Raw genomic sequence first — 113,710 nt, forward strand, 5'->3', positions numbered from 1 at the left:
GCGGCGACAAGAAGGGCAAGGAAGTGCTGCCGATCCTGGTGCACGGCGACGCTGCGTTCGCCGGCCAGGGCGTGGTCATGGAAACCCTGAACCTGGCGCAGACCCGCGGCTACGGTACCGGCGGTACGGTCCACATCGTCATCAACAACCAGATCGGCTTCACCACGTCGGATCCGCGCGATGCGCGCTCGACCCTGTACTGCTCGGACGTCGTCAAGATGATCGAAGCGCCGGTGCTGCACGTGAACGCCGACGATCCTGAAGCCGTCGTGCTGGCCAGCCAGATCGCCCTCGACTACCGCGCCGAGTTCGGCAAGGACGTCGTGGTCGACATCATCTGCTACCGCAAATTGGGCCACAACGAGCAGGATACGCCAGCGCTGACCCAGCCGCTGATGTACAAGAAGATCGCCAAGCACCCGGGCACCCGCAAGCTGTACGCCGAGAAGCTGGCTGCGCAGGGCACCATCGAAGCCGACGGCGGCGACAAGCTGGTCGCCGCTTTCCGCGACGCCATGGACGCCGGCAAACACACGGTCGATCCGGTGCTGACCAACTTCAAGGGCAAGTACGCCGTCGACTGGGCGCCGTTCCTGAACAAGAAGTGGACCGACGCCGCCGACACCGCCGTGCCGGTCACCGAACTGAAGCGCCTGGCCGAACGCATCACCAAGGTCCCAGAGGGTTTCAAACCGCACTCGCTGGTTGAAAAAGTGCTGGCCGACCGCGCCGCCATGGGCCGTGGCGAAGTCAACCTCGACTGGGGCATGGGCGAGCACCTGGCCTTCGCCTCGCTGCTGGCCTCGGGCTACGCGATCCGCCTGTCGGGCCAGGACGCCGGCCGCGGCACCTTCGTGCACCGCCACGCCGTGCTGCACGACCAGAACCGCGAACGCTGGGACCAGGGCATCTACCTGCCGCTGGCCAATGTCTCCGACAACCAGGCCGACTTCACCGTGATCGACTCGGTGCTGTCCGAAGAAGCGGTGCTGGGCTTCGAATACGGCTTCTCGACCGCCGAACCGAACACCCTGACCATCTGGGAAGCCCAGTTCGGCGACTTCGTCAACGGCGCGCAAGTCGTCATCGACCAGTTCATCGCCTCGGGCGAAGTGAAATGGGGCCGCGCCTCGGGCCTGGTCATGATGCTGCCGCACGGCTACGAAGGCCAGGGTCCGGAGCACTCGTCGGCCCGTATCGAACGCTTCCTGCAACTGTGCGCCGACAACAATATGCAAGTGGTCCAGCCGACCACGGCTGCCCAGATCTTCCACCTGCTGCGCCGCCAGATGGTGCGCCAGTTCAGGAAGCCATTGGTGATCTTCACGCCGAAGTCGCTGCTGCGTAACAAGGACGCCGGTTCGTCGCTGACCGACCTGACCAAGGGCGGTTTCCAGACCGTCATCGGCGAATGCGACGACAAGATCGACGCAGGCAAGGTCAAGCGCGTGATCGCCTGCTCGGGCAAGGTCTACTTCGACCTGGTCAACGCGCGCAAGGCACGCAACAGCGCCGACACCGCGATCATCCGTATCGAGCAGATGTACCCGTTCCCGCACAAGTCGTTCGCTGCGGAACTGAAAAAGTTCCCGAACGCGACCGAAGTGGTGTGGGCGCAGGACGAGCCGCAGAACCAGGGTCCGTGGTTCCAGATCCAGCACAACATCTTCGAAGGCATGGAAGATGGCCAGCGCCTGGCCTACGCCGGTCGCGCCGCGTCGGCATCGCCGGCGGTGGGTTATGCGGACAAGCACATCGCTCAGCAGAAAGAACTGCTGGAGACCGCGTTCTCGAAGCTCAAGGGTTTCATCCTTACGAAGTAAGTCGCAAGGGCGCGCCGCACGTTATACGTGCGGCTCCTGACCAAGTAATTGGTCAGTAAGGTAAAACCACGGCCCCCGCGACCCGTGCGCGGGGGTACTTGCAAAGAATAATTACTGGAGTTTTAAAAAATGGCACAAATCGAAGTCAAGGTCCCTGTTCTGTCGGAATCCGTTGCTGAAGCAACCCTGCTGTCGTGGCACAAGAAAGTCGGCGAATCCGTGTCGCGCGACGAAAACATGATCGACATCGAAACCGACAAGGTGGTCCTGGAACTGCCAGCGCCAAGCGCCGGCGTGATCGTGCAACTGCTCAAAGCCGACGGCGCGACCGTCGTCGCCGGCGAAGTCATCGCCATCATCGATACCGAAGCATCGGCGCAGACCAGCCCGATCGCCGTCAAGGCCATCCCATCGGCAGCGCCAAACGCGCCGATCGACGCCGCACCAGCCGCTGCGCCGGCTGCTGATCAATCGAAAGCAGGCGTTGCCATGCCGGCCGCTGCCAAGATCCTGGCTGAGAACAATATCTCGGCGTCGAGCGTCGAAGGCTCGGGCCGCGACGGCCGCGTGACCAAGGGCGACGCCCTGGCCGCCGCAGCCGGCAAGCCGGCCGCAGCGCCTGCCGCCGCACCGAAGGCAGCCCTGCAGCAAGTCTCCGCACCGGCGCCAGCCAACCTGGGCGACCGTCCGGAAGAGCGCGTGCCGATGAGCCGCCTGCGCGCCCGTATTGCCGAGCGCCTGCTGCAATCGCAATCGACCAACGCCATCCTGACCACCTTCAACGAAGTGAACATGGCTCCGGTCATGGAACTGCGTAACAAGTACAAGGACAAGTTCGAGAAAGAGCACGGCGTCAAGCTGGGCTTCATGTCCTTCTTCGTCAAGGCTGCCGTTGCCGCGCTGAAGAAATACCCGATCCTGAACGCCTCGGTCGACGGCAATGACATCGTCTACCACGGCTACTTCGACATCGGCATCGCCGTCGGTTCGCCACGTGGCCTGGTGGTGCCGATCCTGCGCAACGCCGACCAGATGACGATCGCCGAAATCGAGAAGAAGATCGGTGAGTTCGGCCAGAAAGCCAAGGACGGCAAGCTGACCCTGGACGACCTGTCGGGCGGTACCTTCTCGATCTCGAACGGCGGCGTGTTCGGCTCGATGCTGTCGACCCCGATCATCAACCCACCGCAGTCGGCGATCCTGGGCGTGCACGCGACCAAGGACCGCGCCGTCGTCGAGAACGGCCAGATCGTCATCCGTCCGATGAACTACCTGGCAATGTCGTACGACCACCGCATCATCGACGGCCGCGAAGCCGTGCTGGGCCTGGTGGCGATGAAGGACGCGCTGGAAGATCCGGCCCGCCTGCTGCTGGACCTGTAATTCTCGTCAAGTGCCGGCGCCGCCATGGTGGCGCCGGCTTGCTGTTTGCCGGAGAACGCCATGTTGTCAGACGAAATCAAGCGGCTGCACGAGCTGCACCAGGCCGGCGCGCTGTCGGATGCCGAATTCGAGCAGGCCAAGGCGCGCATCCTGTCGGGTGCCTCGACCGTGAGTCTCAGCAAGGAACCGCCCACTACGGAGCGGATTTCCTTCGACCAGCACCGCGACGACCTGCTGAGCGGCCTGCGCCGTTCGCGGATCGACCGCTGGCTGGGCGGCGTGTGCGGCGGCCTGGCGCGCACCTACGGTCTCGAATCGTGGGTCTGGCGCCTGATCTTCGTGCTGTTCGTCCTGACGTTCGGCTTCGGCATCCTGATATACCTGCTGCTGTGGGTATTCATTCCGGAAGAATAAAAAGGAATCAAAGTAATGAGCGATAAACAATTTGACGTCGTCGTGATCGGCGGCGGTCCTGGCGGCTACATCGCCGCTATCCGCGCTGCCCAGCTGGGCTTCAAGACCGCCTGCATCGACGAGTGGAGCAACGCCGCCGGCAAGCCTGCCCCAGGCGGCACCTGCACCAACGTCGGCTGCATCCCGTCGAAAGCGCTGCTGCAATCGTCGGAACACTTCGAGCACGCCGGCCACGCCTTCGCCGACCACGGCATCAAGGTCTCGGGCCTCGAACTCGACCTGCCGACCATGCTCAAGCGCAAGGACACCATCGTCAAGCAGAACAACGACGGCATCCTGTTCCTGTTCAAGAAGAACAAGGTCACCTTCTTCCACGGCCGCGGCGCCTTCGCCGGCAAGGCGGAAGGCGACGCGGGCTACACCATCAACGTCAGCGGCCCGACCACCGACACCATCACCGCCAAGAACGTGGTCGTCGCGACCGGTTCGAACGCACGCCAGCTGCCGGGCGCTGAATTCGACGAGAAACTGATCCTGTCGAACACCGGCGCACTGGCGATCGACGCCGTGCCGGGTAAACTCGGCGTGATCGGCGCCGGCGTCATCGGCCTGGAAATGGGCAGCGTGTGGCGCCGTGTCGGCGCCGACGTCACGGTGCTGGAAGGCCTGCCGACCTTCCTGGGCGCGGTCGACGAGCAGATCGCCAAGGAAGCGCACAAGCTGTTCACCAAGCAGGGCCTGAAGATCAACCTGGGTTGCAAGATCGGCGCGATCACCAAGGGCGCCAACGACGTCACCGTGGAATACGCGGACTCGACCGGCGCCGCCTCGACGGCTGTCTTCGACCGCCTGATCATCTCGATCGGCCGCGTGCCGAACACCAACGGTCTCGGCATCGAGACCGTGGGCCTGCAGCTCGACGAGCGCGGCTTCGTGGTGGTCGACGACGAATGCCGCACCAGCCTGCCGGGCGTGTGGGCGGTGGGCGACGTCGTGCGCGGCCCGATGCTGGCGCACAAGGCCGAAGAAGAAGGCGTGGCGGTTGCCGAGCGCATCGTCGGCCAGCACGGCCACGTGAACTTCAACACCATCCCTTGGGTCATCTATACCTCGCCGGAAATCGCGTGGGTCGGCAAGACCGAGCAGCAACTGAAGGCCGAAGGCGTGCAGTACAAGGCCGGCACCTTCCCGTTCATGGCCAACGGCCGTGCGCGCGCGCTGGGCGACACCTCGGGCATGGTCAAGTTCCTGGCCGATGCCACGACCGATGAAATCCTGGGCGTGCACATCGTCGGCCCGATGGCCTCCGAGCTGATCTCGGAAGCCGTGGTCGCGATGGAGTTCAAGGCCTCGTCGGAAGACATCGCCCGCATCTGCCACGCGCACCCGTCGCTGTCGGAGGCGACCAAGGAAGCTGCGCTGGCAGTCGACAAGCGTTCGCTGAACTTCTGAGGCTGGACGGCTCTGCCGTCCGGTGTTCAACCGGCTCGAGAAAATAGCAATATGTAGGGTGGACGGCTCCGCCGTCCACGCGTTCAACCCGCGCGGGCATGGTCACCACCGTGGCGCCACGCCGTTCGTTGAACGCGTGGACGGGGGACCCGTCCACCCTACTTTTTTGGCAACTCCAATATGAACGTTCAAGAGTATTACCAGCACGCGCTGAACGAGCGCGGCTTCAAGTCCGACCCGGCGCAGCAAATGGCGGTCGACCGCCTGCAACAGGCGTACGACGACTGGGTCCACTACAAGGCCCAGCGGTCGTCCGCTTTCAAGCGCCTGATCAACCGGCCCGACGTGCCCAAGGGCATCTACATGTGGGGCGGGGTGGGGCGCGGCAAATCCTTCCTGATGGATTCGTTCTACCTGGTAGTGCCGGTGGTGCGCAAGACGCGCCTGCACTTCCACGAGTTCATGCGCGCCGTGCACGGGCAACTGGATGAACTGAAGGGCGTGGCCGATCCGCTCGACGAAGTGGCCAAGCGCATCGCCAAGAAGTATCGCCTGATCTGCTTCGACGAATTCCACGTCTCGGACATCGCCGACGCGATGATCCTGTACAACCTGCTCAAGGCCCTGTTCGACAACGGCGTGAGCTTCGTGATGACCTCCAATTACGAGCCGTCGACCCTGTATCCGGACGGCCTGCACCGCGACCGCATGCTGCCCACCATCGCACTGCTGCAGCAGAAGCTCGATGTGCTGAACGTCGACGCAGGCAACGACTACCGCAAGCGCGCGCTGGAGCAGGTCGAGGCCTATTACACGCCGCTCGACGCGGCGTCCGACAAGGCGCTGCGCGACGCCTATGCCAAGGTGGCCGATACCGCCGACGAAACGCCGGTGGTGACCATCGAAAAGCGCGAGATCCGCGCGCTGCGCCGCGCCGGCGGCGTGATCTGGTTCGACTTCGCCACCCTGTGCGGCGGTCCGCGCTCACAGAACGACTACCTGGAACTGGCCAGCCAGTTCCACACCGTGGTCCTGTCCGGCATCCCGGCGATGTCGGCGTCCCAGTCGTCCGAGGCGCGCCGCTTCACCTGGCTGATCGACGTGTTCTACGACCACAAGGTCAAGCTGATCATGTCGGCCGCGGTCGAGCCGGAAGAGCTGTACACCGCGGGCCAGCTGGCGAATGAATTCCACCGGACCGTATCGCGTATCATCGAGATGCAGTCGCGCGAGTACCTGCTCGCCGAAAGGCGCGGCGCGGCCGACGCCATTGCATGATCGAAAGGAACACCATGACAAGACAACCGATGCTGCGCCTTACCGCCATCGCCGCCTCCATCTCCCTGACGCTGCTGCTGGGGGCGTGCTCGAACACCGAGCTGGTGCAAGAGGAAACGCCGCCGGCGCCGACTACGTCGGCCGAGCAGGCAGAACAGCGCCTGGCCGCGGTCGCCGCGGAACGCGCCGCGATCGAGGCGCGCTATGCCGATCGCGAAGTGGTCTGCTACGATAAATTCTTCGTCAACCGCTGCCTGGACGAAGCCCGCGAAGTGCGGCGCGCGGCCCTGGTGACGCAGCGCGCGATCGAGATCGAGGCCTCGCTTTATCTGCGCCGCCTCAAGGTCGACGAGCGCGACAAGGCGATCGCCGAGGCCGACGCCGCCTATGCGCAAGAAGAAGCCAAGCTGGCGGCCGAGCCGCCGCCGGTGAAGGATCCGGCCGCCGCCGCGCTGCCGCCGCCGCGCACCAAGTCGGGCGAATCGCGCGTGCGCAGCCAGCAGCGCGCCCAGGAAAGCGCGGCGAACGCCGAGAAGGAAGCCGCCGAACGCGCGGCAAATGTCGCGGCCTATGAAGAGCGCCGCCGCAAGTCGGAAGAGCGCCAGAAGGAAGTGGCGCGCCGCGTGGCCGAACGCGAAGCCAAGGCCGCCCAGCGCGCGGCCGACGAGGCCAAGCGCGCCAACGGCAACGGACCGGCGCCGACCAACTAAGGCTCGATCACCTCGGGCCGGTGAAGGACCCATCCTGGGCCGGCTTGACCAGCTTCACGATGGCCATGGTGCAGTTGCCGCCTTTGCCTTGCGAGCGTTCGGTGGCCTTGTTGATGAGCATCTCGGACGCCTGGCGCGGCGTGGTCTTGGCGGTCACGGCCGCCAGCTCGGCGTCGGTGAAGAAATGCCACAGGCCGTCCGAGCACAGCAAGAAGCTGTCGCCCGCCGCCAGGCCGGTGTGGCTGCCGGTCGTGACGAAGGGTTCCTTGCGGCTGTTTCCCAATACATTGAGCAAGAGCTTGGAGCGGCGGTGGTTGCGCGCCGCGTCCGGCGGCAGGCGGTCGCTGCCCACCAGGTGCTCGACGTAGGCCGTGTCGCTGGTGCGCACCGCGCACTTGCCGTGCTCGAAGCGGTACAGGCGCGAATCGCCCACGTGGGCCCAGACCGCCTCGCCGTGCGGGCTGATCACCAGGCCGACGAAGCTGGCGTGGCCCTCCGCCTGCGTAGCCACGGCGTTCATCTTGATCACCGTGTGGGTCTCGCTGATCATCTCGTGCAGCAACTGGGCCAGGCGCTCGATGCCGGGGTGGTCGCCGGGCTTGAAGGCGTCGAAGACCTGGCGCGCCGTGTGCAAGACCTGGTCGGCCCCGGCCGGGCTGGCGACCCCGTCCGACAGCACCGCCAGCACGTAGCCGGGCGCGCGGGCGCCGGTGAACAGGGCGGCGCGGTCGTTCTGCTGGGGGCGGTTTCCGATATGTTGCGCGGTGCCCGCTTCGATCTTGTAAGAAGTCATAAATCCGTGTTTTCCGGGACGCTAACGCCATTCTTTGTTGGCGGCAACCTCCGCCTCGATTAAACTATGCACTGAGAAGCCACCAGCTTGCAAGTTAATCTTGTAGCAACAATGCAGCAACATCCGGAGCGCCCGCCCTGGCCGGCGCTTTTCGCCATTCTTTCCCGTAATTGCATCCACTATGACCGACGTCCAGGACATCCAGCGCCGTATTATCGAACTCGATGTGGAACACCGCGACCTCGACGCGGTGATCTCCCTGTTGACGGCGGACGGTCATGCCGACCAGTTACAACTGCGCCGCCTCAAGAAGCGTAAACTGCAGCTCAAAGATCATATTACGCTGCTGAAGATGCAGCTGGTACCCGATATCCCCGCCTGATTCATTCCCAGGCTCAACGAAACCACGTATTTTGACCGACCAACTTTCTGCTTCTCCGGATGCGGTGGAGACTATTGCTCCCGCAGCCCCGGAAACCCAGGCTCCCGCCGGCAAGTACGACGCCGACGTCGACCGCCTGTTCGGCGCCGGCGGCCCGCTCGCCCCGGCCGTCGGCACCTTCAAGCCGCGCCAGTCGCAGACCGAGATGGCCAAGGCCGTGGCCCAGGCCATCGCCGACCAGCAGGTGCTCATGGCCGAGGCCGGAACGGGCACGGGCAAGACCTTTGCCTACCTGGTGCCGGCACTGCTGTGGGGCGGCAAGACTATCGTCTCGACCGGCACCAAGAACTTGCAAGACCAATTGTTCCTGCGCGATATCCCGACCGTGCGCGCCGCCTTGCGCGCGCCGGTCTCGGTCGCCCTGCTCAAGGGCCGCTCGAACTATGTCTGCCACTTCCATCTCGAACGTACCTTGCAGAACGGACGCCTGACCTCGCGCGACGACGTCGGCCACCTGCGCGAGATTTCGCGCTTCATCAAGATGACGAGCTCGGGCGACAAGGCCGAGCTGGCCAAGGTGCCCGAGACCGCCACCGTGTGGAACCTGGTCACCTCGACCCGCGACACCTGCATGGGCGCCGAGTGCCAGTACTACCAGGATTGCTTCGTGATGAAGGCGCGCAGGGAAGCGCAGCAGGCGGACGTGGTGGTGGTCAACCACCACCTGTTCTTCGCCGACGTGGCGCTGAAGGATACCGGCGTGGCCGAGCTGCTGCCCTCGGCCAATACCATCATCTTCGACGAGGCGCACCAGCTGCCCGACGTCGCGACCCTGTTCTTCGGCCAGTCGGTGTCGACCTCGCAAGTGCTGGAACTGTGCCGCGACGTGCTGGCCGAGGGCCTGGCCCATGCGCGCGGCGGTCCGGACTGGGCCAAGGTGGTGACCGTGGTCGAAAAGGCCGCGCGCGACCTGCGCCTGTCCTTCGGCGACGGCAACCTGCGCCTGTCGCTGCCGCAGATCATGCCGACGTCGCAGTTCTTCCCGGCCCTGGACAAGCTGAAAGAGGAAATCGCCGGCATGATCACGGTGCTGGAAGAAAACGCCGCGCGCGCTGAAACCATCGAGGCCTGCCGCCTGCGTGCGCACGAGCTGGCTGCCTCGTTCGACGGCTGGAAGCCCGACCACAAGGCGCCGGCCAACGAGCAGGCCGTGCTGTGGGCCGAGGCCTTCTCGTCCTCGCTGCAATTGCACAAGACGCCGCTGTCGATCGCGCCGATCTTCACCAACCAGCGCGAAGGCACGCCGCGCAGCTGGATCTTCACCTCGGCCACGCTGGCGGTGAAAAACGACTTCAAGCATTTCTCCGATCAGCTCGGATTGACCGGCGAGCCGGCCAAGACCTGGCCCAGCCCCTTCGACTACGAGAACCAGGGCATCCTGTACGTGCCGACCGGCTTGCCCGAGCCGCAGGCGGCTGTGTACACCGACGCCGTGGTCGATGCCGCCTTGCCGGTGATCGAGGCGGCCGGTGGCCGCACCTTCTTCCTGTGCACGACGATTCGCGCGGTCAATAAAGTGGCCGAGCGCCTGCGCACCGAGTTCGCCGAACGTGGCTGGGATTTCCCGCTATTCGTGCAAGGCGAGCGCGGGCGCACCGAACTGCTCGATTCCTTCCGCAATGCCGGCAATGCGGTGCTGGTCGGCAGCCAGAGCTTCTGGGAAGGCGTCGACGTGCGCGGCGAGGCGCTGTCGCTGGTGATCATCGACAAGCTGCCGTTCGCGCCGCCCGACGATCCGGTGCTGGCCGCGCGCATCGAGGTGATGGAAAAGCAGGGCATGAACGGCTTCATGCACCACCAGCTGCCCGAGGCGATCATCACCCTCAAGCAGGGCGCCGGACGCCTGATCCGCGACGTCGACGACCGCGGCGTGCTGATGATCTGCGATCCGCGCATCATCACCAAGCCCTATGGCCGCCGCATCTGGCAGAGTTTGCCGTCGTTCAAGCGCACCCGGGTGCAGGAAGAAGTGATCCAGTTCTTCCGGCCGGTCGAAGAGGCGGACGAGAGCGCCGCCTGATCAGGGCACGATCACGACCTTGCCGATGACCTTGCGCGCCGCCATGTCCTGCAGCGCCTGCGCGGTGTCGGCAAGGCGGTAGCGTGCCGACACCAGCGGCTTCAGTTTTCCTTCCGATATCCAGCCGGTGATGCGCGCCATCGCCGCCAGGTGCGCCTCCTGCTCCTTGCGGGTAAAGTCGCCCCAGAACACGCCCACCACCGACGCCCCTTTCAGCAGCATCAGGTTCCATGGCAGGCGCGGGATCTCGCCGGCAGCGAACCCCACCACCAGATGCCGCCCGCGCCAGGCGATCGAGCGCAGCGCCGGCTCGCTGTACTTGCCGCCGACCGGGTCGTAGATGACGTCCGGACCATTGCCGTCGGTGGCGGCGCGGATCGCTTCGCGCAAGTCCTCGGTTTCATAATTGATCAGCACGTCGGCGCCGTGCGCCTTGCACGCCGCCAGTTTCTCGTCGCTTGACGCGGCCGCGATCACGCGCGCGCCGAGGGCCTTGCCGATCTCGATCGCCGCCAGTCCCACGCCGCCGGCCGCGCCCAGCACCAGCATCGTTTCGCCCGCCTGCAAGGCGCCGCGGTCGGCGACCGCGTGGTACGAGGTGCCGTAGGTGAGCGTGATGGCGGCGGCGACGTCGAAGTCCATATCGTCCGGCATGGGAAGGAAGGCGCTGCTTGGTGCGACGGCCTGCTCGGCGAAGGCGCCGGTGCGGGTGAAACCGATCACGCGCTGGCCGGGAACGAAGCCGTCCACGCCGGCGCCGACCGCGCGCACCACGCCCGCGAACTCATTGCCCGGCGTGAAGGGGAGGGGAGGACGCACCTGGTACTTGCCCTGGACCGTCAGCACGTCGGGGAAGTTGACGCCGGCCGCCTTCACGTCCACCACGACGTCGCCAGGGCCGGCGACCGGCTCCGGCAAGTTGTCGAGCACCAGGCTGTCTGGCGGTCCCCAAGCGGTGCAGCGTACGGCTTTCATTGCTTCCTCACAGTTTATTGGCGCAGTTATTGGCGGGGCGAATTATGCCTTAAGAAAGAGAGCGAATCTTCGTCGGCAAGGCCCGTGTCCGCTTGTCCGTCCGCAAAGCCGGCGGGGGGCTGCGCGCTAGAGTCTTGGGATGTGGACGCCGCGCGCGCCCAGCACAAGAGGACAAGCATGGCAATCCGTTACGGTTGTTTCTTCAGTTATGCCCACGGCCGGCACGCGCTGATGCAGCGCTTCAAGTCGGCCCTGGCCGACGCCCTGCGCTGCTATCTCGAACCCTACTTCGACAACGAAGACGAACTGTTTATCGATACCGAGCAGCTGGGCGGCGGCGACGATCTGGACAGCAAGATCGCACGCGCCATGTGCGAGAGTGTCTGCATGATCCTCATCTACACGCCCAAGTACGAGGCCCACGCTTACACGCGGCGCGAGTACGAGGCCATGCGCCTGATCGAAGCCGAGCGCGGCAAGTGGTACACGCTGCCGAGCCGCCTGATCATCCCGGTGGTCATGACGCGCCACCCCGAATCGCTGCCGCCCCAGATCAGCGATGCGCGCTTCTACGTCGACTTCTCGCACTACACGATGGCCACGCCCGATCTCATGTCGAATCCAGACTTCTTGCCGGACATTGACAAGATGGTCAAGCGGATCGCAGCCCATTATGCATGTCAAAAAAAGCATACCCCACTCGACCACGACTGCAACCAATTCGTGCTTCCCGCTGTCCCACCAGAATGGCGCGATGTTCCAGAACTGACGTTTCCAAAAGAATGAGGAGCCATATGGACCAACAAGGTATCTCGCTCCCGCCGCTGGCCATGCCCGGCGCGGTGACGAGCTTCTATGCCTACGAGGGCGGCGCGGCGCGCAATGCCGTGCTGGCGGCGCTGGCGCTGCAGCTGGCGGGTGGGGACGCCGAGGCGCCGGTGCTGGTGATCGACTGGGATCTCGAGGCGCCGGCGCTGCACTGCCATTTCGCGGTGCCGGCCGATGAACCGTTTGCCGTCATGCCTGTCTCCGTGCATGCTGCCGACAACGACGCGGGCGACGCGGCCCGGCCCGGCCTGCTCGAATTCTTCGAGGCCTGCCGCGCCCGGCTGCGCAACACCGCCGGCCGCGGCGAGGAACTGGCCGACCGCGTGATCGACGGCGTCGGCTGGCAGGCCTATCTCGAACGCGCCGACGGCCGCCGTCCGCTCTACCTGCTGCGCGCCGGGCGCTTCGACGACAGCTATGCCGAACGCGCCGGCCGGCTCGACTACCCAGCCCTGTTCGACGCCTGCCCGGCGCTGTTCCGCCGCTTCGCGGCGCGCCTGGCGCAGCATTTCGGCCACGTGCTGGTCGCCACCGCCGCCGGGCGCTCGGCCGCCGTCAGCGTGTGCACAACCCTCGTACCCGACCGCCTGGTGGGCCTGTTCACGCCGGCGCCGGGCAGCATCGAAGGCATCGAAGGCGTGCTGCGGCGTGCCATCGATTACCGCTGCACCCATGAAGACGAACAGCGCCCGCTCCTGCTCTATCCGCTGGCCTGCAGCGCCGACGGCGCGCGCAGCGATCCGCATGCGCGCTGGCGGCGCGGCGACGTGCGCCATGGCCTGCCTGGCTACCAGCCGCGCTTCGAGGCGCTGCTGCGCGCCAGCTACGGCTGGTCGCGCGTCAACCTCGACAGCTGGTTCGACGAGACCCAGCTGGCGCTGGCCGACGCCCTGTCCACCGCCGGCCCGGCCGGCGACCGCCGTGCGCTGGCGCGCCATGCGGCGCTGCTGGCCGAATGGCTGGCGCCAGGGAGCTTCCCCTGGCAGTCGCTGGCCGAAGTGCGCCTGCGCGCCGCGGTAGTGCAGGCGCGCCGGCTGGGCGGCGGCGACGAGATCGGTTCGCCGCAGCTGGCCGACCACCTCGTCCGGTTGGGCGAACTGTGCCGCCGCGAGCGGCGCCGCGACGAGGCCCGCGCCTGTTTCGAAGAAAGCCTGGTGCTGCGCGAGCGCCTGCTCGGCGACGACCATGCGGCCACGCGACTGGGCCGCGCCGTGCTCGCCGCGCTCCTGCTCGACAGCGGCGCTGTGCAAGAGGCGCGCCGCCACTACGACCTGCTGGTCCAGGCCTGCGCGCGCAAGGCCGGCGCCGAAGCCGCCGAGACGCTGGCGGCGCGCTCGCAGCTGGCGCGGGTGCTGGCCGCGCTGGGCGAGGGCGAACGGGCGCTGGCGCTGCACGAACAGGTGGTGTCTACCTGCGAACGCGCACTTGGCGCCGAACACCTGGTCACGCTCGACTGCCTCGAAGACCTTGCCCACAGCCTGGTGCAGCAACGCGAACTCGAACGCGCCCGCATCGTGCTCGAACGGGTGCTCGACGCCCGTCGCCAGCGCCAGGGCGGCGAGCATGCCGACACCCTGCGCTGCGGCCAGCGGCTGGCGCTGCTGCTGGGCGAGACGGGCGAACTGGGCAACGCGCGGCGCATGCTCGAATCGGTATTGCGGGCCCGCGAACGGCACGACGGCCTGGACGCCGCAGGCACGCTGTCGGCGCGCGAGGCGCTGGCCGAGATCCTGGCCGCCCAGGGCGACCTGGCGGCGGTGCGCAGCATCCAGGAATCGCTGGCGCGTACGCGCGAGCGGCACCTCGGGGCCGGCCATCCCGAAACGCTCAATATGCAGCTGCGGCTGGCCTCGACCCTGGGCCAGCAGGGCGAGGCCGAAGCCGCGCGCCGCCTGCGCGAACAGGTGGCCGAGTTGCGCCAGCACTTGCGCGAAGTCGAAGGCGCGCCGGCGACCGGTGGCGCGCCGGACGATGCCGTGCAGGCGCAGATGCTGGAGCGGATGCGGGCCCAGACCAGGGCGTCAGCCGCCGGAATGCTCCCGGACGACGTGGGGACTACCCCGCCGTCCCAGCCTGCGGCGGACGGCGTTGCAGCGCGCGGCCAGCACGCGCATGCGGCCTCGCGCGAGCATGCCGAGACCGGCCACGCGGCCGACAACCTGGGGCACAAGCTGACCCAGTTGCAGAGCCTGATCGACAGCAGCAGTCCGGGCGAGGCCAGGGCGCTGGCCGACAGCCTGCGCACCTCGGTGCTGAGGCCCAGCGCCGCCCATCCGCTGCGCCGGCGCGGCGCTGCGATGATCAAGCAGGTCTATCTACAAGAGGGCGACAAGGATGCGCTGCTGTCCTTCACCCAGGACGAAGTGTCGCTGCTCGAAGGAGCCTTGATCGAGGCGGCGCGCGACAATCCGATGGCAATGCGCTGACGGCGCTGCGCCGGCCTTGACGCCCGGCGCCGCTCCGGGCAAGTGCTTACGCTAGCGTTCGTATGCCAGCTCTCTTATGCCGGCGCCCGTATGCCGGCGCCCGTATGCGGCGCCCGTATGCCAGCGCTCGCCGGCCTCGCATCTGCCTGCGCTGACTGGCCATCACTTTCCCACGCCACGCCAGACTTACCCTGCTGACAAACAACTTGTAAAGACGGCATTGCCCGATTCCAGTCGAGCTTGTCAGCCTGTCCAGTAAACTGTCGCATGACCGCTTCACTGTTATCAGGCGGTCCATCGATCGTCCCGGATTATGAAATCCGGGCGTGAATTTCTGCTGCCGGGCGTCGATACGGGCGTTGCTTCAGGTAAAATCTCCGCCATGCGAATCTTGATCAGTAACGATGATGGTTATCTGGCGCCTGGGCTGCAGGCGTTGGCGGACGCGCTCGCGCCGATCGCCGACATCGTCGTCGTCGCACCTGACAGCAATCGCTCGGGCGCCTCGAATTCGCTGACCCTGGACCGGCCGCTGTCGGTCTACAAATCGGCCAACGGCTTCTATTTCACCAATGGCACGCCGACCGACTGCGTGCACATCGCCCTGACCGGCATGTCCGATGCGCCGCCCGACCTGGTGGTTTCCGGCATCAATAATGGCCAGAATATGGGCGACGACACCCTGTATTCCGGCACCGTCGCCGCCGCCACCGAAGCCTTCCTGTTCGGTCTGCCGGCGATCGCCTTCTCGCAGGTGCACGGCGGCTGGGCCCACGTCGATTCCGCCGCCCGGGTGGCGCGCGACATCGTCGAGCGTTTCGCCGCCGGCGGTTTCGACATGCTGCCCAAGCCTTTCCTGCTGAACGTGAACATCCCGAACCTGCCGTATGAGGAGATCGGCCCGCTGACGCCGACCCGCCTCGGACGCCGGCACCAGGCCGAGCCCGTGATCCGCGCAGAGGATCCGCGCGGCCGCGAGATCTTCTGGATCGGCGCCCCCGGCGCCTGCCGCGATGCGGGCGAGGGCACCGACTTCCACGCGACCGCGCAGGGCCGCGTGTCGATCACGCCGCTGCAGATCGACCTGACCCACAAGACCCAGCTGGCGCTGCTCGCGGGAGGCCTGGCATGAAGGATGCGCGACCGAATTTCCCGCTGCCGCTGTCGTCGGTGACGAGCGGCGTGCGCAAGCCCGGCACGCCGGCGCCGGTGCAGACGCCGCAGACCGCCACCCGCAACGCCACTACCTATATCGGCGCCAGGACGCCGCCGTCCCCAGGCCCGGCGCCACGCGCGCCCAGCTATGTGCAGGTGACGAGCAGCGCGCCGCCCGCCCAGCGTTCCGACCTGGCGGCCAGCGAGGCGGTGCGCCGCGCGATGGTGGGCCGCATCGCGCGCCAGGGCGTGAGCGACCCGAAGGTGCTGATGGCGATGGAGACCGTGCCGCGCCACCTGTTCATCGAACCGGCCATGTCGGGCCAGGCGTATGTCGACGCCTCGCTGCCGATCGGCCATAACCAGACGATTTCCCAGCCGTATATCGTCGCCCGCATGATCGAAGCCATGCGTGCTGGCGGCGAGCTGGGCAAAGTGCTCGAAATCGGCACCGGCTGCGGCTACCAGGCCGCGGTCCTGTCCTTCGTCGCCAAGGACGTGTATTCGATCGAGCGCATCAAGCCCTTGCACGAGCTGGCGAAGACCAATCTGCGGCCGCTGCGGATATCGAACCTGCGTTTGCAGTATGGGGATGGTATGCTAGGCTTGCCGCAGGTCGCGCCTTTCGATGGCATCATCCTCGCCGCCGCCGGGCTCGAGGTGCCGCGGGCCTTGCTCGAGCAGCTGGCCATCGGCGCGCATCTCGTGGCGCCGGTCGGCGCCCAGGTGCAGCATCTGCACCGTATTACCCGCACCGGCAAATCCGAGTGGACCAGCGAAACGCTGGAAGCGTGCCACTTCGTGCCGCTGCGCCCAGGCACCATCTAAAACCCAAGAAGGGCCGCCAGGCCCGCCGTACGCCGATAAGACAATAGAATGCCAATGACACAAGCACCGCGTTTAGCCCTCCTGACGATCCTCATCGGCCTCGTGGCCGGTTGTTCCACCACTACCCGCCAGGCGCCGGTCGTCGAGCGCCCCGTTACCGCCGCCCCAAGCCGGCCAGCGCCCGCGCGCGTGGAAGAAGCGCCGAAACAGGACGAGCGCGGCATGTACACCGTGCGCAAGGGCGACACCCTGCTGCGCATCGCGCTCGACTTCGGCCAGAACTACCGCGACCTGGTTGCCTGGAACAACCTGAATAACCCGGACGACATCAAGGTCGGCCAGGTATTGCGCGTAAACCAGCCGGATGGCGAGCGCACCGCCAATGTACAGACCCAGCCGGTGCCGATGCCGCCGTCGGCCAGCGTGCCGCGCAAGACCGAGCCGCGCGCCGACAAGACGCCTTACAGCGACGGCAAGGTGGCCACCACCACGCCGCCGGCCACCACCGCACCGGCCACGCCGGCGGCACCGGCCGCCCCGGCTACTGCTGCCGACGAAGCGCGCCTGAGCTGGATGTGGCCGTCGGAAGGCCGCGTCGTCGCCACCTTCGACGATGGCCGCAACAAGGGGCTGGACATCGCCGGCAAGCTGGGCCAGCCAGTGGTTGCCGCCAGTTCGGGCAAGGTAATGTATGCTGGCAGCGGCATCCGCGGTTATGGTAATCTCGTCATCGTCAAGCACAGCAACAGCCTGTTGTCCGCCTATGCCCACAACCGCAAGATCGTGGTCAAGGAGGGCGACAACGTCAGCCGTGGCCAAGTGATCGCCGAGATGGGCGACTCCGACGCCGATGCCGTCAAGTTGCACTTCGAGATTCGTCAGCAGGGCAAGCCGGTCGACCCGACGAGGTTCTTGCCCGTTCGTTAGGAACGGTATGACGCAGCCGCCGCACTCGCTGGACCAGGACGATACGGATGAGTTTCCGGATGAGCCGGAAAGCGAGCGCGTGCATGCTGATGACGATACCGACCGGGCCGACGGCGCGGCCGACCAGGAGCCGCTCGCGCGCCATGCCAGCGTCGAGACAGTCGACGAGCTGCGCAAGGTCTTGCAGGCCGAGCTCGCGACCGACACCACCCAGCACTACCTGAACCAGATCGGCGCCAGGCCGCTTCTCACAGCCGTCGAGGAAGTCCACTTCGCCACGCTGGCCAAGGCCGGCGACTTCGGCGCGCGCCAGAAGATGATCGAGCATAACCTGCGCCTGGTCGTCTCGATCGCCAAGCACTACATCAACCGCGGCGTGGTCCTGCTTGACCTGATCGAAGAGGGCAATATCGGCCTGATGCGCGCCATCGACAAGTTCGAGCCCGAACGCGGCTTTCGTTTCTCGACCTACGCCACCTGGTGGATCCGCCAGAGCATCGAGCGCGCCATCATGAACCAGGCCCGCACCGTGCGCCTGCCGGTGCACATGGTGCGCGAACTCAACGGCGTGCTGCGCGCCAAATACCACCTCGAAGCGCAAAAGCACGACGGCAAGGAAGCCTCGAGCGACGACATCGCCAGCCTGGTCGGCCGTCCGGTCGAGGAAGTGCAAGACATACTGACCCTGTCCGAGCACGCGACTTCGCTCGATGCGCCGCTCGACAACGATCCGCAGTCGAGCCTGATGGACATGCTGCCCGACGACGGCGAAGGCAGCCCCGACGCCCACGCCGAGCAGCAAGAGGTGGCGCTGCTGGTGCGCGACTGGCTGACCCGGCTGCCCGACAAGCAGCGCCTGGTCGTCACTCGCCGTTTCGGCCTCGATAACGACGATCCGGCCACCCTGGAAACCCTGGCCGAGGAGATGGGCGTGACGCGCGAGCGGGTGCGCCAGATCCAGCAGGAGGCGCTGGTCAAACTCAAGCGCGCGATGGCGGCGCGCGGCGTGGTGCGCGATTCATTGCTGTAACGACAAGGCCTCCGGTAGCGTCCACTTCGATTCCTTGCTATCATCCGCCGTTCTTTTTTGCGCGGCCTTTGAAGCATGCGCCGCCGGCCAGGGCCAGCTCCCTGCCTTCACTCCACTTTCTCATCACCATGCAAGAAATCTTCATCGACATCAAATCCCTCGACATGGACGGGCGCGGCGTGGGCCACCTCGAGAACGAGGACGGCTCGCCAGGCAAGGTGATCTTCGTCGAAGGCGCGCTCCCGGGCGAGCGCGTCAGCTTTGAGACGACGCGCAAGAAAAAGAATTGGGAGGCGGGCCGCATGGTCACCCTGCAGCGCGCCTCGTCGATGCGGGTCGAGCCGAAATGCCAGCATTTCGGTGTCTGCGGCGGCTGCTCGATGCAGCACCTGGAGCCGGGCGCCCAGGTGGCGATGAAGGGCCGCGTGCTGGAAGACAATCTGTGGCATATCGGCAAAGTGAAGGCCGAGATGATCATGCGCCCGATGTACGGCCCGACCTGGGACTACCGCTACCGCGCGCGCCTGTCGGTGCGCCACGTGGCGAAGAAGGGCGGCATCCTGGTCGGCTTCCACGAGCGCGGCTCGTCCTTCGTGGCCGACATCACCACCTGCGAGATCCTGCCGGACCACGTCGCGCGCCTGCTGGTGCCGCTGCGCGAACTGATCGCGAGCCTGTCGATCTACGACAACCTGCCGCAGATCGAAGTGGCGATCGGCGAGGAAAGCACGGTGATGGTGCTGCGCATCATGGAATCGCTGACGGGCGCCGATGAAACCCTGTTGAAAGCCTTCGCCGACCAGTGGGGCATCCAATGGTGGCTGCAGACGAAAGGCCCTGACACTGCCCATCCGTTCTACCCGCTGGGCAAGGAGCTGTATTACACGCTGCCGGAATTCGGCATCCGCATGCCGTTCAAGCCGACCGACTTCACGCAAGTCAACCACCAGATCAACCGGGTGCTGGTGGCGAAGGCGCTGCGCCTGCTCGACGTACAGCCGCAAGACCGCGTGGCCGACCTGTTCTGCGGCCTGGGTAACTTCACCCTGCCGCTGGCGACCCAGGCGCGTGAAGTCGTGGGCATCGAGGGCAGCACCGCGCTGACCACGCGCGCGCTGGACAATGCCAGGGCCAACGGCCTGGCCGCAAAAACCTCGTTCTCGACCCGCAACCTGTTCGAAGTCACCAAGGACGACCTGGTGGCGCTCGGCCGGTTCGACCGCATGCTGGTCGATCCGCCGCGCGACGGCGCCATGGCGCTGGCGACGGCGCTGGCCGAACTGCGCGAGACCCACGAAGCCCTGATGCCGCAGCGCATCGTCTACGTGTCGTGCAGCCCGTCGACCCTGGCGCGCGACGCCGGCATCCTGGTGCACAAGGCGGGCTATGTGATGAAGAAGGCGGGCGTGGTGAATATGTTCCCGCACACCTCGCACGTCGAGTCGATCGGCGTGTTCGAGCTGGGCGCCAAGCCGGTGCCGGCAGCTGATGCGGTGGCCTGAGTGAGGCAGCTCGGTCGCCACGCGGCAGCCTTGCTGGCCGCCGCCGTCGCGACTGGGATGGTCGCCAGCCTGGTCCAGACCCAGGTCAATCTCGCTGAACTCACCGCGCTCGGCGCGACGATTCCGCTGTCGCTGCGGGCCTGGACCACGCTGCAAGACCTGGCGGGCTTCGGCCCGGTCATGATCGGGATCTCGTTCGCGGCGCTGCTGCCGGCCATGCTGGTCGCACACGCGATCGGGCGCGCGGCCGGGCCGGCGCGCCGTGCGCCTCTATTCGCTGCGGCCGCCGTCGCCGGCTTGTGGGCGGCATTCTGGCTGATGCTCAACGTGATTCCCATGCCGGCGATCGCCGCGACCCGCGGTGGGCTCGAGCACGCGCTGATGGCCATGAGCGGCATTGCCGGCGGCCTGGTCTATGCCCACATGACGTCGCCGGCGCAGCGAGCCGCACAGCCGCGGCGCCAGATGCTGGTGGCGGCGCTGATGGCCCTGGTTCCCGCGGCGCTCTTCCTTATTACCTCGCCGGGCGCGGCCGACAAGCTCGAGGCGGTCGATCCTGCCACTTACCGGGTTGAAACTGTGGCGAAGGGACTCGATCGGCCGTGGTCGCTGGTTTTCCTGCCGGACGGCCGCCTGCTCGTCACCGAGATGGCCGGGCGCCTGCTGGTCATCGGCAGGGATGGCGCGAAGACGCCGATCGGCACCGGCGGCCTGCCGCCTGTGTTCCAGCGCGGCGGCACGATCGGCCTGATGGACGTCGCCCTCGATCCCGCTTTCACGCGCAATGGCTTGATCTACCTGACGATGGGCCATGGCGAGGAGGGCGCCAATGGCACGCGCCTGGCGCGGGCCAGGCTGGAGAATGACCAGTTGGAAGACGTCCGTATCCTGTTCAGTTCCACGCCGAAGCCGCGCGCCGGCAATAACGGCGGTCGCATCGCCTTCCTGCCCGATCAGACTCTGGTGCTGACGGTCGGCGACGGCAACTGGCGCCGAGAAGAAGCGCAGAACGTCGCCAATCACCTGGGCACGGTCGTCCGGCTCGACCGCGACGGCCAGGCGCCGCCCGACAATCCTTATATCGGCCGTCCCGGCGCCGCGCCCGAGGTCTACAGCCTCGGCCACCGCAACCCGCAGGGCATCGCCGTCGATCCGGCCAGCGGTGAGCTCTTGCTGACGGAACACGGCGCGCGCGGCGGCGACGAGATCAATCAGATCGTGGCGGGCAAGAATTACGGCTGGCCGCTCGTCACGGCCGGCATCGATTATCCGTTCGGCCGCGTGACGCCGTTCAGCCGCCTGGCCGGCTTCGAGGCGCCGCTGCTGGAATGGACGCCGTCGATCGCGCCTAGCGGCCTGGCGGTCTATCGCGGCGACCAGTTCCCCGACTGGCGCGGCGACCTGCTGGTGCCGGCACTGCGCGGCCGCGCCCTGCACCGCGTCGTGCGCGATGGCGACAGGATCGTCGGCCAGCAGACGCTGTTGGCAGAACTGAATCAGCGCCTGCGCGACGTCAAGGTCGGCCCGGACGGCGCAATCTACGTCCTGACCGATGGCGTCGATGCCAGCCTGCTGCGTTTGACGCGCCCATGAAAAAACCGGCCCGCAGGCCGGTTTCTTATCGAGAAACAGCGATCGATCAGTCGTCGCCGCCCACAGCTGGGGTCAGGTCTGACATTCATTGTTCCGTGTTCAGACACGGCCTCGACAGCAAACGCCCACAGCTGGGGTCAGGTCTGACATTCAGACACGGCCTCGACAGCAAACGTCCTTGAAGGCTGAGCTCGTGTCCAAATGTCAGACCTGACCCCGTTGTTCCGTGACCCCGTTGTTCCGTTGTTCCGGGACGGCGCGATCTACGTCCTGACCGATGGCGTCGACGCCAGCCTGCTGCGTTTGACGCGCCCATAAAAAAACCGGCCCGCAGGCCGGTTTCTTATCGAGAAACAGCGATCGATCAGTCGTCGCCGCCCACGATGCCCAGCAGGCGCAGCAGGCTGGTGAAGATGTTGAACACGTTCAGGTAGATCGACAGGGTGGCGGTGACGTAGTTGGTCTCGCCGCCGTTGACGATGCGCTGCACGTCATACAGGATGAAGGCCGAGAAGATACCGATCGCCAGGACCGAGATCACGATCGACAGCACCGACATCTGCAGGAAGATGTTGGCGACGACCGCCAGCAGCAGGACCACGACGCCGGCCATCAGCCAGCTGCCCATGCCCGAGAAGTCGCGCTTGGTGGTGGTGGCGATGCTGGCCATCACGGCGAACACGGCGGCGGTACCGCCGAAGGCGGTCATGATCAGGCTGCCGCCGTTCGAGTAATTGAGCGTGTGGGTCAGCAGCGGCGCCAGCATCAGGCCCATGAAGAAGGTGAAGCCGAGCAGCAGGGCGACGCCCAGGCCGGAATCCTTGTTCTTCTGGATCGCCCACATGAAGCCGAAGGCAACCGCGAGGAAGATGACGAAGCCCATGATGCCGGTGAATGCGATGCCCAGGGAGATGCCGGTGAAGGCGCCCAGGACGGTAGGAATCATCGACAGCGCCAGCAGCCAATACGTGTTGCGTAACACTTTGTTACGCGTGGCCTGACCACCTTTGCTCAGGTCGATGGTACTTTGCTGTTGGGTACTAGGGTACATATAGTGCCTCCGGTTAAATAAATGGTACTTGCGAGTGCTACGCGAGGTACGTCAGCTTGATCCTATCGCATCTTTCTTAACTGAAGATGAAGAAACGATCACATTGGACGGACTTTTGCCGCCACTGTAACCCATGCTTGCCGCTACCGCAATATCGGATATCTGGGGCAGGTATGGTAAAATTAAAGGTTGATTGAGTCCCAAAGTTCAAACGAATTTCTCAGTTCAAAACCTTTCTTTTATTGGAGTTTTCTCATGGCAATCGAACGCACCCTGTCCATCATCAAGCCGGACGCAGTTGCAAAAAACGTGATCGGCAAAATCTATAGCCGTTTCGAAGAAGCCGGCCTGAAGGTCGTGGCTGCACGCATGGTGCAACTGTCGCGCGCTGAAGCCGAAGGCTTCTACGCAGTGCACGCTGCACGTCCGTTCTTCAAGGACCTGGTCGACTTCATGATCTCGGGTCCAGTGATGATCCAGGTGCTCGAAGGCGAAGGCGCGATCCTGAAAAACCGCGACCTGATGGGCGCTACCGATCCGAAGAAAGCCGACGCCGGCACCATCCGCGCCGACTTCGCTGACTCGATCGACGCCAACGCCGTTCACGGTTCGGACGCTGCCGAAACCGCCGCTGTGGAAATCGCTTACTACTTCCCAGCACTGAACGTCTACTCGCGTTAATTAGTAAGGGGGAACGCAGTCCGGGCGTTCCCCGGATTGATTCCCCCGGACTAATTTAAATGAGTAACCCGCTTGCCCGCAGCCAAGGGCTGGCGCAAGCGGGTTCAGAAATATAGGAATTTAGCCATGACAACTCTCACCAACCTGCTGGACTTTGATCCCGCGCAACTCGTCGCCTATTGCGCCGACTTGGGTGAGAAACCGTTCCGCGCCAAGCAATTGCAACGCTGGATACACCAGTTCGGCGCGGCGGACTTCGATAGCATGACCGACCTGGCCAAGTCGCTGCGCGAAAAGCTCAAGACGCGCGCCGAAGTGCGCGCGCCGGCCATCGTCAGCGACCAGACCGCCACCGACGGCACCCGCAAATGGCTGGTCGACGTCGGCAACGGCAACGCGGTCGAAACCGTGTTCATCCCGGAAGAAAACCGCGGCACGCTGTGCATCTCCACGCAAGCGGGCTGCGCCGTCAACTGCCGTTTCTGCTCGACCGGCAAGCAGGGCTTCAACCGCAACCTGACGGTGGCCGAGATCATCGGCCAGCTGTGGATGGCCGAGTTCGAGCTGCGCCGTACCAAGGGCATCGAGCCCGGCCCGAAAGGCGAGCGCCAGATCACCAATGTGGTGATGATGGGCATGGGCGAGCCGCTGCTGAACTACGAGCCGACCGTCACCGCGCTCAAGCTGATGCTCGACGATAACGCCTACGGCCTGTCGCGCCGCCGCGTGACCCTGTCGACCTCGGGCGTGGTGCCGAATATCGACAAACTGTCGCAAGACGTGCCGGTGGCCATGGCCGTGTCGCTGCACGCCTCGAACGATGCGCTGCGCGACATCCTGGTGCCGCTGAATAAAAAGTATCCGCTGCGCGAGCTGATGGCCGCCTGCAAGCGCTATCTGGAATTCGCGCCACGCGACTTCATCACCTTCGAGTACTGCATGCTCGACGGCTTCAACGACAGCGACGAGCACGCGCGCGAACTGATCGCGCTGGTAAACGATCCGGTGGTGGGCGTGAACTGCAAGTTCAACCTGATCCCGTTCAACCCATTCCCCGAGTCCGGCCTGTTCCGCTCCAAGAATCCGCGCATCAAGGCCTTCGCCGAAGTGCTGATGAACGCCGGCATCGTGACCACCGTGCGCAAGACGCGCGGGGACGACATCGACGCCGCCTGCGGCCAGCTTGCGGGCGAGGTCAAGGACCGCACCCGGGTGGCCGAGCGCATGGAAAAGATGGCCGAATACCAGAAGAAGTTCGGCGCCGATTTCGGCCGCATCGTGGAGATCCCGACCTGATGAAATTCGCCGCCGCCTGGCTCGCATTCGCATCGACCCTGTCCCTCGCTGTGCTGGCCGGTTGCGCCAGCACGGGGGCGGGCGGCGCGGCGACCGCGCGCGACGGCGAACTCAGGACCGCCTCGGACCAGACCGCGCTGGAAAAGCGCGCCTCGATCCGGGTGCAGCTGGCGGTCGGCTACTACCAGGAGGGCAAGCACGAGATCGCCCTCGACGAAGTCAAGCAGGCGCTGGCGGCCGATCCCAACTACGCCGACGCCTACGGCCTGCGGGCCCTGATCTATACCTCGATGGGGCAGTTCCCGCTGGCCGACGAGAACCATCGCCACGCGTTGCGACTCGAACCGGGCAATCCCGAGTTCGCGAACAACTACGGCACCTTCCTGTGCCAGTCGGTGAACAAGCCGGCCGAAGCACTGCGTTATTTCGATGCCGCGCTCAAGAGTCCCACTTACCAGACGCCGCTGTCCGCGCTGATCAATGCGGGTGGGTGCAGCATCAAGAACCGGAATGTCGACGCGGCCGAGCGCTACCTGCTCGAGGCCCTGCGTCTGAACCCGACGTTGCCGGCGGTGAATGCCGGCCTGGCGCGGGTGTACTACGAGCGGCGCGACATGCAGCGCGCCGGTTTTTTCGTGAATCGCCTGATCGAGTCGGCAAGCATCGAGACACTGCCGGCCGACGCGCTCTGGCTCGCGCTGCGCGTACAGCGCAAGCTGGGCGACCGGACCCATGAAGCGACGCTGGCGGCCCAGCTGCGGCGGCGCTTCCCCGGTTCGCCCGAGTACGCGGCGTTCGAGCGCGGCGCTTTCGACGAGTAAGCAAAAAAACAAGCTCAACTAGAAGCTCACACGGACAAGGACGAGGACAATGAACGAGCAAGCAGATCAGCCGGCTACGCCAGGCAACCAGCCCGGCATCCCTGGCAAGACCCTGCAATCCCAGCGCGAGGCGATGGGCTGGAGTGTGGAACAGGTGGCGGACCAGCTGAAGCTGGCCCCGCGCCAGGTGGTGGCGCTGGAAGCGGGCGATTACGCTGCGCTACCGAGCCCGGCAGTGACACGCGGCTTCGTGCGCGCCTATGCCAAGCTGCTCAAGATCGACGCTGCGCCGCTGGTGTCGATGATCGAACTGAATATGCCGCCGGAAGCCCAGGCCGGTGCTCCCATCAATACCGGCGCCGTGCGCCGCGAACAGCGTCCGGCCACGTTCTCCGAGAACCGTTTCCCGATGGGCGGAAAACGCAACCGCCTGCCGCTGGGCTGGATCGCCGCCGCCGTGGTGGTGGCCGGCGCCGCCGTCGCGGCCTGGCAGTTCGACCTGATTCCAAACCTGCAGCGCGATGGCGAGCCGGGCGACGCCACGGTGCTCGAGAATCCTGCCGCCGGCGTCGTTGCGCCGGGTTCGGCGCCCGCGAGTGGCGCCCACCCAGGCCTGATCAATCCGTCGGTACCGCTGATCTCGGTGCCGGCGCCGGCCGGAGAAAGCACGCCGCCAGCGGCAGCTCCCGGCTCGGCACCGGATGCCGCGCCGGCCACCCCGACCGCACCGATGCCAGCCGTGCCGCCGCCGGCCGCCGGCACGCCGAGCGCCGCCTCACCTGGTGCGACGCCGGCCCCTGGCGTCTCGACCGCCGCAGCGCCGGTCATCGCCGTTGCGCCCACCGCCGGCGCCAACACCCTGGTGCTGAACGTGCGCGAGGATTCGTGGGTCGAAGTGCGCCCGAGCGCCGGCGGCCGTCCGCTGATCTCGCGCCTGGTCAAGGGCGGCAGTACCGAATCGATCGAGCTGACCGGCCCCGCGACCCTGGTCGTCGGCGCGCCTGGCGGCGTGAGCGCAACCCTGCGCGGCGCCGATATCGCGCTGCCGCCGCAGCCGGGCCGCACCATCGCGCGCGTGGCGCTGAAATAATTAGCTGGAACAAGCTGGAACAAAACCGATGAACTCGTTGAATCAAGGCTGCATCTCCGAAGCAATTCCCTCCGGCCCGCTGGCGCGTCGCGCCAGCCGCAAGGTGGCCGTCTCGCACGGCGCCCGTACGGTGTGGGTGGGCGGCGACGCGCCGGTGGTGGTGCAGTCGATGACCAATACCGACACCGCCGACGCGATCGGCACCGCGATCCAGATCAAGGACCTGGCGCGCGCCGGTTCCGAGATCGTGCGCATCACGGTCGACACGCCGGCGGCGGCTGCCGCCGTGCCGGCGATCCGCGAACAGCTCGACCGCATGGAAGTCGACGTGCCGCTGGTGGGCGACTTCCACTACAACGGCCACCTGCTGCTGCGCGACTATCCGGAATGCGCGCAGGCGCTGTCGAAATACCGCATCAATCCGGGTAATGTGGGGCAGGGCGCCAAGCGCGACACCCAGTTCGCCCAGATGATCGAGATCGCCGCCAAATACGACAAGCCGGTCCGCATCGGCGTCAACTGGGGCAGTCTGGACCAGTCGCTGCTGGCCCGCATCATGGACGAGAACGCCGCGCGCGCCAATCCGTGGAGCGCCCAGGCGGTGATGTACGAAGCCCTGATCACGTCGGCGATCGAGAACGCCGTGCGCGCCGAAGAAGTCGGCCTGGCGCGCGACAAGATCATCCTGTCGTGCAAGGTCTCGGGCGTGCAGGACCTGATCGCGGTCTACCGCGAACTGGCGCGCCGCTGCGACTACCCGCTGCACCTGGGCCTGACCGAGGCCGGCATGGGCAGCAAGGGCATCGTCGCCTCGACCGCGGCATTGTCCGTGCTGCTGCAAGAGGGCATCGGCGACACCATCCGCATCTCGCTCACGCCTGAGCCGGGCGGCGACCGTACCCGCGAGGTGGTGGTGGGCCAGGAAATCCTGCAAACCATGGGCCTGCGCAAGTTCACCCCGATGGTGATCGCCTGCCCGGGTTGCGGCCGTACGACCTCGACCGTGTTCCAGGAGCTGGCGGACAATATCCAGACTTTCCTGCGCGAGCAGATGCCGGAATGGAAGAAAACCTATCCAGGCGTGGAAGCGATGAACGTGGCCGTGATGGGCTGCATCGTCAACGGCCCGGGCGAATCGAAGCATGCGAACATCGGCATCAGCCTGCCGGGCACCGGCGAATCGCCGGCCGCGCCGGTGTTCGTCGATGGCCAGAAATTCGCGACCCTGCGCGGTGAGCGCATCGTCGACGAGTTCCAGGCCATCGTGCTCGATTATGTGAAGAAGAATTACGGCCGAGAATCGGTAACGCAATAGAATACGGCCACCGGCCACAACACGTCGTTCCCGCGAAGGCGGGAACCCAAGTTTTCCAGCGCTGCCGTAACGCATGCAAACTTGGGTTCCCGCCTCCGCAGGAACGACGGTGATTTGAGAGCTAACACTTATGTCCAAACCAGAAAAAATCGTCGCCATCAAAGGCATGAACGACATCCTGCCGCAAGATGCGCCGCTGTGGGAGCTGTTCGAGAACACCACCGAAACGATCCTCAAGAGCTACGGCTACCAGAAGATCGTGACCCCGATCGTCGAGCAGACGGGCCTGTTCGCGCGCGCCATCGGCGCCGTCACCGACATCGTCGAGAAGGAGATGTATTCCTTCGAAGACTCGATGAACGGCGACCAGTTGACCCTGCGTCCGGAAGGCACGGCCAGCGTCGTGCGCGCCGTGCTCGAGCACAACCTGGTCTACGACGGCCCGCGCCGCCTGTGGTACAAGGGCCCGATGTTCCGCCACGAGCGTCCGCAGCGCGGCCGCTACCGCCAGTTCTTCCAGTTCGGCGCCGAAGCGATCGGCTTCTCGGGCCCGGACATCGACGCCGAGATGATCATGATGTCGCGCCGCCTGTGGGATGACCTGGGCCTGCAGAACGTGCGTCTCGAACTGAACTCGATCGGCAATGCCGAAGAGCGCAACCGCCACCGCGCCGACCTGATCGTGTATCTGGAAAAGCACGAAGACATCCTCGACGCCGAAGCCAAGCGCCGCCTGCACAGCAATCCGCTGCGCATCCTGGACACCAAGAATCCGGCGATGCAAGAGATGGTCAATGCCGCGCCGCGCCTGCTGGATTACCTGGGCGAAGAGTCGCTGGCCCACTTCAACGGCGTCAAGGCGCTGCTGGACAAGAACGCGGTGCAGTACACCGTCAACCCGCGCCTGGTGCGCGGCCTGGATTACTACAACCGCACCGTGTTCGAGTGGGTCACCGACGAGCTGGGCGCCCAGGGCACCATCTGCGCCGGCGGACGCTACGATCCGCTGATCGAGACCTTCGGCGGCAAGCCGACCCCGGCGGTCGGTTTCGCGATGGGCATGGAACGCATCATCGAGCTCATGAAAGGCCTGGGCGAACCGGCCGAGCCAAACGTGTGCGACGTCTACATGGTCCACCAGGGTGAAGAAGCGCAACTGCAGTCCTTCATCCTGGCCGAGAGGATTCGGGATGCCGGCCTGGATGTTGTGTTACATTGCGCAACTCCAACGGGTGCGGGCAGCTTCAAGAGCCAGATGAAGAAGGCCGATGGCAGCGGCGCGGCCTTTGCCGTCATCATCGGCCAGGACGAGATCGCGAACAATGCCGCGCAAGTGAAGACCATGCGCGGCGAGATTGGCGAACAGCAGCAGGCCAGCGTGCCGTTCGAGGAAGTGGTCGACTACCTGGTCGACCAGATCGTCGGTGGACATGTTCACGGCCCCGACTGCGACCACGACCACGACCACGTGCACCGGCATTAATCCCGGCACGGGCCACATTTTCGAACCACTCACTACAAGAATACGCACATGGCATACGATCACCAGGAACAGGAACAGCTTGATTCCTTCAAGGCGTTCTGGTCGCAGTACGGCAATATCATCATCTGGGTCCTGATTCTCGCGCTCGGCTCCTACGCCGGCTGGAACTACTGGAAAACCCACCAGCGCAACAAGTCGGTCGAGGCGTCGGCGCTCTATGACGAGCTGCAGACCTCGCTGCTGGCGAACGATAATGCCAAGGTGCAGCGCGTCGCGGGCGACATCCGCGCCAAGTACGAATCGTCGGCCTACGCCACGATGGCGGCCCTGGCCGCGGCCAAGACCGCCTTCGAAGCCAACGACCTGAAAACTGCCAAGACGCACCTGCAGTGGGCGGCCGAGCACGGCAACGACGAATACAAGTCGATCGCCAACCTGCGCCTGGCCGGCGTGCTGCTGGACGAGAAGGCATTCGACGAAGCGCTGAAGGTCTTGAACGGCAAGTTCCTGCCGCAGTTCACGTCGGAAGTGAACGACCGCAAGGGTGACGTGCTGGTCGCGCAGAACAAGTTGAACGAAGCGCGCGCGGCCTATGTCGCGGCGATCGCCGCCATGGATCCGAATGCGCCGGGCCGCCAGCTGGTGCAGATCAAGCTGGAAGCGATCGGCGGCACCGTGCCGGCAGATAAGAAATCGGAAGCAGCTGCCGAGCAAAAGGCAGCCGCGTAATCCTCCCCCATGAGAGGGCCCGCGCACGCCTGACGGCGGCGCGGGCCTTGCGTCCTCTATAGTCCAGGAACAAGGTAGAACAAAATGCGTATTTGCAGCAAGCTTGTTGGTGTCGGCGTACTGGCCCTGATGACGGGTTGCTCGACCCTCAATTCGCTCAATCCATTCGCGTCTGAAAAGAAGGGCGACCAGCCGGCCAAGCTGGTCGAGCTGAAAGGCAGCATGGCCGTGCGTACCGCATGGAAACTTGATATCGGCAAGGCGCACGGCTACACCTTCTCGCCCGCGCTGACCGGCAACACGGTGGTCGTGGCCGGCGCCGACGGCGCCATCGCGCGCGTCGAAGCCGCGAGCGGCAAGCAGCTGTGGCGCATCAAGGCCGATACCGAACTGTCGGCTGGCGTCGGCACCGACGGCAACCTGATCGTGGTTGGCGCCGACAAGGGCCAGCTGCTGGCCTTCGACATGGACGGCAAGAAATTGTGGACGAGCCAGCTGTCGAGCGAAATCCTGTCGGCGCCGGTGGTGTCGCAAGGCATCGTCGTGGCGCGCTCGATCGACAACCGCATCGTCGGCATCGATGCCGCCAATGGCAAGACCAAGTGGACCGTGCAAAAGGTCGCGCCGCCGCTCACCCTGCGCAATGCGCCGGGCATGATCGTGGCCGGCGGCGACGTCATCGTCGCCCAGCCGGGCGGCAAGCTGTCGTCGATGATCCTGGCCACCGGCGCGCCGCGCTGGGACGTCGAGGTGGGCGTCTCGCGCGGCGCTACCGAACTGGAGCGCGTGACCGATATCGGTGGCGCCCCGGTGCTGTTCGAGAACGAGGTGTGCGCCGCGTCCTATCAAGGCCGCGTAGGCTGCTTCGACCTGGTCACCGGTTCGGCCAAGTGGACGCGCGACCTGTCGTCCGACGCCGGCGTCGCCGTCGACCAGTTGTATGTGTTCGCACCCGACGACAAGGGCGCCCTGCATGCCTTCACCCGCGACACGGGTTCTTCCAGCTGGAAGAACGACAAGCTGGCCTTCCGCCGCCTGTCGACCCCGCTGTCGTATGGCCGCGCCGTCGCGGTCGGCGACTTCGAGGGCTTCGTGCACTTCCTGTCGCGCGAGGACGGATCTTTCCTGGCGCGCGCAGCGACCGATGGCAGCCCGATCATGGGCACGCCGCTGGTGGCCGGCACAAACCTGATTTTTCAAACACAAAATGGAACTGTGACCGCCATCGCGGTCGAATAGAATAAAACATGAAGCCGGTAATCGCACTCGTAGGTCGTCCCAACGTCGGGAAATCGACCTTATTTAACCGCCTGACCCGTTCGCGTGACGCGCTGGTGGCCGACCTCCCTGGCCTGACACGCGACCGCCACTATGGCGAAGGCCGGATTGGCGAACGGCCATTCCTGGTCATCGACACGGGCGGTTTCGAGCCGGTCGCCAAAGAAGGCATCATGCACGAAATGGCGCTGCAGACGCGCCAGGCCGTGGCCGAGGCCGACGTGGTCGTGTTCATCGTGGACGGCCGCCAGGGCCTGACCCCGCACGACAAGACCATCACCGACTTCCTGCGCAAGAGCGGCCGCAAGGTCATGCTGGTGGTGAACAAGTCGGAAGGCATGAAGTACACCTCGGTCACCGCCGATTTCTATGAACTCGGCATGGGCGACCCTTACGTCATCTCCGCCGCCCATGGCGACGGCGTCACCGACCTGGTCAACGAGGCGCTCGACATGGCTTTCGAAGGCCGTCCGGAAGAGCCCGAAGAGCTCGAGCCGGCCGACCACGGCTTCAAGATCGCCATCGTCGGCCGTCCCAACGTCGGCAAGTCGACCCTGATCAACACCCTGGTCGGCGAGCAGCGCGTGATCGCCTTCGACATGCCGGGCACCACCCGCGATTCGATCGAAGTGCCGTTCGAACGCGACGGCAAGCGCTTCACGCTGATCGACACCGCCGGTATCCGCCGCCGCGGCAAGGTGTTCGAGGCGATCGAGAAATTCTCGGTGGTCAAGACCATGCAGTCGATCTCGGACGCCAACGTCGTGATCCTGCTGCTCGACGCCCAGCAGGATATCTCGGAGCAGGATGCGCACATCGCCGGCTTCATCCTTGAGTCGGGCAGGGCGCTGGTCGTGGCCGTGAATAAATGGGATGGCCTGCAGACGCAGGACCGCGACGAGGTCAAGATCGACCTCGACCGCAAGCTGGACTTCCTCAGTTTCGCCAAGACCCACTTCGTGTCGGCGCTGCGCGGCACCGGCGTGTCGCAGCTGATGAAATCGGTCGAAGCGGCCTATGCCGCCGCCACCGCCAACCTGTCGACGCCGCGCCTGACGCGCGCGCTGCAAGAAGCGGTCGAGAAGCAGGAGCCGAAGCGCAAGGGTACCTCGCGTCCGAAGATGCGCTACGCCCACCAGGGTGGCCAGAACCCGCCGATCATCGTCATCCACGGTAATGCCCTCGAAGGCATTACCGAGCCGTACAAGCGTTATCTGGAAAAGCATTTCCGCGAGACGTTCAGCCTCGTCGGCACGCCGCTGCGGATCGAGCTGCGTAGCGGTAAAAACCCGTTTGCCAAGGATTGATTTGCCGAGGCGATTAAGTCGTTCTTAAACTTAGCAGTACGACAAAAACCGGCAAAACAGGTTACAGTAGGCTTAGGGCTGCATTCGCTCACGCAGAATATGGCCCTAGCTACTTGAAAACCGGCAAATCGCCTCAAACTTTTAACTACAACAACATTACGGAGCTGTTATGAGCAACAAAGGGCAACTGTTACAAGACCCATTCCTCAACGCCTTGCGCAAGGAACACGTCCCTGTCTCCATCTACCTCGTCAACGGTATCAAACTCCAGGGCCATATCGAATCCTTCGACCAATACGTCGTTCTGCTTCGTAATACCGTGACCCAGATGGTCTACAAGCATGCCATTTCCACCGTCGTGCCGGCACGTGCCGTCAACCTCAACCTTGACTCCAACGAAGCCGAGTAAGGCCGATGGCTGACGCCCCCGGCACTCCCACCTTGCGCGCAGCGCTGGTCGGCATCGACTTTGGGACTGGCGACTTTGCCGCCAGTCTCGAAGAGCTGTCGCTGCTTGCGCGCTCCGCCGGCGCCGATCCGATCACCACGATCACGGCGAAGCGCAGCAGCCCGGACCCCGCGCATTTCGTCGGCAGCGGCAAGGCCGACGAAATCGCCCTCGACGCCAAGGCCCTTGGCGCCGAGATCGTCATCTTCAATCACGCTCTCTCTCCCGCCCAGCAGCGCAACCTGGAACGCCGTCTCCAGCTGCGCGTGATCGACCGTACCAGCCTGATCCTCGATATCTTCGCGCAGCGCGCCAAGAGCCACGAGGGTAAACTCCAGGTCGAGCTGGCGCAACTGCAGCACCTGGCCACGCGCCTGATCCGCGGCTGGACCCACCTTGAACGTCAAAAGGGCGGTATCGGCCTGCGCGGTCCGGGTGAAACCCAGCTCGAGACCGACCGCCGGCTGATCGGCGAGCGGGTCAAGATGCTGCGCGCGCGCCTGGCCAAGCTGCGCAAGCAGCACGAAACCCAGCGCCGCCAGCGCGGCCGCAACAAGACTTTTTCGGTGTCGCTCGTCGGTTATACCAATGCCGGCAAGTCGACCCTGTTCAACACGCTGACGAAAGCCGGCGTGTACGTGGCGAACCAGCTGTTCGCGACCCTCGACACCACCAGCCGCCGCATGTACCTGAACGACGAGGTGGGCAGCGTCGTGATCTCGGACACCGTCGGTTTCGTGCGCGAACTGCCCCACCAGCTGGTGGCGGCTTTCCGCGCCACGCTGGAAGAAACCATCCATGCCGACCTCTTGCTGCACGTGGTCGACAGCGCCTCCCCGACGCGCATGGAACAGGTCGAACAGGTCAATGAAGTCTTGCGCGAGATTGGCGCAGATCATGTTCCGCAAATTTTGGTATGGAACAAGATCGATGCCGCCGGCCTGGAACCTGGGATCGAGCGTGATGAGTATGATAAGATCAACCGGGTTTTCATCAGCGCCCACAGTGGCGCCGGCCTGGATCTGCTGCGTTCGGCAATCGCCGAGGCAGCCGCGTCCGCGCCGGGGTCAGGCGGGTACAGCAACCCAGAAAACGAAGAGCAGGACGAAGCCTTCGGGCTCGCCGAGGACGACGCGTCGGTGGACGCGCACCCCGGCGGTCTTGCCGACAATATGCCAACTTCCACCCATGTCAGGCCCAACTAGCCTATGCTTGTTTCTCTACTAAAAAGATTCGGCGTCAAACTGTCGCTGAACGACCCACGCTGGGGACGCAACCCCGAAGACGACCGCAAGGCCCAGGATGGTCGCCGCCCCGGTGACGGTCCTCCCGACCTCGACCAGATGTGGCGCGATTTCAATGCGCGCCTGAACCGCATGTTCGGCGGCCGCGGCAACAATAACGGCGGCGGCGACAATGGCAGCCCGCGCGGCGAGATGCGCGGCGCCGGCATCGGCGCCGGCGTGATCGCCATCATCGTCGGCTTCATCTGGCTCGCCAGCGGCGCCTTCATCGTGCAAGAGGGCCAGGTCGGCGTCGTGACCACCTTCGGCAAGTACAGCCACTCGACCACGCCGGGTTTCAACTGGCGCTGGCCGTATCCGTTCCAGGCCCACGAGACCGTCAACACCTCGCAGATCCGTACTGCCGAGATCGGCTACCGTGCGAACGTGCGCAACAAGCAGCCGCAAGAAGCGCTGATGCTGACCGATGACGAAAACATCATCGACATCCAGTTCGCGGTGCAGTACACGCTCAAGGACCCGGTCGCCTGGTTGTTCAACAACCGCGACCAGGACGACAGCGTGCGCCAGATCGCCGAGACCGCGATCCGCGAAGTGGTCGGCCGCAACAAGATGGACTTCGTCCTGTACGAAGGCCGCGAGAAAGTCGCCGCCGACGTGCATTCGATGATGCAGGCGATCGGCGACCGCTACGCGCTGGGCGCCCTGATCACCAACGTGACGATGCAGGGCGTGCAGCCGCCGGAGCAGGTGCAGAGCGCCTTCGACGACGCCGTGCGCGCAGGACAAGACCGTGCCCGTGCCCGTAATGAAGGTGAAGCGTATGCCAACCAGATCATCCCGGCTGCGCGCGGCCAGGCCTTCCGCCTGCAGCAGGACGCCGAAGCGTACCGCTCGATGGTGGTCGAGAACGCGACCGGTAACGCCTCGCGCTTCGACCAGGTGGTGGCAGCTTACTCGCGTGCCCCGGCCGTGACCCGCGACCGCATGTACATCGACACCATGCAGCAGATCTTCACCAGCACCACCAAGGTGATGATCGACTCGCGCGCCAACAACAATATGCTGTACCTGCCGCTCGACAAGCTGATGCAGCAGCAGGCAGCTAACGACGCCCAGGTCGGCAGCAAATCCGGTCCGGTGCAGTTGCAGCAGAACGGCCAGCCGGCCGAAGTGACCCAGGCCTTGGAAGCGGTGCGCCAGCGAGACGAGCGTAGCCGCGATACCTCACGCGACAGGGAGACCCGCTGATGAACCGCCTCGTAACTATTTTCGTCGCGGGCTTCATCGCACTGATGCTGCTGTCGTCCACGATCTTCGTCGTCGACCAGCGCCGCTTCGCGATCGTGTTCGCGCTCGGCCAGGTGAAGGAAGTGATCGCCCAGCCGGGCCTGCACTTCAAGCTGCCGCCGCCGTTCCAGAACGTGATCTACCTGGACAAGCGCATCCTCACGCTGGACACGCCTGACGCCGACCGCTTCATCACGGCCGAGAAGAAGAACATCCTGGTGGATGCCTTCATGAAATGGCGTATCGAAGATCCGCGCCTGTACTACGTCAGCTTCGGCGGCGACGAAAGCCGTGCCCGCGACCGCATGTCGCAGATCATCAAGGCGGCGCTGAACGACGAGATCACCAAGCGCACCGTGCGCGAAGTGATTTCCGGCGAGCGCGCCGCGGTGATGGCGGCGGTGCAGGCCAAGGTCGTGGCCGAAGCCAAGGAGATCGGTGTCGGCATCGTCGACGTGCGCCTCAAGCGCGTCGATTACATCGAGCAGATCAACAACTCGGTGTACGAACGCATGCGCGCCGAGCGCGTCCGCGTCGCCAACGAGCTGCGTTCGACCGGCGCCGCCGAGTCGGAACAGATCCGCGCCGATGCCGACCGCCAGCGCACCGTGATCATCGCCGAAGCCTTCCGCGACGCAGAGAAGGTCAAGGGTGACGGCGACGCGAAAGCCTCGGCCATCTACGCCGACGCCTTCGGCAAGAACCCGGAATTCGCCCGCTACTACCGTTCGCTCGAAGCCTACCGCGCCAGCTTCAAGGACCGCAGCGACGTGCTGGTGGTGGATCCGAGCTCGGAGTTCTTCAAGTACATGAAGCAGCCGGGGGCATCGGGCCGCTGATGTGTGGCTCCGCTTGAGTGCGGGGCTGTTCATGCATTACTTGGGTTCCCGCCTTCGCGGGAACGACGGTTTTGAAGCTAGGTGAGAAACGTATAGCGCCTCTGTTCACCTCCTGCCAAAGCACGTCGTTCCCGCGAAGGCGGGAACCCAAGTCATTTGCAAGCCACCACCCCGATCAGCACCTCAAACCGTGGCAGATTATCAACCTGCCACCATGTCTAGACAGCATTCCATTCCTTGATCTGCCCGTTTTCGGGTAAAATCACCGATTCGGCGTTCGCGCCATGCGCTGGCACGCCCATCGCAAATACAATCCCAACTCCCATCTGTTGCCCATGCCGAACTGGCTATTGCCTGAGAATATTGCCGATGTCTTGCCGTCCGAAGCGCGCAAGATCGAAGAGCTGCGCCGCCTGATGCTCGATAACTTCCGGCTCTACGGCTACGAGCTGGTCATGCCGCCGCTGCTCGAGTACACCGAGTCGCTGCTGGCAGGCGCCGGCGAAGATACCGATTCGAAGACCTTCAAGGTCATCGACCCGCTGTCGGGCCGCCTGCTCGGCCTGCGCGCCGACATGACCACGCAGGTGGCGCGCATCGACGCCCACCTGCTGAACCGCGAATCGATCACCCGCCTGTGCTATGCCGGCAGCGTGCTGCATACCCGTCCGTCGGGCCTGCACGCCACCCGCGAGCCGGTGCAGATCGGCGCCGAGATCTACGGCCATGCCGGCCTGGAAGCCGACGCCGAGATCCAGGAACTGGCCCTCGGCTCGCTGGCCCTGGCCGGCTTCACCAATGTGCGCCTGGACCTGGCCCACGTCGGCGTGCTGCGCGCACTGCTGAACGAAGACCCGGCCGCCAAGCGCGACGAGACCCAGATATATTGCCTGCTGCGCGCCAAGGATGCGCCGGGCCTGGACGAGATCTCGACCAATTACTACCCGCAGACCCGCCAGGCGCTGCTGGCGCTGCCGCACCTGTACGGCGACGTCGAGGTGCTGGCCAAGGCGCGCGAACAGCTGCCGGCGCTGCCGGGGATCGGGCGCGCGCTGGCCGAACTGGCGGCGCTGGCGGCTGGCGCCATCGGCCGCGCCGACGTGGCGATCGACCTTGCCGACCTGCGCGGCTACCAGTACGAAAGCGGCGCCATGTTCGCGCTGTACGTGCCGGGCCTGCCGAACGCCGTCGCCCGTGGCGGGCGCTATGATCATGTGGGCGAAGCCTTCGGACGCGCGCGTCCGGCGACCGGCTTCTCGCTCGACCTGCGCGAACTGGCCCGGCTGCTGCCGACGGCCGAGCGCAAGCATTCCATCCGCGCGCCGTGGGGCAACGCCCCCGAGCTGAAGGAAAAAATCGCTGACCTGCGCAAGGCAGGCGAAGTCGTGATCCAGAGCATGCCTGGTCACGACAATGTTCAGGACGAGTTCGAGTGCGACCGCGTGCTCGTCCTCGAAAACGGAAATTGGATTCTCAAAAACTTAGGTTAAGTGATGTCAAATACTAACGTGGCAAAGAACGTCGTTGTCATCGGCACCCAGTGGGGCGATGAAGGCAAAGGTAAGATCGTCGACTGGCTCACCGACCACGCCGCCGGCGTGGTGCGTTTCCAGGGCGGCCATAACGCTGGTCACACCCTGGTGATCAAGGGCCAGAAGACCGCGCTGCAGCTGATCCCGTCGGGCATCATGCGCGAAGGCGTGGCCTGCTACATCGGCAACGGCGTCGTGGTCTCGGTGCCGGACGTGATGCGCGAGATCGACAAGCTGCAGGCTGCCGGCATCGAAGTCGTGTCGCGCCTGAAGATCTCCGAGGCGTGCCCGATCATCCTGCCGTACCACGTCGCCATCGACAAGGCGCGCGAAGCCAAGCGCGGCGAGAACAAGATCGGCACCACCTGCAAGGGCATCGGCCCGGCGTATGAAGATAAAGTCGCGCGCCGCGCGATCCGTATCGCCGACCTGCTCAACGCGGAACGCTTCGCCGAGAAGCTCAAGGAAAACCTGGACTACCACAACCACGTGCTGGTCAACTACCTGGGCGGCGAAGCAATCGACTTCCAGACCACCTACGACGATGCGATGGCCCTGGTGCCGCGCCTGCGTCCGATGGTCGCCGACGTGTCGTCGCTGCTGTACGCAGCCCACAAGGCCGGCGGCAAGCTGCTGTTCGAAGGCGCGCAGGGTTCGCTGCTCGACGTCGACCACGGCACCTATCCGTTCGTCACTTCGTCGAACTGCGTGGCCGGCAATGCCGCCGCCGGCGCCGGCGTCGGCCCGAACATGCTGCACTACATCCTGGGCATCACCAAGGCCTACACCACCCGCGTCGGTTCGGGCCCGTTCCCGGCCGAACTGCCGACCGAAGAAGGCGTGGGCGAGCACCTGTCGCGCATCGGCCATGAATTCGGCACCGTGACCGGCCGCGCCCGTCGTTGCGGCTGGTTCGACGCCGCGCTGCTGCGCCGCTCGGTCCAGATCAACGGCGTGTCGGGCATGTGCCTGACCAAGCTGGACGTGCTGGACGGCATCGAATCGCTGAAGCTCTGCACCGGTTACAAGATCGACGGCCGCGAGGTCGACATCTTCCCGGTCGGCGCCGAAGAAGCCGCCCTGTGCGAGCCGGTGTACGAAGAAATGCCGGGCTGGACCGAGACCACCGTCGGCGCCAAGTCGATGGAAGAGCTGCCGGCCAATGCCCGCGCCTACATCAAGCGCATCGAAGAACTGGTTGGCGTGCCGATCGACATGGTGTCGACTGGTCCGGACCGTGAAGAAACCATCGTCCTGCGTCATCCGTTCGCAGCATAAATCAAGAAGAATCTGGAGTAGAAGATGAATACCCCCGTATCGACGGACAAGGACCTGTGGGTCTCCTGGGATGAATACCACCGCCTGATCGAGCGCCTGGCGCTGCAGGTTTATGAATCGGGCTGGAAGTTCGATCAGGTGCTGTGCCTGGCGCGCGGCGGCGTGCGTCCTGGCGACGTGTTCTCGCGCATCTTCGACGTGCCGCTGGCGATCCTGTCGACCAGCTCGTACCGCGAAGAAGCCGGCACCAAGCAAGGCGACCTGGACATCTCGAAGTACATGACCATGACCAAGGGTCCGCTGGCCGGCCGCGTGCTGCTGGTCGACGACCTGGCCGATTCGGGCGTGACGCTGCGTAAAGTCAGCCAGCACCTGACCGAGAACTACCCGCAAGTGACCGAAGTGAAATCGGCGGTCATCTGGGTCAAGGGCACGTCGTCGATCCGTCCGGATTACTTCCTGGACGATCTGCCGCACAATCCGTGGATCCATCAACCGTTCGAAGAGTATGACGGCCTGCGCCCGCACCAGCTGGCGGCGTGGTTGAAGAAATTCGAGAAGTAAGCAGACCGCTGCAGCTACCCAGTTAGCCGCCGCCCGCCCGTCGTCCCCGCGCAGGCGGGGACCCAAGTTTTTCAGCGCACCACTTGCTTCAAGCGAAGTGGCTGCGCAAGCGAGCTTGGGTCCCCGCCTTCGCGGGGACGACGTCGTTTCGGGCCTCTGGTAGTATTGCGTCACCAAAACTTTTGGCATCCCAACAATAACAAGCCATGACCCAAAGCTTCTTCCAGACCTTTATCCTGCTCATCCTCGTCACCGACCCGTTCGGTAACGTTCCCCTGTTTGCCGCCGCCCTGAAAGACACGCCGATCGAGCGCCGCAACAAGATCGTGATCCGTGAGTGCGGCATCGCCTTCCTGCTGCTGTTGACGTTCATGTTCTTCGGCAAGCACTTCCTCGAAGCGCTGCACCTCTCTCCCGTCGCACTGCGCATCGGCGGCGCCGTCATCCTGCTGATGATCGCGATCCGCATGATCTTCCCGCACCCGGACGGCGTGCTGGGCAAGAGCGAAGGCGGCGAGCCCTTCATCGTGCCGCTGGCGATTCCCGCGCTGGCCGGTCCGTCGGCGCTGGCGACGGTGCTGCTGTTTTCTTCCACGAGCTTCACCGACACGATGGTGCACGTCGCCGCGCTGGCTGCCGTGGGCATCGTGTGGCTGATGGTGTTCCTGAGCGCCGAGAAGCTGCAGCAAAAACTCGGCCCGCAAGTCATGACCGCCTTCGAGCGCCTGATGGGCCTGATCCTGACGGCGATGTCGATCGAGATGCTGCTGGGTGGCATTCGCGAATTCGTTCAGTCGCTGTAACTGTCGGGTTTCTTTACAGTGATCGTGGTGTAGGGTGTGATGCAACTTTAGTTGCTTGATTCCTAAGGAAATTGTTGGTGTGGTGTGCTTTTTGCTTAGGCAGAAGCACCTTCCTTTCGATGGGAGGACACAAGACCAACTATTTCTGAAGGGATGTCAGATGAAATTCGCAAAACAACTTGCCGCCACGTTCGTCCTGGCGGCCGCGGTCATCGCACCGGCCAGCGCCAATATCGTCGTCGACGGCAGTTTCGAGGCATTCGGCGACGAAGGCGCATGGCAAACCGAGAGCTGGAGCCAGTACCAGCGCGGCACGCAGGACGGCGGCTTCTCGGCGGGTACCGGTTGCACCATCGGCACCAATTTCGGCTGCACGCTCAGCCAGACCCTGACCACTGTCGCCGGTCAGCGCTACGACCTGAGCTTCTGGCTGTACGCCGACGGCGTTGTCGACAGCAATGGCAACATTGTGTCGAATTTCGATAACGGCTTGCGGGTCTGGTTCGGCGACGAGATCGTCCAGACCATCATCAATTTCCCGACGACGAATACGAGCGGGAGCTTCAACCCCGGTGGACCTTCGACGCTGATCACCATCAGCAATATCCTGGCGACTTCCGCATCGACCGTCCTGCAGTTCGCCGGCTACCACAATCCGGCCGGCATCTATCTCGACAACGTCGTGGTCGAGGCAGTGCCTGGCGAAGAGCCGGGCGAGGTGCCGGAGCCGGGCACGCTGTCCCTGCTCGGCCTGGCAATGGGCGGACTGGCGCTGGCGCGCAGGCGCCGCGTGCGTGCCGGCTGAGGAGCAGGTCCTGCCGTCCTGAAGCCATCTGTGCAGGACTCGCCACCGCATTGACTCCCGTCAGATGGCGTTCCTTGACTTCGTCCTCGTGAAAATCAATCATCGTTTACTCCCGGATGTGTTCAGAGGAGGTCTCGATGAAATCCGTAATGCGTGTTGCCGCGGCAATCCTGCTTGCGGTGGCGGTCGCCGTGCCGGCAAGTGCCAATATTGTCCGCGACGGCAGTTTCGAATTGAACGATGGCACGTGGGAACTCACCGAAGGCTGGTTTCTGGGCGACGCCGGCCGCGGCGCGCAAAGCGGGGTCAACTCGCTCAGTACCGGCTGCTTCGGGCCCGAGTTCTCCTGCTTCGCCACCCAGGTCCTGCCGACGACGATCGGCCAGCGCTACGACCTGAGCTTCTGGCTGTACGCCGACGGCGTGATCGGCCCGGGAGGCTTCCCGATATTTCAGTTTGATAATGGAATACAGGTGATGTTCGGCGACGCGCTGGCCACGGCCATCTACAACTTCCCGACCACGAACACGTCCACCGATATCACGACGGGCGGCCCGTCCACGCAGATCGTCATCCGCAACCTGCTGGCGACATCGGCGTCGACCATCCTGCAGTTATCCGGCTACCACGACCCTTCGGGCATCTTCTTCGACGACGTCTCGGTCGAGCTGGCGATCAGCCAGATCCCGGAGCCAGGAACCTTGTCGCTGATCGGCATGGCGCTCGGCTGTCTCGGTCTGTGCAGGCGGCGGCGCGCGCGGGGAGACTGAGCGGCAAGCAGCCCTGTTCCGGTCATCCGTGCGGGAGTCGCCGGACAAATCTGTCACACTGCAATTGCGTAGACTGTACGCGACTCCCGGCACAAGAATGAATCAGGAATCCGCGTTACCGACCGAATGGCTGCCCTTTCTCAGCGGGGGAGGGGTGATGGGCGCGATGATGCGCGCCCACGACTGGTCGGCCTCGCCCCTGGGGCATCCGCGCACCTGGCCGCAGGCGCTACGTACGACGGTCGGCCTCATGCTCAACTCGAAGTTCCCGATGTTCGTCGCCTGGGGCGGCGAGCTCGGCTTCCTGTACAACGACTCCTACATCGCGATCCTGGGCGACAAGCATCCGGCCGCGCTCGGCAGGCGATTCCACGACGTCTGGGCCGAGATCTGGCTCGACATCCATCCGCTGGTCGTGCGCGCGCTCAAGGGCGAGGCGAGCTATATGGACCGCCTGCCGCTGCGCATGCGCCGTCACGGCTACGACGAGGATACCTGGTTCCGCTTTTCCTACTCTCCGGTGCGCGACGAGGACGGCACCGTGGCCGGCATGTTCTGCGCCTGCGTCGAGATGACGGGCGAGGTGCTGGCCCAGCGCTACCGCGAGGAAGAGAATGAGCGCCTGGTGACCTTGTTCGAGCAGGCGCCCGGCATCATCGCCGTGCTGCGCGGCCCGGACCATGTGTTCGAACTGACCAACCGCTCCTACCTGCAGCTGGTGGGCCACCGCGCGCTGGTGGGCAAGGCCGTGCGCGACGCGCTGCCCGAGGTGAAGGGACAGGGCTTCTTCGAGCTGCTTGACCACGTGTACCAGACCGGCCAGCCGTTCGTCGGCCATGCGGTGCCGCTGCGCGTGCAGCGCGACCGCGATGCGCCGCTGGAAGAGCGCTTCATCGACTTCGTCTACCAGCCGATCCACGACCAGCACGGCAAGGTCTCCGGCATCTTCGTCGAAGGCAGCGACGTCACGGCGCGCAAGCACATCGAGGACGAGCTGCGCGCCGCCAACCGCCAGAAGGACCAGTTCCTGGCGATGCTGGCGCACGAGCTGCGCAACCCGCTGGCGCCGATCACGACGGCGGCTCAGCTGCTGCAGCGCGGCCAGATGGACGCGCCAGGCATCCAGCGCGCCAGCGACATCATCGCGCGCCAGGCCCAGCACATGACGTCCCTGGTCAATGACCTGCTCGACGTCTCGCGTGTGACACGCGGCCAGGTGACCATCACCAGGGAGGCGCTGGAAGTACGCGAGATCGTGGGCGCCGCGGTGGAGCAGGTGCGCCCGCTGATGGATGCGCGCGGCCACGAACTGCACTGCGAGATCGCCTCCGGCGCGCTGCGCGTGGAGGGCGACCGCACGCGCCTGGTCCAGGTGGTCTCGAACATCCTCAACAACGCCGCCAAGTACACGACGCCGGGCGGATGCATCGTGCTCAGCGCGCGCATCGAGGCGGGCGACGTGCGGGTGGCGGTGCGCGACAACGGGCAGGGCATCGATCCGCCGATCCTGCCCTACATTTTTGACCTGTTCATCCAGGCCGAGCGCACGCCCGACCGCTCGCAGGGCGGCCTGGGGCTCGGCCTGGCGCTGGTCAAGAGCCTGGCCGTGCTGCATGGCGGACGGGTGGAGGCGCATAGCGAAGGCCTGGGCAAGGGCAGCGAGTTCGTGGTGTATCTGCCGTGCCTGGCCGCGGCGCCGGAAGCGGGCCCGCCGCGGCTCGACGTGCAGTCGCGTGGGGCGCGCGGACTGAAGGTGCTGGTGGTCGACGATAACGTCGATGCGGCCCAGATGCTGGGGACGCTGCTGGAGATGAGCGGCTACGAGGTCAAGGTCGAATACGACGGCAAGGGAGCATTGGCGAGCGCGCTGCAGGCGCCTCCGGACGTTGCCCTGCTCGATATCGGCCTGCCCGACATCGACGGCCACGAACTGGCGCGCCGGCTGCGGGCGATGCCCGAAACCACGCAGGCGATGCTGGTGGCGCTGACGGGGTATGGGCAGGAGGAAGACCGGCAGCGTGCGCACCATGCCGGATTCGATCATCACATGGCCAAGCCGGCGGATCTGGCGAAGCTGCTGGAGTTGCTGGCGGCGGTGGCGGTGTAGGGCGTCAGCACCGTACGAAGGTAATCCTGTCCGCTGCCAAAAAACGTCGTTCCCGCGCAGGCGGGAACCTAAGTCGCCTGCTGAGAGACTACGTTTGAGGCAGTCGACATAGCGTCAGCGTTAGGTTCCCGCCAAGGCGCCCGGCGAGGGCGGGAACGACGGGCGAGCGTTGCGAACTGGCGGGTGCGTTACTTGCCCAACATCGACACCACATTATCCGCCCCCGGCGCCCCGAACGCCTGCTGCTTGAGCACATGCAGCTGATCGCGCACCTGCGCCGCCTTCTCGAACTCGAGGTTCTTGGCATGGTCGACCATGAGCTTCTCGAGGCGCTTGATCTCCTTGCTGATCTGCTTCTCGCTCATCGACTCGACCTTGGCCGTCGCCGCATCCTCGTGCACGCCCTCGACCATGGCCTTCTGCGCGGCGCTGCTGTACACGCCGTCGATCATTTCCTTGATCTTCTTGTGCACACCCTTCGGCGTGATGCCATTGGCCTCGTTGAAGGCGATCTGCTTGGCGCGGCGACGCTCGGTCTCGTCGATCGCGCGCCGCATCGAATCGGTGATCTGGTCGCCGTACAGGATCGCCACGCCGTTGAGGTTACGCGCCGCGCGGCCGATGGTCTGGATCAGCGAACGTTCGGAGCGCAGGAAGCCCTCTTTATCTGCATCGAGCACCGCCACCAGCGACACCTCGGGCAAGTCCAGGCCCTCGCGCAGCAGGTTGATCCCGACCAGCACGTCGAAGGTGCCCAGACGCAGGTCGCGCAGGATCTCCACGCGCTCGACCGTATCGATATCGCTGTGCAGGTAGCGCACCTTGATGCCGTGGTCGCCCAGGTATTCGGTGAGCTGCTCGGCCATGCGCTTGGTCAGCGTGGTGACCAGCACGCGCTCGTCCTTGGCGACCCGGTCGTTGATCTCGCTCATCAGGTCGTCGACCTGCGACAGGGCGGGGCGCACGATGATCTGCGGGTCGACCAGGCCGGTGGGACGCACCACCTGCTCGACCACATTATCGGCCTTGCCCTGCTCGTAATCGGCCGGCGTGGCCGAGACAAAGATCGTCTGGCGCGCCTTGCTCTCGAATTCCTGGAATTTGAGCGGGCGGTTGTCCAATGCCGACGGCAGGCGGAAGCCATAGTCGACCAGGTTGGTCTTGCGCGAGCGGTCGCCGCTGTACATGGCGTTGAGCTGGCCGATCATCACGTGCGACTCGTCCATGAACATCAGGGCGTCTTTCGGCAGGTAGTCGATCAGCGTCGGAGGCGGTTCGCCCGGCATCGCGCCGGACAGGTGGCGCGAGTAGTTCTCGATGCCCTTGGTAAAGCCGATCTCGGCCATCATCTCGAGGTCGAAGCGGGTGCGCTGTTCGAGGCGCTGCTCTTCGATCAGCTTGTTCTGCTGGCGGAATTCCTCGAGGCGATCGCGCAACTCGGCCTTGATCGACTCGACCGCGCGCAGGACCGTCGAGCGCGGGGTCACGTAGTGCGAGCCCGGATATACGGTAAAGCGCGGGATCTTCTGGCGTACGCGGCCCGTCAGCGGGTCGAACAGCTGCAGCGATTCGATCTCATCGTCGAACATCTCGACGCGGATCGCCAGCTCGGCGTGCTCGGCCGGGAAGATGTCGATGGTGTCGCCGCGCACACGGAAACTGCCGCGCGAGAAATCCATCTCGTTGCGGGTGTACTGCATCTGGATCAGGCGCGCGATGATGTCGCGCTGCGCCACTTTATCCTTGTGGCGCAGGGTGAGGATCATCTTGTGGTATTCGTTCGGATTACCGATACCGTAGATCGCCGACACGGTGGCCACGATGACCACGTCGCGCCGTTCCATGAGCGACTTGGTGCACGACAGGCGCATCTGCTCGATGTGCTCGTTGATCGACGAGTCCTTTTCGATGAACAGGTCGCGCTGCGGCACATAGGCTTCGGGCTGGTAGTAATCGTAGTAGGAGACGAAATACTCGACCGCGTTCTGCGGGAAGAATTCGCGGAACTCCGAATACAGCTGGGCCGCCAACGTTTTGTTGGGTGCGAACACGATCGCCGGACGCCCGGCGCGCGCGATCACATTGGCCATCGTGTACGTCTTGCCCGAGCCCGTCACGCCAAGCAGCGTCTGGTACGACAGGCCATCGTTGATGCCGTCGATCAGGCCCTCGATCGCGGTCGGCTGGTCGCCGGCCGGCGGGAAGGGCTGGTGCAGCTTGAAGGGCGAATCCGGGAAGGTGATGACCGTCGGTTCCGGGGAAGTTGCGATGGATAAATCAGCCATACTTACAGACCTTTGTTAGAATGAGAATCCGCTCGCGGCCCTGCAACACAAGGGCCGCTGTCTATACAACCGCTGTCAACCCAGCCGAAACAACTGAGTTTATCACGATGACTTCCACTGCCTCTGCCAGCCTTTTTGGCGCCATTGAGATGGCCCCGCGCGACCCGATCCTGGGTATCACCGAAGCCTTCAATGCCGATACCAACCCTGCCAAGATCAACCTCGGCGTGGGCGTCTATTATGACAATAACGGCAAGGTGCCACTGTTGGAGTGCGTACAGAAAGCGGAAGCGAAACTGATGGAGCAGCCTGCGCCGCGCACCTACCTGCCGATCGACGGCCTGGCGGCGTACGACAAGGCCGTACAAGAACTGGTATTTGGTGCCGACAGCGCCGTAATTCAAGAGAAGCGTGCGATCACCGTGCAAGCCCTGGGCGGCACCGGCGCGCTCAAGATCGGCGCCGATTTCCTCAAGCGTTTCCTGCCGAATTCGGACGTGTACATCAGCGACCCGAGCTGGGAAAACCACCGCGCGCTGTTCGAAAGCGCCGGCTTCACCGTCCACAACTACGCCTACTACGATCCAAGCACCCGCGGCGTGAACTTCGACGGCATGCTGGCCGCGCTCAAGGCCATGCCGGCCGGCGCGATCGTCGTGCTGCATGCCTGCTGCCACAACCCGACCGGCGCCGACCTGTCGCAAGAGCAGTGGGATCAGGTTATCGCCGCCGTGCAGGCTGGCGGCCTGGTACCGTTCCTGGACATGGCCTACCAGGGCTTCGCCAACGGTATCGATGAAGACGGCGCCGTCGTGCGCCGCTTCGCCGCGACCGGCATGCCGCTCCTGGTGTCGAACTCGTTCTCGAAGTCGTTCTCGCTGTACGGCGAGCGCGTCGGCGCGCTGTCGATCGTCGCCACCAGTGGCGAAGAGGCGGCCCGCGTGCTGTCGCAACTCAAGCGCGTGGTGCGTACCAACTACTCGAACCCGCCGACCCATGGCGGCAAGGTCGTCGCGACCGTGCTGTCGACCCCTGAGCTGCGCAAGCTGTGGGAAGAAGAGCTGGCCGGCATGCGCGTGCGCATCCGCGAAATGCGCGGCGCGATGGTCGAGAAGCTGAAGGCCAAGGCCCCGGGGCACGACTTCGAATTCGTGCGCGAACAGGTCGGCATGTTCTCGTATTCGGGCCTGACCAAGGAACAAGTGGGCAAGCTGCGCGACGAATCGATCTACGCCGTGGACACCGGCCGCATCTGCGTCGCCGCGCTGAACTCGACCAATATCGATCGCGTCGTTGACGCGGTTGCCAAAGTTCTCTAAAATCCCGGCTCTCCGCAAGCGTTACGGCGTGTGCGGAGAGCAGCAGGAGTGGCGGTTGCGATCTGGGCAAATTTGACAGAAACGTTTCAGCAGCCATATAATGCAAGCATCAATTCCCTGATAGCTCAGTTGGTAGAGCGACGGACTGTTAATCCGCAGGTCCCTGGTTCGAGTCCAGGTCGGGGAGCCAGAATTAGAAGAGGCCGCATCTGAGGATGCGGCCTTTTTCGTTTTGCGGCGTGCCTGATTGGCGCTGTCGGGCACCATAGGAGATACCCGCGTGAAGCAACTTCCGAAAAGCCATGCCACCCTGATCGAAGGGCAGATGTTCCGCTTGATGAAGTCGGGGCAGGGCAAGCCGTCGATCGTGCTGATCAATGGCGCGGGCGGCCCGCTCGATGGCTGGTACAAGCTGTATCCCGAGATCGAACAGCTGGGCACCGTGTTCGCCTATGACCGGCCCGGTGTCGGCGGCAGCCCCAAGCCGCGCGAGGCGCAGTATGGCGAGACGGTGGTGGCGCAGCTGCGCCTGCTGCTGCAGACGGCCGGCGTCGAGCCGCCGTTCGTGCTGGTCGGCCATTCCTTCGGCGGCCTGCACGCCAACCTGTTCGCACGCGCTTTCGCGGACGAAGTGGCCGGCGTGCTGTTCCTGGAGGCGACCGCGCCGGACGACGTCACCACGCTCAAGCAATTCCAGTCGCCGCTGCAGCGCGGCTTCATCAATCTGCTCGACCGCATATCGCCGCGCGATCAATTTGACGAGATCCGGCACGAAGCCGAGACCGTGAAGGATATCCAGGAGGCGCCCGCGTTCCCGCCGGTGCCGGTCACGGTGCTGTCCGGCACGAAGCGCCTGCCGCGCTGGATGGTGCCTGCGGCGCTCGTGCGCGAACGTGAGCGCACGCAGCTGGGGCTGGCCGCCTTGTCGCCGCTGGGCGAGCGAATCGAGGCGCGGCGCAGCGCCCATTTCCCACAGCTTACCGAGCCGGAGCTGGTGCTGGGCGCCCTGAAGCGCCTGGTCGCGCGGACGAAAACCTAGTTTCACGTTTTTTCGTCGTGTGAATGCTTGCGAAATCGAAATCAGCAGGTATAATGCGGCCTCCTTTCCCTGATAGCTCAGTTGGTAGAGCGACGGACTGTTAATCCGCAGGTCCCTGGTTCGAGTCCAGGTCGGGGAGCCAGAATTGAGAAGGGCCGCATGCGAATGCGGCCCTTTTTGCTTTGGTGGCCCGGATCAGCCGCGCGTCAGCGTGGCCAGTACCTCATCCGTGCTGCGCACCTGCGCATACTCATCATGAAGGTTGGCCAGCGCCATCAGATGCACCTCTTCTGCGCTGCGCCACGTGCCGCCGAAATCCTGCTTGTCGAAGGTGAAGCAGGCATCGGACACGACCACGACGTCGAAGCCCAGGTTGCCGGCCGTGCGCGCCGTCGCCTCCACCGAATTGTTGGTGCTCACACCAGCGATCACCAGCCGGCGCACTGCCCGCGCATGCAGCCATCGCTCCAGGCCCGTATTGATGAAGGCATCGGGCACGTTCTTTTCGACGACGTGCTCCTGTGGCCGTGGCAGGAAGCGCTCCTGGAACGCGGCGCCGGGCTGGCCAGGCGCGAACAGGGAGGTCGGCGAACGGCTGATGTGCCGCACCGAGACCAGCGGATGCGGCGTGTCGCGCCAGGCGCGCTGCAGGCGGGCGATATTGTCTTCAGCCGCGGGATTATTGCGGGGCGCAAGCGACTCACTGCGCATCGCGTTCTGCATGTCGATGACGATCAATGCAATCGGGACGTGCATGGTGATTGTCCTTATTCGATGATCTAGGCGCCAAGATGTTGCGCATAAAACCGCGTCATGCGCTCGATCGCCAGATCCACATATTCCGGCTTGTAATACATATCATAATGGCCGGCGCCATCGATGACCAGCAGGTCTTTGTCACCCGTCGGGGCCATGCCGAACAGCGCCTTTCCCGCTTCATGCTGGCCGGTGCTGCCGCGCTTGCCGCCGACGATGACCAGTAGCGGCTTGGTGAGCAGCTTGGGTACGAGGTGGAAGGCATCGAATGCCAGCAGCGGGCCGTAGCTCGCAAACAGCAGGCGGTTGGTCGAACGCGGGTGGCGGTAGGGCGACTCGCGATAGAAGGCGACGGCTTCCAGCACCTCGGGGTCGCGCACGCCCGCTTCACGCGCCTGGGCCAGGCTGTCGGGAATCCACGGATCCCTGCGCGGCGCTGCGCCGCGCGCCTGGGCGCTTCGCTCCTTGCCGACTTCTTCCAGCGTCGCGCGCACGTCGGGCAGCATCCGGCGAAATGCCGCGCCGATGTCGGTGGCGACGACCGTCGCGAGCGCCCTGAAGCGGTGTTCGGTTTGCGCGGCGCTCACCGCATAGCCGCCACCGGCGCAGATACCCAGCATGCCGATGCGCGCTTCGTCGACGAAGGGCTGCGTCACCAGGAAATCGACGGCGCAGCGCAGATCCTCGACGCGCACCGACGGGTCCTCCAGATCGCGCGGCTCGCCGCCGCTCTCGCCCTGGTAAGAGGGATCGAATGTCAGCGCCACGAAGCCGCGCGCGGCGAGCCGCTCGGCATAGACGGCGCCGATCTGTTCTTTCACGCTGCTGCCGGGCGTGGCCAGCACGATTGCGGGGTAGGTCCTGGATTCATCGAATCCGTCGGGGACGTGCATATTACCTACGACGTCGACGCGCCGGTTCCTGAACGATATGCGCTTCCACATGCTGTTCCTCCACGTTCGTTTCTAGCATCTATTGGATCAGTTGCGCAGGCAAACCGCCATGCCTGCATGCCCGAAAAACTTGCCTGATCCTGCAGGCGGCGTCGGGGGCAGCGTTCAGAACGTCGCGTGCAGGCTCAGTTCGACGCTGCGCTCGGCGCCCATCCAGCAGTTGTCGGTGTCGAAGCAGGCGCCAACATAACGCTTGTCGCCCAGGTTGCTGGCGGTGAGGCCGATGCGCCAGGTTTTATCCAGCCTGAACATGGCGGCAGCGTCGAACACGGTGTACGACGGCACGATGCCGGTGTTGAGCGCGTCCATCTGGCTTTCGCCCACGTAGCGCGCGCCGGCGCTCAAGTCCAGCCGGTCGAGCGGCTTGTAGTTCACCCACAGCGACGCTTGCTTCTCGGCGACCCAGACCGGCGTCTTGCCGACCAGGGCGGTGTTTTGCTCGTTCTCCGTCACCTGCATGTCCAGATGGGTCAGGCCCAGCGTCAAGTCGAGGCGGTCGGTGATGGCCTGGTTCCATGAGACCTCCATACCTTTGGAGCGCACTTCGCCGTTCTGCGTGTACTTGCCGAAGTCCGGCGTGTTGACCACCACATTGCGCTTCTTGATGTCGAAGTACGCCGCGGTGAGCTGGGTGGCGCCGTCCTGCGAGCGGTATTTCAGGCCGCCCTCGAACTGCTTGGCGGTGGTGGGCTTGAAGGCCTCGCCGGTTTCGGTGTCGACACCCGAGGTCGGCTCGAACGAGGTCGAGTAGTTCAGGTAGGGCGCCAGGCCGTTGCCGAGCTGGTAGATCGCGGCCACGCGGCCGCTGGTGCGGTACTGGCGGATCTCTGTGATGCCGGCCGACGGGAATCCGTCGTAGCTGGTGCGCGCGTCGTCCTCGCTGCGGTAGCGGTCGCGCCGCACGCCGGCCAGCAGGGTCAGGGCGCCGACCCTGGCTTCGTCCTGCAGGTACAGACCCAGCTGCGATTGGCGGATTGCGTGATTCTCGGTATAGAAGCCGAACGGCAGCGCCGCGGTATCGAACAGGTGGTGGTTCGGCGCGCCGAGGTCGATCGATGGCGTCGCCGTGCCGAGGGTGTCGCCATAGCCGACGCCGGTACGCAGGCGCTGGTAGTCGAGGCCCGCCAGCACGCGGTGCCTGAGCGGACCGGTGTCGAAGCGTAGCGCGAACTGGTTGTCGATCACCCAGCCATGCATCTCTTCGTCGGTGAAATAGGCGGAGCGTCTCAGCGTGCGGTCATCCGGCGCCAGGCCGTTGTTGTAGGTATTGCGCTGGAAGCCGTTGGCCTTGGTATAGCGGAAGTTCTGCAGGAAGCTCGCCTTGTCGTTGAAGGCGTGTTCGAACTTCCAGCCCGCAAGCGTCGTTTCGCGCTGCATGCCGGACCAGCCGGCGTCGCCGGCAAAAGCGTCGGCGTCCAGGCGGCCGTAAGGCGCATCGTGCAGGGTGCCGACGGCGGGCAGGGGCGTCGACGGGATCAGGGCCGGATCGTCCTGGTAGTACAGATTGACGTTCAGGCGCGTCGATGCGCCGATGCGCCAGGTGACGGATGGCGCCACCAGGCGGCGTTCTTCCTCGGTGGTCGCCTGCTGGCCGTCGCGCTCGCGCGCCAGGGCCACCAGGCGATAGTCGACGTCCTTCGACAGCGGGCCGGTCGCGTCCAGCGCCAGCTCGCGCAGCGCATTGGTGCCGACACGGGCGCGCACGGTGGTCTCCTGCTTCGAATGCGGTTGCTTGGCGGTCTGGTTGACCATGCCGCCCGGCGGCGCCGAGCCGTACAGCACCGACACCGGGCCCTTGAGCACTTCGACGCTGCCGGTGGCGAAGGCGTCGACCTGCGGCACCAGGTTCCACAGGCCGTCATACTGCAGCGGCAGGCCGTCATAATAGTTGCGGTAGCTCTCGAAGCCGCGGATCGTGTACTGGTCGAAGATGGTCACCGTCGCGCGGCTTTCCGGCGTCACGCCCGGCACGTAGCGCAATGCCTCGTTGACGCTGTCGGCCTGGCGCGCGCTGAGCAGTTCGGTGTCGTAGACCTCGTAGCTCATCGGCGCCTCCAGCGGCTTGAGGTCGGACTTGGTGCCGGTGGTGCGGTAGCCGGTGGCGGTGACGACTACCTGGGCGGTGTCGCCGCCGGTCGGAATCGCGGCGTCCTGCGCGCAAACGGGCGATGCAGCGAGTGTTGACAGGACGAGCAGGCGGGGCAGGCCGCGGCGGGGAAGAACGGTGACGGGCATGGTCTTCTTGCTTGTGCCAAAATGATAATGAGAATCATTATCATTTCGTATCCCGTGCCTGTCAATCGGGTGTTGCAGGCGCTTAGCGCTTGCCGGACACCGGCCTGACCTTCGACGCCGCCTCGAGCGCACGCTGGCGCGCGGTCTCGACATCGTCGGCGCTCGCCAGCGCCACGCCCATGCGGCGGCGCGCGAACGATTCCGGCTTGCCGAACAGGCGTAGGTCGGCGCCCGGCACGCGCAGCGCCTCGGCCACTCCCTCGAAGGCGATGCCGGCTTCGTCCAGCTGGCCATAGATCACGGCGGAGGCGCCGGGCGCGCGCAATGCCGGGTTCACCGGCAGGCCGAGGATGGCTTTCGCGTGCAGTTCGAATTCGCTCTGCAACTGGCTCGCCATCGTCACCATGCCGGTGTCGTGCGGGCGCGGGCTCACTTCCGAGAACCACACCATATCGCCCTTGACGAACAGCTCGACGCCGAACACGCCCAGCCCGCCCAGGTTGGCGGTGACCTTGCTCGCGATGTCGCGCGCCCGCTCGAGCGCCAGCGGCTGCATCGGGTGCGGCTGCCACGATTCGACGTAGTCTCCCTGCACCTGCTTGTGGCCGATCGGTTCGCAGAAGCTCGTTTCGATCTTGCCGTCGGCGCCCAGCGAGCGCACCGTCAGCAGGGTGATTTCGTAATCGAAATCGATGAAGCCTTCGGCGATCACGCGGCCGGCGTCGACCCGGCCGCCCGCGGCGGCGTAGGCCCAGGCATCGGCCACGTCGGCGGCGGAATCGAGTTTCGACTGGCCCTTGCCGGACGACGACATCACGGGTTTGACCACGCAGGGGAAGCCGACCGCTTCGCAGGCTTCCTGCAACTCGGCCAGGCTGCTGGCGAAGCGGTAGGGCGAGGTCGCCAGGCCCAGTTCCTCGGCCGCCAGGCGGCGGATGCCTTCGCGGTTCATGGTCAGCTGGGCCGCGCGCGCGGTGGGGATGCAGGTGATGCGACCCGCGGCTTCGAGTTCGGCCAGCTTGTCGGTGGCGATGGCTTCGATTTCGGGCACCACCAGGTCGGGGCGTTCGCGGTCGATCAGCGCCTCCAGTGCGGCGCCGTCGGTCATGTCGATCACGTGGGCGCGGTGCGCCACTTGATGGCCGGGCGCGTTCGGGTAGCGGTCGACGGCGATCACTTCGACGCCTAGGCGCTGCAGGGCGATGATCACTTCCTTGCCCAGCTCGCCGGAGCCGAGCAGCATGACTTTGGTTGCGGAAGGGGCGAGCGGGGTGCCGAGGGTGCGGGAAGTGGTCATGGTTTGTCTGTGAGGTCGGACTGTGATGAGATTGCAGGCCGCAGGTGGCGGCGAAGCCGAAACTATAGCAAAGCGGGAGGCGCTGGATCGGGTCGTGGCATCGATTCACAAGAGGCACTGGTCAAACTGCAATCGCCCGGCTATAATATTGCCTCAATTCCCTGATAGCTCAGTTGGTAGAGCGACGGACTGTTAATCCGCAGGTCCCTGGTTCGAGTCCAGGTCGGGGAGCCAGAATATGAAAAGCCTTGTGGGGAACCACAAGGCTTTTTTCGTATTGCTCCACCGGGTTGCTTGGTCGGGACAGTTTCCCGAACCCGAATTTGTCAGGGCGGACGTGATGGAGGGTTGATTGATAGAGCGATTTGGTGCTGATGGCCAGTTCAGGTTCCATGTGAATGCAAGTATTCCCGTGGTGCTGAAGGCCAGCGATGAGGCAAGCGCGCTCGACTTCTGGCAGCTCATGGAAGATTCCGTGTTGCGCGAACCCGGAGGCGTATGGCGGCTGATCCAGGGAGCGATTTGCAATGGCATCGAGTGGCCGATATGGTGGGCGCAGCACATCATCGATCGAGATCGCTACTTCGAACAGACCGCCGGCTTAGCCTTCCTGTGCGATACAAAGTTCGCCAATGATGCCGCGGCGCGCGCCGAGAAATGGCGAAGGGTCGACATCTGCGTCGCGCTCCAGGGGCTTGTCTCGGAAGATGTCCATTTCCCTGACTTCTACGAGACCATATCGCTAGTGTCGTCCGAAGACGTCATACCGCAGATTCGTTGGATGAGCGACTACCAGTTACAAAATTACGTCATCCAGTGCTATGAGAAACATCGTTTGTTCAGCATGAGTGATGTCCCGCTCGCCGACGATAATTTCTGGCCGGAGGAGGCGGATGAGCTCGAAGCAAGAGGCCTTGTTACATCGGGGATAAGTATTCCGCTTCGTGTGCTCCTCAGCGGTATGCGAAACGCTGACTTGCGCACGCTCTTGCTGAAGTTCGGCAAAAAGCCATACGCTCGTCGCTTGGATAACGAAGCGGCGCTGTATGCACTGAGCAGCCTGTCGCCCGACGTGGTTGAGGCAATTCGCTTAGCCGGTACGACACCTGAATTGCGCTGCAAGATGCCTCCTCAAGGCGTGACATGGGAGCAGCTCCAGGCTTATCGATGGCAGATACGGGGAATGATTGGAACGTTGTACGATTTTCTGCAGAATCCACAGACACTACGCCATCGGTTTCCAGCGGTATTCGCGGAAATTTTCAAAGATAGCGGCCTCGACGTAAAGAACTGCGGATTCATTTTTTAGCGCTATACGCGGTTTCCTGCGCATGCCCGTTCCCGGCCGGATCGCCAGGGCTGGCTCGATGTTGTTGGCGCCACTCCAGTAGTTCGTACACCGCCATCCCCGCCACCATCGCCAGAAAGAACAGCAACGGCTTGACACCGCCAACCAGGATCGACGCCACCGCCGGCCCGGGACAATACCCGGCCAGCCCCCAGCCACCGCCGAATACCAGGCTGCCCACCAGCAGCCTGCGGTCGATCCGGGTCGCGGTGGGCAGTTGCAGCGGCTCTCCCAGCAGGGAAAGCCGTCGGCGCCGCGCGAGCGCATACGCCGGCGTGGCCGCCAGCAGCGCACCGAGCATCAAGATCCCCAACGACGGATCCCAGGCCCCAGCCAGGTCGAGAAATGCCAGTACTTTGGCCGGATTGGTCACCCCGGAGAGAATCAGCCCGGTCCCGAACAGCAGGCCGGCCCCCAGGGCGAACAGGATGTTCATGTGGAGCTCCCGAGCACATGGCGCAGCAGGTAGACGACCGCGAAGCCGGCGCCCATGAAGGCGGCGGTCGCCGCCAGCGAGCGTGGCGAGCCGCGCGCCATGCCGCACACGCCGTGGCCGCTGGTGCAGCCGCCGGCGTAGCGGGTGCCGATGCCGACCAGCAGGCCGGATGCGATCAGCGCCAGCCAGCCCGCATCGACCTCGACGTGGGGCGGAGAGGCAAGCAGGCTATAGAGCAGGGGAGCGCAGGCCAGGCCCGCGAGGAATGCCAGGCGCCAGCCGGTCTCGCCATGCGCCGGATGCAGCAGCCCGCCGAGAATCCCGCTGACGCCGGCGATGCGGCCATTGAACAGCAGCAGCCCGCCGGCCGCCAGGCCGATCAGCAGTCCGCCAGCCAGCGCCGACCACGGCGTGAAATTGACCCAGTCGATGTCCATCGTGCGCCCCCAATCCGCCTTGGACCGCGGATGCGCGGAAAAGTTATTGCAAGCATATCGCTCAGCGGCTCTTCTTCTTGTTGGATGTGTAAGTACGGGTATAGAACTCGGGCGGCTTGTTGGCCACCCAGTCGATGAAGGCGGCGATGTCCTCGTGGCCGCGCAGCGCGTCCCAGGTGTGATACTGCCGCAGCAGTTCACGCTCGGTCAGCGCAGAGTGAATCTTGCGGTGGCAGATCTTGTGGATCGGGAACTGCTCCTTACCCTTGAAGGTCCTCGGGACCAGGTGGTGGCGGTCGATATTGACAGTCCCGAGAGGCCGTCCGCACAGGGGACAACAGTTGTCGATCACATCCTGCTCCGGGTTGTGTTTGCTTATCGATTGCGATATGGTGGGCTAGAACGCGTTGCACAAGTCTTGACCCGATAATTTCAATGGAGAAATGCGTGTGCGCATTGTGTAAAATAGGAAACGTGTAAAATTCACCCTTGGTCTTTGTGCAAGACATTCACCTCTCTAGCCTGAAAGCGACGCAGTTGCATGATTGAAGCCGACTCGACCCGCTGCTCCGTGTTGTTGATTGACGATGAATCCTTTGCCCAGGACATCATCGCGCACGGTCTGAAAGGTTGTGTCGGCCATCAACTCATGTACGAATCGGACTCGTCGCGCGCCGTCGACATGGCGCGCGAGGTCGATGCAACCGTGGTCATCGTCGACCTGCGCATGCCGGGTGGAGTCGATGGCTTCGATGTCATCGCCAGCTTGCGTGCGCATCCGGATACCCACGACATTCCCGTCATCCTGCTCTCGTCCGAGGACGATCCCGACATCAAGGCCAAGGCCTTCGCCATCGGCGCCAGCGACTATATGGTCAAGTGGCCCGATCCGCGCGAACTGGTGGCGCGGGTGCGCCACCACAGCGGCGCCTGCATCGCCCGGCGCGAGCGCGACCAGGCCTTCGCCTCGCTGCGCCGCAGCCAGGAAGAGCTGGCCGCCAGCCAGTCGGCGCTGCAGCAGGCGCAGAAGATGGAGGCGATCGGCCAGCTCACCGGCGGCGTCGCCCACGACTTCAACAATGTGCTGCAGATCATCGGCGGCAACCTGCAACTGCTCAGGATGGTTGGCGGCCTGAGCGATGCGGGGCGCTCGCGGGTCGAGATGGCGCTGGCCGGCGTCGAGCGCGGCGCCAAGCTGGCGTCGCACTTGCTCGCTTTTGCGCGTCGGCAGCCATTGCAGTCGATCGTGATCGATCCGGGCGGTCTGCTGCGCGAGCTGGACGATATGGCGCGCCGCCTGCTGGACGCCAATACCTTTGTCCGCAGCGAGATCGCTGCCGACCTCGGCAGCACGGTGATCGATCCGAACCAGCTCAATAATGTGCTGCTCAATCTGGTCATCAATGCGCGCGACGCGATGCCTGGCGGCGGTACCCTGACCATTCGCGCCACCAACGTCGGCCCCGGCGACGAACGGCCGGCGGAAGTGGCATCCGACGACTTCGTGATGATCGAGATCGCCGACACCGGCAAGGGCATGCCGCCCGACGTGATGGCGCGCGCATTCGAGCCATTTTTCACCACCAAGCCGACCGGGCAGGGCACTGGCCTGGGCCTGTCGATGGCCTACGGTTTCGTCAAGCAGTCAGGCGGCGAGATCGTGCTGCGCAGCGAAGCCGGCAAGGGCACCAGTGTGTGCATCTATCTGCCGCGCAGCAGTGCGGCGCCACAGGTCGCCAGCGAGCATCCTTACCACCTGCCGCTGGCCGGCGGCCTGGAGACCATCCTGGTGGTCGAGGACGAAGAAGACGTGCGCTCGTCGACCTGCGGCATCCTGTCCGCGCTCGGCTACGACGTGCTGGAGGCGGGGGACGCCGCGCAGGCAGCGGCGATCATCGAGCAGGGGCGTCACATCGATCTGGTGTTCACCGACGTGGTGATGCCGGGGCCGCTCACCAGCCTGCAACTGGGCGAGATTGTGCGCAGCAAGCTGCCGGAATGCGAGGTGCTGTACACCTCGGGCTATGCCGAGGGTGTGCTGACCCATGAAGGAAAATTGGACGCATCGGTCCATTTGCTGCAGAAGCCCTACCATCCGGAAGCGCTGAGCGCGCGCATCCGTCACCTGCTGCGGCGCGCCAGGCGCGCCGCCGGCAAACCGTCAAGCGCAACTCATTTCGGCTTGATGTAGCGGTGCGAGCCTGGCGGCGGCTCGTTCAGCACCGCCCAGAAGATGCCAAGATCGGCGATCGCGCGCACGAATTCATTGAAGTCCACCGGCTTGACCACATAGGCGTTCACGCCCAGCGCATAGCTGCGCACCACGTCCTGCTCTTCCTTGGACGAGGTCAGCATCACTACCGGCACCGGCTTGAGCGCCTCGGTGTTGCGGATTTCCTTGAGCACTTCGAGGCCGTCGACCTTGGGCAGCTTGAGGTCGAGCAGGATCACGGCCGGGCTGCCCAGCTGGCGGTCGGCGAACTCGCCGCGCCGGTGCAGATAGTCGAGCGCTTCGGCGCCGTCGCGCACCACCACGACTTCGTTGGCCAGCTGGCTCTTCGACAACGCGATCAGCGTCAGTTCGAGGTCGTGCGGATTGTCTTCTACCAGAAGAATGGGTTTGAGCATGGTACGGTCTACGGATTGATGGGTTGTTTTGGAAGGCTGAAGGAGAACGTCGCCCCTTCGCCCAGTATCGAGTCGGCCCATACGCGGCCGTTATGGCGCTCGATGATGCGGCGTACGTTGGCCAGGCCAATGCCGGTGCCCTGGAAGTCTTCCATCCGGTGCAGGCGCTGGAATACGCCGAACAGCTTGTGCACGTAGTTGGGGTTGAAGCCGGCGCCATTGTCGGCCACGTGGAATACGAAATCGTCGGCGGTCTCGTCGCAGGTGATCCGGATCACGGCCTGTTCGCGTTCGCGTGTGAACTTGACCGCGTTCGACAGCAGGTTGTACATCGCCAGGTGCAGGAAGGCCGGGTCGGCGCAGACGACCGGCATGCCTTCGATATGCCAGTCGACCTTGCGCTGGCCGATGTCCAGGGCCAGTTTGTCGATGCAGCCCGACACCAGGTCTGTCATGTCGATATTGGTCGGACGCAGGGCGGCGCGGCCCATCTGCGAGAACGACAGCAGGTCGTCGACCAGCTTGCCGGCCAGGCGCGCCGATTCCTTGATGTTCTTTAAAAAGCGCTGGCGCATGGCCACGTCTTCGCTGCCGGCCGATTCGATCAAGAGGTCCGAGAAGCCCGCGATGTGGCGCAGCGGTGCGCGCAGGTCGTGCGACACCGAATACGAGAACGCTTCGAGCTCCTTGTTGGCGCGGCCCAGTTCTTCGGCCAGTTCGGCCATCTGTTCCGCGCGCTCGAGCGCGATGCCCAGTAGCGCACTGCGAAACTCGGTGGTCAGCTCGATCTCGGCGGCATGCCAGGGCAGGCTGTGGCCGTGGATGGTCTCGCGCCAGGCGGCGAAACTCTGGCGCGGCGACAGGCTGGTCGGCGCATTGGCGGCGGCCTGTTTTTCATACGGATTGCCGGCCCATTCCACGGTCTGCACCAGCTCGGGACGGAACCACAGCAGGTAGTGTTGGTGGATGCGCGAGATCGGCAGCGCCAGCAGGCCGCTGGCGTTGCGCGTCAGTTCCTGCGCCGGCGGGTAGGCGTCGGCCAGGTGATTGGTATGGAACACCTCGTGACCGTGCACCGCGAGCCAGGTGGCCAGCGACCGGATCGACGCGTCGTTCGGCGTGTCGCCATAGGTCAGGATGCGGTCGTCCACCACGATCGCCACGCCGCCGGCGCGCGCAAAGCGCAGCAGTTCGGGGAACACGCCGGACAGGTTGTCGATGAAGTCGGAACCATTGGTCAGGCGGCCCAGCATCTCGACCATGATGCGGCGCACGTCGAGGCGGAACTGCAGTTCGCGCGCATCCTCGCGCGACTCGACGCACAGCGCCAGGATCTGACCCAGTTGCTCGCAGGCGGTGCGCTTTTCGACCGACACCTGGCAGGGCGTCGCGTTGTGGCACGAGATCAGGCCCCATAACTGGCCCTTGACGATCAGCGACACCGACATCGAGGCCAGTGTGCCCATATTGCGCATGTACTGCAGGTGCACCGGCGAGACGCTGCGCAGGGCGGCGAAGGACAGGTCGTTGCGCGCGCCGGTGGCCGGATTGACGTCCGGGACCAGTGGGGCGGCCTCGTAATTGGCGTCTTGGATCACACGGATCGGCGACAGCGTATACAGTGCGCGCGCCTGGACCGGGATATCGCTGGCCGGGAACGATTGATCGAAATACGAGTCGTAATCGTCCGCCTTCGACTCGGCCACCACCCGGCCATGGCCGGTGGGGTCGAACTGGTAGACCATCACGCGGCCGTAGCCGGTCACCGAACGCACGTGGCGCGCGGCCAGGTCGGTCAGGGCCGGAATGGATGCATGGTCGCCCACGCGCGCCAGGAAGTCGGTGATGAGCGGGTACAGGTGGCGAAAATCGGCCGGCTGCGCGCGCATGACCGATTCGAATTCGGCGATCACCAGGCCATCCCAGGCGTGCGCCAGCACGTCGAAGTGCTGGCCGTTGCCGGTCGTGACGGTGCCGAGGTAGGCCGGACGCTGGCCCAGCGTGCCGCTGCCCAGTTCCAGGGCCAGGTGGGCAACGGCCGCTTCGCCGATCGCGGCGGCCAGCGGCCGGCCGATCGCGGCGCCGGCTTCGACGCCGGTCCACCCGGCGAGATTGGCGCTCGCCTGCAGCACGTCGAGTGCAGGCGACAGCGTCAGCATGAAGCCATGCGGCTGGATGCTGCCCGGCGTGCGGATCGGTTCGCGGTCGCAGCCGGTGATGTCGAGGTGGTCGGGAGAGGCCTGGGTCATGGAGCCGCTTTGTAACGAGCAGGGAACAAGGCGCATTGTAACGTGAAAAGCTGGTATCTCATTCTATATAGAATGTTTTTCAACACCCGATGCCCAGACGTATTGCCATCGTGGCTATCCGTCTTGACAACTGGTTACCCCCGCGCACGTACATATTTTCGCATGGCGTGTTCGGCGAAAGCAGATGTATGATGGGCTACTTTTTTGACCCCGTAGACAAGGACGCGGTATCGCCCCATGGACACTTCTCTACCCGTCAAGCAGACGCTGACCGACGAACAACGCTTCCAGTACCTGATCGCCGGCATCAGCGATTACGCGATTTACATGCTCGATCCGCAGGGATACGTCAGCAGCTGGAATGCCGGCGCCCAGCGTTTCAAGGGCTACGTCGAGCACGAGATCCTGCAGCAGCATTTTTCCCGTTTCTATACGCCGGAAGACCGCGCCACCGGCCTGCCGGCGCAGGCGCTGGCCGAAGCGCTCGCGCACGGCCGTTACGAATCCGAAGGCTGGCGCGTGCGCAAGGACGGCGGCCGCTTCTGGGCCCACGTGGTGATCGATCCGATCCGCGACAGCGGCGGCGTCCTGATCGGCTACGCCAAGATCACGCGCGACGTCACCGAGAAGAAGCGCGCCGAAGATGCGCTGCGCGACAGCGAGCGGCGCTTCCGGCTGCTGGTGCAGGGCGTGACCGACTACGCGCTGTACATGCTGACACCCGAGGGGATGGTGTCGAACTGGAACGTCGGCGCCGAGCGCATCAAGGGCTACAGCTACGACGACATCGTCGGCCACCATTTCTCGCGCTTCTATACCGACGAGGACCGCCTGCGCGGCCTGCCGGTGCGCGCGCTCATGACGGCCGGCGAGGTCGGCCGCTACGAGGCCGAAGGCTGGCGCATGCGCAAGGACGGCACCCGGTTCTGGGCCAATGTGGTCATCGACGCCATCCGCGACGAGGACGGGCGCCTGGTCGGCTTTGCCAAGATCACGCGCGACCTGACCGAGAAGAAGGCGGCCGCCGAGGCGCTCGACAAGGCGCAGGCTGCCCTGTTCCAGGCCCAGAAGATGGAATCGATCGGCCAGCTCACCGGCGGCATCGCGCACGACTTCAACAACCTGCTGTCGGTGATCTCGAGCGGCGTCGAGGTGCTGAGCATGCAGCGTAATCCCGGCGGCGACGCCAAGACGCTCGACAGCATGCGGCGCGCGATCGACCGCGGCGCCACGCTCACCCAGCAACTGCTGGCCTTTGCGCGACAGCAGCCGCTGGAACCCGAGACGCGCAACGTCAACCGCATCATCAGCGGCTTCGAATCGGTGTTGCGGCGCGCCGCCAATTCGTCGATCGACTTCGTGCTCAAGCTCGACCCCAAGGCGCCGAACGCCGTGATCGACGCCGCACGGCTGGAGTCGGCGGTGCTGAATCTTGTCGTCAACGCGCGCGACGCCATGCCGGGCGGCGGACGCATCGTGGTCGAGACGGCGGGCGTGGCGCTGGTGCAGGGCGAACAGGCGGGGCTGGCGGCCGGCTCCTATGTGCGCCTGAGCGTGAGCGACACCGGCACCGGCATGACGCCCGACACCATCGCGCGCGCCTTCGAACCCTTCTTCACCACCAAGGAAGTCGGCAAGGGCACGGGCCTGGGGCTGTCGCAGGTGTACGGCTTCATCAAGCAGTCTGGCGGCGAAGTGACCATCGAGAGCACCGTGGGCGAGGGCACCAGCATCGTCATCTGGCTGCCGGCCGTGACCTCGCACGCGCACGACCTGGCCGAGATCGAGACCGAGACGGTGCTGATCGTGGAGGACGAGTCCGACCTGCTGGACGTCGCATCCTCGCTGTTCCTGAGCATGGGCTACGACGTGATGACCGCCGCCAGCGGTAACGATGCCCTGAACCTGCTGGCCAGCCGCGACGTCGATATCCTGTTTACCGACGTGGTGATGCCGAACGGGATGAACGGCATCGAGCTGGCGGCCTACACGCGCAACAACTATCCGAACGTGAAGGTGATGCTGGCCTCGGGCTACCCGCAGCCGGCATTGAAGCTCGACCGCTCGCGGCTGGGGGAGTTTGCCTTCGTCAGCAAGCCGTACCGCTTGTCGGATTTGGCGCGGAGCCTGCGCAGCGCGCATTGATGCCTGCTGCATGCCCGCGCGTCGACACTGCTGTATGCGTTTGCGTCGGCACGCGCGACAATCTGCCGGGTCCCGAGGCGTCGCTGGATGACCGCGCCACCAGTTGACGCGCCTCGCTCGGCTACCTGTTCCGTTCTTTCAAACTTACGCAAAGCTAACCGTAGTTAACTTTCCTGTTGAATTCCTGCTTCACCGGAAATGGTTTCACCTGACAACGTACGTGCCAGGCCAGCGCCTTCTCCTCCACAGGCAGGGGCGATGGAACTCACCGCCAGCAGCTTCACCAGCAACCAGATGCAGCCGTCGATAGTTGTAAGAGTGCCGAGAAAAGAGATAGTTCCCGAAATTGTCTCATCAAACGTGCGCAATCTGGCCGACAAGCATTACGTCTGCTATCAAAGCAGTGAGCAAATTTGCTCAGCGTCCTCTTCCTGTCCCGAACCGTTTTACTGACAGTATTCGTACCTGACAGGCGTAACTTTCCAGCCTCCCGCCAGCAACACACTAGCGACAGTGCCGGGCGCGGCCGCCGATCGCGCCGCGAAGGCGCCGGTGGCGAGCCGTATCTCCATGCCATCGTGCAGTAAATAAGTATCCCGACCACGTTCAGGTCCTCATCTGCTGTGCTTGATTTTCGCAACATCGATGAATACTTCGATCACGCTCCGCTTTACCCGCTTACGTACTATCAGACACTAAACCCGCAACTAGAGTTCCGCTCCAACTGCAGCTACGCCCACGGCTGCGTATTCGGCGAACGGCGCACGGCGTTCCTGAGCCTGAACCATGGCTGGTGAACCATGGCCCAAGAAGGGTCTTTATTGAAATGAGAATTATTCTCATTTAGAATGGTGGTCGTGGCGCGCGGTGCGCCGCGCTTCTTGGGAGGGGATGCAGATGCTGGCGGAACGGGACGTCGATCGACTGCTATGCGAGCATGGGGCGCTGTTGCGGGCCCACGCCCAACTCCAGGCGCGCTGCACGGTCTTGTTGCGCGAACAGACTGAGCGCATCCGCCAGCTCGACGTCGAGCTGATGCGCACGCGCGCGGCGGCGATCCGCAGCCTCACCGCACTGGCCTGGGAACGCGAAGACCGCGCCGCGCTCGAACAAGCGGCGCCGGGCCTGCAGCGACGGGCCGCCATGGGCCGCCAGGTCGAGGCCTTGCAGGCGCGCGTGCATGAGCTGACGCGCAGGCTGCATGCGCGCGAACTGGCCGACCATGCCGCGCGTGCCGACGATGCCTTGCCGCGCGCGCTCGAAGCCAGCCTCGAAGCCAGCCTGGAAGCGGCAGACCTGGTGATCTGCCAGACTGGTTGCCTGAGCCATGGCGACTACTGGCGCGTGCAGGACCACTGCAAGCGCAGCGGCAAGGTATGCATGCTGGTCGACCGGCCCGACCGCATGCACATCGTGCGCATCGAGAGCCTCGCGTAAATCCTACAGCGCAAAAATGATGTCGCTGACCTGCTCATAGAGCTTGTCGGCCGATGGCCCCTGGTTGGGCCAGTTCAGGATGTCGAAGTGGTCGTAGCCCTTGTAGTTGCCGAGGAAATTCCAGGCGCCGCGCACGGCCGTGCCGTCGTAGTCGCGCGCCGGGTGGCCATTGGGCGAGCGCATGCTGATCGTGTTGACCACGCCGTCGTTCGAGAACCAGTCGCTGTCGATGCGCACCCGGTTGGGCAGGTCGAGGGTATAGCTGCCCATGCCGCGCTGCGCCACCGAGGGCACGATCCACTCGCCGGCGAAGGATTTGAAATAGGGGATCATGTCGGCGCGCGCATACTGGAACAGCGTGGTCTGGACCGGGGCGACGATGCGGTCGGTGCCGTTGCAGCACCAGGCGCCGCCTTCGGTGGCCACCGTGCCGACTGAAAAATAATAGATGTGCGGCGAGGTGCGCGCCCACAGATTGAATTCGCGCGCCCCGTCCGGCGCCAGTTCCCAGCCCGCCACCCGGTGCCCGAGCACGTCGCGCAGCGGCAGGCGGATGCCCGGCAGGATGTTGAACACGGCATCTGTGAGGGTGGTGCCATTGTGCGGCGCCGAGATCGTGGTCACGCTGCGGATCCAGCCCACCTTGCCGCCCTTGAACAGCTCGCCGTCGCCTTCGTCTTGCGGAGAGCCATGTTCCAGCAGTTCGATCAGCGCCCGGATCGTGGTGCCGCCCTGGCTGTGCCCGATCATGTGGATCGGGTGGTCCTGATCCCAGGCCGGATACAGGGCCAGCGGATAGTCTTGCGGGTTGTTGCGCGGATCGGCGGCCCAGCATTTGCCGGGCGGCTTTTGCACCTGGCCGGGCAAGCCGTGATCGCGCACATGGGCCTTGCCATAGTCGACACAGCCGCCCTTGATCTGGGCATAGAGGTCGGCCGCGCGGTCCCAGTTGGACGAGATCGGCCCGACCGCTGCGGCGAACACGGCGCGCGGACCGCGGTAGATCTGCATCTGCGAGGCGATGTCGCCGTAGCCGCCCCAGTAATTGAAACCGCTGTGCTGGAATTCCTCGGGCCCGAAGCCGAGGAAGCCGTGGACGAGGATGACGGGATAGTTATTCGCCGCGCTGCAGGCGGGGGCGGCAAGAATGCCCAGCGCCGTCAACAGGGCGGCGCAGGCGCGATAGAACCGAACCATCTGGCTTCTCCGATAAATGCGTCAAGCACATTGTCGGAGGTAGGACGACGGTCGGGTTTGCGCTGCATCGACCCGCGGCGAAGGAATTAAACTTCACGCAAGGAAACATGCGCATGCGGCTTGACAACGCGGTGTCACATTCGCTGCGTTTATTACTTTCGCGATCAACGCACCGTGGTGCTGCCGACCGAGGTGGTCGGCTCCGAGACCGCCGTCGCCGGCGTCGCGCCCGGCACCGGCGCGGTCGACGCGGTGGCGGCCGCCTTCTCGGCCTGCTCCAGGCGGCCGTCGGTCCACACCACGTAGTCGTCGACCGAGTACAGGCGGCACGGGTCCTTGCTCTTGGCCGAGCAGGTGGCCAGCGCGCGGCCTTCCGGGTCTTCGCCTTCCTCGGCCCAGGTCCAGCCGCCGCTCGGCGACACGGCAAAGGCGCGCGGCGTCATCTTGGTCAGGTATTCGCGGTAGGCACGGCGGCCGTGCTCGGACAGGAAGGGCACGGCGTCGACGGCATCGACACTGGCGAAATCGGTGCGCGGCTGGCTCGGCGGGGCCGCCACGTCGACCACGACTGCGGTCGGCATGCCGATCTCTTTCAAAAAGCGTTCCGTATCTTCCAACCACACCTTCTCGCCGTCGCGGCTGGCCAGCATGCCGTGGGCATCGCGCTTGAACGAGGGGAACTCGACCAGGCGGCCACGGCCGCCGGCCTGGAGGTAGGACGCGTGCATGCGGCCGGCCAGTTCGGGGCCGAACAGCGAGTCGTTCTGGCCATACATCCACAGGCTCGGCAGCTTGGCCTTGGCGCCGTACTCGCCGAAGGCCGCCACCAGTTGCGAGCGCCAGGCGCAGCGGTCGCTGTCGTCGCGCAGGCCGCCGGCGAAATTGATCAGGCCGCGCACGCCGGGCAGGTTTTCGGTGCCGAGGGCGATCGTGGCCAGGCCGCCATACGACTGGCCGGCCACCACCATGCGCTCGGCATCGACCCAGGGCTGGCTGCGCGCATAGTCGAGGGTCGAGCGGATGTCTTTGGCCTGCGTATAGCCGTTGGCCGTCATGTCGCAGCCATGGTCGCGGTAGCGGCCGCCCGACTTCGAGAAGCCCTGGCGCATCGGCACCATCACCGCATAGCCGCGCTTCACGAAGGCGCTGGCCATGTGATAGAAGCGATCACGCGGCTGCAGGGCGGGGCGACCGGAATCCTTGCCGTGGTTGATGACGATCAGTGGAAACGGACCGGCGCCGTTCGGCTGGAACACGGTGGTCTCGAGCGTGACGCCGCCGTCGCCGGCCGGCACCTGGACGATGCGCTCGTTCATGCGGTAATCGAGGGAGGCGGCCGACGAGGCGGCAGTGGCAGGCAGTTCCTGTAGGTGCGCCACGGCGGGCAGCATGGCCAGCACGGCAATCGAAGCGGAGATCAGGGTGGACAGTGTTCTCGACATGGATGACTCTGGAAATGCGCGGTGCGTGTTTACTGCCATACGGAACAATTTCCGCAGGGAATAAACCGAGTCTAGGACGAGTAAATCTTTAGAGCAATATCCGGTTGACCAGATCGGGAGGAATATTTTTGTGTGTGGCGAAAGTGTCATCCGACGCGTTTTTCCTCGAAGGAGTATCATCGCGCCCTGTGAGTAGCAAGGGAAATTACGCATGAGCAAGTATGCGCCGCGCGAGTGGGCACCCGATGAGCGGCCGATGATGCCCGGCTCGCCGTCGACGCCGGCCCACCCGACTCCGCTGCGCTTTGCCTACCTGTTCGTCGGCGTCCTGATCACCATTACCGGCGGTCTCGGCAATGCACTGGTCACCGTCAACCTGGTCCACCTGCAGGGTGTGCTGGGCGCCTACTCCACCGAAACCACCTGGCTGCCGGCCGCCTATGTGATGGCCAATGCCTCGATGAACCTGCTGCTGGTGAAATTCCGGCAACAGTTCGGCCTGCGCCTGTTCACCGAGATCTTCCTGGTGCTGTATGCGCTGGTGACCTTCGCCCACCTGTTCGTCAACGACCTGGCCTCGGCGATCGCGGTGCGCGCCGCCCACGGCATGCTGGCGGCGGCGGTGTCGCCGCTGGGTCTGTATTACATCCTGCAAGGCTTCAAGAAGGAATGGCGGCTGCGTGGCGTGGCGCTGGCGATGGGCGCGGCCCAACTGGCGCTGCCGCTCGCCTACATCTTTTCCAACGACCTGCTGCAGATCGCCGAATGGCGCGGGCTGTACCTGTTCGAGCTGGGCCTAGCGCTGGTGTCGCTGGGCGCCGTGCTGCTGCTCAAGCTGCCGTCGGGCGACTACATCAAGGCTTTCCGGCCCACCGACTTCGTCACCTTCGCCCTGTTCGCGCCGGGCATGGCGCTGCTGTGCGCGGCGATCAGCTTCGGCCGGGTGGAGTGGTGGTTCGAGCGCGCCTGGATCGGGATGGCGCTGGCGGGCGCGATCGTGCTGCTGGCGGCCGCGCTATGCGTCGAGCATAACCGCGCCAATCCGCTATTGAACCTGCGCTGGCTGGCCAGCGGCAATATCGCGCGCCTGGCATTGTCGATGCTGCTGGTGCGCATCGTGCTGTCGGAGCAGAGCGTGGGCGCGGTGGGCTTCCTGCGCGCCGTGGGCCTGGACAACGACCAGTTGCAGACCCTGTATGCGATCGTGCTGGCCGCCACGGTGGCCGGGATCGTGGTGTCGGCGCTGACCATCAACGTCAACCACCTGGTGTCGCCGCAGGTGATCGCGCTCTTGTGCATGGCGCTGGGCGCCTGGATCGATGCCCATGCCAGCAACCAGACCCGGCCCGAACAAATGTACCTGAGCCAAAGCCTGCTCGCCTTCGGCGGCACGCTATTCCTCGGCCCCCTGGTGGTGTCGCTGCTCGGGGCCGTGATCCCCAATCCGCAAAACCTGATCAGTTTTTCGGTGCTGTTCGGCCTGACGCAGAACCTGGGCAGCCTGCTGGGTTCGAGCCTGGTGGGCACCTTCCAGGTAATCCGCGAAAAATACCATTCCTCGCTGATCGTCGAGGGCCTCTCTAGCCTGGATCCGCTGGTGGCCAGCCGTATCCAGTCCGGCGCCGCCGCGGCCGGGCGCCTGCTGGCCGACCCCGCGGCCGCGACGCGCCAGAGCCTGCAATCGTTGTCGGCGACCGCGACGCGCGAAGCCAATATCCTCGCCTACAACGACGTGTTCCTGGTGCTGGCCATGCTGGCCGCCGGGAGCGCGGCCTGGATCTTCCTGCATGCCGTGTGGCTGCATTACTTCCCGGCGGTGAAAGCCGTGCCGACCCCCGCGCCCAAGCCGGGAACCCCACCACCACCCGACCCTGTGACCGACTGATATGCCAGAACCATCGACCGTGCCAACCCGTTCCCGCCGCCGCATCCTGCTGAGCGCACTCGCGTTCGGCGCCATCGCCCTCGCCGGCGTGTTGATCGTGCTGTATGCCTGGAACCTGCCGCCGTTTCGCAGCACCCTGCAGAGCACCGAGAATGCGCTGGTGCGCGGCCAGGTGACGATCATCAGCCCGCAACTGAGCGGCTACGTGGTCGAGGTGCGGGTGCAGGATTTCCAGATGGTCAAGAAGGGCGAGCTGTTGATGCGCATCGACGAGCGCATTCCCACCCAGCGCCTGGCGCAGGCGCGCGCGGAACTGGCGAACCGCCAGGCGGCCCTTGCGAATTTTGCCCAGAGCCAGTCGAGCGCGCGCGCCACCATTGCCCAGAACCAGGCGCTGCTGGCGTCGAACGAGGCGCAGTCACGACGCGCCCAGGCCGACCTGCGCCGTGTGGAAGAGCTGGCGGCCGACGGCTCGCTGTCGGCGCGCGAACTCGATGCCGCGCGTGCAACGCAGGCGCAGGCGAGCGCTTCGCGCGACCAGTCGCGCGCCGCGATCGAGATCGCACGCCAGAACCTGCGCTCGGTCGACGTCAACCGCGCCGCGCTCGAGGCGGCGGTGGCCAATGCCGAAGCGACCGTCAAGTTGGCCGAGATCGACATGGCCAACACCCACATCACCGCGCCGCGCGACGGCCAGCTGGGGCAGGTGACGGTGCGCCAGGGCGCCTATGTGAACGCGGGCGCGCAGCTGACGGCGCTGGTGCCAAGCACGATGTGGGTCATCGCCAATATGAAGGAAACGCAGATGGCCAACGTGGCCGTCGGCCAGCCGGTGACGTTCAGCGTCGACGCACTCGGTAATGCGCGGCTGCGGGGCCAGGTCGAACGCATCTCGCCGGCGACCGGCTCGGAGTTCTCGGTGATCGCGCCCGATAACGCCACCGGCAACTTCGTCAAGATCGCCCAGCGGATTCCGGTGCGGATCAGCATCGATCCGAACCAGCCGCTGGCCGCGCGCCTGCGGCCGGGCATGTCGGTGGTGACCACGATCGATACGGCGCAAGTCGGAGCCGCGCGGTGAGCCGGCGTGTGCTCGTCCTGGCGGCGCTGCCGCTGCTGCTGTCGGCCTGCGCGATGGCGCCGCAGCCGGCGCCGGAGCCTTCCCTGACCGTTCCTCCGGCCTGGCGCACGGCCAGCGCTGGAGTCAGCGCTGCCATCGACCGTGACTGGTGGCGCGCCTTCGGCGATCCGGCGCTCGACTCGCTGGTGCGGCGTGCGCTCGACAATAACGGCGACCTCAAGATCGCGCGCTCGCGCTTGCAGGAATACCAGGCCCGCATCCGCGTGGCCGACAGCGCGCGCCTGCCGGCATTGAACCTGTCGCTGGGACCGACGCGCTCGCGCACCATCGGCGCGCTCGGCGAGCCGGTCGAGACCACGTCGGTGGTCGGCGCGGTGCAGGCCAGTTATGAACTCGACCTGTTTGGTCGCATTGCCGGCAGCATGGAGGCCGCGCGCTTCGAGTCGCTGTCGCAGGAGGCGGCGCTGGAAGCCGCTGCGCTGGCGATAGCGGCGAATACGGCGTCCGGCTACCTGAACCTGCTCGGTCTGGACGCCCAGCTGGCGCTGGCGCGCGCGACCCTCGAATCGCGCGAGCGCTCGTTTGAACTCGCGCGCCACCAGTTCGAGGTCGGCTATAGCTCGCGCCTGGAGATGTCGCAGGCCGAGGCCGAGCTGCACTCGACCGCCGCCACCGTGCCGCAGCTGGAGCGCCAGATCGCGCTGCAGGAGCAGGCGCTGAACCTGCTGCTCGGCGCCAGCCCCGGCCCTGTGGCGCGCGGGGCCGAACTCAAGGCATTGCATGAACCGCGGCCGGCGCCGGGACTGCCGTCCGAACTGCTGCGCCGACGTCCCGACATCGCGCAGGCCGAGCGCCTGGTGGCCGCCAGCGACGCCAGCCTGGCGGTGGCGCGCGACGCACTGCTGCCGTCGATCCGCCTGACGGCCTCGCTGGGCGCGCAGGGGCACAGCCTGTCGCAGCTGCTGCGCGATCCGACCGAGTTGTGGAGCATCGGCGGCAGCGTGCTGGCGCCGCTGTTCGACGCCGGCCGGCTGCGCGCCCAAGCCGAGATCGCGGGTACGGTGCGCGACCGCGCGGTTTATACCTATGAATCGGTGGTGCGCACGGCGTTTGCCGAGACCGATAACGCGCTGGCCTCGATCGACGGCTTGCAACGGCAACTGGTCGAGGCCGAGGCGCGGCGCCGGGCGGCGGGCGAGGTATTGCGGGTGGCGGCCAACCGCTATCGCAATGGCTACGCTTCCTATCTGGAGGAACTCGACGCCCAGCGCACGGCCTTCAATGCCGACCTGAATGCGCTGCAGTTGCGCGCCAGCCTGCTGGCGGCGCACGTCGACCTGTACCGCGCGCTGGGTGGCGGATGGAGGCCGGCGCCGTGAACACCAATCCCGTCGTTCCCGCGAAGGCGGGAACCCAAGTCCCTCGATACGCCGATAGCGCCGACTTATCATGAAACGCCCGACATGCCCCACCTGCCTGCGCGCGCAATCCACTTGCATCTGCCACTGGATCGCCCACGTGGAACCGGAGGCCCGCTTGCTGGTCCTGCTGCATCCGCTCGAAACCGGCAATGCCAAGAACAGCGGGCGGCTGCTGCACCTGAGCGTCGCCGGTAGTGAGCTGATAGTCGGTGAAACGTTCGATGCGGATGTGCTGGACAACCTGCTGCATGCCGATGGACGCACGCCGGTGCTGCTGTATCCGCAGACGCCGGATGACCGGAGTGTGCCGCCCCCGCCGGCGCTTCCTTCGCTGCCGGCATCAATGCTGCGCCTGGTCGTGCTCGACGCCACCTGGCGCAAGAGCCGCAAGATGCTGTACCTGAATCCGGGGCTGCAGAAATTGCCGCGGCTGGCGCTGAGCGACGTGGCGCCGTCCAACTACCGTATCCGCAAGGCGCATGCCCCGCATCAGCTGTCGAGCCTGGAAGCGGCGGCGCAGGCGCTGGGCCAGCTGGAATGCGATGGCGGGCGGTACGGGGCGCTGCTGGAAGCCTTCGACGGGTTCGTTTCGCAACAGGCATCGTACGTGCGCGCTTGAATTCGGCACGGGGTCGTCGTAATATACTGTACAAATATACAGTATCGGAGCGCCGACCATGGGCACCATCGATTTTCCACTCCAGCGCGAACCTTTCGACGACGGGCATGTCGCCCTTGCGCCGTCACCGCCGCCGCTCGCGCGCAAGGGGCGTGGCGCAGTGTCGAACCTGCAAGGCCGCTACGAGGTCAACGGCCGCGAGCGCTTCGACGACGGGTGGGCGGTCGACGACGATGAAGCGCCAGCCTTCAAGACCGTGGTCACCGACGAGATCGCCAAGAGCATCCTGTCGCGCAATACCTCGCCAGACATCCCATTCAGCGTCTCCCTCAATCCGTATCGTGGTTGCGAGCACGGCTGCATCTATTGCTTCGCGCGGCCGACGCACAGCTATCTCGGCCTGTCGCCGGGGCTTGATTTCGAGAGCCGCCTGTTCGCCAAGATCAACGCGCCCGAGCTGCTGCAGCGCGAGCTGGCAAAACCCGGCTACGTGCTCGAGCACATCGCCATCGGCGTCAACACCGATGCCTATCAGCCGTGCGAGCGCGAGCGCAAGCTGACGCGTTCGGTGCTCGAAGTGCTGGCCGAATGCCGCCATCCGGCTGGGCTGATCACCAAGTCATCGCTGATCGAGCGCGACATCGACATCCTGGCGCCGATGGCCGCGAAAGGCCTGGCGTGCGCGGCCATCACGCTCACCACGCTGGACGCGGAGATTTCGCGCACGCTGGAACCGCGCGCGGCGGCGCCGATGCGGCGGCTGCGCACCATCCGCACGCTCACAGATGCTGGCATCCCGGTAAGCGTCAGCGTGGCGCCGATCATTCCTTTCGTAACGGAACCCGAGATCGAACGCATCCTGGAAGCGGCGCGCGATGCCGGCGCGGTGGGCGCGCACTACACGGTGCTGCGCCTGCCGCACGAGGTCAATCCCTTGTTTCAAGAATGGTTGCAGGCGCACTTCCCGGATCGCGCGCAACGGGTGATGAACCGCATCCGCGAGATGCGGGGCGGCAAGGACTACGACAGCGATTTCGCCACCCGCATGAAGGGCGAGGGCGTGTGGGCCGACCTGATTCGGCAGCGTTTCGAGAAGGCGTCCGAGCGGCTTGGTTTCTCGGATTTGCGCGGGCGCTTTGGACGGCTCGACAGGTCGCAGTTCAGGCGGCCGCTGGTGGTGCCGCTGACGCAGAAGCGGGATACGAAAGGGGCGGGGCAGCTGGATTTGTTCTAGGTTGCGAGTCGGGCAGTATGCTGGGGAGTGCGTTGGCGTTCTCCGGCGTACAATGCCGTCTGTTGCTCCTTTCTACATCCTATGGCCACCTCAGTTCCCGCAACGCAGAGCGGACATCCTGCGAGTCCCACCGGGCAGGGCGCCGCCGCAGTGTCGGTGGAGCAGGGCCTGCAGGCCGCCGGCGTCGGCCGCTTCCAGTACCGCATCTTCACGATCTTCGGCCTGGTCTGGCTGGCCGACGCCATGCAGGTGCTGTCGATCGGCTTCAGTGCACCGTCGATCGCCAGGAGCTTCGGCTTGAGCATGCCGCAAGCCCTGCAGACGGGGACGCTGTTCTTCGTCGGCATGCTGATCGGCGCTTTCGTGTTCGGCCGGCTGGCGGACCGGATCGGCCGCCGCCCCGTGCTCCTGATCGCGGTGCTGATCGACGCCTGCTTCGGCGTGGCGTCCGCCTTCGCCCCCGACTTCACCTGGCTGCTGGTGCTGCGCTTCCTGACCGGCGTCGGCGTCGGCGCGACCCTGCCGGTCGACTACACGATGATGGCCGAATTCCTGCCCAGCGACCGGCGCGGCCGCTGGCTGGTGCTGCTGGAATCGTTCTGGGCGCTGGGGACGATCTGCCTGGCGGTGCTGGCGCTATGGGCGGTGCAGTGGGGCGACGACGCCTGGCGTGTGATCTTCTTCGTCACCGGCCTGCCGGCCCTGGTCGGCGTGGTCCTGCGTTTTTATATTCCCGAGTCGCCGATGTACCTGCACCGCAGCGGCAAGATCGAGGAGGCGCGCGCGGTGCTGGCGCGGGTGGCCAGGACCAATGGCCGCGCGGTCCACATCCCGGCGCTGCAGCCCGAGCGCAGGCAGGCCACGTCGCTGCTCTCGCTGTTCAGGGGCGGCCTGCGCCGCCGCAGCATCTCGCTATTTCTCGCATGGGCGCTGATCTCGATCGCCTATTACGGCGTGTTCGTCTACCTGCCGATCAAGCTCGGCGCCGAAGGTTTCGGCTTCATGCGCGGCCAGGAATTCCTGATCGTGCTGGCGCTGGTCCAGTTGCCAGGTTTCGCGCTGGCGGCCTATGGCGTCGAGCGCTGGGGGCGCAAGCCGACCCTGGTCGGCTTCCTGTTGCTGAGCGCCGTCGGCTGCCTTGGCTATAGCCTCGGCAGTGCCACCGCGCTGGTGGTAGGATCGACGCTCTTGATGAGTTTCGCCCTGCTCGGCACCTGGGGCGCCCTGTATGCGTTCACGCCCGAGGTCTATCCGACCCGCTTGCGCGCAACCGGCATGGGCATGGCGGGCGCGGTTGCGCGCTTTGGCGGCCTGTTCGCGCCCGCGATCGTGGCGCCGGTGATGGCGACGCATTTCACGCTGGCGCTGGTGATGCTCTCCAGCTTGTTGCTGGTCGGGGCTGTCGCTATCCTGTGCGTCGATACCGAGTCGCGCCAGCGGGCGCTGGAGTGAGGATATAGAGGTGAAACGAGTGGGTGCACAACAGCAGCAGGCCGACATGATCGTGTTCGTCGGCGCGGAGTCGACCGGCAAATCAACCCTGGCGCAACACCTGGCGCAGCGGCTCGACGCCGGCTTCGTGCCCGAAATCGGCCGCTTCATCTGGGAAGAAAAGCAGGGCCGGCTCACGGCCGACGATTACGTCGAGATCTCGGAACGCCACCGCGCTGCCGAAGACGCCGCGGTGAGGCAGGCATCGGGACCCTGGGTCTTCGTCGACACCAATGCGCTCACCACGCTCCTGCTCGGCCTGTGCTTCGGCCAGGTCACCGAACCGGTTCCGCCCGTGCTGCTGCGCCATGCCGACGAGTGCCGCAGTCGCTACCTGCACCATTTCGTCTGCGCCGACGACATCCCGTACGAAGAAGAACCCGGCGTGCGCGAGAACGCCGACTGGAGAACGCACATCCAGCGCCTGGTGCTGAAAGACCTCGACCGGCGCGGCATCGACTACACGGTGTTGACGGGCACGCTGGAACAGCGCGCAGCGAAGGTGATGGAGGTCCTGTCCACGATCGGCCAGGACCGCGAGGCTACGCGCGCAGCTGCGTAACGCCGAAATCGGCCAGGTGCCGCTCGAGCGCGAACACGTGCGGATCGGGCTTGCCGAGTTCGCGCAAGGCTTGCGCCAGGCCCAGCAGGTATTCGCTGTTCGGCCCACTCGGTCCACGGGCCGTGGCGATCTGGCGCGCGATGTCGACTTCGTCGGCCGGGCCGAGATAAGCCTCGTTCTCGTGCGTCGCGATGTAGACGATCCCTTCGTCGCTGCTGCCGTCGTCGAAATGCATCTCGGTTGCCAGGCGCAGGTAGCCGTTCTTTTCGCGGTGATCCAGATGCGCGAATTCCTCTGGCGTCACCAGGTAGGCCATGCCATGGCACAGCGCGCCGGAGTCGGGCACCAGGGTCACCACGCGCCCCGGCGCCGTCTCGGTGCCGCGGTGGTCGTGCGAACCTTGCCAAAAGCGCCGCGACCAGCCGCCGATATAGGCGGGGCGCCGGTCGATGAAGGGGAAATCGGCCTTGAAGATCAGTGAACCGTAGCCGAACAGCCAGACACGCTTGTGGCTGTTGAACTTGTTCATCCGCTGGTTGATCGCGATCGTATTGTGTGACATCGTGAGGTCAGGGCTAAGACAGATGCTGTTCATTGTAGCGCGCCAGGCTCCATCAGCGTTGCGACCGTTTTACATATCCAAACAGGAAATTAATATAACTCTCGGCCGCCGGCGACAGGGAGCGGCCGGGGCGGGTGTAGACGAAGAAACGCCGGGTCAGCACCGGCTCATCCAGCGGCCGCAAGAGCAGGCCGTGCAGCTTCACCAGCGGCTCGGCATACGGCAGGCAGACCGTCACCCCGAGCCCGGCACTCACCATCGCCAGTGCCGTGGTCATGAAGGTCACCTCATGCGCCGGCTTGATGGGCGTCTCGCGCAGCGACGCGTGCATATCGTCCAATAGCCGCTCCGTGAACTGGCCCTGCAGCGAAATGAAGGGGAAATTCGCCACGTCGCGCCAGGTCAGGCGCGGCAGCGAAGCCAGCGGATGATTTTCTGGAAACACCAGCGCGAACGGCATCTCGAACAGCTCGCGCGCCTCCAGCGGCGGCGCCGGCACCCGCTCGGGGCCGATGCCCACATCCGCCTCGCCCGACAAGACGCGCGCGATCACGCCTTCGACCTCGGTATCGCTCAGGCGCACCTCGATCGCCGGGTGCTCGGCCCGGTAGGCCGCGATCGCCTGCGGCAGCAGGGTGCACGACATCAGCTGCGGCGCCGCGATCCGCACCAGCCCCTTCTTGAGGCGCGTGTGATCGGCGACGTTAGCCAGCGCACCGTCCAGGTCATCGATCATCTGGCTAAATAAGGGAAACAATTCGCGGCCGATGTCGGTCAATACGATGCGGCGCGTGCTGCGGTCGACCACCCGCGCGCCAAGGGTCTGTTCGAGCTCCTTGATCAGCCCGGACAGTGCCGACTGCGTCACGTGGATCGCCTGCGCGGCGAGCGTGAAATTGCCGGTCTTGGCCAGGGCGACGAAGGCGCGCATCTGGCGCAAGGTTGGATTCATAAGAAAACCTGATAAATCGGGTTGAAAATACTGTTTGTATGATAGTGGCTTTTGATTTGTAATGGTGGCTACTCAGCAATAAGGAAACGCCCATGAAACTCGCCACCCTCAAATCCGGCGGCCGCGACGGCTCCCTGATCGTCGTCAGCCGCGACCTGGTCACCTATCAGGCCGTGCCCGAGATCGCGCGCACCATGCAAGCCGCGCTGGACGACTGGGATGCGGTCGCGCCGCGCCTGCAGCAGGTCTACGACCAGCTCAACGACGGCAACGCCGACGGCGCCGAATCCTTCATCGAGCAGGAATGCCACTCGCCGCTGCCGCGCGCCTACCAGTGGGCCGACGGCTCGGCCTACATCAACCACGTCGAGCTGGTGCGCAAGGCGCGCAATGCCGAAGTGCCGGCTTCGTTCTATACCGATCCGCTGATGTACCAGGGCGGCGGCGATTCCTTCGTCGGGCCCTGCGACCCGATCGCGGCACTGTCCGAGGACTGGGGCATCGACCTCGAGGCCGAGGTGGCGGTGGTCACGGGCGACGTGCGGATGGGCGCAAGCGTCGAGCGCGCCGCGAGCGCGATCCGCCTGGTCATGCTGGTCAACGACGTCTCGCTGCGCAACCTGATCCCGAACGAGCTGGCCAAGGGCTTTGGGTTCTACCAGTCCAAGCCGGCCAGCGCCTTCTCGCCGGTCGCCGTCACGCCGGACGAGCTGGGCGACGCCTGGCAAGGCAGCAAGCTGCGCCTGCCGCTGCTGGTAACGCTCAATGGCGCCGCCTTCGGCCGTCCGAATGCCGGCGAAGACATGACGTTCAGCTTCGCCCAACTGGTCGCGCACGCGGCCGCTACCCGTGAGCTGTGCGCGGGCAGCATCATCGGTTCGGGCACGGTGTCGAACAAGCAGGGCAGCCTGCACGGTTCGAGCGTCGAAAACGGCGGCGTCGGCTACTGCTGCCTGGCCGAGGTGCGCATGTACGAGACCATCGAAGAGGGCAAGCCGAAGACGCCATTCCTGCGCTTCGGCGACACGGTGCGCATCGAGATGCTGGATGCCGAGGGCGCCAGCATCTTCGGCGCGATCGACCAGGAAGTGATGCGTTATCCAGAGAAGTAAGAGAGGCAGCGATGAAGCTCTACACCTATTTTCGCAGCTCGGCCGCGTACCGGGTGCGCATTGCGCTCAACCTGAAGGGCATGGCCTACGATGCGGTGCCGGTGCACCTGCTCAAGGACGGTGGACAGCACCTGCAGGATGAGTACCGCAAGATCAATCCGAGCGGCCTGGTGCCGTCGTTCCAGGACGACCGTATCACGCTGACCCAGTCGATGGCCATCATCGAATACCTCGAAGAGATCCATCCCGAGCCGCCGCTGCTACCGAAGGATGCGCCGGGCCGGGGCCGGGTGCGCGAGCTGGCCCAGATCATCGGCTGCGACATTCATCCCATTAACAACCTGCGCGTGCTGAATTACCTGGTCAAGCACATGGGCCTGTCGGACCAGGCCAAGACCGAGTGGTATCGCCACTGGATCATCGAGGGCTTCCAGTCGCTCGAGGCGCATCTGGCGCGCGATCCGGGCGCCGGACCGTTCTGCCATGGCGACCATCCGACCATCGCCGAATGCTATCTGGTGCCGCAGGTCTTCAATGCCCAGCGTTTCAATATCGATGTCTCGGCCTATCCGAATATCGACCGTATCAACTCGCTGTGCGTCGAGCTCCCGGCGTTCAAGGCGGCGCATCCGTCGCATCAGCCGGATACGGAATAAACGCTGCAGGCGAAGCGGTTGACGCATTGTTGCGTGCTAGCATGATGATTTTATTGAAGAAGTCACATGCCGATTCAGCAGACGAAAGGTGCAATCCTGGTCCTCGAAAGTCCGTGGGGACTCGACGAGCGCGATGCGAACCGCAGTAGCGTGAAACCATTCATCGAGGGCATGGCGAAGTATGCCGGCGACATCGAGGTATGCCACACCGTTTTCTATGACGAGGATAGTTTTGAAGACGGCCTGGAAAAGCTATGCAAGACGCCATTCAGAAATACGCTGGTGTATGTGGCGGCCCATGGCAGCCAGACGCACGCCGGCGCTCATCTCACCGACATCAGCTCGGCAGTCCGCAAACGCTCTAAGGATTTCAATATCACGGGAATGCTGCTTGGGAGCTGTTATGCCGGCAGTATCACCGACGCGCACAAGTTGACCTTGCAGGGCAGCAATCTACGTTGGATCATCGGTTATGCATCCGCGTGTGAATGGCTCACCGGCACCATGATCGATTGTGCGCTCTTGAACGAAGCGGTGAGATTTCATCAGAACAGCTACGGGCAAGACAATCTCGTCAGGCGATTCAGCCAGGCCCTCGCGCCTTTTTCCGCCGGTGCCGCAATTGGCGGCAATGTGGAAGGTCACCCAACGGCTTTGCGCGACTCCCTGCAATTTGTCGTCCAGTCCCCAGGAAACGGAAATCGGCCTGCCGTTATCAGCGAGGAAGTGTTTGCCGCACATGCGAAGCTGCGGATCTGACTGATATGCCAGCTGCTGGACGCAATCCGAGCGTGCGCGAGCTGGCCCAGATCATCGGCTGGGACATCGGGCTTCCAGTCGCTCGATACGCACCTGGCGCGCGCGATCGTATCAACTCGCTGTGCATTGAGCTGCCGGCATCGGCGCCGCGCATCATATCCTCGCATTCCTCCTCCTAGACACTTATGACATTCCGGATTGTCTATATCCGGGACCGCCGATTGGTTTAATAAAATCGCTAAACATCAGAATAATTTTACTAAACTGGTGTGATTATTTTGACCGAACTTTATTAATCGGTTCTCGGCTACAGCAATGATTTCTATGGGGAATATTTAAATTTCCGATAGTAAATTTGCTACACAATTATGACAATTTAGTGTCGAGCTGCCATAGACCGACAAATACGGCAGCCCTAGAATCACTTATCCATTTCCCCTGTATGTATCCAGTCATTTTTAAATCAATTCCGGTTATTTGCTGGAAGGGGTGGATATTGTCTTTTTTTTAAATACTCATAAGGGAAGATCATGACCTTGCATAAATTAATGTTTGTGTTGGCGCTTTCTCTGGCTGCTACCGTCGTCAAGGCCGCACCGGCCTCGTCATTCGTCGACTTTTCCAACGGCGCCCAGGGATGGGAAGGCTCGCAGCCTGCCAATGGCGTGGGCGGGTCATGGATCGATACCAGCCTGGGCAATGGCGCTCCTGCGCTGCATACCGTGATGGAAAACTTCGGCATCGGTTTCAGCAACAGCAGCCAGAATTACGTGGGCGATTACTCGAAGCTCGGCAGCGTGACCATCGGCCTGGACATCATCGCCAATTCGATCAACTATTTCGGCCAGCAGGTGTCGCGCAACCTGATCGTCGAATTGCGCGACTACGACAATACGCCGGAAGGCATGCCTTATTCCAGCGTTTGGTTCGACCTGGGCGTCATCGACGCCACGCTCGGCTGGCAGCACCTGTCGGTGACGATCGCCGATACCACCATGGCGGCCCTGCCGGCCGGCTGGGGCGGCTACGGTACGACGGATGACGCCCAGGGCCCGGGTCTCCCGCCCGGCCGCACCTTTGCCGATGTGCTGTCGAGCGTGGATGAACTGGTATTCTCGACCCTCGTTCCCGGCTGGTTCTACGGCTTCACCGACTTCGACGTCGCGATCGACAATATTTCGGTCAGCGCCGGCGTGGCCGAGGTGCCGGAGCCGTCGAGCGTCGCGCTGATGTTCGGCGGTCTCGGCATGCTGGGCTGGATAGCGCGCCGCCGTTCGCGCCCCATGCCGAGGGCCTGACCGACAGCTGGCCGAAGGCTGGCGAACCGGATCGACGGGGCGGGATACAATCCGGCCTCGTCTTTTTTACCGGTACGCCATGACTTCCGTCGACGCCTCCAAGCCTTCTTCCCCGATTCCCGCCCCGATCCTGCAAGCCCTCGACCTGGCCGACGCCTCCTGGCGTCCCGTCCTCGCAGCCGGCCTCGAGGCCGTGGCGACGGCCAATCCCGGCTACCTGCCGGCGCTGGCCGTCGACGACTACCTGCCCACCGAAAACCGCCTGTTCGCCGCCTTCGCCCAGCCACTCGACAAGGTTCGCTACGTCCTGGTGGGCGAGGGCCCATACCCGCGCGCCGAAAGCGCGACCGGCGTCTGCTTCATGGATGGGGCAGTAGGAGAGTTATGGTCCAAGAGCGGTCTGTCGAAGCCGGTCAACCGCGCCACGTCGCTGCGTAACTTCATGAAGATGCTGCTGGTGGCGAGCGGCCAGTTGCAGCCTGACGCGACCGGCGGCGCGGCGCTGGCGCCGATCGCCCAGGCGGCCAGGGACGATGGCTCGATCCAGACCCTGGCCGAGCTGCAGGACAATCTGCACGGCCACGGCTTCCTGCTGCTGAACGCAGCGCTGGTGTTCCGTAAACACGTCGCGCCGGCGATCGACGCGCGCGCCTGGCTGCCGTTCCTGCAAACGGTGCTGGCGGCGCTGGCCGAGCGGCCACAACCGCCGACCTTGGTCTTGTGGGGCAAGATCGCTGAACAACTGAAAAAGCTGCCCGCGACGGCCGCTTTCCCGCAGGCGCTGGCCGAGCATCCCTACAACCTGAGCTTCATCGGGCATGCGGGAATGCAACAGCTGTTTGGACCGATGGAGCTGTTGCGCAAGCGATAACGGCCGGCGTCGTGGCGTTCAAACAAAAGGGAGAGGAAGCGGGAGGCCCATTTTTGGGGCCTTCAAGACAAGATGTCCGCGATTTGCTATACTTGACTAAATCGTTCAACTAATCGGGTTTTTAGCCTGGTCCCGCAAGAGAAGTCGGCGGCAGGACGGGATAGTTGGACAAGAGGAATATTTTAACATTAACCGGGGTTGTAATGCGTCTGACCACCAAAGGCCGTTTTGCTGTTACCGCGATGATCGATCTTGCCATGCGTCAAGGCAACGGTCCGGTCACGCTGTCGGGCATCAGCCAGCGCCAGGCCATTTCGCTGTCCTATCTGGAGCAGCTGTTCGGCAAGCTGCGCCGCCACGAGATCGTCGAATCGATCCGCGGCCCGGGTGGCGGCTACAGCCTGGCCCGTCCGGCGGGTAAGGTGACGGTGGCCGACATCATCATCGCCGTCGACGAGCCGCTGGATGCGACCCAGTGCGGTGGCAAAGAGAATTGCCATGGCGCCCATACCGATGGCGCCCGCTGCATGACCCACGAATTGTGGACCACGCTGAACGAAAAAATGGTCGACTACCTCGATTCGGTATCGCTGCAAGACCTGGTCGACCAGCAGCGGCAAAAAGAACAGAACGTCGTGCACGTGCACCGTGGCGCCCCCGCCGCCGTCGGAACAAACTGAAGCTTACTGGAGTGAATTGATGAACGCGCCTTTGGACAAGAAAACCGAGCAGAGCTTCGCGACTGCGCCCCATTTCCCGATCTACCTGGACTACTCGGCCACCACGCCGGTCGATCCACGCGTCGCGGACGCCATGATCCCGTTCCTGCGCGAGCAGTTCGGTAACCCGGCCTCGCGCAGCCACGCCTACGGCTGGAGCGCTGAAGCGGCGGTCGAAGAGGCGCGCCAGAACGTCGCGAACATGGTCGGCGCTGATCCGCGCGAGATCATCTGGACCTCGGGCGCGACCGAGAGCAACAACCTGGCGCTCAAGGGCGCGGCCCAGTTCTACAAGACCAAGGGCAAGCACATCATCACGGTCAAGACCGAGCACAAGTCGGTGCTCGACACCGTGCGCGAACTCGAGCGCGTCGGCTTCGACGCCACCTACCTCGAGCCGCAAGACAACGGCCTGATCACCGTCGCGCAGCTGGAAGCCGCGCTGCGTCCGGACACCATCCTGGTCTCGGTCATGCTGGTCAATAACGAGATCGGCGTGGTCCAGCCGATCGAAGAGCTGGCCGCACTGTGCCGCTCGAAAGGCATCATCTTCCACTGCGACGCCGCGCAAGCCGTCGGCAAGGTGGTCATCGACCTCGAAAAATCGAAGGTCGACCTGATGACCTTCACCGCGCACAAGGTCTACGGCCCGAAAGGCGTCGGCGCCCTGTACGTGCGCCGCAAGCCGCGCGTGCGCCTTGAAGCGCAGATGCACGGCGGCGGCCACGAGCGCGGCCTGCGTTCGGGCACCCTGCCGACCCACCAGCTGGTGGGCATGGGCGAGGCGTTCCGCCTGGCGAAGGAAGAGATGGAAGGTGAGCTGGTGCGTATCCGCGCGCTGCGCGACCGCCTGGCCAAGGGCCTGCTCGAGATCGAAGAAGTCTATATCAACGGCGACATGGACCACCGCGTGCCGCACAACCTGAACGTCTCGTTCAACTATGTCGAAGGCGAGTCGCTGATCATGGCGGTCAAGGACATCGCCGTGTCGTCCGGTTCGGCCTGCACCTCGGCCAGCCTGGAACCATCGTATGTGCTGCGCGCCCTGGGCCGCAGCGACGAACTGGCGCACAGCTCGATCCGCTTCACCATCGGCCGCTTCACGACCGAAGAAGAGATCGACTTCGCCGTCAACCTGCTGAAATCGAAGGTTGGCAAATTGCGCGAACTGTCGCCGCTGTGGGACATGTTCAAAGAGGGGATCGATCTCAATTCGATCCAATGGGCAGCCCACTAAATCAAGATTAAGGAGCATCACCATGGCATATTCGGACAAAGTACTGGATCACTACGAAAACCCGCGCAACGTCGGCGCCTTCGACAAGGGCGACGATGCAGTCGGCACCGGCATGGTCGGCGCGCCGGCCTGCGGCGACGTCATGAAACTGCAGATCAAGGTCAACGACCAGGGCCTGATCGAAGACGCGAAGTTCAAGACCTATGGCTGCGGTTCGGCCATCGCATCGAGCTCGCTCATCACCGAATGGGTGAAGGGCAAGAGCCTGGACGAGGCGCTGGCGATCAAGAACACCCAGATCGCCGAAGAACTGGCCCTGCCGCCAGTCAAGATTCACTGCTCGATCCTGGCCGAAGACGCGATCAAGGCCGCCGTCGCCGACTACAAGGCGAAGCACGAAAAGGCAGCAGCGTAATTTTTTAGTAGAACAGAGCTGGAGAAGCACATGGCAATCACCCTGACCGAAAAAGCCGCGAAGCACGTCAACCGTTACCTCGAACGCCGGGGCAAGGGCATCGGCTTGCGCTTCGGTGTGCGCACCACCGGCTGCTCCGGCCTGGCCTACAAGCTCGAGTACGTCGACGAGAGCGCCGCCGAAGACGCGGTGTTCGAGTCGCACGGCGTCAAGGTCTTCGTCGACCCGAAAAGCCTGGCCTACATCGACGGCACCGAGCTCGATTTCGCCCGCGAAGGGCTCAACGAAGGCTTCCGCTTCAACAACCCGAACGTCAAGGACAACTGCGGCTGCGGCGAGAGCTTCCGTATTTAAGCCGATGCAGAATCACTTCGACCTGTTCCAGCTGCCGGCCCAATTCGAGGTCGACCAGGATGCCCTCGATTCCGCCTACCGCGAAGTCCAGGGCCGCGTCCACCCGGACCGCTTTGTCAACGCCACCGACGCCGAAAAACGCGTCGCGATGCAGTGGGCGACCCGCGCCAACGAGGCCTATCAAACGCTGCGCAACCCGCAGAAGCGCGCGCAGTACCTGTGCGAGCTGAACGGCGTCGACCTGCAGACCGAGTCGAATACGGCCATGCCGCCGGCCTTCCTGATGCAGCAGATGGAATGGCGCGAAGAGCTCGAGGACGCACGCGCGGCCAAGGACGCCATCGCGCTCGACCGCCTGGAAGCGCAGCTGCGCGCCGAGCGCAAGAATATGCTGGCCGCCGTTGCGCGCCAGCTCGACGCGGGCGACTTCAGCGGCGCCGCGCAAGGCGTGCGCGGCCTGATGTTCCTCGATAAATTCGGCGACGAAGTGCAGTACGCCTTCGAGGCGATCGACGCCTGATCCGCTGCGGATCGCTTGTCGAACGGTCCATCGTTTGACTCCCGGCGCAGAAAAACAATATTGGTATCACGACTATGGCACTCCTCCAAATCGCCGAACCCGGCATGTCCACCGCCCCGCACCAGCACCGCCTGGCCGTGGGCATCGACCTGGGCACCACCAACTCGCTCGTCGCCACCGTCCGTAGCGGCAGCCCCGAAGTGCTGAGCGACGAGGAGGGCCGTTCGCTGCTGCCGTCGATCGTGCGCTACCTGCCGAACGGCCACGCCAATATCGGCCACAAGGCGCGCGTGCACCAGACCACCGACCCGAAGAACACGATCGTCTCGGTCAAGCGCTTCATGGGCCGCGGCCTGAAGGACATCGCTCACGCCGAGAACCTGCCGTACGACTTCGTCGAAGGCGCGGGCATGGTCCAGCTGAACACCGTCGCCGGCGTGAAAAGCCCGGTCGAGGTCTCGGCCCAGATCCTGGCCACGCTGCGCCAGCGCGCCGAGGACTCGCTGGGCGACGACCTGGTCGGCGCCGTGATCACCGTGCCGGCGTATTTCGACGACGCCCAGCGCCAGGCCACCAAGGACGCGGCCCAGCTGGCCGGCCTGAACGTGCTGCGCCTGCTGTCCGAGCCGACCGCCGCCGCCATCGCCTATGGCCTCGACCATGGCAAAGAGGGCGTCTACGCCGTCTATGACCTGGGCGGCGGCACCTTCGACATCTCGATCCTCAAGCTGTCGAAGGGCGTGTTCGAGGTGTTGTCGACCGGCGGCGATTCGGCCCTGGGCGGCGACGATTTCGATCACCGCCTGTTCTGCTGGATTACCGAGCAGGCCAAGCTGGCGCCGCTGTCGGAGCACGACACCGCGACCCTGATGGTCAAGGCACGCCAGGCCAAGGAACTGCTGTCGACCAATGAAGAAACGACGGTCGAGGCGATCCTGAAGTCGGGCGAACTGGTGCAGGTGACGGTCACCGCCGAAGTGTTCTCCGAGATTACCAAGCACCTGGTCGGCAAGACCATGAATGCGATCCGCAAGGCGATGCGCGACGCGAGCGTCAGTGTCGACGACGTCGACGGCGTCGTGATGGTGGGCGGCGCGACCCGCATGCCGCACGTGCGCCGCGCCGTCTCGGAATTCTTCCAGACCATCCCGCACGCCAATATCGATCCGGACCGCGTGGTGGCGCTGGGCGCCGCGATCCAGGCCGACCAACTGGCCGGCAACCGCGCCGAGGGCGACGACTGGCTGCTGCTGGACGTGACCCCGCTGTCGCTGGGCATCGAGACGATGGGCGGCCTGGTCGAGAAGATCATCCCGCGCAACTCGACGATCCCTGTCGCACGCGCCCAGGAATTCACGACCTTCAAGGATGGCCAGACCGCGCTGGCAGTGCACGTGGTGCAGGGCGAGCGCGAGCTGGTGTCGGATTGCCGGTCGCTGGCGCGCTTCGAGCTGCGCGGCATTCCGCCGATGGCGGCCGGCGCGGCGCGCATCCGCGTCACGTATCAAGTCGACGCCGACGGCCTGCTGTCGGTGGCAGCGCGCGAAATGCGTTCGGGCGTGGAAGCGTCGATCACGGTCAAGCCATCCTATGGCCTGGCCGACGACGACGTGGCGCGCATGCTGCAGGAATCGTATAGCTCGGCCTCGGAAGACATGCAGATGCGCGCGCTGCGCGAAGAGCAGGTCGAGGCTGAGCGCATCCTGCTGGCGACCCAGTCGGCGCTGGATGCCGACGTCGATCTGCTGGCGCCGGAAGAGCAGGCCGCGATTGGCCAGCAACTGCAGGCGGTGCGCGATGCCGTGACGGCGTCGAACGACGCGTCGACCGCAGCGGGCCAGCGCCAGGACGCCTTGCACAATGCAGTGCAGGCACTAGCCAGGGGCACCGAGGAATTCGCCGCCCGCCGCATGGACAAGAGCGTGCGCAAGGCGCTGGCGGGCAAGTCGCTGGACGAGATCTAAGCGATTACACGCACCGCCCGCACGTCGTTCCCGCGCAGGCGGGAACCCAAGTTTCATGCGCAGCCACTCATATTGATCGAAGTGGCAGCGGAAATGACTTGGGTTCCCGCCTTCGCGGGAACGACGGATCAAAGGCAGCGGCATAGAATAAGCAGTAGCGCACCACACACAACATACCAACCGAGGTAACCCAAGTGCCACAAATCGTCATCCTCCCCCACCCGGTGTTCTGCCCAGACGGCGCCGTGCTTGAAGCTCCGGCCGGCAAGTCGGTCTGCGACGTCCTGCTCGACAACGACATCGACATCGAGCACGCCTGCGACCGCGTCTGCGCCTGCACCACCTGCCACGTGATCGTGCGCGAAGGCTTTGAATCGCTGAACGAGCAGGAAGAGAAGGAAGAAGACATGCTCGACAAGGCCTGGGGCCTGGAGCCGAATTCGCGCCTGTCATGCCAGGCCATCGTCGCGGAAGAAGACCTGGTGGTCGAGATCCCGAAATACACGATCAACCACGCCGCCGAAAAGAACCACTGAGCCGTCCATGAAGCGTCTTGAGCAAGCCCGGAAAGTCCCGGCACCACAGGAACTGCCGCCGGAGGTCCGTCCCGGCCAGTCGATCGAGCTGCTCAAGGAGCTGCACATCCTGACCCGCGACGGCAAGTTGAACCAGGACAGCCGCCGCAAGCTCAAGCAGGTCTACCACCTGTACAACTTCATCGAGCCGCTGCTTCGCGACGTGAAGAACGAGAAGGGCAGCGTCTCGCTGGTCGACCACGGCGCCGGCAAGTCCTACCTCGGCTTCATCCTGTACGACCTGTTCGTCAAGGCCGAGGGCGAAGGCTCCCACATCTACGGCATCGAGACCCGCGAAGAGCTGGTCAGCAAATCGACCGAGCTGGCCGCGCGCCTGGGTTTCAATGGGATGTCGTTCCTGCCGCTGTCGGTCGCCGAGTCGACCACTTCGACCGCGCTGCCGGAGTCGATCGACATCGTCACCGCGCTGCACGCCTGTAACACCGCCACCGACGACGCCATCGACTTCGCCCTCAAGAAGAAGGCGAAGCATATGGTGCTGGTGCCGTGCTGCCAGGCCGAAGTCGCGACCGTGCTGCGCAAGAACAAGGGCCAGGACATCAAACGCAGCGCGCTGACCGAGATCTGGCGCCACCCGATCCATACCCGCGAATTCGGCAGCCAGATCACCAATGTGCTGCGCTGCCTGCAGCTCGAGGCCCACGGCTACCAGGTCACGGTCACCGAACTGGTGGGCTGGGAACACTCGATGAAGAACGAGCTGATCGTCGCCACCTACAAGAACCTGCCGCGCCGCCGGCCGAGCGAACGCCTGCACGAAGTGCTGCATGAGGTCGGCCTTGACGAAATGAAGAGCCGTTTTTATACCCAGGCAGAGACCACGGACTAAGAACATGAGCCAAGACCAACAGCGCTGGATCGACCTGCGTAGCGACACCGTCACCCAGCCGAGCGCCGCGATGCGCGCCACCATGGTGGCCGCGCCGGTCGGCGACGACGTCTACGGCGACGACCCGACCGTCAACCGCCTGCAGGACTATGCGGCCGAGCTGTTCGGTTATGAGGCCGGCATGTTCGCCCCGAGCGGCACCCAGACCAATCTGATTGCCTTGATGACCCACTGCGGCCGCGGCGACGAATACCTGGTTGGGCAAGAAGCGCACACCTACAAGTACGAAGGCGGCGGCGCCGCGGTGCTGGGCAGCATCCAGCCGCAGCCGATCGCGAACCAGCCGGACGGCTCGATCGCGCTGGCCGATATCGAGGCCTATATCAAGCCGGACGATATGCACTTCGCGCGCACCCGTCTGCTGGCGCTGGAAAACACCATCGGCGGCCGTGTGCTGAGCCAGGAATACATCGCGGCCGCGACCACGCTCGCCCACGATAAAGGCCTGGCGACCCACCTCGACGGCGCGCGTATCTGCAATGCCGCCGTCAAGCAGGGCATCAGCCTGGTCGATGCGGTCAAAGGTTTCGATACGGTGTCGGTCTGCCTGTCGAAGGGCCTCGGCGCGCCGGTCGGCTCGGTCCTGCTGGGACCGAAGGCCTTCATCGAGCAGGGCAAGCGCTGGCGCAAGATGCTGGGCGGCGGCATGCGCCAGGCCGGCGTGATCGCCGCCGCGGCCCACTACGCGCTGGAGCACAACGTCGCGCTGCTCGCCAACGACCATGACAACGCAGCCGAACTGGCGCGCGGCCTGGCCAGGATCGAACAGCTCAGCGTCGGCACGCCGCAAACGAATATCTTCTGGATGGACGTGCCGGCCGCTGCCTGCGCGCCGCTGCGCCAGGCGCTCGAGCGCGCACAGATCCGCGCCACGGTCGGCCCCAAAATGCGCCTGGTGACCCATCTCGACATCTCGAATGCCGACGTCAAGCGTACGATCGACGTATTCACCGAATTTTTCTCTGATTGGCACGCATGACCGCACCATCGAACACCGACGACGGCATCCGCCTCGCGAAACGCGTCGCTGACGTAGCGGGGTGCTCGCGCGCCGACGCCGAACGCTATATCGCCGGCGGCTGGGTCAGCGTCGATGGCGTGGTGGCCGAAGATCCCGCCACCCGCGTCACGGCCGCGCAACAGGTCGCGATGCTGCCTGGCGCGACCCCGGTCGAGCCGGAGCCGGTCACCATCCTGCTGCACAAGCCGGCTGGCGTCGAGCAGGACGCGCTGCTGGCGACGATCGGCGCCGACACGCAAGTGCTGGACAATGGTTTCGGCAAGCCTTTCCTGCGCCGGCACCTGTTCAAGCTGGCGCTGGCGACGCCGCTTGAGACGACGGCATCCGGCCTGGTCGTGTTCAGCCAGGACTGGCGCGTGATGCGCAAGCTGGTTGAAGATGCGCCGCGCAACGAGTACGAATACGTGGCCGAGGTGGACGGAAAGATCGCCGAGGGTGGCCTCGATAAACTGGGCCGCATGTTCCGCGCCAGCTGGCAAAGCGAGGCCCGCCTGCGCATCGCCGGCAAGAATATCCAGCGCGGCCAGATCGAGCGCCTGTGCGGCGACGTCGGCCTGAAGGTCACCGCGCTGCGCCGCCTGCGCATCGGCCGCATTTCCATGGGCAGCCTGCCGCCGGGCGGCTGGCGTTACCTGCGCGACGTCGAGCGCTTCTGAGTTTTTCCTGATATGCCAAGTTCGTTCCGCCTGGTCGCGACCAGCGTCCTGTTTTTCCTGTTGCTGGGGCCCGTGATCCCGGTGATCGAATTCACCCTGGCCACCTTGTTTACCAAGGGCCGCATCGAGCTCATGCCGTCGTTCTACCTGGCGGCGCTGCTGTTCGGCGCCTTGATCGCGGGCGCGCTCGGCCTTGCACACGGCATGCTGGTGGCGTTGGCCGTCAAGCTGGAACCGCTGCGCCGCCGCCTGCAGACCACGCCGCGGCGCGTGCTGCTGGGCGCGGGCGCGGCGCTGCTGTGCGGCTTTGCGATGACCGCGCTCACGCTCTACATCGCGCGCCATTCCTATGGCGACCTGCTGGGCGGGATGGACCCGAACAACCCGGATCCATGGAAGATCATCCGCGCCTATATGGTGATCGAGCTATTCATCCTGCCGGCGCTGGCCTGCGGCATCCTGTTCCAACTGCTGCCATGGCCGCGCAAGCTGATGCAGCGCGCCGTCGAACGGGCCTGAGAAGTCATACGGCTGTCATCTTGCGTCAATATGCTGTCGATTTTTCATCCTTGGAAAATCGACAACCATGTTCCTGCGCCGCGCCACTAAACCTTCCCGTTATCTCCCGATGTTGAGCGCGATCGCGCTGGCCTGCGTGCTCGCGGCCTGCGGTGGCGACGACGACGATCCGACCCCGACCACGCTCGCGCTGCAGAAGATCGGCGGCTACAACGGCGGGGCGGTTGGCGCGGCCGAGATCACGGCCTATGATGCGGGCAGCCGTCGCCTGTTCGTCGTCAACGGCGCCAACGGCACGGTCGACGTGCTCGACCTGTCGGCGCCGGCAACGCCGAAACTGATCGGCACCATCAATGTGGCCAGCCTGGGCAAGGCGGTCAACAGCGTCGCCGTGCACGACGGCCTGGTGGCGCTGGCGATCGAAGCCAATCCCAAGACCCAGCCGGGCACCGTCGCCTTCTACAATGCGGCCGACCTCAAGCTGGTCAACAGCGTCAAGGTCGGCGCGCTGCCCGACATGCTGACCTTCACGCCGGACGGCACCAAGGTGCTGGTCGCGAACGAGGGTGAGCCGAGCGGCTATGGCGTGGCCGGCACGACCGATCCGGAAGGTTCGGTCAGCGTCATCACCGTCAATCGCGGCGGCACGCCGTCGGTGGCCACCGCCGACTTCCGCGCCTTCAACGGCCAGGAAGCCGCGTTGCGCGCACAGGGCATCCGCATCTTCGGACCGAACGCCAGCGCGGCCCAGGACTTCGAGCCGGAATTCATCACCGTCAGCGACGACGGCCGCATCGCGTGGGTAACCCTGCAAGAGAACAACGCGATCGCCATCGTCGACGTCGCGACCGCCAAGGTCACCGCGGTCAAGCCGCTCGGTTTTAAAGACCACAGCGTCGCCGGCTTCGGGATGGATGCGTCGGACGAGGATGGCGGCGCCAATACCAATAGCGGTTCGCCGGCCATCAAGATCGGCCCGCAGCCGGTGAAAGGCATGTACCTGCCGGACGCCATCGCCAGCTATTCGGTGGACGGCAAGCATTACCTGATCACCGCCAACGAGGGAGACGCCCGCGCCGACTGGCCGGGCTTCAACGAAGAGAGCCGCGTGCGTGCGCACTGCACGGCAGGCCTGGACCCCGCAGTCTTCCCGGACGCGGCCAACCAGATCTTCGATTCGAACCTCGGCCGCCTGCGCATCACGACGACACCGAACGGCGGCAAGGATGGCAAGAACGCAGCAGGGCAGTGCAACGAGCTGTACACCTTCGGCGGCCGCTCGTTCTCGATCTGGGACACCGACATCAAACGCGTCTACGATTCGGGCGACGAATTCGAGCAGCGTACCAAGGCGCTGCCGAACGTCAAATTCAACGCCAGCAACGACAACAACGACCTGGAAGACCGCAGCGCCTCGAAGGGGCCGGAACCGGAGGGCGCCGTGGTCGGCAAGTTCGGCAACAAGCACTACGCCTTCATCGGCCTGGAGCGCGTCGGCGGGGTGATGGTATATGACGTGAGTAAACCATCCCAGGCTTCCTTCGTCACCTACCTGAACACCCGCGACGGCGACAAGGGCGACCTGGGTCCGGAAGGCCTGACCCTGATCCCGGCTTACAAATCGCCGAACGGCAAGCCGCTGCTGATCGTCGGTAACGAAGTCAGCGGCACCACCGCCGTCATGCAGATCAACCTGACTTACTGATCCGCGCGCTTGCGCAGCAGCTGCATGCCGATTGCGGCGGCGACCACCGCCGCACCGGCCACCAGGGCCTTGTTGGCCGGCTGGCTCGGCTGGGGACGACGCTGATTGAGCCGGCTCGGATCGGCATGCAGGCCGCTGGCGCCACGCGGCGCTTCGTACAGCGCGCCGCGCGTATCGGGCGTGCGCTCCGCCCGTTTGGCCCACGCATCCATGAAGCGATTCATCCCGGCCGCGACGAGATTCGGCGCCAGCTGGGTGGCCTTCATGGCGGCGGCCGGCGCCCCGATCACGGTCGTGTCGCGCGGATGGCGGGCCAGCTTGACGACGGCATCGGCCACGGTTTCCGGCGCCAGCGCGCCCGGCGGATACGAGAGATGGGCGCCCGAGTAGTTGGCCGCATGGCTGAAGCCTGGCGAATCCACGAAAGTAGGGTACACGTCGCAGACGTGGATATGGCGCCGCTTGCCTACCTCGGCGCGCAGGGCCTCGCTAAAGCCGCGCAGGCCGAACTTGCTGGCCGCGTAGGCCGCCGCATAGGGCGTGGCGACGTAGCCGCCGGACGAGATCATATTGACCCAGATGCCGCGATCCTGCTCCAGGAAGATCGGCAGCACCGCGTGCGCGTCGTTCATGTGAGTGAGCAGGTTCGTTTCGATCACCTGGCGGTGGTCGTCCATCGGCACGTCCTGGTATTTGCCGACCACGCCGGCGCCGACATTGCTGAACCACAGGTCGATCTGTCCCAGGATGGACCGCGCTTCGCGCGCGAAAGCGGCCACCGCCTTGGCGTCGGTCGCGTCGACCACCACCGTTTCGGCCCGGCCGCCGGCCTGAAAGCATTGGCGGGCAACCTCGTCGAGGCCTTCCTTGCCGCGCGCGCCGAGCACCAGGTCGGCGCCTTCGCGGGCAAAGGCGATGGCGGTCGCGGCGCCAATGCCGCTGGAGGCGCCCATGATGACCACGCGGAGATTCGATGGCTTCATCGTTGACCTTTCATTCACAGTGAAAAGGCCGATTATTCCGCGATTCCGGATGCCGCCGCGTTCGAATGCCGTGCGGCAAGCTGAAGAATGGGCTAGCGCTTGATCTTGGGCAGCTGGACCTGGCGGGTGCCGGCCAGGCGGTCGTGCAGGAACTGGCGGTCCTTGTCGAGGAAGGCGGTGAGCGCCCAGAGGACGATGCCGACCGTCAGTGCAACGGCGATCTCGCCCTTGGCGTGCAGCCCGGCCGCGGCGCACACGAGCAGCGCCGGCGCAAACCAGCCCCAGGCCAGCAGGTAGCGCACGAGGGCCGTGCGCCATGGCAGGCGCGCGTGGCCGGCCTGGACCACCTTGATGCGCCAGGTCTTCATGGCCAGCGTGTGGCCGCTGTCGCGCCAGCACCAGGTGAAGTACAGGCCTGTCACCAGGAACAGCCAGAGCTTGAGCCCATGCTGGAACAGCGGTTCCTGGCGGTTGCCGGTGAGGAGGATGTAGACCAGCACCGCCAGCATCTCGACGGCGAACAGCAGGAAGAATTCATAGACCATCACCGTCACGCGGCGCTTGACGGTCGGCGTCGGCAAGGAAGTCGCGTGCGTCGGCGTGGCCGCGCCCGCAGCGGCAAGCGGCTCAGTTGCTTGCATTGGCGGCCTGCGCGGGTGCCTGCTGGCCGCCCGGGGCGGCGATCGCGCCGCCATCGGCGGCGGAACTGGCCGCCGGACCCGGCGTCACCGGGGAACCGGGAGCAGGGGCGCTCTGCACTGCCGGCGGCACGCTCGCGGTGTCGGTCGGCACCACGGTATCCGTGCCGACCAGGATGCATTCGGCGCCGCGGCGGGTGGTGTTCGGCGGGCAGGGCGTCGGCGTGACCAGCATCGGCGCTTCAGGCAGCGCCACCGGGATGCTCTTGTTGCGCGCCGCTGCCGGGCTGTTGGCCAGCTTGCGTTTCTGGTCATCCGACAGCTGCTTGTAGTTTTCCCAGTTGGCCGCCTTGTCGCCCTGGGCCAGGCGGCTGGTGCGGCTGTAGTTCTCGCGCGCGAGTTCGCGCTGTTCGGGGGTGAGCTTCATCCACTGGCGCATGCGTTGGTGCACGCGCTGCTGCTCGGACGCGGGCATGGAGGCGAAGCGGGCCGACATCTCGATCCACTTGCGCTTGCGCGGTCCTTCCATCTGGTTCCACTCGGGTTCCAGCGGCGCCAGCGCCACTTGCTGGGCGCTGCTCAGATCGTTCCACAGGGGCTTGTCGAAGCTTTTGGGCGACGCGCGCTCGCCATCGACGACGTCGGCCACCGACGGCAGTACGGACGGGGTGTCGAAACGGTCCACGATGACCCAGGCGATGACGCCGGCCACCAGCACTCCGGCCACCGTTTTCAGGACGGGAAACCGTGCTTTCGAGGCGCCGGGCTTCGATGCGCGAGACTGTGAAGCGTCGTTCTTTGTCATTGCCGGCGCTGCTGCGACTCCAGATAGGCGGAAAAGCCCGGGTCGAGGTACGCGTTGAGCGGCAGTTCATCGGACAGCACGGCCGCATCGATGTCGGCCAGCTCGGCGATCTGCTGTTGCTGTTCGTGCTGGTAGACGCCGCCCATGCCGATCACCAGCGCCAGGATCGGCACCGCGACGGCCAGGCGCGACATGGCAGGGCCGCTCAGGGCATTGCCAAAGCCGGCCAGCATCTGGCGCCAGCCGGAAGGGGCCGGCTTGAAATACTCGACCGGCGCGTCCGCCTTCTTGCGCGCGAGCGCGGCGGCGCGCGCGGCAGCCAGCCGGTTGGTGGTCGATGCCGGCAGGGTATCGAGCTGTTCGTTCAGTGCATGGCGGATTTTATACGCCAGGTTGATGTCGTCGGTATTCATAGTGTGATTCCCTTGGCCTTGAGCGCTGCGGCGAGGGCGTGGGTGGCACGGGAGCAATGTGTCTTGACGCTGCCTTCGGAGCATCCCATTGCTTCGGCCGTTTCGGCCACGTCCATATCCTGCCAGTAACGCATGAGGAAGGCTTCCCGTTGACGCGTTGGGAGCTTTTGTACTTCTTCTTCGATCAAGCGCAAAGTTTGTTCACGCTCAAGCTGGTCCGCACTCGACTCTGCCGCGGCCGATCCATCTTCAGCCGCGTATGAGGCAAGTATATCAAAGTCGTCATCGTCATCTCCCTCACGGCGGCTGAAGCCCGAAAACAGGCTGACCCAGGTGTTGCGCACCTTTTCGCGGCGGAAGTAATCGAGGATCGTCGTCTGCAGGATGCGCTGGAACAGCATCGGCAGCTCGGCGGCCGGCTTGTCGCCATATTTTTCGGCCAGCTTGATCATGGCGTCCTGGACGATGTCCAGCGCCGATTCGTCCTTGCGCACCGCATACACCGCCTGCTTGAACGCACGCCGTTCGACATTCTCGAGGAAGTCGTTGAGTTCTTTATCTGTGGCCATGCGGGTTCAAGGAAGCGCTCGTCTTACTCGTGCTTTAGGGAAAACCTTCGCATCCTAGCAAAAAACGTCCTGGCCTGCACCGTAATCGCTCAGTGGAGGGAGGCGGTAATGTCATATGCATAACGTTTAAAAACTGCATGAAGATAGGCGAAATCATTCGTTGTTCGCCTATTGGAGCGTCATTACGCTGTCAACACGACCATACCCGCCTCCGCCATCATGCCGCTCGACATTCCCCGCCAAGCATTTGCTATCCACCCGATCATCGGCGCCCCGCTGGGCGCCGAAGTCGTCGGCCTCGACCTGTCGCGTCCGCTCAGTGCGCAAGACTTCGAACGCCTGCACCGCGCCCACCTCGACTACCACGTGCTGGTGTTCCGCGACCAGCACATCACGCCGGCCGAGCAGGTGGAGTTCAGTCGCCGTTTCGGTCAGTTGCAGATCCACGTGCTGCGCAATTTCCAGCTGGCAGGCCATCCCGAAGTATTGATCGTCTCGAACATCCGCGAGAACGGCGAGCCGATCGGCCTTGGCGATGCCGGCCATTTCTGGCATTCCGACCTGTCGTACAAGGAAACGCCGAGCCTGGGCTCGATGTTGCATGCGCAAGAGTTGCCGGCGGAAGGCGGCGACACCCTGTTCGCGAACCAGCACACGGCCTGGGACGCCTTGCCTGACCATCTGAAGCGCGAGGTCGAAGGCTTGCAGGCCGAGCACTGGTATCTGGCGAAGTATGAAGAGCTGCGTCAGAAAAACCCGTTCCGCCCGAAGCTCACCCAGGCCCAGATCGACGAAGTCAGGCCGGTCAGCCACCCGGTGGTGCGGACCCATCCCGAGACCGGCCGCAAGGCCCTGTTCGTCAGCGAGCACTTCACGACCCGCATCCTGGGCGTGACGGAACAGCGCAGCCGCGAACTGCTCGACGCGCTGTTCGACCACAGCACGCGCGCCCCGCACGTGTACCGCCATCAGTGGCAGCCGCACGACATGGTGTTCTGGGACAACCGCTCGCTGATGCACCTGGCGGCCGGCTGTCCGGACCACCTGCGCCGCAAGCTGTACCGCACGACCATCGAAGGCGACGTTCCGTTCTGACTCAACCCGGGAAACCCATGAAATACCACAAGAAGTTCATTGCCTTAGGTGCTGCACTGGCCCTGACGCTTCCATCATTTGCCCAGGCCGAAGGCCAGATCCGCATCGCCGAGCAGTTCGGCGTGGTCTATCTGCTGCTGAACGTGGCGCAAGACCAGAAACTCATCGAAAAGCATGGCAAGAAGCAGGGCGTCGACATCGATGTCGGCTGGATCAAGCTTTCCGGCGGCGCCGTGATCAACGATGCGCTGCTGTCGGGCTCGATCGATATCGCCGGGGCCGGCGTCGGCCCCCTGATGACGATCTGGGACCGCACCAAGGGCCGCCAGAACGTGCGCGGCGTCGCCTCGCTGGGCAGCTTCCCCTATTACCTGGTCAGCACGAATCCGAACGTCAAGACCATTGCCGACTTCGGCCCCAAAGATCGCATCGCCTTGCCGGCGGTGACGGTATCGGTGCAGGCCCGCATCCTGCAGATGGCCGCCGCCAAGCAGTGGGGCAATGCCCAATTCAAGAAACTCGACCCGATCACCCAGACCTTGCCGCACCCGGACGCGGCCGCGGCCCTGATCGCCGGCAAGACCGAATTGAACGCCCACTTCGGCGGGCCGCCATTCCAGGAGCAAGAGCTTGCCGGTAACCCGAACGCGAAGATTGTGCTCGATTCCTACCAGGTGCTGGGCGGGCCGGCCTCGGCGACGGTGCTGTATGCCACCGAAAAATACGTAAAGCAAAATCCCAAGACCTACCGCGCCTTCCTCGATGCGCTGGCCGAGGCCGCCCAGTACATCGCGACCAATCCGGACGGCGCAGCCGATGCCTACCTGCGGGTCAACAAGGGCAATATCGACCGCGCGCTGCTGCTGAAGGTGATCAAGGATCCGAAGACGCAGTTCCGCGTCGCGCCGCAGAATACGCTGGGCCTGGCGCAGTTCCTGCACCAGGTCGGCGCCATCAAGAACAAGCCGGCCTCGTGGAAGGATTACTTCTTCGAGCATCCGGTCATTGCCAACGGGAGCTGACATGATCACCCCTGTCATACCGCTGAACCTGGTCCAAAAAGTTGCAACGTCGGAACCACTGCTGCGCGCCGAGCACGTCACCCTCGAGTATGCGAGCGAGCGCGGCATCGTGCGGGCCACGGACGACGTCAGCTTCGACGTCCACCGCGGCGACCGCTTCGTGCTGCTGGGACCGTCCGGCTGCGGCAAGTCGACCTTGTTGAAAGCGATCGGCGGCTTCATCGCGCCGCGCGCCGGCAGCCTCAGCCTGTCCGGCAAGCCGATCACGGGGCCGGGGCCGGATCGCATCGTCGTGTTCCAGGAATTCGATCAGCTGCCGCCATGGAAGACGGTGCGGCAGAACGTGATGTTCCCGATGCTGGCGGGCGGCGTATCGCGTAGCGAGGCCGACCGGCGTGCCCGCCACTGGCTGGGCAAGGTCGGGCTGGCGCGCTTTGCCGACGCCTATCCGCACACCTTGTCGGGCGGCATGAAGGCGCGGGTGGCCATTGCCCGCGCGCTGGCCATGCAGCCGGCCGTGCTGCTGATGGACGAGCCGTTCGCCGCGCTCGACGCGCTGACCCGGCGCAGCATGCAGGAAGAATTGCAGGCGCTGTGGGACGAGATCGGTTTTACGATGCTGTTCGTGACCCACTCGATCGAGGAAGCGCTGGTGGTGGGCAACCGCATCCTGCTGTTGTCGCCCCATCCGGGCCGGGTACGGGCCGAGCTCAATAGCCACCAGTTCAGCTTGTCGAGCGCCGGTAGCCAGGAATTCCAGGCGGCTACCCAGCGCATTCATGGCTTGCTGTTCGATGGCGATACCGCACCGGATGTGCGCCAGGATGAAGACCGCATGGCGGAGGCGCACTGATGACGACCCTGCGCGAACCGCCGATCCGTCCCGAGTACGTCCTGCCATTGCGGCCCGCCGTGGCTGTCCCCGCCGCGGCATCGATCTCGCTGGACCGCTTCGGCTGGTTGAGAAAACCCGCCATCCTGCTGGCGCTGGCCGTCGTGTGGGAAGTGTTGGCGCGCTGGTTCGATAACGACCTGCTGCTGCCGGGCGCGCTGCAGACCGGTCGCGCCTTCGTGGATGGCATGTTGTCGGGCGAGCTGATCGGCTATGTCTCGGTGTCGCTGGCGATCCTGAGCCAGGGCTTTCTGCTGGGCGTGGCGGGTTCCTTCCTGCTGACCTGGCTGGCGGTCTCGAACCGCTTCGGACGCGAGCTGATCGATACCTTGACCTCGATGTTCAACCCGCTGCCGGCCATCGCGCTGCTGCCGCTGGCGCTGCTGTGGTTCGGGCTGGGCAAGGGCAGCCTGTTGATGGTGCTGGTGCACTCTGTGCTATGGCCGCTGACCCTGAATGCCAGCGCGGGATTCCGCGCCGTGCCCGAGACCTTGCGCATGGCCGGTCGCAATTACGGTCTTGGGGGATTACGCATGGTCCTGCAAATCCTGATTCCGGCCGCATTGCCGTCGATCCTGTCGGGTCTCAAGATCGGCTGGGCGTTCGCCTGGCGCACCCTGATCGCCGCCGAGCTGGTGTTCGGAAGCACTTCGGGGCAGGGCGGGCTGGGCTGGTACATCTTCCAGAGCCGCAATGAGCTGTTCACCGACAAGGTGTTCGCGGGACTGGCGACCGTAATCATCATCGGGCTGGCGATCGAGCACTTCGTGTTCCAGACGCTGGAACGCGTCACCGTGCGGCGATGGGGCATGCAGCGTTAAACTCCCTTCACGCAAAAACCGCGCACTTTTCGGATAGTCGGCCGAATTTGTTGCACCATTTTCGTTCATGAAGCGATTTTTATCTTTCCTTCTTGACCAAAATGGTGCGGCGCGGTAAGGTGTCCCTCACGCTTTGCACCCCCAAGGCTTTTACGTCATCCGGATTCGGCACACAAGGCCCAGTCCGGTTGTGACACGCTTTCATTTGTAGGCAGTTTGCTCCGACCCGCGCCACAAGCGCGAGAGATGCGTAAGACCGCTACAAACACTCACGCTCAACGAGTTGCGCCCAGCGCCGGTGCGTAAGGACCCTACGGTGTCCGAAACATCGACGTGCACGCAGAAAGTAGTCAAGCCTGAGGGTTGTCGCGCAAAGACGCATATCGTTAGGAACGGGCATCCGATCAATCTCCCATTGGGTTTTGAAAGGAATGTACATGAGTAACGATTCAGCCGTCCCGATCACGGGCGCTGAGATAGTGGTCCGTTGTCTGGCAGAAGAGGGCGTCAAGCACGTCTTCGGTTACCCGGGCGGCGCGGTCCTCTATATCTACGACGCGATCTTCCAACAGGACAAATTCCAGCACGTCCTCGTTCGCCACGAACAGGCCGCGGTGCATGCCGCCGACGCCTATTCGCGCAGCTCGAACACCGTGGGCGTCGCCCTGGTCACTTCCGGTCCGGGCGTCACCAATGCCGTCACGGGCCTGTCCACCGCCTATATGGATTCGATCCCGATGGTCGTGATCTCGGGCCAGGTGCCAAGCCATGCGATCGGCCAGGATGCCTTCCAGGAATGCGATACCGTCGGCATCACCCGTCCGGTGGTCAAGCACAACTTCCTGGTCAAGGATGTGCGCGAGCTGGCCTCGACCATCAAGAAAGCCTTCTTTATCGCCCGTACCGGCCGTCCAGGCCCCGTGCTGGTCGATATTCCGAAGGACATCACCGTCAATAAATGCCTGTTCGAGTACCCGCGCGAGATCGAAATGCGCTCGTACCGTCCGGTCGACAAGGGCCATGCCGGCCAGATCCGCAAGGCGGTCCAGCTGTTGCAGAACGCCGAGCGCCCGATGATTTATGCGGGCGGCGGCGTGATCCTGGCCAATGCCTCGGATGAACTGAACCGCCTGGTCGAGAAAACCGGTTTCCCGATCACGAATACGCTGATGGGCCTGGGCGGATCGCGCTCTTCCGATCCGCACTTCGTCGGCATGCCGGGCATGCACGGCACCTATGAAGCGAACATGGCGATGCAGCACTGCGACGTCCTGATCGCCATCGGCTCCCGCTTCGACGACCGCGTGATCGGCAATCCGAAGCACTTCGCCTCGAATCCGCGCAAGATCATCCACATCGACATCGACCCCTCGTCGATCTCGAAGCGGGTGCGGGTCGACATCCCGATCGTCGGCAACGTCAAGGACGTGCTGGTCGAACTGCTGTCGCAACTCGATGCCGGCAACGTCTCGCCAAACACCAATGCGCTGCAGGGCTGGTGGAAGCAGATCGCCGAATGGCGTGGCCGCGACTGCCTCAAGTATCCGACCTCGGACATCGTGATCAAGCCGCAGGCCGTCATCGAGCAGCTGCATAAGGTGACCAATGGCGACGCCTTCATCACCTCTGACGTCGGCCAGCACCAGATGTGGGCTGCGCAGTACTACGCCTTCGACAAGCCGCGGCGCTGGATCAATTCCGGCGGCCTGGGCACGATGGGCGTCGGCCTGCCGTACGCGATGGGCGTGCAGATGGCCAATCCGGATGCGACCGTGGCCTGCGTCACCGGCGAGGGTTCGATCCAGATGTGCATCCAGGAGCTTGCCACCTGCAAGCAATACCACCTGACGCCGAAGATCATCCTGCTCAACAACCGTTTCCTGGGCATGGTGCGCCAGTGGCAGCAGATCGACTACGGTTCGCGCTATTCCGAGTCGTATATGGATTCGCTGCCCGATTTCGAAAAACTGGCCGAGGCCTATGGTCACGTCGGCATGCGCATCGAAAAGCCGGGCGATGTCGAGGGTTCATTGCGCGAAGCGTTCGCCATGAAGGACCGCCTGGTCTTCATGAACTTCATCACCGACCAGAACGAAAACGTCTGGCCGATGGTCAAGGCGGGCCGCGGCCTGAACGAGATGCTGCTCGGCTCGGAGGACCTGTGATGCGACACATTATCTCTGTCCTCCTGGAGAACGAAGCCGGCGCGCTGTCGCGCGTGGTCGGCCTGTTCTCGGCGCGCGGCTACAACATCGAAACCCTGACCGTGGCCCCGACCGAAGACGCGACCCTGTCGCGCATGACGATCGTCACTTCCGGTTCGGACGACATCATCGAGCAGATCACCAAGCACCTGAACCGCCTGATCGAGGTGGTGAAGGTGGTCGACCTGACCGAAGGCCAGCACATCGAGCGCGAGCTCATGCTGATCAAGGTGCGCGCGGTCGGCAAGGAGCGCGAAGAAATGAAGCGCACCGCCGACATCTTCCGCGGCCGCATCATCGATGTCACCGAAAAGACCTACACGATCGAGCTCACCGGCGCCAAGTCGAAGCTGGACGCCTTCATCGACTCGATCGACCGGGCTTCCATCCTCGAGACCGTCCGCACCGGCGGCTCGGGCATCGGACGCGGCGAACGCATCCTAAAAGTCTAAGAACGAACTGTAGGGTGGACGGCTCCGCCGTCCACGCGCAACGCCCCCATACTCATACATAACTATTTATATACAGGATCCCAAAATGAAAGTTTTCTACGACAAAGACTGCGACCTCTCCCTCATCAAAGGCAAGAACGTCGCCATCATCGGCTACGGCTCGCAAGGCCACGCCCACGCCCAGAACCTCTCTGAATCGGGCGTCAACGTCACCGTCGGCCTGCGCCGCGGCGGCGCGTCGTGGGGCAAGGTCGAGCAAGCCGGCCTGAAGGTCGCCGAGGTCGACGAGGCAGTGAAAAACGCCGACGTCATCATGATCCTGCTGCCTGACGAAAACATCGCCGAGGTCTACAACAAGAACGTCGCGCCGAACGCCAAGCAGGGCGCCGTGCTGGCCTTCGCCCACGGCTTCAACGTGCATTACGGCCAGGTCGTGCCGCGTGCCGACCTCGACGTGATCATGGTCGCGCCAAAGGCACCGGGCCACACCGTGCGCGGCACCTACACGCAAGGTGGCGGCGTGCCGCACCTGGTCGCCGTCTACCAGGACAAATCGGGCGCGGCGCGCGACATCGCGCTGTCGTATGCCATGGCCAACGGCGGCGGCCGCGCCGGCATCATCGAGACCAACTTCCGCGAAGAAACCGAGACCGACCTGTTCGGCGAGCAGGCCGTGCTGTGCGGCGGCGCCGTCGAGCTGATCAAGGCTGGTTTCGAAACCCTGACCGAAGCCGGCTACGCGCCTGAGATGGCGTATTTCGAGTGCCTGCACGAGCTGAAACTGATCGTCGACCTGATCTACGAAGGCGGCATCGCCAATATGAACTACTCGATCTCGAACAATGCGGAATACGGCGAATACGTGACCGGCCCGCGCATCGTCACCGAGCAGACCAAGGAAGCGATGCGTCAGTGCCTGAAGGACATCCAGACCGGCGAATACGCCAAGAGCTTCATCCTGGAAAACAAGGCCGGCGCCCCGACCCTGATCTCGCGTCGCCGCCTGACCGCCGAGCACCAGATCGAAGAAGTCGGCGCCAAGCTGCGCGGCATGATGCCGTGGATCGCCAAGAACAAGCTGGTGGATCAGTCGAAGAACTAAGTTTTTTGGCACGGTAGCGCAGCGATTGCGCCACTAAAGCGAGGGTCAGGTCTGACATTCGGACACGGCCTCGACTGCAAGCGTTTCCATGGCTGGGGTCGTGTCTGAATGTCAGACCTGACCCCGCTGTTATTTTGTGACCCCGCTGTTATTTTGACCGCGGTTGTTACAAATTCGACCGTAAACCTACTCATTTGCAACTGTCCATTACAAAATCACGATGGAATCATTGTGATTGGTATCGTATAAGTGCTGTCAGACATCTGTCGCAACTTATAGGAGAACAATAAATGGCTGTTTCTAAATCCCTCGTCGCCGCCGCCCTGGTCCTGGCCTTCAGCGCTGCCCAGGCGCAAACCCTGCCGTCGCCGGCCACCAGCGGCACCATGGTCGTGGTCCCGGCCTTCGGCGAAGTGAAGCACGCCAATGACCAGGCCACCGTCGTTTTCGCCGTCGAAGAGCACGACAAGGACAAAAATGCCGCCGCCGACCGCGTCAACCGCAAGATGAAAGAGGGCACCGAGATCGTGCGCCGCGCCGATCCGAATGCCGAACTCAAGACCCAGGGCTATTACACCTACCCGGTCTATCCGGAAGTCCCGCCGCAGCCGGTCGGCCGCACCACGCAGCAGCCGGTCAAGCCAGTGCCGATCGCCTGGCGCGTCGGCCAGTACCTGGAAGTGAAGACCACTAACCTGGCCGCGCTGCCGAAGACCGCCGCCGCCGCCCAGAAGGTGCTGCAGATCAATGGCGTCAATTTCGGCCTGAGCCCTGAACTCGAAAAGCGCCTGGACGACCAGCGCATCGCCGCAACCTACCAGAACCTCAACGAGCGCATCGTCTCGATCGCCAAGGCCATGGGCCGCCAGCCGACCGACGCCATGCTCGATACGGTCGACTTCGAAGGCTCGGGCAATTACGCGGGCGATGCCGCGGCGCCACAGGCCATGATGATGCGCAGCGCCAAGCGCGAGATGGCCGACGAGATGTCGGAACCGAGCTTCGAACCGGGCGAAACCACGCTGCAAATGCGCGTGGTGGGCAAGGTCAAGTTCAAGTAAAAGCTGGCTGTGTTCAAGTAAGCGCCAGGCAATCGCCAGTCGGGTTAGCGTAGTGTTTCGCTAACACGTGTCCCCGCCTCTATAATGTGGGGGAACTGTCGCTCGGCGACTTACTTGAATACGAATCCTTATGCCAACCTTTCCACGAAGAAGAACACCAGGGACAACGCCAAAGGGTCCACGATTTTCCCGCCTGAAAAAGCGTTTCGGCCGCCGTGCGGAAGACCGCCAGGCCGGCGAACGTGGGCGCGGCATCTACCTGCTTCCCAACGCCTTCACCACCGCGGCCCTGTTCTGCGGCTTCTATGCCATCGTCATGGCGATGAACCAGCGCTTCGAGCATGCCTGCTGGGCCGTGTTCATTGCCATGATCCTCGACGGCCTGGACGGACGCATCGCGCGCCTGACCAATACCCAGTCCGAGTTCGGCGCACAATACGACAGCCTGGCCGACATGGTCTCGTTCGGCGCCGCGCCGGCGCTGGTGATCTATGAATGGTCGCTGCGCGGCCTCGGCAAGCTGGGCTGGATCGCGGCCTTCATCTACTGCGCCTGCGCGGCGCTGCGCCTGGCGCGTTTCAACACCAATATCCAGGTGGTGGACAAGCGCTTCTTCCAGGGCTTGCCGAGCCCGGCCGCCGCGGCGCTGGTGATCGGCTTCATCATGATGATGATCGACCCCGACATCAGCGTCAGCGCGCGCAAGGTGGATTGGGTGTCGTGGTGCATCGCCGTGTTCGCCGGCCTGACCATGGTGTCCAACGTGCCGTTCTACAGTTTTAAAGACATCAATTTCAGGAAGTCGGTGCCGTTCATCGCGGTGTTCCTGATCGCGCTGGTGCTGGCGCTGCTGGCGATCGATCCACCCAAGGTCCTGTGGCCGATCTTCGTGGTGTATGGTCTGTCGGGCTATGCCGTATATGTCTGGCAGAAGGCCAAGGGCAAGCCGGTCAGCATCATTCCGCTCGACGACGAGCCGGACGACGTGCGCCGCTAATGCCGGTGATTGGCTTCCGTCTGCGGTTGACGAAGATGCTCGCCGTTGCCGCGGCGGCGCTGGCCGTGCTGGTCCTGGCCGGCGCCCTGAGCGCCTGTTCGCCGCTCGGCCTGGTTAATGCGGTGTCGCCGGGCGGCACCGCGCGCTCGGTTGCAACGGCCGCCTTCGGTCCCGACCCGCGCCACGTGCTGTCCATCTACCGGCCCGCATCGGGCGCAAGCAAGGCGCCGGTGATCGTCTTCTTCTACGGCGGCAATTGGGTCAGTGGCGAGCGCGACGATTATGCCTTCGTCGGCCGTTCGCTGGCCAAGCGCGGGTTCGTGGTGGTGATTCCCGATTACCGCCTGTATCCGCAGGCCAGCTATCCCGACTTCCTGCACGATGGCGCGCGCGCCGTCGTCTGGACCCAACGCCGGATCGCGGCCTATGGCGGCGATCCGAAACGCCTGTTCGTCATGGGCCATAGCGCGGGCGCCTATAACGCGGCGATGCTGGCGCTCGACCCACGCTGGCTGCGCCAACAGGGGAGTAGTCCCGACACTCTGCGCGGCTGGATCGGCATGGCGGGTCCGTATAACTTCTTGCCTGTCGAGAACGAGACCACGCGTCCGGTTTTCCACTATCCCGATACGCCGGCCGACTCGCAGCCGGTCGCTCACGTCACGGCCGGGGCGCCGCCGGCGCTGCTGATCGCCGCCCGCAACGACACGACGGTGAACCCGGAACGCAATACTGGCGTGCTCGCGGCCAGGATGCGCAACGCCGACGTTCCCGTGCGCGAGGAATACTACGACAACGTCAACCACGCCACCCTGGTCGCCACGCTCTCGTCCACGCTGAGCCGCCTAGCGCCAAGCCTGGACGCGGTCGAGGATTTCGTGCGCAGCGACGGCGGTCGACGAACCTCTCCGGCTGCTCCGGCAAAGTAACGCTCAGAAGCCGAAGCGGTCGCGTGGTTCGTACATCGGATCGGGACCATTCATCATCTGCCGCACGACGCCTTGCTCGTCGAAATGGACGTGCATGAGCGAATTCCAGACGCCGGCTTCCTTGTAGCGATAAGACCAGACCTCATAATCTTTCATGGCGACATGTGACCGCTCGGCGGGGCGGCCGACGGTGTGCAATACCTGCTCCCTGGTCGCTTGATCGATTTTAATCGTGGCAAATTTCTCGCTCGTGAGGACTTGCTCGTAAGAGAGCAGGCGGCCATCCGGGCCGAGGTGCGCCATCCAGGTGTTTTGACCCATGGGGCCGGTGGCGTATTCGAGAGTGCGAGACGCGCCATCGACATACACCGCGGTTGGCGTCCCCATCTTGGCCTGGATCACATCCTGCGTGTCGCCGGGGTTCGGCGGCGTGCGCATGGCGCAGGCCGTCAGCAGCAGGGTGGCGATGAATATTGTTCGTTTGATCATTGTGTTTTAATCGTCGCAGCACTCACCAGATGCCGCGATCCTGTGGGTTATACATGGGATCCGACGCATTCATCATCTGGCGCACCACGCCTTGCCCGTCAAAATGGACGTGCATCAATGAATTCCACACGCCGGCCTCCTTGTAGCGATATGACCATACCTCATAGTCGTGCATGGCGACGCGCGAGCGCTCGGCCGGATGGCCGAAGGTGCGCAGCATGTCGTCCTTCGTCGCGTGGTCAATTTTAACAGTGGCAAATTTCTCGCTTGTGAGGACTTGCTCGTAGGAGGCGAGGCGGCCATCCGGGCCCAGGTGCGCCATCCAGGTGTACTGGCCCATGGGCCCGGTAGAGTACTCGAGGGTGCGTTGCGCGCCCTCGGTGTAGACCGCGGTGGGTGCGCCCATCTTGGACTGGACGACGTCCTGCGAATCGCCGGGATCCGGCGCCTGGCGGATGGCGCAGCCGGCCAGCAGCAGGGCGGCTGCCAGTGTTGTAATTTGGCTCATCTTGTTCATGATTGTCACCTGTGTCGAGCTTGCCAGCTGGGCGACGTCCTGTCCAATCGCCGAAGGAAGATAGCAAACACTGGTTCGGGCCGGCGTTTTGCACTATACTGGCGGGTCTGTCCAATCCGGACAGTTATTTGATAAATCACGGTGCTCTGGGTTCCGACTCTTGCACCGCATGTGAAAGGTAACATCATGTCGGTTGAAAACATCAACAAAGCCGCGATCATCGCGGACAACGCACGTGGCCAAAACGATACCGGTTCGCCGGAAGTCCAGGTCGCACTGCTGACCGCACGCATCAACGAACTGAACGGCCACTTCAAGGCACACCAGAAGGATCACCACTCGCGTCGTGGTCTGATCATGATGGTCAACCGCCGTAAGAGCCTGCTGGCTTACCTGAAGAACAAAGATCTGAATCGTTACCGCGACCTGATCGCCAAGCTGGGCCTGCGTAAGTAATCGCAAGCTCTTGCTTCAGACGGTTTAGTCAAAAATGCCTGCGCCAGTTGTCTGACGCGGGCATTTTTCGTTTTTGCTGTCTGGTTGTTTGTTGCAAGGCCATTTCTTGATGGCCCGTGGTGAGAGGTGAACGACAGCTCCTGAAAATCTGTCGGTAAAATGAAAGGGATTACCCAATGTTTAATAAAGTTACGAAAACCTTCCAGTACGGTCAACACACGGTCACCCTGGAGACGGGTGAAATCGCGCGCCAGGCAAGCGGCGCCGTCGTCGTGTCGGTCGAAGACACCGTCATCCTGGCAACCGTGGTTGCTCGCAAGGACGCCAAGCCGGGCCAGGATTTCTTCCCGCTGACCGTCGACTACATGGAGAAAACGTACGCTGCGGGTAAGATCCCTGGCGGTTTCTTCAAGCGCGAAGGCCGTCCTTCCGAAAAAGAAACGCTGACCTCGCGCCTGATCGACCGTCCGATCCGTCCGCTGTTCCCGGAAGGCTACCTGAACGAAGTCCAGGTCATCATCCACGTGCTGTCGGTCAACCCTGAAATCGATCCGGACATCCCAGCGATGATCGGCGCCTCGGCAGCCCTGTGCATCGCCGGCATCCCGTTCGCCGGTCCGATCGGCGCCGCCCGCGTCGGCTACGCGAATGGCCAGTACATCCTGAACCCGACCACCACCGAGCTGAAAACCTCGCAGATGGACCTGGTCGTGGCCGGTACCGAAACCGCCGTCCTGATGGTGGAATCGGAAGCCCAGCAACTGTCCGAAGAAGTCATGCTCGGCGCGGTCGTGTTCGGCCACGAGCAAATGAAGGCCGTGATCGACGCGATCCACGACCTGGTCGCCGAAGGCGGCAAGCCGGAAGTCGAATGGGCGCCGGCGCCAAAGAACGAAGAACTGATCGCCCGCGTTGGCGAACTGGCCGGCGCCAAGGTCCGTGACGCCTACCAGACCCGCGAAAAATCGGCGCGCCAGCAGAAGCTGAAGTCGCTGTCGTCGGAAGTGATGGCCGAGCTGTCGGCACAAGGCGTCGCCGCCGATGCTGGCGATGTCGGCAACATCCTGTTCGACATGGAAGCCAAGGTCGTGCGTTCGCAGATCCTGGACGGCGAGCCACGCATCGACGGTCGCGACACCCGCACCGTGCGTCCGATCTCGATCCGCTCGAGCGTCCTGCCGCGCACCCACGGCTCGGCCCTGTTCACCCGCGGCGAAACCCAGGCGCTGGTCGTTGCCACCCTCGGCACTGCCCGCGACAGCCAGAAGATCGACGCGCTGATGGGCGAGTACACCGACGACTTCATGATGCACTACAACATGCCTCCGTTCGCCACCGGCGAAACCGGTCGCGTGGGCACCCCGAAGCGTCGCGAAGTCGGCCACGGCCGCCTGGCCAAGCGCGCGCTGATCGCTGCGCTGCCTAACCCTGAAGACTTCAGCTACTCGGTCCGCCTGGTCTCGGAAATCACCGAGTCGAACGGTTCGTCGTCGATGGCCTCGGTCTGCGGCGGCTGCCTGGCGCTGATGGACGCCGGCGTGCCGATGAAAGCGCACGTGGCCGGTATCGCCATGGGCCTGATCAAGGAAGGCGGCAAGTTCGCAGTCCTGACCGACATCCTGGGCGACGAAGATCACCTGGGCGACATGGACTTCAAGGTTGCAGGTACCGCCGCTGGCATTACCGCACTGCAGATGGACATCAAGATCCAGGGCATCACCAAGGAAATCATGCAAGTGGCGCTGGCGCAAGCCAAGGAAGGCCGCCAGCACATCCTGGGCGAAATGCAGAAGGCCATGCCGACCGTGAAGACCGAGCTGTCGGACTTCGCACCGCGCCTGATCACCATCCGCATCAATCCTGAAAAGATCCGTGACGTGATCGGCAAGGGCGGCGCCGTCATCCGCGCGCTGACCGAAGAAACCGGCACCCAGATCGACATCAGCGACGAAGGTGTGGTCACCATCGCGTCGGTCGACGCCGCCGCCGGCCAGGAAGCCAAGCGCCGCATCGAAGAGCTGACCGCATCGGTCGAAGTGGGCAAGACCTACGACGGCACCGTGCTCAAGCTGCTGGACTTCGGCGCGATCGTGCAAGTCATGCCAGGTAAAGATGGCCTGCTGCACATCTCGCAGATCGCCAACGAGCGCGTCAACGCCGTTGCCGACTACCTGAAAGAAGGCCAGCAAGTGCGCGTCAAGGTCCTCGAGACCGACGAGCGCGGTCGTCTGAAACTGTCGATGAAGGCGGCTGATCCGGTTGAAGGCGCAGCGCAGTAATCCTGTACCCGCAGCGGTTCGCCGCTGAATGAAAAAACCGCCAGTGCGTGAGCCTGGCGGTTTTTTTATTTGGCGTTCGCTATGTATGTTTTCGCACGGAACGGTTCGATTCCCGGTTCTATGCTGGGCTCGTGGATTGGATAAATACAAACCACGGGACCGCAGACACCGGCGCCGGGATGGCGATGGGCGCCGCTGTCGACAAGGATGATAGCAAGACCAGTCATGTCCTGCGGCCGGACCTGACCGGGCATGGGCACCACACGAATCATGAAGACCCCTACGCAGACGTCGAACGATGGAATCACTGGCGACATTCCAGGGTCAACGAAGAAACGACGCAGCGGCGCGACCTTGTCGGTGGCTGCGTGGAAGCAGTTCATTGGCGTCGCCAAGCCTTACTGGCTGGGCGACGAGAAGGGCAGGGCGTGGCTGCTGCTCGCGCTCCTGATCGTGCTGATGCTGGTGGAAACCAAGCTCGCGGTCATGCTCAACGACCAGGCCGGGGAAATGACCTCGGCGCTGGCAGGCCGGGATCGCCCCCGTTTCTGGACCTCGGTCCAGGCCTGCCTGGTCGTCCTGGCGTTCGCCGTGCCGATCTATGCCTTCTACTACTATATGCGCGACCTGTTCGCGAACCAGTGGCGGCGCTGGCTCACCCGACGCTTCCTCGATGGCTACCTCGGTGGACGCAAATACTACGAGCTCGGGTCGAACCGCGAGATCGACAATCCGGACCAGCGCATCAGCGAGGATGTCAACACCTTCACCGGTCGCTCCATCCATTTCATGCTCATCTTCCTTGGCTCGCTGATGCAGCTGGTCGCCTTCAGCGCCGTCCTGTGGTCGATCTCGCATGTGCTGGTGGGCGTGCTGGTCGCCTATGCACTGGTGGGGACGATGGTGGCGCTGTACGTGTTCGGCAATCCACTGATCCACCTGAATTTCTGGCAGCTGCGGCGCGAGGCCGATTTTCGGTTCAGCCTGATACGCGTGCGCGAAAACGCCGAGTCGATTGCCTTCTATGGCGGCGAGGCGCAGGAGCGCGCCCGCATCGACAACAAGTTCAACAAGGTCATCCATAATTTCTCGCGCCTGATCAAGAAGCAGCGCGCACTCAACCTGTTCCAGCGCACCTTCAGCCAGCTCACCCTGGTGCTGCCGTTCGTGATCCTGGCCGATGCCGTGCTGTCGGGCCAGCTGGAGGTCGGACGCGCTGTGCAGGCTGCCGGCGCCTTCACTGCGGTCCTGACGGCGGTGGGCGTCATCGTCGACAACTTCGAAAGCCTGAGCCGCTTCGTGGCGGGAATCGGGCGCCTGCAGACCCTGTCGAGCCATGTGCTGCCGGCGCCGCAATCGGCGAGCGAACCGGCATGTGATCCGTCATCGCGTATTCAACGCACGCCCTGCTCGCACCTCAGGATCGAGTCGCTTACGCTGTGCCCGCCACAATCCGAACGCGTCCTGATCAAGGACCTGACGCTGGCGGTGCAGCCCGGCGATGCCTTGCTGATCACTGGTGACAGTGGATGCGGAAAAAGCTCGCTGCTGCGCGCGATCGCCGGCCTGTGGCACCAGGGCAGCGGCACGATCCACCATCCGCCGCGCGAGGACTGCTTCTTCCTGCCGCAGCAGCCGTATATGCAGCCGGGCACCCTGCGCAGCCAGCTCATCTATCCCAGCGACCGCACCGACCTGAGCGACGAGCAGCTGCTGGCCATCCTGGAGCAGGTGCACCTGCCTTATCTGGCCGGCCGCGTCGGCGGCCTCGATGCCGTGCTGGATTGGGAAAAACTGCTGTCGATCGGTGAGCAGCAGCGGCTGGCCTTCGGGCGCGTGCTGGTGCACGAGCCGCGCATCGTCATCCTCGACGAAGCCACCAGCGCGCTCGACAGCGCCAACGAGTCGTCGCTGTACAAGCGCCTGCGCGACAAGGGCACGACGCTGGTCAGCATCGCCCACCGCGCCGGTGTGCTGCGTCACCATACCCATGTGCTGTGGTTGACGGGGGATGGCGGATGGGAGGTGCATGCCGCCGGTGATTATCAGTTTGACGTGACGATGCCCCGTGCCAGCGTCGCCCAGGGAGTGCCAGTATGGCCGTCGCGCGACACAGTGATGGCGAGCTAGGCCGGCAACTCGCGCATGAATCAAACCACCAGTGCGCGAGCCTTGCGGTTTTTATACGGCCTGCCTGTTCGGATCGATCCGCAATTTTGTGTGAGAAAAGGACATTGGCGCGCGGGATATACTTGGGCGGTCTCGATACGGTCCGGCTTATGCATCCTGATAAAGAAAAACGGATAGCGCTATGGTGGCCCAACAGGCGTGACGCGATCCGCTGGATCGTGGGCACTCCCTGTATATGCGTGTTCTGGCTCGGGATGATGTTGCTGTTTGAAGGGGAGCGGGTCGCAAGCTGGTCTGACCGCGATCAATGGATGACTGTCATGCTCGTGTTCGGTAGTGGATGCGCGACGGTGGTGCTCGTGTTTATCATGGGGAGGCAGCGCCTAGAGATCGATGGCACGACGATACGCTCGGCAAACCCGAGAACCTGGTACCGCTGGCGCACCATCGACGCGCATGAGGTGGAAGAGATGGAGGTCAGCCTGGGTGGCCGCGGAAGCATGCTTGCTGTGCTCAGGTTGAAACTGGCGCCAGCGCCGCACCGGCAGTGGAACAGGCTCGAGGTGGTGGCTGTGTTTGCCGGGTCCGAGGACGATACCATCGACAACCGGTTTTTTCTGCCTGTCGCAGAAGTAGTGGCAGCGGCCAAACCGTCGATCCGGATCGCCCATCTACCACCGAATTACAAAGGCGCCCTGAATTATTTGAGGGCCGCAAACCGCTCGCCGCCAATATGAAAAGATTGCAGTGCTAGCAGCTCTCCTGGGATGTGCCGCTGTGTTCCCCCCAGCTGTTGCGCATTGGTCCGATTACCCTGATTGATCATTCGTGCAAGTCCGCGGCATAGGCAATCTCCTTTTGCGCATCGAGCCGGGCCAACCGTTCCGTCAGGGCGGTGCGAATCGATTGATACGCGGTCGAGCCCAGTGTGATGCGGCGCGGTGCCGGCGCCTGGCCCGCCGAGTCGATCATGATCTCGACCATCCGCACCCCGTCGCCCCTGAGCTTGAAGCTGCCATCCGCCAGCGCCCGTCGCACCCCGCCGGACGGCGTGTCGGCATACTCCGGCATGGCCGGCGCCGCATCGAGACCTGCCGCGAAGTTGGTCGGCGTCGGCCCAGGTTCTGCCAAGGTGAACTCGATACCGAACGGCGCGACTTCCTGCGCCACCGATTCCACGAACCCTTCTATGCCCCATTTAGTGGCGTGATACACGCTGAAGTTCGGATAAGCCATCTGGCCGCC

At 64.4% G+C, this 113,710-nt stretch carries 106 protein-coding genes and 3 tRNA genes (2 of these 109 cut by a window edge); 83 read left to right on the forward strand and 26 right to left on the reverse strand.

The annotated features are described in order from the left end of the window. The 6 genes from SOM28_RS16240 to SOM28_RS16265 form a co-directional block, all read left to right on the forward strand. A protein-coding gene (locus SOM28_RS16240) for a 2-oxoglutarate dehydrogenase E1 component (protein WP_320468723.1) crosses the window boundary here: on the forward strand, positions 1-1,823 show its 3' portion. The gene continues 1,033 nt to the left of window position 1, outside the view; the window shows 1,823 of its 2,856 coding nt (coding positions 1,034-2,856); the start codon falls outside the window, past its left edge; it ends in the stop codon at positions 1,821-1,823. 129 nt (positions 1,824-1,952) lie between these two features. After that, the gene (odhB, locus tag SOM28_RS16245) at positions 1,953-3,206 is read left to right on the forward strand and encodes a 2-oxoglutarate dehydrogenase complex dihydrolipoyllysine-residue succinyltransferase (protein ID WP_320468724.1); all 1,254 of its coding nucleotides are present in this window, start codon (positions 1,953-1,955) and stop codon (positions 3,204-3,206) included. Between the two features lie 60 nt (positions 3,207-3,266). Continuing rightward, the gene (locus tag SOM28_RS16250) at positions 3,267-3,620 is read left to right on the forward strand and encodes a PspC domain-containing protein (RefSeq protein ID WP_123069662.1); all 354 of its coding nucleotides are present in this window, start codon (positions 3,267-3,269) and stop codon (positions 3,618-3,620) included. Between the two features lie 15 nt (positions 3,621-3,635). Further along, on the forward strand, positions 3,636-5,072 hold the full coding sequence (lpdA, locus tag SOM28_RS16255; protein ID WP_320468725.1) for a dihydrolipoyl dehydrogenase: 1,437 nt from the start codon (positions 3,636-3,638) through the stop codon (positions 5,070-5,072). 180 nt (positions 5,073-5,252) lie between these two features. Further along, positions 5,253-6,350, forward strand: a complete 1,098-nt coding sequence (gene zapE / locus SOM28_RS16260) for a cell division protein ZapE (RefSeq protein ID WP_320468726.1) — start codon at positions 5,253-5,255, stop codon at positions 6,348-6,350. A 14-nt stretch (positions 6,351-6,364) separates the two neighbouring features. Continuing rightward, positions 6,365-7,060, forward strand: coding sequence for a hypothetical protein (locus SOM28_RS16265; RefSeq protein WP_320468727.1), 696 nt, complete (start codon positions 6,365-6,367; stop codon positions 7,058-7,060). A 7-nt stretch (positions 7,061-7,067) separates the two neighbouring features. Here SOM28_RS16265 and SOM28_RS16270 read toward each other — a convergent pair whose 3' ends face one another. Further along, a complete protein-coding gene (locus tag SOM28_RS16270) occupies positions 7,068-7,853 on the reverse strand; it encodes a PP2C family protein-serine/threonine phosphatase (RefSeq protein ID WP_320468728.1) in 786 nt (261 codons plus the stop codon). Between the two features lie 181 nt (positions 7,854-8,034). On the opposite strand from SOM28_RS16270, the gene SOM28_RS16275 reads away from it, so the two are divergent. Further along, positions 8,035-8,235, forward strand: coding sequence for a YdcH family protein (locus SOM28_RS16275; RefSeq protein ID WP_005666222.1), 201 nt, complete (start codon positions 8,035-8,037; stop codon positions 8,233-8,235). A gap of 31 nt (positions 8,236-8,266) precedes the next feature. Continuing rightward, positions 8,267-10,315, forward strand: a complete 2,049-nt coding sequence (gene yoaA, locus SOM28_RS16280; RefSeq protein ID WP_123070860.1) for a DNA repair helicase YoaA — start codon at positions 8,267-8,269, stop codon at positions 10,313-10,315. Here the strand turns inward: yoaA and SOM28_RS16285 are convergent, their stop codons facing one another. Continuing rightward, a complete protein-coding gene (locus SOM28_RS16285; protein ID WP_320468729.1) occupies positions 10,316-11,290 on the reverse strand; it encodes an NADPH:quinone oxidoreductase family protein in 975 nt (324 codons plus the stop codon). Positions 11,291-11,467: 177 nt separating this feature from the next. Here SOM28_RS16285 and SOM28_RS16290 point away from each other — a divergent pair, with 177 nt between their 5' ends. The 8 genes from SOM28_RS16290 to SOM28_RS16325 all read left to right on the forward strand — a co-directional run bounded on the left by SOM28_RS16290 (position 11,468) and on the right by SOM28_RS16325 (position 21,579). Beyond that, positions 11,468-12,076 carry a toll/interleukin-1 receptor domain-containing protein gene (locus tag SOM28_RS16290; protein WP_320468730.1) on the forward strand — a complete coding sequence of 203 codons (609 nt, stop codon included), beginning with the start codon at positions 11,468-11,470 and terminating at the stop codon, positions 12,074-12,076. A gap of 8 nt (positions 12,077-12,084) precedes the next feature. Beyond that, the gene (locus SOM28_RS16295; RefSeq protein WP_123070863.1) at positions 12,085-14,544 is read left to right on the forward strand and encodes a tetratricopeptide repeat protein; all 2,460 of its coding nucleotides are present in this window, start codon (positions 12,085-12,087) and stop codon (positions 14,542-14,544) included. Positions 14,545-14,926: 382 nt separating this feature from the next. Then, on the forward strand, positions 14,927-15,676 hold the full coding sequence (surE, locus tag SOM28_RS16300; RefSeq protein WP_123070864.1) for a 5'/3'-nucleotidase SurE: 750 nt from the start codon (positions 14,927-14,929) through the stop codon (positions 15,674-15,676). Further along, positions 15,673-16,527: a protein-L-isoaspartate(D-aspartate) O-methyltransferase gene (locus SOM28_RS16305; RefSeq protein ID WP_320468731.1), complete on the forward strand. Its 855-nt coding sequence runs from the start codon at positions 15,673-15,675 to the stop codon at positions 16,525-16,527. Before surE ends, SOM28_RS16305 begins: the two co-directional genes overlap by 4 nt. A gap of 54 nt (positions 16,528-16,581) precedes the next feature. Further along, positions 16,582-17,454 carry a peptidoglycan DD-metalloendopeptidase family protein gene (locus SOM28_RS16310; RefSeq protein ID WP_320468732.1) on the forward strand — a complete coding sequence of 291 codons (873 nt, stop codon included), beginning with the start codon at positions 16,582-16,584 and terminating at the stop codon, positions 17,452-17,454. Between the two features lie 7 nt (positions 17,455-17,461). Then, positions 17,462-18,484 carry an RNA polymerase sigma factor RpoS gene (gene rpoS / locus SOM28_RS16315; protein WP_320468733.1) on the forward strand — a complete coding sequence of 341 codons (1,023 nt, stop codon included), beginning with the start codon at positions 17,462-17,464 and terminating at the stop codon, positions 18,482-18,484. 128 nt (positions 18,485-18,612) lie between these two features. Then, complete coding sequence (gene rlmD / locus SOM28_RS16320) at positions 18,613-19,986, forward strand: 23S rRNA (uracil(1939)-C(5))-methyltransferase RlmD (RefSeq protein WP_320468734.1); 1,374 nt, start codon at positions 18,613-18,615, stop codon at positions 19,984-19,986. After that, complete coding sequence (locus SOM28_RS16325) at positions 19,987-21,579, forward strand: PQQ-dependent sugar dehydrogenase (RefSeq protein ID WP_320468735.1); 1,593 nt, start codon at positions 19,987-19,989, stop codon at positions 21,577-21,579. A 364-nt stretch (positions 21,580-21,943) separates the two neighbouring features. Here the strand turns inward: SOM28_RS16325 and SOM28_RS16330 are convergent, their stop codons facing one another. Continuing rightward, complete coding sequence (locus SOM28_RS16330; RefSeq protein ID WP_123071980.1) at positions 21,944-22,630, reverse strand: Bax inhibitor-1/YccA family protein; 687 nt, start codon at positions 22,628-22,630, stop codon at positions 21,944-21,946. 255 nt (positions 22,631-22,885) lie between these two features. On the opposite strand from SOM28_RS16330, the gene ndk reads away from it, so the two are divergent. The 20 genes from ndk (at position 22,886) to SOM28_RS16430 (ending at position 44,310) form a co-directional block, all read left to right on the forward strand. Beyond that, a complete protein-coding gene (gene ndk / locus SOM28_RS16335) occupies positions 22,886-23,311 on the forward strand; it encodes a nucleoside-diphosphate kinase (protein WP_123071979.1) in 426 nt (141 codons plus the stop codon). 126 nt (positions 23,312-23,437) lie between these two features. Beyond that, positions 23,438-24,607, forward strand: coding sequence for a dual-specificity RNA methyltransferase RlmN (gene rlmN / locus SOM28_RS16340; protein ID WP_320468736.1), 1,170 nt, complete (start codon positions 23,438-23,440; stop codon positions 24,605-24,607). Further along, positions 24,607-25,428: a type IV pilus biogenesis/stability protein PilW gene (pilW, locus tag SOM28_RS16345; RefSeq protein WP_320468737.1), complete on the forward strand. Its 822-nt coding sequence runs from the start codon at positions 24,607-24,609 to the stop codon at positions 25,426-25,428. The genes rlmN and pilW overlap by 1 nt, the downstream gene beginning before the upstream one ends. Before the next feature lie 49 nt (positions 25,429-25,477). Next, positions 25,478-26,518, forward strand: a complete 1,041-nt coding sequence (locus SOM28_RS16350) for a RodZ domain-containing protein (RefSeq protein WP_320468738.1) — start codon at positions 25,478-25,480, stop codon at positions 26,516-26,518. Between the two features lie 28 nt (positions 26,519-26,546). Then, entirely contained in the window at positions 26,547-27,833 is a 1,287-nt protein-coding gene (gene ispG / locus SOM28_RS16355; RefSeq protein WP_320468739.1) for a flavodoxin-dependent (E)-4-hydroxy-3-methylbut-2-enyl-diphosphate synthase, read from the forward strand. A 130-nt stretch (positions 27,834-27,963) separates the two neighbouring features. Then, entirely contained in the window at positions 27,964-29,316 is a 1,353-nt protein-coding gene (hisS, locus tag SOM28_RS16360; RefSeq protein ID WP_320468740.1) for a histidine--tRNA ligase, read from the forward strand. Between the two features lie 48 nt (positions 29,317-29,364). Then, positions 29,365-30,045 (forward strand): YfgM family protein, encoded by a 681-nt coding sequence (locus SOM28_RS16365; protein ID WP_320468741.1) that lies wholly within the window; start codon positions 29,365-29,367, stop codon positions 30,043-30,045. An 84-nt stretch (positions 30,046-30,129) separates the two neighbouring features. After that, positions 30,130-31,284: an outer membrane protein assembly factor BamB gene (gene bamB, locus SOM28_RS16370; protein ID WP_320468742.1), complete on the forward strand. Its 1,155-nt coding sequence runs from the start codon at positions 30,130-30,132 to the stop codon at positions 31,282-31,284. 8 nt (positions 31,285-31,292) lie between these two features. After that, positions 31,293-32,630, forward strand: coding sequence for a ribosome biogenesis GTPase Der (der, locus tag SOM28_RS16375; RefSeq protein WP_123071971.1), 1,338 nt, complete (start codon positions 31,293-31,295; stop codon positions 32,628-32,630). Positions 32,631-32,799: 169 nt separating this feature from the next. Further along, complete coding sequence (gene hfq, locus SOM28_RS16380) at positions 32,800-33,039, forward strand: RNA chaperone Hfq (RefSeq protein WP_005666255.1); 240 nt, start codon at positions 32,800-32,802, stop codon at positions 33,037-33,039. Between the two features lie 32 nt (positions 33,040-33,071). Beyond that, a complete protein-coding gene (gene hflX / locus SOM28_RS16385; RefSeq protein WP_229415101.1) occupies positions 33,072-34,283 on the forward strand; it encodes a GTPase HflX in 1,212 nt (403 codons plus the stop codon). Between the two features lie 3 nt (positions 34,284-34,286). Further along, positions 34,287-35,573: an FtsH protease activity modulator HflK gene (gene hflK, locus SOM28_RS16390; protein WP_123071969.1), complete on the forward strand. Its 1,287-nt coding sequence runs from the start codon at positions 34,287-34,289 to the stop codon at positions 35,571-35,573. Beyond that, positions 35,573-36,451, forward strand: a complete 879-nt coding sequence (gene hflC, locus SOM28_RS16395) for a protease modulator HflC (RefSeq protein ID WP_123071968.1) — start codon at positions 35,573-35,575, stop codon at positions 36,449-36,451. The genes hflK and hflC overlap by 1 nt, the downstream gene beginning before the upstream one ends. Before the next feature lie 335 nt (positions 36,452-36,786). Continuing rightward, positions 36,787-37,941, forward strand: coding sequence for an ATP phosphoribosyltransferase regulatory subunit (locus tag SOM28_RS16400; RefSeq protein WP_320468743.1), 1,155 nt, complete (start codon positions 36,787-36,789; stop codon positions 37,939-37,941). A 3-nt stretch (positions 37,942-37,944) separates the two neighbouring features. Continuing rightward, positions 37,945-39,261: an adenylosuccinate synthase gene (locus SOM28_RS16405; RefSeq protein WP_123071967.1), complete on the forward strand. Its 1,317-nt coding sequence runs from the start codon at positions 37,945-37,947 to the stop codon at positions 39,259-39,261. Between the two features lie 24 nt (positions 39,262-39,285). Continuing rightward, the gene (locus tag SOM28_RS16410) at positions 39,286-39,825 is read left to right on the forward strand and encodes a phosphoribosyltransferase (RefSeq protein ID WP_123071966.1); all 540 of its coding nucleotides are present in this window, start codon (positions 39,286-39,288) and stop codon (positions 39,823-39,825) included. A 206-nt stretch (positions 39,826-40,031) separates the two neighbouring features. Continuing rightward, the gene (locus tag SOM28_RS16415; RefSeq protein WP_123071965.1) at positions 40,032-40,628 is read left to right on the forward strand and encodes a MarC family protein; all 597 of its coding nucleotides are present in this window, start codon (positions 40,032-40,034) and stop codon (positions 40,626-40,628) included. 160 nt (positions 40,629-40,788) lie between these two features. Next, a complete protein-coding gene (locus SOM28_RS16420) occupies positions 40,789-41,433 on the forward strand; it encodes a PEP-CTERM sorting domain-containing protein (RefSeq protein WP_221176226.1) in 645 nt (214 codons plus the stop codon). Positions 41,434-41,570: 137 nt separating this feature from the next. After that, entirely contained in the window at positions 41,571-42,203 is a 633-nt protein-coding gene (locus tag SOM28_RS16425) for a PEP-CTERM sorting domain-containing protein (RefSeq protein WP_320468744.1), read from the forward strand. Between the two features lie 97 nt (positions 42,204-42,300). Continuing rightward, the gene (locus tag SOM28_RS16430) at positions 42,301-44,310 is read left to right on the forward strand and encodes a hybrid sensor histidine kinase/response regulator (RefSeq protein WP_320468745.1); all 2,010 of its coding nucleotides are present in this window, start codon (positions 42,301-42,303) and stop codon (positions 44,308-44,310) included. Positions 44,311-44,498: 188 nt separating this feature from the next. On the opposite strand, the gene uvrB is transcribed toward SOM28_RS16430, so the two are convergent. After that, entirely contained in the window at positions 44,499-46,595 is a 2,097-nt protein-coding gene (gene uvrB / locus SOM28_RS16435; protein ID WP_123072077.1) for an excinuclease ABC subunit UvrB, read from the reverse strand. Positions 46,596-46,702: 107 nt separating this feature from the next. Here uvrB and SOM28_RS16440 point away from each other — a divergent pair, with 107 nt between their 5' ends. The 4 genes from SOM28_RS16440 (at position 46,703) to SOM28_RS16455 (ending at position 49,095) form a co-directional block, all read left to right on the forward strand. Beyond that, complete coding sequence (locus SOM28_RS16440; protein WP_123072078.1) at positions 46,703-47,914, forward strand: amino acid aminotransferase; 1,212 nt, start codon at positions 46,703-46,705, stop codon at positions 47,912-47,914. Positions 47,915-48,028: 114 nt separating this feature from the next. Further along, positions 48,029-48,104 (forward strand) — tRNA-Asn (locus SOM28_RS16445). A gap of 90 nt (positions 48,105-48,194) precedes the next feature. Further along, positions 48,195-48,953, forward strand: coding sequence for an alpha/beta fold hydrolase (locus SOM28_RS16450; protein WP_123072079.1), 759 nt, complete (start codon positions 48,195-48,197; stop codon positions 48,951-48,953). 66 nt (positions 48,954-49,019) lie between these two features. Then, positions 49,020-49,095, forward strand: a tRNA-Asn gene (locus tag SOM28_RS16455). Positions 49,096-49,148: 53 nt separating this feature from the next. Here SOM28_RS16455 and SOM28_RS16460 read toward each other — a convergent pair. From SOM28_RS16460 to purT, 4 genes are all read right to left on the reverse strand, one after another. After that, positions 49,149-49,709, reverse strand: coding sequence for a cysteine hydrolase family protein (locus SOM28_RS16460; RefSeq protein ID WP_320468746.1), 561 nt, complete (start codon positions 49,707-49,709; stop codon positions 49,149-49,151). Positions 49,710-49,732: 23 nt separating this feature from the next. Beyond that, the gene (locus SOM28_RS16465) at positions 49,733-50,653 is read right to left on the reverse strand and encodes an alpha/beta hydrolase (RefSeq protein WP_320468747.1); all 921 of its coding nucleotides are present in this window, start codon (positions 50,651-50,653) and stop codon (positions 49,733-49,735) included. A gap of 114 nt (positions 50,654-50,767) precedes the next feature. Continuing rightward, positions 50,768-52,897, reverse strand: coding sequence for a TonB-dependent siderophore receptor (locus SOM28_RS16470; RefSeq protein WP_320468748.1), 2,130 nt, complete (start codon positions 52,895-52,897; stop codon positions 50,768-50,770). A gap of 82 nt (positions 52,898-52,979) precedes the next feature. Next, on the reverse strand, positions 52,980-54,194 hold the full coding sequence (gene purT, locus SOM28_RS16475; RefSeq protein WP_320468749.1) for a formate-dependent phosphoribosylglycinamide formyltransferase: 1,215 nt from the start codon (positions 54,192-54,194) through the stop codon (positions 52,980-52,982). A 158-nt stretch (positions 54,195-54,352) separates the two neighbouring features. Here purT and SOM28_RS16480 point away from each other — a divergent pair. Next, positions 54,353-54,428 (forward strand) — tRNA-Asn (locus SOM28_RS16480). A 118-nt stretch (positions 54,429-54,546) separates the two neighbouring features. Beyond that, positions 54,547-55,503, forward strand: coding sequence for a hypothetical protein (locus tag SOM28_RS16485; protein ID WP_320468750.1), 957 nt, complete (start codon positions 54,547-54,549; stop codon positions 55,501-55,503). On the opposite strand, the gene SOM28_RS16490 is transcribed toward SOM28_RS16485, so the two are convergent. The 3 genes from SOM28_RS16490 to SOM28_RS16500 form a co-directional block, all read right to left on the reverse strand. Continuing rightward, positions 55,493-55,978, reverse strand: a complete 486-nt coding sequence (locus tag SOM28_RS16490) for a YeeE/YedE family protein (protein ID WP_320468751.1) — start codon at positions 55,976-55,978, stop codon at positions 55,493-55,495. The genes SOM28_RS16485 and SOM28_RS16490 overlap by 11 nt on opposite strands. Further along, the gene (locus SOM28_RS16495) at positions 55,975-56,415 is read right to left on the reverse strand and encodes a YeeE/YedE family protein (protein WP_320468752.1); all 441 of its coding nucleotides are present in this window, start codon (positions 56,413-56,415) and stop codon (positions 55,975-55,977) included. The genes SOM28_RS16490 and SOM28_RS16495 overlap by 4 nt, the downstream gene beginning before the upstream one ends. A gap of 61 nt (positions 56,416-56,476) precedes the next feature. Beyond that, entirely contained in the window at positions 56,477-56,767 is a 291-nt protein-coding gene (locus SOM28_RS16500; RefSeq protein ID WP_320468753.1) for a hypothetical protein, read from the reverse strand. A 189-nt stretch (positions 56,768-56,956) separates the two neighbouring features. Between SOM28_RS16500 and SOM28_RS16505 the strand changes: the two genes are divergently transcribed. Next, entirely contained in the window at positions 56,957-58,606 is a 1,650-nt protein-coding gene (locus tag SOM28_RS16505; RefSeq protein ID WP_320468754.1) for a response regulator, read from the forward strand. Here SOM28_RS16505 and SOM28_RS16510 read toward each other — a convergent pair. Next, positions 58,588-59,043, reverse strand: a complete 456-nt coding sequence (locus SOM28_RS16510) for a response regulator (RefSeq protein ID WP_123070677.1) — start codon at positions 59,041-59,043, stop codon at positions 58,588-58,590. The two genes, SOM28_RS16505 and SOM28_RS16510, sit on opposite strands and share 19 nt — an antisense overlap. An 8-nt stretch (positions 59,044-59,051) precedes the next feature. Then, complete coding sequence (locus tag SOM28_RS16515; protein WP_320468755.1) at positions 59,052-61,292, reverse strand: ATP-binding protein; 2,241 nt, start codon at positions 61,290-61,292, stop codon at positions 59,052-59,054. A gap of 237 nt (positions 61,293-61,529) precedes the next feature. Between SOM28_RS16515 and SOM28_RS16520 the strand changes: the two genes are divergently transcribed. Beyond that, on the forward strand, positions 61,530-63,437 hold the full coding sequence (locus SOM28_RS16520; protein ID WP_320468756.1) for a hybrid sensor histidine kinase/response regulator: 1,908 nt from the start codon (positions 61,530-61,532) through the stop codon (positions 63,435-63,437). 164 nt (positions 63,438-63,601) lie between these two features. Here SOM28_RS16520 and SOM28_RS16525 read toward each other — a convergent pair whose 3' ends face one another. Further along, positions 63,602-63,817 carry a hypothetical protein gene (locus tag SOM28_RS16525; RefSeq protein ID WP_320468757.1) on the reverse strand — a complete coding sequence of 72 codons (216 nt, stop codon included), beginning with the start codon at positions 63,815-63,817 and terminating at the stop codon, positions 63,602-63,604. Between the two features lie 517 nt (positions 63,818-64,334). Here SOM28_RS16525 and SOM28_RS16530 point away from each other — a divergent pair. Continuing rightward, positions 64,335-64,874, forward strand: coding sequence for a DUF2325 domain-containing protein (locus SOM28_RS16530; protein WP_320468758.1), 540 nt, complete (start codon positions 64,335-64,337; stop codon positions 64,872-64,874). Between the two features lie 3 nt (positions 64,875-64,877). On the opposite strand, the gene SOM28_RS16535 is transcribed toward SOM28_RS16530, so the two are convergent. After that, the gene (locus SOM28_RS16535; RefSeq protein ID WP_123070673.1) at positions 64,878-66,071 is read right to left on the reverse strand and encodes an esterase/lipase family protein; all 1,194 of its coding nucleotides are present in this window, start codon (positions 66,069-66,071) and stop codon (positions 64,878-64,880) included. Positions 66,072-66,235: 164 nt separating this feature from the next. Beyond that, a complete protein-coding gene (locus SOM28_RS16540) occupies positions 66,236-67,513 on the reverse strand; it encodes a dienelactone hydrolase family protein (protein ID WP_123070672.1) in 1,278 nt (425 codons plus the stop codon). Between the two features lie 211 nt (positions 67,514-67,724). Here SOM28_RS16540 and SOM28_RS16545 point away from each other — a divergent pair, with 211 nt between their 5' ends. From SOM28_RS16545 to SOM28_RS16575, 7 genes are all read left to right on the forward strand, one after another. Then, positions 67,725-69,398, forward strand: a complete 1,674-nt coding sequence (locus SOM28_RS16545; RefSeq protein WP_123070671.1) for an MFS transporter — start codon at positions 67,725-67,727, stop codon at positions 69,396-69,398. A 19-nt stretch (positions 69,399-69,417) separates the two neighbouring features. After that, complete coding sequence (locus SOM28_RS16550) at positions 69,418-70,479, forward strand: HlyD family secretion protein (protein WP_320468759.1); 1,062 nt, start codon at positions 69,418-69,420, stop codon at positions 70,477-70,479. Then, entirely contained in the window at positions 70,476-71,858 is a 1,383-nt protein-coding gene (locus tag SOM28_RS16555; RefSeq protein ID WP_320468760.1) for an efflux transporter outer membrane subunit, read from the forward strand. Before SOM28_RS16550 ends, SOM28_RS16555 begins: the two co-directional genes overlap by 4 nt. A gap of 70 nt (positions 71,859-71,928) precedes the next feature. Further along, positions 71,929-72,519, forward strand: coding sequence for a tRNA-uridine aminocarboxypropyltransferase (locus tag SOM28_RS16560; RefSeq protein ID WP_123070668.1), 591 nt, complete (start codon positions 71,929-71,931; stop codon positions 72,517-72,519). Between the two features lie 58 nt (positions 72,520-72,577). After that, complete coding sequence (locus SOM28_RS16565) at positions 72,578-73,753, forward strand: PA0069 family radical SAM protein (protein WP_123070667.1); 1,176 nt, start codon at positions 72,578-72,580, stop codon at positions 73,751-73,753. Positions 73,754-73,834: 81 nt separating this feature from the next. Continuing rightward, positions 73,835-75,205 carry an MFS transporter gene (locus tag SOM28_RS16570; RefSeq protein WP_320468761.1) on the forward strand — a complete coding sequence of 457 codons (1,371 nt, stop codon included), beginning with the start codon at positions 73,835-73,837 and terminating at the stop codon, positions 75,203-75,205. 10 nt (positions 75,206-75,215) lie between these two features. Continuing rightward, a complete protein-coding gene (locus SOM28_RS16575) occupies positions 75,216-75,806 on the forward strand; it encodes an ATP-binding protein (protein ID WP_320468762.1) in 591 nt (196 codons plus the stop codon). Here the strand turns inward: SOM28_RS16575 and SOM28_RS16580 are convergent. After that, on the reverse strand, positions 75,787-76,368 hold the full coding sequence (locus tag SOM28_RS16580) for a gamma-glutamylcyclotransferase (RefSeq protein WP_123070665.1): 582 nt from the start codon (positions 76,366-76,368) through the stop codon (positions 75,787-75,789). The genes SOM28_RS16575 and SOM28_RS16580 overlap by 20 nt on opposite strands. A gap of 52 nt (positions 76,369-76,420) precedes the next feature. After that, the gene (locus SOM28_RS16585; RefSeq protein WP_123070664.1) at positions 76,421-77,320 is read right to left on the reverse strand and encodes a LysR family transcriptional regulator; all 900 of its coding nucleotides are present in this window, start codon (positions 77,318-77,320) and stop codon (positions 76,421-76,423) included. Between the two features lie 92 nt (positions 77,321-77,412). Between SOM28_RS16585 and SOM28_RS16590 the strand changes: the two genes are divergently transcribed. The 17 genes from SOM28_RS16590 to SOM28_RS16670 all read left to right on the forward strand — a co-directional run bounded on the left by SOM28_RS16590 (position 77,413) and on the right by SOM28_RS16670 (position 92,611). Further along, complete coding sequence (locus SOM28_RS16590; RefSeq protein WP_320468763.1) at positions 77,413-78,432, forward strand: fumarylacetoacetate hydrolase family protein; 1,020 nt, start codon at positions 77,413-77,415, stop codon at positions 78,430-78,432. Between the two features lie 11 nt (positions 78,433-78,443). After that, positions 78,444-79,088, forward strand: coding sequence for a maleylacetoacetate isomerase (gene maiA / locus SOM28_RS16595; RefSeq protein ID WP_320468764.1), 645 nt, complete (start codon positions 78,444-78,446; stop codon positions 79,086-79,088). A 66-nt stretch (positions 79,089-79,154) separates the two neighbouring features. Next, a complete protein-coding gene (locus SOM28_RS16600; protein WP_123069701.1) occupies positions 79,155-79,847 on the forward strand; it encodes a hypothetical protein in 693 nt (230 codons plus the stop codon). A gap of 548 nt (positions 79,848-80,395) precedes the next feature. Further along, positions 80,396-81,145: a PEP-CTERM sorting domain-containing protein gene (locus SOM28_RS16605; RefSeq protein WP_183407433.1), complete on the forward strand. Its 750-nt coding sequence runs from the start codon at positions 80,396-80,398 to the stop codon at positions 81,143-81,145. A 79-nt stretch (positions 81,146-81,224) separates the two neighbouring features. Continuing rightward, on the forward strand, positions 81,225-82,016 hold the full coding sequence (locus SOM28_RS16610; protein WP_123069699.1) for a uracil-DNA glycosylase family protein: 792 nt from the start codon (positions 81,225-81,227) through the stop codon (positions 82,014-82,016). A gap of 203 nt (positions 82,017-82,219) precedes the next feature. Next, a complete protein-coding gene (gene iscR, locus SOM28_RS16615) occupies positions 82,220-82,696 on the forward strand; it encodes a Fe-S cluster assembly transcriptional regulator IscR (protein ID WP_109347015.1) in 477 nt (158 codons plus the stop codon). A 19-nt stretch (positions 82,697-82,715) separates the two neighbouring features. Beyond that, positions 82,716-83,972 (forward strand): IscS subfamily cysteine desulfurase, encoded by a 1,257-nt coding sequence (locus SOM28_RS16620; RefSeq protein ID WP_320468765.1) that lies wholly within the window; start codon positions 82,716-82,718, stop codon positions 83,970-83,972. A 22-nt stretch (positions 83,973-83,994) separates the two neighbouring features. Continuing rightward, the gene (iscU, locus tag SOM28_RS16625) at positions 83,995-84,387 is read left to right on the forward strand and encodes a Fe-S cluster assembly scaffold IscU (protein WP_005666324.1); all 393 of its coding nucleotides are present in this window, start codon (positions 83,995-83,997) and stop codon (positions 84,385-84,387) included. Between the two features lie 30 nt (positions 84,388-84,417). Next, positions 84,418-84,741 carry an iron-sulfur cluster assembly protein IscA gene (gene iscA, locus SOM28_RS16630; protein ID WP_005666326.1) on the forward strand — a complete coding sequence of 108 codons (324 nt, stop codon included), beginning with the start codon at positions 84,418-84,420 and terminating at the stop codon, positions 84,739-84,741. A 4-nt stretch (positions 84,742-84,745) separates the two neighbouring features. Then, positions 84,746-85,261 (forward strand): Fe-S protein assembly co-chaperone HscB, encoded by a 516-nt coding sequence (hscB, locus tag SOM28_RS16635; protein WP_123069697.1) that lies wholly within the window; start codon positions 84,746-84,748, stop codon positions 85,259-85,261. A 74-nt stretch (positions 85,262-85,335) separates the two neighbouring features. Beyond that, positions 85,336-87,225: a Fe-S protein assembly chaperone HscA gene (gene hscA / locus SOM28_RS16640; protein WP_320468766.1), complete on the forward strand. Its 1,890-nt coding sequence runs from the start codon at positions 85,336-85,338 to the stop codon at positions 87,223-87,225. A 194-nt stretch (positions 87,226-87,419) separates the two neighbouring features. Further along, entirely contained in the window at positions 87,420-87,761 is a 342-nt protein-coding gene (gene fdx, locus SOM28_RS16645; RefSeq protein ID WP_123070630.1) for an ISC system 2Fe-2S type ferredoxin, read from the forward strand. Positions 87,762-87,768: 7 nt separating this feature from the next. Then, on the forward strand, positions 87,769-88,650 hold the full coding sequence (locus SOM28_RS16650; RefSeq protein WP_123070631.1) for a class I SAM-dependent methyltransferase: 882 nt from the start codon (positions 87,769-87,771) through the stop codon (positions 88,648-88,650). 4 nt (positions 88,651-88,654) lie between these two features. After that, entirely contained in the window at positions 88,655-89,689 is a 1,035-nt protein-coding gene (ltaE, locus tag SOM28_RS16655; RefSeq protein WP_123070632.1) for a low-specificity L-threonine aldolase, read from the forward strand. Further along, the gene (locus SOM28_RS16660; RefSeq protein WP_123070633.1) at positions 89,686-90,387 is read left to right on the forward strand and encodes an RNA pseudouridine synthase; all 702 of its coding nucleotides are present in this window, start codon (positions 89,686-89,688) and stop codon (positions 90,385-90,387) included. The genes ltaE and SOM28_RS16660 overlap by 4 nt, the downstream gene beginning before the upstream one ends. Positions 90,388-90,399: 12 nt before the next feature. After that, on the forward strand, positions 90,400-90,906 hold the full coding sequence (locus SOM28_RS16665; RefSeq protein WP_123070634.1) for a hypothetical protein: 507 nt from the start codon (positions 90,400-90,402) through the stop codon (positions 90,904-90,906). Positions 90,907-90,973: 67 nt separating this feature from the next. Then, positions 90,974-92,611, forward strand: coding sequence for a choice-of-anchor I family protein (locus SOM28_RS16670; RefSeq protein WP_320468767.1), 1,638 nt, complete (start codon positions 90,974-90,976; stop codon positions 92,609-92,611). On the opposite strand, the gene SOM28_RS16675 is transcribed toward SOM28_RS16670, so the two are convergent. From SOM28_RS16675 to SOM28_RS16695, 5 genes are all read right to left on the reverse strand, one after another. After that, positions 92,605-93,594 carry an SDR family oxidoreductase gene (locus SOM28_RS16675; RefSeq protein ID WP_320468768.1) on the reverse strand — a complete coding sequence of 330 codons (990 nt, stop codon included), beginning with the start codon at positions 93,592-93,594 and terminating at the stop codon, positions 92,605-92,607. The genes SOM28_RS16670 and SOM28_RS16675 overlap by 7 nt on opposite strands. Before the next feature lie 92 nt (positions 93,595-93,686). Then, the gene (locus tag SOM28_RS16680) at positions 93,687-94,235 is read right to left on the reverse strand and encodes an RDD family protein (RefSeq protein WP_123070637.1); all 549 of its coding nucleotides are present in this window, start codon (positions 94,233-94,235) and stop codon (positions 93,687-93,689) included. Next, the gene (locus tag SOM28_RS16685) at positions 94,222-95,037 is read right to left on the reverse strand and encodes a DUF3106 domain-containing protein (protein ID WP_320468769.1); all 816 of its coding nucleotides are present in this window, start codon (positions 95,035-95,037) and stop codon (positions 94,222-94,224) included. Before SOM28_RS16685 ends, SOM28_RS16680 begins: the two co-directional genes overlap by 14 nt. Further along, positions 95,034-95,450: a DUF3619 family protein gene (locus SOM28_RS16690; RefSeq protein WP_123070639.1), complete on the reverse strand. Its 417-nt coding sequence runs from the start codon at positions 95,448-95,450 to the stop codon at positions 95,034-95,036. Before SOM28_RS16690 ends, SOM28_RS16685 begins: the two co-directional genes overlap by 4 nt. Continuing rightward, on the reverse strand, positions 95,447-96,019 hold the full coding sequence (locus tag SOM28_RS16695; RefSeq protein ID WP_123070640.1) for an RNA polymerase sigma factor: 573 nt from the start codon (positions 96,017-96,019) through the stop codon (positions 95,447-95,449). Before SOM28_RS16695 ends, SOM28_RS16690 begins: the two co-directional genes overlap by 4 nt. Positions 96,020-96,238: 219 nt before the next feature. Between SOM28_RS16695 and SOM28_RS16700 the strand changes: the two genes are divergently transcribed. The 10 genes from SOM28_RS16700 (at position 96,239) to SOM28_RS16745 (ending at position 106,594) form a co-directional block, all read left to right on the forward strand. After that, the gene (locus SOM28_RS16700) at positions 96,239-97,114 is read left to right on the forward strand and encodes a TauD/TfdA dioxygenase family protein (protein WP_123070646.1); all 876 of its coding nucleotides are present in this window, start codon (positions 96,239-96,241) and stop codon (positions 97,112-97,114) included. Positions 97,115-97,131: 17 nt separating this feature from the next. Continuing rightward, a complete protein-coding gene (locus tag SOM28_RS16705; RefSeq protein ID WP_320468770.1) occupies positions 97,132-98,136 on the forward strand; it encodes an ABC transporter substrate-binding protein in 1,005 nt (334 codons plus the stop codon). Position 98,137: 1 nt separating this feature from the next. Further along, positions 98,138-98,989, forward strand: coding sequence for an ABC transporter ATP-binding protein (locus SOM28_RS16710; RefSeq protein WP_320468771.1), 852 nt, complete (start codon positions 98,138-98,140; stop codon positions 98,987-98,989). Next, positions 98,989-99,849: an ABC transporter permease gene (locus tag SOM28_RS16715; RefSeq protein WP_320468772.1), complete on the forward strand. Its 861-nt coding sequence runs from the start codon at positions 98,989-98,991 to the stop codon at positions 99,847-99,849. The genes SOM28_RS16710 and SOM28_RS16715 overlap by 1 nt, the downstream gene beginning before the upstream one ends. Before the next feature lie 437 nt (positions 99,850-100,286). Next, positions 100,287-102,014, forward strand: coding sequence for an acetolactate synthase 3 catalytic subunit (locus SOM28_RS16720; RefSeq protein ID WP_320468773.1), 1,728 nt, complete (start codon positions 100,287-100,289; stop codon positions 102,012-102,014). After that, positions 102,014-102,505 carry an acetolactate synthase small subunit gene (gene ilvN / locus SOM28_RS16725; protein ID WP_005666354.1) on the forward strand — a complete coding sequence of 164 codons (492 nt, stop codon included), beginning with the start codon at positions 102,014-102,016 and terminating at the stop codon, positions 102,503-102,505. The genes SOM28_RS16720 and ilvN overlap by 1 nt, the downstream gene beginning before the upstream one ends. Before the next feature lie 85 nt (positions 102,506-102,590). Beyond that, positions 102,591-103,607 carry a ketol-acid reductoisomerase gene (ilvC, locus tag SOM28_RS16730; protein WP_147933101.1) on the forward strand — a complete coding sequence of 339 codons (1,017 nt, stop codon included), beginning with the start codon at positions 102,591-102,593 and terminating at the stop codon, positions 103,605-103,607. 290 nt (positions 103,608-103,897) lie between these two features. Beyond that, complete coding sequence (locus tag SOM28_RS16735; RefSeq protein ID WP_320468774.1) at positions 103,898-104,668, forward strand: SIMPL domain-containing protein; 771 nt, start codon at positions 103,898-103,900, stop codon at positions 104,666-104,668. A 130-nt stretch (positions 104,669-104,798) separates the two neighbouring features. Next, positions 104,799-105,665: a CDP-diacylglycerol--serine O-phosphatidyltransferase gene (pssA, locus tag SOM28_RS16740; RefSeq protein WP_123070704.1), complete on the forward strand. Its 867-nt coding sequence runs from the start codon at positions 104,799-104,801 to the stop codon at positions 105,663-105,665. Positions 105,666-105,700: 35 nt separating this feature from the next. Then, positions 105,701-106,594 carry an alpha/beta hydrolase gene (locus SOM28_RS16745; RefSeq protein WP_320468775.1) on the forward strand — a complete coding sequence of 298 codons (894 nt, stop codon included), beginning with the start codon at positions 105,701-105,703 and terminating at the stop codon, positions 106,592-106,594. Positions 106,595-106,597: 3 nt separating this feature from the next. Here the strand turns inward: SOM28_RS16745 and bamE are convergent, their stop codons facing one another. Then, the gene (gene bamE / locus SOM28_RS16750; protein WP_320468776.1) at positions 106,598-107,083 is read right to left on the reverse strand and encodes an outer membrane protein assembly factor BamE domain-containing protein; all 486 of its coding nucleotides are present in this window, start codon (positions 107,081-107,083) and stop codon (positions 106,598-106,600) included. Between the two features lie 22 nt (positions 107,084-107,105). Beyond that, positions 107,106-107,600 carry a hypothetical protein gene (locus SOM28_RS16755; RefSeq protein WP_320468777.1) on the reverse strand — a complete coding sequence of 165 codons (495 nt, stop codon included), beginning with the start codon at positions 107,598-107,600 and terminating at the stop codon, positions 107,106-107,108. 186 nt (positions 107,601-107,786) lie between these two features. Here SOM28_RS16755 and rpsO point away from each other — a divergent pair, with 186 nt between their 5' ends. From rpsO to SOM28_RS16775, 4 genes are all read left to right on the forward strand, one after another. Further along, positions 107,787-108,056 carry a 30S ribosomal protein S15 gene (rpsO, locus tag SOM28_RS16760; protein ID WP_005666365.1) on the forward strand — a complete coding sequence of 90 codons (270 nt, stop codon included), beginning with the start codon at positions 107,787-107,789 and terminating at the stop codon, positions 108,054-108,056. A gap of 176 nt (positions 108,057-108,232) precedes the next feature. After that, positions 108,233-110,335, forward strand: coding sequence for a polyribonucleotide nucleotidyltransferase (gene pnp, locus SOM28_RS16765; RefSeq protein ID WP_320468778.1), 2,103 nt, complete (start codon positions 108,233-108,235; stop codon positions 110,333-110,335). Between the two features lie 270 nt (positions 110,336-110,605). Then, entirely contained in the window at positions 110,606-112,465 is a 1,860-nt protein-coding gene (locus SOM28_RS16770) for an ABC transporter ATP-binding protein/permease (RefSeq protein ID WP_320468779.1), read from the forward strand. A 122-nt stretch (positions 112,466-112,587) separates the two neighbouring features. Continuing rightward, a complete protein-coding gene (locus SOM28_RS16775) occupies positions 112,588-113,202 on the forward strand; it encodes a hypothetical protein (RefSeq protein ID WP_320468780.1) in 615 nt (204 codons plus the stop codon). A gap of 85 nt (positions 113,203-113,287) precedes the next feature. Here the strand turns inward: SOM28_RS16775 and SOM28_RS16780 are convergent, their stop codons facing one another. Continuing rightward, a protein-coding gene (locus SOM28_RS16780; protein ID WP_320468781.1) for an SDR family oxidoreductase crosses the window boundary here: on the reverse strand, positions 113,288-113,710 show its 3' portion. 408 nt of this gene lie beyond the right edge of the window; the window shows 423 of its 831 coding nt (coding positions 409-831); the start codon falls outside the window, past its right edge; the stop codon is at positions 113,288-113,290.

Origin of the sequence: Massilia sp. CFBP9026, assembly GCF_034045165.1 — a bacterium.
GTDB lineage: Bacteria > Pseudomonadota > Gammaproteobacteria > Burkholderiales > Burkholderiaceae_D > Telluria > Telluria arenae.

What these genes read in the sequence shown, in the direction of transcription:
- odhB (WP_320468724.1), top strand. Translation starts at nt 1,953, where the DNA reads ATGGCACAAATCGAAGTCAAGGTCCCTGTTCTGTCGGAATCCGTTGCT.
- SOM28_RS16250 (WP_123069662.1), top strand. Translation starts at nt 3,267, where the DNA reads ATGTTGTCAGACGAAATCAAGCGGCTGCACGAGCTGCACCAGGCCGGC.
- lpdA (WP_320468725.1), top strand. Translation starts at nt 3,636, where the DNA reads ATGAGCGATAAACAATTTGACGTCGTCGTGATCGGCGGCGGTCCTGGC.
- zapE (WP_320468726.1), top strand. Translation starts at nt 5,253, where the DNA reads ATGAACGTTCAAGAGTATTACCAGCACGCGCTGAACGAGCGCGGCTTC.
- SOM28_RS16265 (WP_320468727.1), top strand. Translation starts at nt 6,365, where the DNA reads ATGACAAGACAACCGATGCTGCGCCTTACCGCCATCGCCGCCTCCATC.
- SOM28_RS16270 (WP_320468728.1), bottom strand. Translation starts at nt 7,853, where the DNA reads ATGACTTCTTACAAGATCGAAGCGGGCACCGCGCAACATATCGGAAAC.
- SOM28_RS16275 (WP_005666222.1), top strand. Translation starts at nt 8,035, where the DNA reads ATGACCGACGTCCAGGACATCCAGCGCCGTATTATCGAACTCGATGTG.
- SOM28_RS16285 (WP_320468729.1), bottom strand. Translation starts at nt 11,290, where the DNA reads ATGAAAGCCGTACGCTGCACCGCTTGGGGACCGCCAGACAGCCTGGTG.
- SOM28_RS16290 (WP_320468730.1), top strand. Translation starts at nt 11,468, where the DNA reads ATGGCAATCCGTTACGGTTGTTTCTTCAGTTATGCCCACGGCCGGCAC.
- SOM28_RS16295 (WP_123070863.1), top strand. Translation starts at nt 12,085, where the DNA reads ATGGACCAACAAGGTATCTCGCTCCCGCCGCTGGCCATGCCCGGCGCG.
- surE (WP_123070864.1), top strand. Translation starts at nt 14,927, where the DNA reads ATGCGAATCTTGATCAGTAACGATGATGGTTATCTGGCGCCTGGGCTG.
- SOM28_RS16305 (WP_320468731.1), top strand. Translation starts at nt 15,673, where the DNA reads ATGAAGGATGCGCGACCGAATTTCCCGCTGCCGCTGTCGTCGGTGACG.
- SOM28_RS16310 (WP_320468732.1), top strand. Translation starts at nt 16,582, where the DNA reads ATGACACAAGCACCGCGTTTAGCCCTCCTGACGATCCTCATCGGCCTC.
- rpoS (WP_320468733.1), top strand. Translation starts at nt 17,462, where the DNA reads ATGACGCAGCCGCCGCACTCGCTGGACCAGGACGATACGGATGAGTTT.
- rlmD (WP_320468734.1), top strand. Translation starts at nt 18,613, where the DNA reads ATGCAAGAAATCTTCATCGACATCAAATCCCTCGACATGGACGGGCGC.
- SOM28_RS16330 (WP_123071980.1), bottom strand. Translation starts at nt 22,630, where the DNA reads ATGTACCCTAGTACCCAACAGCAAAGTACCATCGACCTGAGCAAAGGT.
- ndk (WP_123071979.1), top strand. Translation starts at nt 22,886, where the DNA reads ATGGCAATCGAACGCACCCTGTCCATCATCAAGCCGGACGCAGTTGCA.
- rlmN (WP_320468736.1), top strand. Translation starts at nt 23,438, where the DNA reads ATGACAACTCTCACCAACCTGCTGGACTTTGATCCCGCGCAACTCGTC.
- pilW (WP_320468737.1), top strand. Translation starts at nt 24,607, where the DNA reads ATGAAATTCGCCGCCGCCTGGCTCGCATTCGCATCGACCCTGTCCCTC.
- SOM28_RS16350 (WP_320468738.1), top strand. Translation starts at nt 25,478, where the DNA reads ATGAACGAGCAAGCAGATCAGCCGGCTACGCCAGGCAACCAGCCCGGC.
- ispG (WP_320468739.1), top strand. Translation starts at nt 26,547, where the DNA reads ATGAACTCGTTGAATCAAGGCTGCATCTCCGAAGCAATTCCCTCCGGC.
- hisS (WP_320468740.1), top strand. Translation starts at nt 27,964, where the DNA reads ATGTCCAAACCAGAAAAAATCGTCGCCATCAAAGGCATGAACGACATC.
- SOM28_RS16365 (WP_320468741.1), top strand. Translation starts at nt 29,365, where the DNA reads ATGGCATACGATCACCAGGAACAGGAACAGCTTGATTCCTTCAAGGCG.
- bamB (WP_320468742.1), top strand. Translation starts at nt 30,130, where the DNA reads ATGCGTATTTGCAGCAAGCTTGTTGGTGTCGGCGTACTGGCCCTGATG.
- der (WP_123071971.1), top strand. Translation starts at nt 31,293, where the DNA reads ATGAAGCCGGTAATCGCACTCGTAGGTCGTCCCAACGTCGGGAAATCG.
- hfq (WP_005666255.1), top strand. Translation starts at nt 32,800, where the DNA reads ATGAGCAACAAAGGGCAACTGTTACAAGACCCATTCCTCAACGCCTTG.
- hflK (WP_123071969.1), top strand. Translation starts at nt 34,287, where the DNA reads ATGCTTGTTTCTCTACTAAAAAGATTCGGCGTCAAACTGTCGCTGAAC.
- hflC (WP_123071968.1), top strand. Translation starts at nt 35,573, where the DNA reads ATGAACCGCCTCGTAACTATTTTCGTCGCGGGCTTCATCGCACTGATG.
- SOM28_RS16400 (WP_320468743.1), top strand. Translation starts at nt 36,787, where the DNA reads ATGCCGAACTGGCTATTGCCTGAGAATATTGCCGATGTCTTGCCGTCC.
- SOM28_RS16405 (WP_123071967.1), top strand. Translation starts at nt 37,945, where the DNA reads ATGTCAAATACTAACGTGGCAAAGAACGTCGTTGTCATCGGCACCCAG.
- SOM28_RS16410 (WP_123071966.1), top strand. Translation starts at nt 39,286, where the DNA reads ATGAATACCCCCGTATCGACGGACAAGGACCTGTGGGTCTCCTGGGAT.
- SOM28_RS16415 (WP_123071965.1), top strand. Translation starts at nt 40,032, where the DNA reads ATGACCCAAAGCTTCTTCCAGACCTTTATCCTGCTCATCCTCGTCACC.
- SOM28_RS16420 (WP_221176226.1), top strand. Translation starts at nt 40,789, where the DNA reads ATGAAATTCGCAAAACAACTTGCCGCCACGTTCGTCCTGGCGGCCGCG.
- SOM28_RS16425 (WP_320468744.1), top strand. Translation starts at nt 41,571, where the DNA reads ATGAAATCCGTAATGCGTGTTGCCGCGGCAATCCTGCTTGCGGTGGCG.
- SOM28_RS16430 (WP_320468745.1), top strand. Translation starts at nt 42,301, where the DNA reads ATGAATCAGGAATCCGCGTTACCGACCGAATGGCTGCCCTTTCTCAGC.
- uvrB (WP_123072077.1), bottom strand. Translation starts at nt 46,595, where the DNA reads ATGGCTGATTTATCCATCGCAACTTCCCCGGAACCGACGGTCATCACC.
- SOM28_RS16440 (WP_123072078.1), top strand. Translation starts at nt 46,703, where the DNA reads ATGACTTCCACTGCCTCTGCCAGCCTTTTTGGCGCCATTGAGATGGCC.
- SOM28_RS16460 (WP_320468746.1), bottom strand. Translation starts at nt 49,709, where the DNA reads ATGCACGTCCCGATTGCATTGATCGTCATCGACATGCAGAACGCGATG.
- SOM28_RS16465 (WP_320468747.1), bottom strand. Translation starts at nt 50,653, where the DNA reads ATGTGGAAGCGCATATCGTTCAGGAACCGGCGCGTCGACGTCGTAGGT.
- SOM28_RS16470 (WP_320468748.1), bottom strand. Translation starts at nt 52,897, where the DNA reads ATGCCCGTCACCGTTCTTCCCCGCCGCGGCCTGCCCCGCCTGCTCGTC.
- purT (WP_320468749.1), bottom strand. Translation starts at nt 54,194, where the DNA reads ATGACCACTTCCCGCACCCTCGGCACCCCGCTCGCCCCTTCCGCAACC.
- SOM28_RS16490 (WP_320468751.1), bottom strand. Translation starts at nt 55,978, where the DNA reads ATGAACATCCTGTTCGCCCTGGGGGCCGGCCTGCTGTTCGGGACCGGG.
- SOM28_RS16495 (WP_320468752.1), bottom strand. Translation starts at nt 56,415, where the DNA reads ATGGACATCGACTGGGTCAATTTCACGCCGTGGTCGGCGCTGGCTGGC.
- SOM28_RS16505 (WP_320468754.1), top strand. Translation starts at nt 56,957, where the DNA reads ATGATTGAAGCCGACTCGACCCGCTGCTCCGTGTTGTTGATTGACGAT.
- SOM28_RS16510 (WP_123070677.1), bottom strand. Translation starts at nt 59,043, where the DNA reads ATGCTCAAACCCATTCTTCTGGTAGAAGACAATCCGCACGACCTCGAA.
- SOM28_RS16515 (WP_320468755.1), bottom strand. Translation starts at nt 61,292, where the DNA reads ATGACCCAGGCCTCTCCCGACCACCTCGACATCACCGGCTGCGACCGC.
- SOM28_RS16520 (WP_320468756.1), top strand. Translation starts at nt 61,530, where the DNA reads ATGGACACTTCTCTACCCGTCAAGCAGACGCTGACCGACGAACAACGC.
- SOM28_RS16530 (WP_320468758.1), top strand. Translation starts at nt 64,335, where the DNA reads ATGCTGGCGGAACGGGACGTCGATCGACTGCTATGCGAGCATGGGGCG.
- SOM28_RS16535 (WP_123070673.1), bottom strand. Translation starts at nt 66,071, where the DNA reads ATGGTTCGGTTCTATCGCGCCTGCGCCGCCCTGTTGACGGCGCTGGGC.
- SOM28_RS16540 (WP_123070672.1), bottom strand. Translation starts at nt 67,513, where the DNA reads ATGTCGAGAACACTGTCCACCCTGATCTCCGCTTCGATTGCCGTGCTG.
- SOM28_RS16545 (WP_123070671.1), top strand. Translation starts at nt 67,725, where the DNA reads ATGAGCAAGTATGCGCCGCGCGAGTGGGCACCCGATGAGCGGCCGATG.
- SOM28_RS16560 (WP_123070668.1), top strand. Translation starts at nt 71,929, where the DNA reads ATGAAACGCCCGACATGCCCCACCTGCCTGCGCGCGCAATCCACTTGC.
- SOM28_RS16565 (WP_123070667.1), top strand. Translation starts at nt 72,578, where the DNA reads ATGGGCACCATCGATTTTCCACTCCAGCGCGAACCTTTCGACGACGGG.
- SOM28_RS16570 (WP_320468761.1), top strand. Translation starts at nt 73,835, where the DNA reads ATGGCCACCTCAGTTCCCGCAACGCAGAGCGGACATCCTGCGAGTCCC.
- SOM28_RS16580 (WP_123070665.1), bottom strand. Translation starts at nt 76,368, where the DNA reads ATGTCACACAATACGATCGCGATCAACCAGCGGATGAACAAGTTCAAC.
- SOM28_RS16585 (WP_123070664.1), bottom strand. Translation starts at nt 77,320, where the DNA reads ATGAATCCAACCTTGCGCCAGATGCGCGCCTTCGTCGCCCTGGCCAAG.
- SOM28_RS16590 (WP_320468763.1), top strand. Translation starts at nt 77,413, where the DNA reads ATGAAACTCGCCACCCTCAAATCCGGCGGCCGCGACGGCTCCCTGATC.
- maiA (WP_320468764.1), top strand. Translation starts at nt 78,444, where the DNA reads ATGAAGCTCTACACCTATTTTCGCAGCTCGGCCGCGTACCGGGTGCGC.
- SOM28_RS16600 (WP_123069701.1), top strand. Translation starts at nt 79,155, where the DNA reads ATGCCGATTCAGCAGACGAAAGGTGCAATCCTGGTCCTCGAAAGTCCG.
- SOM28_RS16605 (WP_183407433.1), top strand. Translation starts at nt 80,396, where the DNA reads ATGTTTGTGTTGGCGCTTTCTCTGGCTGCTACCGTCGTCAAGGCCGCA.
- SOM28_RS16610 (WP_123069699.1), top strand. Translation starts at nt 81,225, where the DNA reads ATGACTTCCGTCGACGCCTCCAAGCCTTCTTCCCCGATTCCCGCCCCG.
- iscR (WP_109347015.1), top strand. Translation starts at nt 82,220, where the DNA reads ATGCGTCTGACCACCAAAGGCCGTTTTGCTGTTACCGCGATGATCGAT.
- SOM28_RS16620 (WP_320468765.1), top strand. Translation starts at nt 82,716, where the DNA reads ATGAACGCGCCTTTGGACAAGAAAACCGAGCAGAGCTTCGCGACTGCG.
- iscU (WP_005666324.1), top strand. Translation starts at nt 83,995, where the DNA reads ATGGCATATTCGGACAAAGTACTGGATCACTACGAAAACCCGCGCAAC.
- iscA (WP_005666326.1), top strand. Translation starts at nt 84,418, where the DNA reads ATGGCAATCACCCTGACCGAAAAAGCCGCGAAGCACGTCAACCGTTAC.
- hscB (WP_123069697.1), top strand. Translation starts at nt 84,746, where the DNA reads ATGCAGAATCACTTCGACCTGTTCCAGCTGCCGGCCCAATTCGAGGTC.
- hscA (WP_320468766.1), top strand. Translation starts at nt 85,336, where the DNA reads ATGGCACTCCTCCAAATCGCCGAACCCGGCATGTCCACCGCCCCGCAC.
- SOM28_RS16650 (WP_123070631.1), top strand. Translation starts at nt 87,769, where the DNA reads ATGAAGCGTCTTGAGCAAGCCCGGAAAGTCCCGGCACCACAGGAACTG.
- ltaE (WP_123070632.1), top strand. Translation starts at nt 88,655, where the DNA reads ATGAGCCAAGACCAACAGCGCTGGATCGACCTGCGTAGCGACACCGTC.
- SOM28_RS16660 (WP_123070633.1), top strand. Translation starts at nt 89,686, where the DNA reads ATGACCGCACCATCGAACACCGACGACGGCATCCGCCTCGCGAAACGC.
- SOM28_RS16665 (WP_123070634.1), top strand. Translation starts at nt 90,400, where the DNA reads ATGCCAAGTTCGTTCCGCCTGGTCGCGACCAGCGTCCTGTTTTTCCTG.
- SOM28_RS16670 (WP_320468767.1), top strand. Translation starts at nt 90,974, where the DNA reads ATGTTCCTGCGCCGCGCCACTAAACCTTCCCGTTATCTCCCGATGTTG.
- SOM28_RS16675 (WP_320468768.1), bottom strand. Translation starts at nt 93,594, where the DNA reads ATGAAGCCATCGAATCTCCGCGTGGTCATCATGGGCGCCTCCAGCGGC.
- SOM28_RS16680 (WP_123070637.1), bottom strand. Translation starts at nt 94,235, where the DNA reads ATGCAAGCAACTGAGCCGCTTGCCGCTGCGGGCGCGGCCACGCCGACG.
- SOM28_RS16685 (WP_320468769.1), bottom strand. Translation starts at nt 95,037, where the DNA reads ATGACAAAGAACGACGCTTCACAGTCTCGCGCATCGAAGCCCGGCGCC.
- SOM28_RS16690 (WP_123070639.1), bottom strand. Translation starts at nt 95,450, where the DNA reads ATGAATACCGACGACATCAACCTGGCGTATAAAATCCGCCATGCACTG.
- SOM28_RS16695 (WP_123070640.1), bottom strand. Translation starts at nt 96,019, where the DNA reads ATGGCCACAGATAAAGAACTCAACGACTTCCTCGAGAATGTCGAACGG.
- SOM28_RS16700 (WP_123070646.1), top strand. Translation starts at nt 96,239, where the DNA reads ATGCCGCTCGACATTCCCCGCCAAGCATTTGCTATCCACCCGATCATC.
- SOM28_RS16705 (WP_320468770.1), top strand. Translation starts at nt 97,132, where the DNA reads ATGAAATACCACAAGAAGTTCATTGCCTTAGGTGCTGCACTGGCCCTG.
- SOM28_RS16710 (WP_320468771.1), top strand. Translation starts at nt 98,138, where the DNA reads ATGATCACCCCTGTCATACCGCTGAACCTGGTCCAAAAAGTTGCAACG.
- SOM28_RS16715 (WP_320468772.1), top strand. Translation starts at nt 98,989, where the DNA reads ATGACGACCCTGCGCGAACCGCCGATCCGTCCCGAGTACGTCCTGCCA.
- SOM28_RS16720 (WP_320468773.1), top strand. Translation starts at nt 100,287, where the DNA reads ATGAGTAACGATTCAGCCGTCCCGATCACGGGCGCTGAGATAGTGGTC.
- ilvN (WP_005666354.1), top strand. Translation starts at nt 102,014, where the DNA reads ATGCGACACATTATCTCTGTCCTCCTGGAGAACGAAGCCGGCGCGCTG.
- ilvC (WP_147933101.1), top strand. Translation starts at nt 102,591, where the DNA reads ATGAAAGTTTTCTACGACAAAGACTGCGACCTCTCCCTCATCAAAGGC.
- SOM28_RS16735 (WP_320468774.1), top strand. Translation starts at nt 103,898, where the DNA reads ATGGCTGTTTCTAAATCCCTCGTCGCCGCCGCCCTGGTCCTGGCCTTC.
- pssA (WP_123070704.1), top strand. Translation starts at nt 104,799, where the DNA reads ATGCCAACCTTTCCACGAAGAAGAACACCAGGGACAACGCCAAAGGGT.
- SOM28_RS16745 (WP_320468775.1), top strand. Translation starts at nt 105,701, where the DNA reads ATGCTCGCCGTTGCCGCGGCGGCGCTGGCCGTGCTGGTCCTGGCCGGC.
- bamE (WP_320468776.1), bottom strand. Translation starts at nt 107,083, where the DNA reads ATGATCAAACGAACAATATTCATCGCCACCCTGCTGCTGACGGCCTGC.
- SOM28_RS16755 (WP_320468777.1), bottom strand. Translation starts at nt 107,600, where the DNA reads ATGAACAAGATGAGCCAAATTACAACACTGGCAGCCGCCCTGCTGCTG.
- rpsO (WP_005666365.1), top strand. Translation starts at nt 107,787, where the DNA reads ATGTCGGTTGAAAACATCAACAAAGCCGCGATCATCGCGGACAACGCA.
- pnp (WP_320468778.1), top strand. Translation starts at nt 108,233, where the DNA reads ATGTTTAATAAAGTTACGAAAACCTTCCAGTACGGTCAACACACGGTC.
- SOM28_RS16770 (WP_320468779.1), top strand. Translation starts at nt 110,606, where the DNA reads ATGAAGACCCCTACGCAGACGTCGAACGATGGAATCACTGGCGACATT.